Origin of the sequence: Knoellia sp. LjRoot47, from assembly GCF_964253435.1 — a bacterium.
Lineage (GTDB): Bacteria > Actinomycetota > Actinomycetes > Actinomycetales > Dermatophilaceae > Knoellia.
Map to the genome: position 1 here is coordinate 1,008,387 of NZ_CAXUQS020000001.1, position 111,536 is coordinate 1,119,922.

Here is a 111,536-nt window from a genome sequence, read left to right on the forward strand (position 1 = left end):
CAACGCCGTCGAGCGCGAAGGCGCCCGCCTCGTCTTCTCGGGCATCCACATCGACGCCTCCAACCGACTCGCCAAGTGGGCGATGCGCACCATCTATGGCCGGATGCTCCCGCGCTACCGCGGCAAGATCGCCATCGGCCACCTCGTCGAGACCTCGAACACGAACCCGATCATGCTCGGCGTCGGCAACTTCATGCAGTGCGACGAGGTCCTCATCGACGTCATTTGCGACGGCCAGTTCGTCCTCCCGACCCACCCCAAGGGCCTCAACCGGGTCGACCTGCGCGACCTCGGCGACATCGCCGCCAACGTCCTACTCGACCCGACCACCCCCGCCGGTGCCTACCCCGTCTGCGGCCCGCGTTCCCTCACCGGAGCCGAGTGCGCCGACATCTGGGCGCGCGAGCTCAACGTCCCCGTCAGCTACGTCGGCGACGACGACGTGGCCATCGACACCGCCCTCACCGCCCACCTCACCGGCTACCGCCTCGAGGACTGGAAGTCGTCCTTCAAGGCCCTGCGCGGGTTCGCCGTCAAGACCAAGAAGTCCGAGCTCGACGCCACCACCCGACTGCTCGGCCGCCCGCCGACCGACTTCACCGAGTTCGTCCGCCGCGTTGTCGCCGAGCACGACCTGACCCCCGCCAACGCCAACTCCAACGCGACCGGAAGCGAGGCCCGGCGATGAAGCAGCTCGACCTCCCCGGCCAGACGCACGTCGCCGAGGGCCCGCTCGACCACACGGGCATGTACGTCATGCACCACGCCTTCCGCCGCGACCTCGCCCGCTTCGCCGCCGCCGCGACCGCCACGCCCCTCGGCGAGCCCGACACCTGGGCCGCCCTCAGCGCGCGGTGGGACCGCTTCACCCACGTCCTCCACGAGCACCACCACGCCGAGGACACGCTCTACTGGCCGGTCCTCCAAGCGGCCGTGAGCGCGCGAGGCACGGACGCCGACCGCGCCGAAGTCACCGCGATGAGCGACGAGCACGCCGAGATCGACCCCGCGCTCGCCGCTCTCACCACTGCCTGGCGCGCCATGGCCGACCACCCCTGCGACGACCACCGCCACGCCCTCGAGATCCGCCTCGCCGGACTGCGCGAACTCCTCGGCGAGCACCTCCGGCACGAGGAGACCGTCGTCCTCCCACTCGTCCAGCGCGTCATGACCGAGGACGAGAGGGCCGGCGTCGAGAAGGAGATCCAGAAGGGCTACGGCCTGCGCGAGACCCCCTTCCTGGTCGGCTGGGTGACCGACGGCCTCCCACCCGACGCACGCGATCACTTCTTCGCCTTCGCCGGTGGCCCGTTCAAGCTTCTGTATGCCGTGATACGCCGCGGTCACGCCCGTCGCGAGCAGCGCGCATTCCGTCACGCCGACCTCCTTGGAGCAGCCGCCCAGACGTGAGTCCGGGTGAGCACGCACCACACCACCGTGGATAGTCTCGAGACAGCCGACCGAGAGGACCTCACGCCATGAGCACCACGGACAACGGACCCCAGCCCAACACGTTCGACATCGAGACCGCGACGAAGGACAACACGGCATACCGAGCGGTGGCCTGGACCGGGAAGTACCTCCAGGTGACGCTCATGTCGATCCCGGTCGGCTCGTCCATCGGGCTGGAGGTGCACCCGGAGACCGACCAGTTCCTGCGGATCGACGCCGGCCGGGGCGTCTGCCGGATGGGTCCGTCCGAGAACGATCTCACCGACACCGAGGTGAGCGACGGCTGGTCGATCCAGGTGCCCGCTGGCACGTGGCACGACGTCGTCAACACCGGTGACGAGCCGCTCCAGCTCTATGCGGTCTACGCGCCCTCGCACCACGCCCAGGGCAAGGTGCACCAGACGGCCGAGGACGCCGAGAAGGACGAGGAGGCCGGCACCGACGAGCCTCCGGAGTGGACCGTCCAGCCGGGCTGACCCGGCCCGCAGCCCCGCCGCACCAGGAGGCTCAGATCTCGAGCGAGCGGCGCTGCTCCGCGAACCGGTCGAGGAGGACGGCCATGTCCCACTCGCAGGCCATCGCCTCTCCCCGGTCGGCCGCGGCGCGCGCCGCCTCGACGTCACCCGCCGTCGCGAGCGCCATCGCGAGGAAACAGTCGACCGGCCCCTGCAGGCTCGCGGTGCCGGCGACGGCCATCCGGCCAGACCACGGCGCGAGCCGCTGCGCCACCTGCCGCGCCAGGTCTGCGTCCTCGACCGCCGTCGCGGCGATCGCCATGAGAGCGAGGTCCATCGACTCGCTCCAGTCCTCCGTCGGCAGGCCTGTGCGTCTCAGCAGCTGCGCGACGCGGTCCCTGTCGCCGGCCACGGCAGCGAGGTGGAGCTGCGGCGTCAGGGTGATGTCGTCGGTGCCGGCCGGGTCGGCGGCGGCCATCTGCCCGGCAAGGACCGCGGCGGCCGGCGGGTTCCACGCGGCCATGGCGTACGCGATGCCGAACTCGATGTAGTCGCTCGCCGGGATCGACATCGTCACACCAGTGAGTCCACGCAGCGAGTCGGCGGCCGCGGCCGGGTCCTCGCGGCTGCGCAGGACGAGGAGGTTGAGCTCGACGAAGCGCAGCGCGAACTCGACGTAGGCCAGCCGCCGCCGCCGCGCGATCGCCAGCGCCGCACCGCTCGCGCTCTCCCACGTCGCCCGGTCACCCGCCTCGACCGCGGCACTCGCGAGCCCCGCCAGCGCCACCGCCTCGGCTGCGACGTCGCCGGAGGCCCGAGCCGCCGCGACCTCCTCCTCCGACAGCGCGCGCCGGACCCCGAGCGACCGACACCGCCACAGCGAGAGGTGGGCCGTCCGCGCCGCCCAGGCGAGGAGCGCCGGGTCCTCGAACCGCCGGGCCAGCGCCATGCCCTCGTCGACGAGCGCCTCGACCTCGGCGTCCGACCCTGGCTGGTAGTAGAGCTGCGCCGCGAGCGCGAGCATGAGCGTGCACCGCTCGGATGAGCCACCCGCGTCGAGCCACGCGAGGGTGGCCCGCAGGTCGTCGACGAGCTCGTGCTCGACCACGCCGAAGTCCATCGGCGTCCACACCGAGTAGCGCGTCAGCGACGCCACCGCGGTCGCCACCCGACCCGGGTCGTCGAGCGCGCGAGCCACCGCAACCGCCTCGACGACGGCGTCCACGGCCTCGCGCCACATCCCCGCCCGCGCCGCGCTCTCGTTGAAGCGCAGGAGTAGGTCGAACCTCTCGTATGCCGTCCCCTGCGGATCCGCTGCCTGCGCGCCGAGCGCGGCGTGGAAGAGGTTCGCGGCCTCGACGTTGGCGAAGTCGTCGGCGGCCAGAGCGCCGGCCGCGGCCGCAGCGGGCCAGGCGCTCCCGGCATACAAGGGTCCGGCCGCGAGCCAGTGGTGGGCGAGGTCGAAGGCTCGCTCGGTGGGGCCGACCGCGGACGGGGGAGCGGCCTCGAGGATGCGGGCGATGCGAGCGTGGGTGCGCGACAACCGGTTCGGTGTCGTCATGGCGAGGATCGCGTCGCGGGTCAGGGCGTGGTCGAAGGACAGCAGCCCCTGCGCGCTGTGCAGGATGCCCGCCTCGTGCGCCGGTTCGAGTCGGTCGAGCAGCTCGTCGGGATCGAGCTCGGCGACCCGGGCAAGGAGGAGTGGCGGGTGCCGGCGACCGAGCGCCGCCGCGAGGAGCAGCAGCTCGCGAACCGCCTCGGGCAGCTCGGCGACGCGGTGCCGGACGACCGACTGGACGCTCTCGGGCACGTCGCCGTCGACCCGGCCGGACTGCTCGGCGAGGCGGGCCAGCTCGACGAGGAAGAAAGGGTTGCCGTCGGTCCGTGCTCGCCATTCGGCGACGACCTCGGGCCGGGCGTCGGCGCCGAGGACCGAGTCGACGAGGTCACGCGCCTCGTCGTCGGCGAGACCGGCGAGCTCGAGGGTCGTGGCGCCGTGGCGCGCGAGGGCGGCGTCGAGCTCGGTGCCGGCGGCGCTGCCGTTCGCCACGGCCCGGCGGGTCGCGACGACGGCCACCCGGTCATCCGGGCGCAGGCGGGCGACGACCTGAGCGAGGCAGCGCAGCGTCGGGGTGTCCGCCCAGTGGAGGTCATCGAGCACGAGGAGCAGACCGCCGTCGCGCGCCGCCTCGCGCACCGCGCTCGCGATGGCGTCGTGGGCGGCGAAGGCCCGCTCGGCCGTCGTGCCGCCGCGCGTGCCATCGCCTCGCGTGCCGTCGCGTCGCGTGCCGTCGCCCGGGTTGCCGCTCGAGGTGCCGTTCGCGTCGTGGGCGAGCTCGGGCGGTGTCGGCAGGTCGAGGCTGGCAAGGACCTGCCGCCACGGCCACAGCGGCGGGGCGCCCTCGTCCGCCGAGCAGGTGCCGACCGCGGCAGCCATCCCGCGCTGGACCGCCTCGGCGACGGCCCACTCGACCAACCGCGACTTGCCCGCACCCGCCTCCCCGACGATGCGCACCGTGGCCGGCCGCCCGGCGAGGGCGTCGTCGAGCAGGTTCCCGATGGCCCGCCGCTCACGGGCGCGCCCGACGAAGGGTCGCTGTTGCCGCTCGGCCGCCACGACCTCGCCGACGGCTCGATTCGGCAGTGCGGCTGGAGGATCACCGGGGTCCTGGGCCCTGTGTTCCTCCGCCGGGGCTCTGCTGACAGGTGGCCCTGGGGGCTCGGGGGGCAACCACCCGCGCAGGACCGCGGGCTCCTGCTGGAGGAGGGCGCCCTCGAGGTCGCGCACCTCCTGGCCGGGGTCGAGGCCGAGCTCGTCGTCGAGCAGGCGGCGCAGCCGCCGGATCGCGTCGAGCGCCTCCGCCTGCCGACCGGCACGAGCGAGGGCCAAGACGTGGAGGGCCCAGCCACGCTCACGCAGCGGGTCGCGCGCGGTGGCCTGTTCGGTGAGCGCGAGCACGGTCGCGTGCTCCCCGAGGGCGAGCAGCCCGAGCGCGAGGTCGTCGCTCGCGGTGGTGCGCAGCGCCTCGAGCCCGGTGCGCTCGGCGAGGACGTCGGGATGGTCGGTGAGGTCGGCGTACGGCGTCCCCCGCCAGGTCCGCAGCACCTGCTCGAGCCCCTCGACCTGCTCCTCGACCTCGGCACGGGTGGGCCAGCTCGCGTCGGGACCGGTCGTGAGCTGCGTGGCGAGCGCGCCGAGCACTCGGTGCCGGGTGCGGACCTCGTCGACGAACGCCGTGGCGTCGACGGCGTCGCGTGGCAGTGCGAGCCGATAGCCCTCGTCCGAGGTGACCAGCACCGTCGGCTTCGCGCGCGGTTCGAGCCCTGGCTCCAGAAGCCGGCGCAGTCCGGACACGTAGGAGTGGAGCGTCCCGTACGCCCCCGGCGGTGCCTCGTCACCCCACATGAGCGCGACGAGCCGGTCCGCCGACACCACCGGTCCGAGGTCGAGCGCGAGGGCGGCGAGCAGCGCACGACGCTTGCGCGCCGCGATCTCGACGGGCCCGTCGGACCCGTGGAGCGCCGTCGCCCCGAGGACGCTGACCTGCACCGACACCTCGGCCACGCTACTGACGTCGCGGCCCCGGCGGAGGCTGTTCGCCGGCGACAGTCGCGCACAAGCCGGGCTCAAGCGGCTCCCGCGACTCTGACTCCATGACCACCTCCCAGCCCCTCCGCTCCTCCGACCGCTTCGCGGCCGCCTCCCGTATGCCGGCCCGCACAGATCGTGGGACCCGCGCCGACGCTTCGGTCACCACCGACCGGGGTGTCCAGGTCGCGGTCACGGTGCTCGCCGCCGTCTCGGTCGGTGGGGCGTTCGTCTCCGTCGCCGGCGGCCTCGCCGACTCCCTCCTCGACGCCATGGGCCCGACCGGACGCCTGTCGATCCCGATCCCGATGATGCTCGGGCAGCTCGTCGCGGCATGGGTGGCGTCGGGACCCCGTCGCCGCCCGGCCCTCGTCGCGAGCGCATTGCTGGCCCTCGTTGCGCCGGTGTGTGTCGTGTCCGGCTTCTTCGACGGCGGGTACTCGGACCCCGCACGGACAGGTGCGCACACGGCATACCAAGGTCTGCTCGTCGGCATGCTCGCCGTCGTCGGAGTCCTCGCTGCCCGCCAGTTCAGCCGCCTGCGGACGAGGAAGGGCTGAGGACCCGTCGGCGCTCGAACCAGCGCTCGAGCTCGGCGAGCGCCTCGGGATCGAGCGTCTCGGGGTCGGCCACGATGTCGCGCTGGATCCGCTCGCGCGCCACGGCATACATCGGTCCGCCCATGGCGTACTCGAGGTTTCGGGCGTACCAGGGACGGAAGCGCCGCGCGCCCCAGCGCTGGAGGGTGGCGGCGACGAAGCCGGGCCTGCCCCTTCGGCTCCAGAAGCCGACCACCACGCTCAGGACCCAGGCGAGGGCGAGCGAGACTCCCATGACGCCGAGGGTGGCGGTGATCTCGTCGCTCCCGAAGTTGTCCAGCACGCTGCGGAGGTCGGCATAGACCCTCTGGACCACGGGGTCTTGGAGGTTGAGCTGCGTGATGAAGTCCTGCGAGTCCTGGGCGTGGGTCTCGAGCTCCTTGAGTGAGTCCAGGTCAGGCCTGCCCGCCCATGCCGCCTGGACGTGCTCCTTGACCTGCGGGACCTTCTCGAGCACGTTGTTCGCCCGGATGCCGAGGAAGGCGTCCTTGGCAGCGGTGACCTCGTCGAAGGTCGCGCTGACCCGGTGGGCCGTCTCCACACTCCGCTGGACCGCGGCGTCGAGCTGCTGGGGATCGGGCGCGTGGTCACGCGCGTAGTCGAGGGTGGTCTGGACCTGCTCGCGATGCTCGACGACGTACTTCGCCTGGTGCCAGCGTTCGGTGAGGTTGGGGACCGCGTGAACCGCGTCGTACGCCTTGCCGCCGAGCGTCTCGGAATTGCTCAGCGCCACGCTCAGCGCGGCGGCGGCGCCGTAGGCCTTGAGCACGAACGCGACCACGGCGCCGAGGACGCGGCGAGCGAGCTCCTCCGGCCTGCGATAGAGGGGCAGGCCCTTCGCGACCGATGTCATGACGGACTCCAGGGGATGCAGGGTGGTGGCAGGGGGCGTCCATCGCACCACGGCCGACGGCCCGACAGCGCCCGACACCCTGCCCGCGCGCAACTCGGCGGACCTACTCCACCATGGCGAGGACGTCACCGACGACAGCCGCGACGTGTGACCCGTGGGTGTACGGCACCATGTGCGCACCCCTGCTCAGGGTGACCGCACGGCTGGCTGGACCGCCGTGGTGGGCGACCGCGCCGGCCCAGTCCGCGCGACAGATCGAGTCGTGCGCCCCTCGCACCACGACGACCGGCAGGCTCACACCGTCGAGGGTGCGCGGGAGGTCGTCGCGGCGGGCCGCATCCATGGCGCGCACCATGTCCGCGAACCCTGTCCGGGTCCACTGCCGCACCAGCACCGGCACCTGGGTCGGCCTCTCCCGCACGGCCGTGGGCAGCCATCGACGGACGAGCCCGGGCCACGACGCAGCGCGCGGGTCGGTGGTCGGGCCGACAAGGACGAGGGCCGCGAGCCGGTGGGGCGCGAGGGATGCCACGTGCGCGGCGACCTGCGAGCTCGCCGAGTGAGCGAGGAGCACGATCGGCTCGCCCCCGAGCGGCAGGGCGTCGACCACTCCGTCTGCCAGTGCACGGGGCGCGAGGTCGAGCCCACGGGGAGTCGGCTGACCGAACCCGGGAAACACGTGGACGTGCGTCCATACGCGTGGACGCAGCAGCTCGAGCGTCGGTCGCCACGACTCGGGGCCCAGCCCCAGGCCGGGCAGTGCCACGACACTGCTCCGACCGGTCATCCCGTCACGCTAACCGGAGCGCCCGAGGTCGAGGGCCCAGGGGGCGTGACCTGCGCGGCCTTCGTCAACACCGTCGGGCCGTGCGCATACTTCCTGTTTGGGTGGCGCCGCGGGCTCCCTGCACTCGACTGAGTGCCGAACCGGCTGACGCGAGCGGTCCCGAGTGGGATCGTCGAGGTATGCCGCACGTCCCCCCACCCGTGATTGCGCTCGCTGCCGCCGGGGTCCAGCACGCCGTGGCCCCGTCGAGTCGAACCGGTCCCGCCCGTCGGCTCCTCGCCGGCGCCGTCGCCATGGGCAGCGTCGCGCTCGCCGGCGCCACGATCCGGCGCTTCGGTGCCGCAGGGACCACCGTCGACCCGACCGATCCCGCACGGGCCAGCACCCTGGTCACCGACGGCCCGAACGCGGTGACGCGCAACCCGATGTACGTCGGGCTCGCCGGCCTCCTCGCCGCGCACGCCTTCGCCCGCGGCGGGCTCAGGACCTGGCTGCCGGTCGCCGGGTTCGTCGCGGCCGTCGACCGACTCCAGATCCAGCCCGAGGAGGCAGCGCTCAAGGCCACCTTCGGCGACGGATACGACGCCTACCGAGCCCGCGTCCGCCGCTGGCTCTGACCCGAGCCACCGGGCCACCAGGCCACCCGGCCACCGGGCTACCCGGCCGGGGTCAGGCGTCGACGTGGTGGAAGGAGTAGCGCGCCACCAGCGGCATCCAGGTGTCGACGAGCTGCGGGGTGAGCTTCTCGGTCGGGAGCGCGTCGCAGGCAGCTCGCACGAGACGCCACCCGGCATAGGCGTCCTTCTCACCACGGGACGACGGCTCCGGCAGGCCGGCGAGGAAGCGTTCGAGGTTCGGTTCCTCCATGGCGCGCAGGTCGCGGACCATGCCGTCGTCGAGCCGGGCGGTGCCCGTCATGAGGGCGAGGAGCACGAGGACCGGCTCGTACTCCTTGCGCTCGAGGAAGGCGTCCACGTCGTCGACCGAGACGCGGAGCAGCTGGTAGGTGTTGAGGAAGCGCTTGACGGCTCGAGGCGTCGCGATGAGTGGCAGGAACGTCATCATGACGTCGCGCTCGTCGGACGTGAGGCGCAGGGCGGCGGGGTTGAGGTCCTCCGCGGCCTCCGCCACCGGGTCGACCACGGGAGTGTCGCGGTCGCCGTGGACGGTCGTGCTGCCGACGGCCCCGTCAAGGGGACTCGCGGACCCGCTCCCGTCCGGATCAGGACTCGTGACACCGGCCCCGGCCCCAGCCGGTGGTCCGTGGCCACCCCACACCTGGCCCGAGGGCAGGGCTGCGCCGCTGCCGTCACCGTCCGCCGACCCGGACCCTCCCGACGCCCCGGTCGCCACGCGACGCGGTGACGCGTCGACCTCGCCGGCGAGGCTCGTCACCAGCCTGCCGAAGCCTTGGGGTCTCATCGGCTGGACCCAGAACGGGATCTGGATGATCTTCTCGAGATAGTTCTGCGGCGTCGGCGCCTCGGGGTCACGTTTGTCGAAGGCTTCGCTGAACTGGCCGTCGAGAGAACGGATGAGCCAGCGCGAGTCGACGGCGACGACCACGACGAAGAGCTCGAACCCGAAGAGCAGGTTCACCGCCTCGAGCACCCGGATGACCTCGCTGGCCGGGCAGCGGTCGAGGTCGTCGATGAAGATGACGATCCGGTCGATGCCGGGCAGGCCCTCGGCCTCGCGTGACTTGTCGGCCAGTCGCTCGAGGTCGTCCCGGATCCTCGGCGCCATGCCCAGCTGCTGCGTGTACTCCGCGGCGGTGCTGCGCTCGCTGACGAACCCATAGAGTCCCGCGAGCCCGGACGCCTTCGTCTTCGCGAGCTCGGCGTTGGCCACCGCGAGAGCGTCCTGGGCGCGCTGGAGCCGCTGCTTGTCGGCGTCATCGGCCTTGAGCACGGTGGCAGCCTGCTCGAGCCCCTTGTTCAGCGGCTTGAGCACCTGGGTGGCCGCGCCGACAAGCGAGAGCGCTCCGGTGGCGAGCGCGACCAGCTGCCCGTAGGTCTCGGGCGACCACACGTAGAGCGCGAGGCCGACGAGACCCAGGACGACGAGTCCGACGACGAGGGTCTTGCGCCCGGGCGTGGCCGTCGACCATCCCGCGAGCAGCCGCGACCGGGTGGTCATGAGCCGGTCGTACTCGGCCTTGAGCTCGCTCACCTGCTGTGTGGCGACGTCGAGGTCGAGCCCCTCCTTGATCTGCTTCGTGGAGTCCGCGCCCATCCCGTGGTCCTTGGCGACGTCGTCGATGACGCGGTCCTCCGCCGCCAGGCGCGAGTCGTCGACGACGGCCTGCGCCTCGTCGACCTTGGTGCGCGCCTGCGCCACCGCGATGTCCTTGTCGGCGATGTCCTCGAGCACCTTGCGGTAGCGGTCGTCGTTGCCCAGCTGCTCGCGGATCTGCTCGAAGACGCGGTTGATGAGCGCTGCCCACAGTGCCGTGCCGTGCGCGTACTGCCACGCGTTGAACTCGACCGGCAGGATCTCTCGCAGGTAGCCCGTTTCCTCCATCTCGGCATCCGGGTCCGCCGCCCTCGCCTCCGCGTTGCGCTGGTCGAGCGCCTTGGACTGCTCGGCCAGCCGCTCGATGCGCTGGCGCACCTGGTCCATGATGAAGCTCTTGCCCGACCCCCAAGGACCGAAGAGGCCGATCGACAGGGGCGGGTGCACGTCCTTGGACGCGATGAGCCGGGCGAGCATGTCGACGTCCGCCAGGATGCCGAGGTCGTCGTGCCGGTCGTCGAGCAGCTCGGCGATGGCCGAGTCGGCGGAGTAGTTGGCCCGACGGACCGACCCCCGCCGCAGCAGCGCTGACGCGATCTCACCGACCCGGGTGACCTCGCCCTCGTAGTCGGTCTGCGCCCGCCGATGCTCGTCGACCGAGAGGCTGACGGTGAGCTCGACCGGCTTCGGCGACATCAGGCCGAGTTCACCGGCGAGCAGCACGTCGCCCGGGCGGATGACGAGGACGATCGTCGCCGCCACCGCGTCACCACGAGCGCGGAACCACTCCTCCAGCGCCGGATGGAGGAAGAGCAGCTCACCGAGGTTGCGCACCCAGACCACCTCGGCCCCACTGGTGAGCAGCGCCTCGAGCTCGTCGGCCCGGATCTGGTTGTCGCCCACCCGACCCTCCACGACCTCGTGCAGGAGCAGGACCCGGTCGTCCCCGCGGCCGCGCAGCAGCGCCTCGTATGCCGTCCGCGCCGCTCCGCTGACCGCCGGCGCGATGATCGTCACGACGGGCTCACCCTCGCGCAGCTGTCGGTCGAGCTCGTCGTCGGCGTCCCGGCGGACGTACGGACGCAGCTCGTCGCCCGCTCGGAGCTGCACCCCGAACCGCTGCGGCGAGACCTCCCGCATCCTCGGCAGCTCGTCAGCTGGCGTGCTTGGCGGCGTCTCCCCGGGCGTCATGCGCAGCAGCGTGCGGACGATGGCCTCAGGCTCGGCACCCCACTTCCGCAGACGAGTGTCGAGCAAGCCGCCGTGGGCGACGACGTCTCCGAGGACGGCGATCGCGAGCGACCACGGAATCACCGTGCGCTGGCTCGCGCTCGGCTGCACGTAGGTGGTGAGGGCGCGGGTCAGCTCGCGGTCGAGCCCGAACGGTTCCGTCGTCGGCACCGGCTCGCCCGTGATCTTGAGCTCCTCCCGCCCGAACCTGTCGATGTCGACCCCGTTCTCGGCCAGCGCCGCTCGCACCCCGTCGTCGGTGCGGCCGAGCGCCCAGAGCATCGTGCTCCGGTTGACCAGGGGCCCGTCGGCGCGACTGCCGCTGTAGCGCTCGCCGTGCGCCGCCGCCGCCAACGCGTCGCACTCGGCCACCCCCGGCCCCACCACGAGACCCGCGGCCTCGATCATCGCCACGACCGGGTCCGGGACGTCGCCCACCGACGCGCTGCCCGGGGGCGGTGGAGGTTCGTAGCTCGTAGTCATCTGGCACCCCTGTCACCAGAACGTCCGACCCTCCATCGTCCCGCAGCCGCGCCGTCCGCGTCACCCTTTCGCGGCAACCGATGCACACCGGAGCCCGTATGCGGTGGACCCACCTCACGCGTCGGGACCATGGCCCCGGCCGACGTGACGCAGCATGTGGCACGGTGGTCGATGTGCAGCCACCTGCCAGAGTGTTCGACCTGTTCGCCGTGCCTGACGACGCCGTGGCGCTCGAGGGCGGGCACGGCCACAGCGTCCTCGCCGGCGATCTCGTCCTGTCACCCGGGCGCGACCCGCAGACCGCCAGGTGGCTCAACCCCGTCGTCGCGCCCCTCGCCGCCGAGCTCGACCACGAACGCCCCCGCTCGCTGCGCCTCGCCATGCCGATTCCGACCCGCGACCTGCACTGGGTCGTCGACGGCTGGGGCGCGAGCCGCTACGAGCCCGACACCACCCCCTGCCGCGATCTCGACGTGCTGCTCGCCACCGGTCGCCTGCTCCACGCACGACTCGCAGCGAAGGTCGGGACGCGGCCGGACGGCATACGGGATCGCGAAAACCGTTGGACCAGAGCGGAACTGGCCGCGTTCGGCGAGAGCCAGCTCTCCGGTCTGCCAACCCCGCTGGCGCGGCTGTCCACCCGCATCGTCGCCGCCCTCGACGCGACCGGCATCGGGCCGGACCAGCTCGTGCACGGCGACCTCGCGAGCAACGTCCTCCTCGACAAGGACGGGATCCCACTCGTCGTCGATGTCACGCCCTACTGGCGGCCCGCGCTCTGGGCCGACGCCGTGTGCGTGCTCGATGCCGTGCTGCACCTCGGGGCCGACGTGTCGGTCATGGCGCAGTGGTCGAGCGGCGCCGAGCGGCAGGCGATGCTGCGGGCGGCGCTGTTCCGGTTGCTCAGTGACGTCGACCCGGACCTGGACGCGTACCGCGAGGCGCTCGAGAGGGGCCCGATCTGACGGTGCCGCTCGTGGGTGCCCGCTGCCACGCTGGTCCCATGGCGGTCACGATCGACGACGTCCGCGCGGTGGCGAAGGATCTGCCGCGCACCTACGAGGCCGTCGTCCGTGACCGCGTGAAGTTCCGCGTCGGCAGCATCGTCTGGGTCGCCTTCAACGCCGCGGAGACCGAGATGGGCTTCGCGTTCCCCAAGGAGGAACGGGCCTGGCTCGTCGCGCAGGAGCCCGACATGTTCTTCCTGCCGCGCGAGTCGGAGATGCGGTTCAACTGGGTCGAGTCCCGGCTCGACCGCCTCGACGAGGAGCGGATGCGTGAGCTCGTGCTCGATGCGTGGTGCATGGTCGTGCCGCGCAAGCTCTGGCCGTATGCCGGCCGCTGACCGATCCGCGCGAGTCGCCCTCTCGAGCGAGGCACCTTCACGAGGACGGCGGCGGCCTGACAGAGTTTGGACCGCAGGGCGCACACCGGGTCCACGAGGAAGGAGCAGCCATGTGGCCGTGGGTCATGATCATCGCCGGGCTGCTGCTCATCGTCGCTGCCCTCATCGCGCGGGCTCGGATGATGCGGGCCTACCAGCGCGACCTCGACGCTCTCTCGGCGCAGGAGCCGCCTGCTGACAAGCCCGTCGACGAGCGCGCGGAGCACGCCGACTCCGTCGACACGGACTCGGTGGACGAGGACTCCACCGGGGAGACGCCGCCGGTGCAGCCGGCAGCCATCGCTGAGCCGACGCCCGTCCTGCCCGAGCCGGTCACCCCTCCCGCACCCCAGCCGTCGATCCGCGCCGTCCGCGCCAGTGACGTGCCGATCATCCTCGTCCCGACCGGCACCCCGAAGCCCGCGGACCCCGAGCCGGCCCCGGCCGAACCCGAGGCCGAACCCGAGGCCGAGGACACCGCCCCCCAGACTTCCGAGCCGGAGGCCCCGAGGCCCGTCCTCCCACCGCGTCCGGCGTTCGCCCGTGCGGCGCCTCCGGCCGCAACCCCTGCCACCCCCGCTCCCGCCGCGACCGCCGCCGCGACCTCTCCGTCCACCCGCGCCCCGGCGGCTGCGACCGTCCCCACCGAGCCCTCGCTGCTCTTCGCCGACCTCCCCGTCGACCACCTGCTCAGCGCCGCACCGACGCTTCGCGTGCGGGCGCAGGACATCCCGCTCCAGGACTGGCTGCGCTACTACTCCGAGGGCAACGCCTGGTCCGGCGTCATCCAGAGCATCAGCGACCGGATCCGGGGTGACCAGGAGCTCCGTCCGTGGTTCGGCTTCATGGACCGCACCGAGCTGCAGCGCCACGTCATGACGACGGTGATGATGCTGACCGGCGAGGGCGTGACGGTGGGTGCACTGCGCCGGTTCGCCGGTGCCCACCTCGACCACGTCCGTGGCGGTGGGGAGCCCCTCACCGAGCAGGCCTGGGACAGGCTCGCGGCCACCCTCGCCAACGCCATGCGCGAGCACAGCGTCCCCGAGTCCGCGGTGCAGGACCTCGAGGTCACTGCCGCTCCGCTGCGCTCGGTCATCGTCGCGCGCTGACACCTCCGGCCCTCCCGATCCGTTCGGCGCCTTCCGACCGCCACACTGGTCGGAGCGCTCCGACATCAGGAGTCCGGCGGAGGGAGCAGCGGTGCTCGAGACCCTGGGTGGCGTCCTCGCCCTCGCCGTCATCCTCGGCATCCCCATCGGCGTGCTCGTGCTGTCGCGCCGGCGCCGACCGGTCGACGAGGTCATCACCCGTGGCTCCGCGCACGGTCGCGACGGACTGGCCGTGCACCCGTGGCGAGGGCACCCGTCCCTCGACGTCGTCGCGTGGGTGTTCGTCGCGGTGGTCCTCGGGCTCGGCGTCTTCTACCTCTTGGGCGGACAGCCGTATGCCGCGGCGTTCTGTCTCGTCGGCGGTGGGCTCATGGCCTACATCGTCTGGGCGCGGTTCGTCGGCCGGGCGGGAGACGGCACCCTGACCCTCACCGCGGAAGGGCTGCACCAGCACCACGCGGGGAGCGAGGTCTTCGTGCCGTGGGAGGACGTTCGGGGACTTGTCACGACCCCGACGGACCTCATCGTCGAGACGACGCGCCCCGCCGTCCCCACGCAGCGCATGCTCCCGCTGCTCGGTCGGCGCAAGGTCGTGCAGGACGACGCCGTCGCGCTGCCGAGTCGGATGCTGCCGCCGCTGCCCTACCAGGACATGATCGCGCTCTACTCCGAGTCGGTCGTGGCACGCGAGGAGCTCGACACCGACGCGCCGGTCGATCGGGCACGCGACCTCCTCCGGGGCTTCCAGCGCTGACCCTCGCGTGCCGGCGCCGCTGCCGGTGCCCTCAACTCCACCCGGTGTATGCCGTCATCCTGATCGAGACGAGCAGACCGGGCAGCGCGACCCCGAGGGCGGCGACGTAGCGCGCCGGTGGCTGCGCCGTGAACCAGCGGGCGTACTCCTCGTTGAAGCCGTCGAAGTCCTGCGGGTCGGTGAGCAGGATCCCCACCTCGACGACGTCCTCGAGGGTCGCACCCGCAGCTTCGAGGATGGTGCGACAGTTCGTCAGCGCCTGGCGGGTCTGTTCCTGGATCGTGGGTCCGGCGAAGCCCCCGGTGTCGACGTCCACCCCCACCGTCCCGGACACGAGGACGAACGGTCCGGCCACGACGGCCTGGCTGTAGAGCGGCGACGCGGGGGCGTGGGCATCGGCGATGGTGGTGCGTGGCATGGGCTCTCCTCACCGGGGCGGTCGTGCCGATCGACTCACCGTCCCACCGGTGAACGCCGCTGGCAACGGTCGCCGTTCGCTCGTACCGTCCCGCGTGCTCAGGCCAGTGACAGGAAGAGCTTCTCCATCGCCGCGTGGTCCTCCTCGTTGATGCCGTCCGGCGAGGTGAGGCACTCGCGCAGGCCCGACGAGACGATCGCGAAGCCGGCCCGGTCGAGCGCCTTGTTGACGGCCGCGAGCTGGGTGACGACGTCCTTGCAGTCGCGGCCCTCCTCGATGAGGCGGATGACGCCGCCGAGCTGGCCCTGGGCGCGGCGCAGGCGGTTGAGGACCGGTGCCATGTCGTCCTGGTTGAGCGTGACCATGTGTGCTCCTGACGAGGTGCGGATGGAGGGGGGCGGAGAGACGCAGGGGCGCGCCGGCCTCCACAACAGTACCCCCTGGGGTATTTGACGAATATACCCCAGGGGGTACTACAGTGGCCATCGCCCGGCATACCCCGCCGGGTATCCAAGCTCAGTGGAGAAAGCATCCGATGTCCGAGATCTCACTCGCTCAGTTCGCCGCGACCCACCCCGGCGCCGCCACCGTCATCGACGTCCGGCAGCCGCAGGAGTACGTCACCGGACACGTTCCCGGCTCCCTCCTCGTGCCGATGACCGAGTTGTCGTCACGCCTCGGCGAGCTCGACCGCACCCGCCCCGTCCACGTCGTCTGCGCGAGCGGAAACCGTTCCGGCGCGATGGCCGACTTCCTCGCCGACCTCGGCTTCGAGGCGCTCTCGGTCGCGGGCGGCGTCACTGCCTGGGCCGGGTCCGGGCGTCCACTCGTCACCGGCGTCCGGCCGTCCGCGGCCGCATCCTGACCACCACCCCTGCCCTGCCGAACCACCTCCCACGGAAGGACTCCTCAGCCGTGAGCACCGCCCCCGTCATCATCCCGATCGACACGCCCACCCTGGGCGACCGTTCCTACCTCGCCCACGACGGCACGGTCGCGCTCGTCGTCGACCCCCAACGCGACATCGACCGCGTCCTCGCCCTCGCCGACGAGGCCGGTGTCCGCATCACGCACGTCTTCGAGACGCACATCCACAACGACTACCTCACCGGCGGGCTGGCCCTCGCGGAGGCGACCGGCGCGGCCTACCACGTCAACGGTGCCGACGAGGTCTCCTACGCCCGCACCCCGATCAGCGACGGGGACGTCGTCGAGGTCTCATCGAACCTGCGCGTGCGCGCCATCGCGACGCCGGGCCACACCTTCACCCACCTCTCCTACGCGCTCGAGTCGGTGTCGGACGGGGACGCCGAGGCCGTGGGCGTCTTCACCGGCGGCTCGCTCCTCTTCGCCGCGACCGGCCGCCCCGACCTCCTCGGCCACGAGCACACCCACGAGCTCGTGCACCACCAGTTCTCCTCGGCGCACCGCCTCGCCGACGAGCTCCCCGAGCACACCCACGTCCTCCCGACCCACGGCTTCGGCTCTTTCTGCTCGGCCGGGTCGACCGGCGACACGACGGCCTCGACCATCGGTGCCGAGAAGCGACAGAACCCCGCGCTCACCCAGGACGAGGAGCAGTGGGTCGCCGACACCCTCGCCGGGCTCGACGCCTACCCCGCCTACTACGCGCACATGGCGCCGGGCAACAGCACCGGCCCGTCAGCGCCCGACCTCTCGACGCCGGAGTCGGCCGACAAGGAGACGCTCGCGACGCGAATCGCAGCCGGGGAGTGGGTCGTCGACCTGCGCACCCGCACGGCCTTCGCGTCCGGTCACGTCGCCGGGACGCTCAACTTCGGCATCGACGGCCAGTTCGCGACCTACCTGGGTTGGCTCATCCCCTGGGGCACGCCGCTCACCCTGCTCGGCGACAGCCCGGAGCAGGTCGCCGAGGCCCAGCGCCAGCTCGTCCGCATCGGCATCGACCACCTCGAGGGCGCCGCGACCGGCTCGCCCGCCGACTGGACCGACGCGCCGCTCGGCTCCTTCGAGCGCGCGGTCTTCGCCGACCTCGCGCAGGTCCGCCACCACCGTCAGGTCGCCGTCCTCGACGTGCGTCGCGCCTCGGAGTACGCCGACGCCCACATCGACGGCGCGGTCAACGTCCCGCTCCACGAGCTGCTCGACCGCGTCGACGAGGTCCCGTCCGGCGAGGTCTGGGTCCACTGCGCCGGCGGCTACCGTGCCTCGATCGCGGCCTCGGTCCTCGCTGCCCGCGGCGTGCACGTCGTCGCGGTCGACGACAGCTTCGGCGAGGGTGCCGTGCCGTCCGGCCTGCCGATCGCCGCGGCCGCCTGAGCGCCAACCCCACTCCTCCAGCACTCCTCGACAACCCCCAACCCCCGAAATCCTAGGAGAACCACCATGTGTCGTCCCGCCACCTGCACCGTCTGCGGCAAGACCACCTGGGCCGGCTGCGGCCAGCACGTCGACCAGGTCATGGCCGGCGTACCGCGCGCCGAACGCTGCACCGGCCACACCGACGCCGAGAAGGCCGCCGCCTCGAGCGGCTCGCGGTTCGCCCGCTTCTTCGGCCGCGGCTGAGTGTCACCCCTCGTCATTCCCCTCGGGATCATCATCGGCCTGGCGCTCGGCGCGCTGGGCGGTGGCGGCTCGATGCTCACCATCCCGGCCCTCGTCTACGTCCTCGGGCAGGAGCCGGGCACCGCGACGACGAGCTCCCTGCTCATCGTCGGCACGACCTCGCTCCTCGGGCTCGCACCGCACCTGCGTGCCGGTCGCGTCCGCATCGCGCAAGGCTTGATGTTCGGTGCCCTCGGGACAGCCGGCTCGTATGCCGGCTCGCTCCTCTCCTCCCACGTCGCACCTGCCGTGCTCCTCACCGCCTTCGCCGGCCTCATGCTCGTCGTCGCGACGGTGCTGCTCGTCAGGTCCGTGCGGGGGTCGGGGTCCGACGGGTTCGCGGACCTGTCGCGCGAGCCGATCGTCACGTGGCGTCCGGTGACGTGTGCCTGTCCGCGGCTCGCCAAGCTCCTCCTGGCGGCGACCGCGGTCGGGCTGCTCACCGGGTTCTTCGGCGTCGGCGGCGGGTTCCTCCTCGTGCCGGCCCTCATGCTCGCCCTCTCCTTCCCCGTGACCGTCGCCGTCGGCACCTCGCTGCTCGTCATCGCGGTCAACAGCGCCACCGCGCTGCTGTCCCGCGTGTCGACCATCGGCACCGACCTCGACTGGCCACTCATTGTCGGGTTCACCGCGGCGGCGGTGGTCGGCAGCCTGGTCGGCGGCCGACTGGCATCCCGCATCCCGTCGACGATCCTGTCGCGCGGCTTCGCCGTGCTCGTCCTGGCCGTCGCGGGCTGGACCGCGGCGAGCAGCATCCCCGCGCTGATCTGACCCGTTCGGAGTCGTCCGCTCCGCTACGTTCGGCTCATGGTCGAACACCTCGCCCCCGATCGTGTCTCCTTCGAGGTCGACGGCGGCACGCCGACCGTCACCCTCACCGACGTCGAGGTCTCCACCGATCAGGGTTGGACGTTCCTCAACAGGACGACGATGGTCGTCGTCGACGGGCCCGGCGACGAGGGGTTCCTCCTCGGTCGGATGACCGGCGACGGCACCGACCTCGCTTCCGAAGGGTGGGACGACGCTGTCGGCGCCCAGGGCGAGCTCGTCGTCGTCGCCGCCGGCACCTCCTTCGTCGCCACCCCGGCCGGCTGAACAGGGGCAGGGGCAGGGGCATGAGCTACGACTTCGCCGTCCTCGTGCCGGAGGCGGTGGGCGACAGCGACCCCGACACGTTCACGCAGGCCCAGCGGCTGTCGGACGACGCCGAATCGACGGAGTCGGTGGACCCGCGCATCACCGCCTTCCACGACGACCTCGTCGCCCTCATCGACGCGCTGCCCGAGGACGGCCAGTGGCTCTCGATGTGGCCGCTGGCGCCGGCACCACGGGCGATCTCCATCCCGGTCCCCTATCCCGAGGCCGACGAGGCGCTGCTCACCCTGCTCCGCCTCGCCGCGACGCACGGTCTCGCCCTCGTCGACCTCAGCTCGGAGTCAGTCGCCCACCCCCCGCCCGGGGTGCCGGTGAGCGTCAAGGGTGGCGACGGCACCCGCCTGGGCGCCCTGACTCGCGACCGGTTGGCCGACCTCGTCGCGGGGCTGGCCCCGCCCGATCCCTACCTCGTGCTCGATCGCGGTGACCGGTTCGCGCAGACCTACCGTGTCGACGAGGGCTCGTACCTGCTCGAGCACTCCGGCCCGGACGGCCACCTCGGCACGACCGTCACCGACCCCGACGTCGTCACGAAAGAGCTCTGGCACTGGCTCACGGACGACCCCGGGTTCGGCAACGGGCTGACCTTCTCGGCGGTCTGAGCGTCGTGTGGACCTGCTCGCACTGCGGCGAGACCCACGCCGGGCTTGTGACCCCGCGCCGCGTGGACGAGCTCGACGCGCTCCTCACCGGGGGTCGGGCATGACCCGCTCGGTCGCCGAGCTCACCGGCGTCGACCAGCCTGCGTGGCCGGAGCTTCGCGAGGCCATCGACCGGTCGGACACACCGGTCACCGTCCTCCCGACGACTCGAGGACAGGGCGAACGCACGCTCCACCGGCTCCAGGTCACCGCTCGGTCGGTGCTCGGCGCGCTCGCGCTCGAGTGCGGGGGCCTCCTCGTCGACCACGGATGGCTCCGGGTCCTCGGAGGGGGAGCGCACGGCATACCCGATCTTGCCGAGGCCAACGGGCTGACCGAGCCGGACGACTCCACGCCACCACCGCCGTTCCTGATCGTGGCGCACGACGTCCTCGGCGGGAGGTTCGCGGTCGACGGGGGCGGGCTCGGTGTCGCACCGGGGCAGGTGTGCCACTTCGCCACCGACTCGCTGCGGTGGGAGGCGCTGGGGGTCGGCCACGGCGAGTTCGTCCACGCGATGGTCTCAGGCGCGACCACGCAGTTCTACGACGGGTTGCGCTGGCCCGGCTGGGAGGACGACTGCGCCGATCTGGCCTCGTCCGAGGGCTTCTCGCTCTTCCCGCCGCCGTTCACGAAGGAGGGCGCCGACCCCTCCACGGTGTCGCGACGCCCTGTCCCGGTCGCGAAGCTCTTCGCCTTCTACGACGATGCGGCACGCCAGCTGGACGGCTGATCGCCCACCCGGACCCCCGCCGTCACCGCTGGCCGAGATCGAGGTCATCCCTCGACGCCCGACCCGGACCGGGCGTACGGTGCGGGGCATGGCACCCCGCAGGAGGGCACTGACCATCGCGGCCGCACTGGCAGGCCTCGCCGGGGGGGTCGTCGCCGGTGCGGCGCCCTCGACGGGCGCCCCCGGGCCACTGCCGAGTGCGGTCGGCACCGCCGCTGCCCACGCCGCTCCTGCCGCTGCTCCCACTGCGGTCCTCGCCGCAGCGGCCGCTCCCGGGGTGCGTGTCACTACGCTGACGACCGGCCTCGGCTCCCCGTGGGACCTCACGGTGCTGCCGGACTCCTCGGTGCTCTTCACCGAGCGCGGCGGGCGGACCCTGCTCCGCCGCGCGGACGGTCGGCTCCAGGTCGTCGCCGCCTCGCAGCCGGACCTCTTCGTCGGGTCGGAGTCGGGCCTCATGGGCATCGTCCGTGACCCGGCGTTCGCGACCAACCGGATCTACTACACCTGCCAGGCCTACCGAGGCTCCGGCACGGCGGCCGTCGACATCCGGGTGCTGCGCTGGCAGCTCTCGGCGACCGGCACCTCCGCCGCGCGCAGCGGCGCTCCGGTGCTCACCGGCATACCGATCACGTCGGGACAGCACGGCGGGTGCCGGCTGCGCTTCGGGTCCGACGGCGTCCTCAACGTCGGTACGGGCGACGCGATCACGGGTCCCGTCCCGCAGGCGCTCGGCTCGCTCGGTGGCAAGACGCTGAGGGTGCGCACCGACGGCACCCCGCCGGCGAACAACCCGTACCTGTCGAGCGGTGGCAACGCCCGGTTCGTCTGGACCCGGGGACACCGCAACGTGCAGGGGCTGGCGCTGCGACCGGGCACGTCGGAGATGTGGAGCGCCGAGCACGGCCCCAACATCGACGACGAGGTCAACCGGTTGGTCTCCGGCGGCAACTACGGGTGGGACCCGCAGGACTCCGCGGGCCGCTACTACCAGAACGTGCCGATGACCGACCTCGCGAAGTTCCCGTCGGCGGTCCGTGCCGTGTGGCGTTCGGGCAACCCGACGGTCGCCACCAGCGGCCTGACCTTCCTCAGCGGCAGTTCGTGGGGCAAGTGGGAGGGCGCCCTCGCGACGGCCCTGCTCAAGGACACCGGGGTGCGGGTGCTGACCCTCACGCCGGACGGGCGGCTGGCCGCGGACGAGCAGATCGCCGCGCTCAACGGGACCATCGGGCGCGTCCGCACCGTGCAGTCCGCCGGATCGAGCGTCTACGTCTCGACGAGCAACGGCGCCGGCGCCGACCGCCTCGCGCGGTTCGACCCGGTGACGCCCGCGCTGCCGACCTGGCGTCCCGGCGTCGACGTGTCGCCCAGTGGCGTGTCCGCGGTCGTCCTCGGCGGCCGGGTCAACGTCTTCGTCCGCGGCAGCGACCGCCGCATCTGGTGGGCGAGCCAGGCCATGCCGGGCGGCGCGTTCAGCCGGTTCCAGGCGATCCCCGGTGAGGTGACGTCCGCCCCGTCGGCGGTGACGACCAACGGCACGAGCATCGACGTCTTCGCCCGCAACGCCAAGCACCAGCTCATCCACTCGAGGTCCTCCGGCCCCGGCTACACCCCGTGGGTGACCCGCGCGGGCAACCTCACGAGCGCCCCGTCGGCCGTCTCGCTCGCCGCCGGCACCATCGACGTCGTCGCCCGCGGCACCCAGGACGCCCTGGTCCGGGTGCGCTTCGACGGCACGAGCTGGAGCCGCTACTCGTCCCTCGGTGGCACGCTCTCCGCCGCTCCGGCCGCGAGCGCCAACCGGGCGACGGGCTCGATCCGCGTCGTCGTGCGGTCGGGGGGTGGGCTGCTCTACGACACGCTGCTCAGCGCCACCGGGACCACCCGCGGGTTCTCCTCGCTCGGGCGCACCGCGTGGACCGGGCCCGGCATCAGCCAGGGCGCCAACCCGGTCCTCGTGAGCCGCAACGCGGCGGTGCCCGCCATCGTGCGTGGCGGGTTCGCGACCGCGGTCGGTGGCACTCTCACCGGGTCACCCACGGCAGCCGCCCGCTCCGACGCCTCGTGGCTCCTCCTCGGGCGAGGCTCGGACGGCGGGCTGTGGACCTATGACGGGCGGGCCGGCCACCAGACGTGGACCAAGGTTCCCTCGCCGACGCTGGGGTGACAGGGGTCAGCCCCGTCGGCTGCTCAGGACCTTCGACGACGCGATCTTGAGGACGCCGCCCTCGTCGACCAGCCCGTAGCTCGTGCGCTCGATGGCGACGCGGCCGTTCTCGTAGCGGTAGGTGACGGTGGCGACGACCCGGTCGGGCGGAGTGGCCTGCACGTCGCTGACACTGACGTCGGCGATCGCGCCCCAGAAGCGCTCGAACGAGTCGCGGCCGCCGCTGGGGCTTCGCTGGTAGCCGGCCGTGAGCCGGGGCCACGCCGCGTCGGTGTTCTCGGGCAGCACGCCGTAGTAGTCGGTGATCGCGGAGGAGAGCCGGGCCGCCGAGCCCGCCGGGCTCGGCGTGGACGAGGCCCTCGGCGACGGGGTCGTCGGGCTGGGGGTGGGCGTGGGCGTCGACGACGGCGTCGCTGTCGTCGGTGTGGCAGAGGGCGTGCGGGACGGTGACGTCGCCGACGGGGACGGGCTCCTCGGTGTGCTCTGCGTCGTGGCGGGGCTCGCCTGTGACGGTGACCTCTTCTCGTCGTCGTCCAGGAGGGCGACGACCGCCCACACCAGACCGGCGACGATGACGGCGGCGACGAGCGCAAGCAGCGGCGAGACCCGACGTCGGCGGCCCTCCGCCTCACGGTCGTCACCCATCGGAGCCCGGGGCGGTGCTGCCACCGGGGCACGGCGGTCGTCGCGGCCCGCGTCGTCCTGCGGCATGAGCTCGTCGAAGAGGTCCGGCTCGCGCCCGTCGGCCTCGGTCGCCCCCACCGCCGGCGCTGCCTCCACCGCCGGCACCCCCGACACCGCCGGCACCCCCGGCACCGCCGCGATCGGCGCCGTGGTGTCGACGTCGAGCCCGTCGTCGTCGGGACGCAGGTCCGCGAGCATCACCGCGACCGCCTCCATGCTGGGGCGGTCCTCGGGCTCGGAGGCGAGCATCTCGAGCAGGAACGGGGTGAGGCTGCCCGCCCGGGTCGGCGGAGGGACGTCGGCCGCGGCCACCTTGTGCAGCAGGGCGATCGAGTTGCCGTCCGAGCCGAAGGGCGGAGACCCCTCGAGGGCGGCATACAGGGTCGAGCCGAGCGAGAAGACGTCGGCGGGGTACGACGCGTCCTCACCACGTGCCACCTCGGGCGCGAGGTACGCAGGGGTGCCGTGGACCAGCCCGGTGCGCGTGATCGCCGCGTCGCCGAGGGCGTGCGAGATGCCGAAGTCGCTGATGTGGGCGCCGCCGTCGGGGGCGATGAGGATGTTGCCCGGCTTGATGTCGCGGTGGACGATCCCGAGGGCGTGGGCCGCGGTCAGTGCGGACGCGACCTCGCTGCCGATCGTGGCGACGCGGCCGAGCGGCAGGGGTCCGCTCTCGGCGATCACCGCGGAGAGCGGCGTCGACGGCAGCAGCTGCATGACGAGGCAGGGACGCCCGTCGTGCTCCACGGCGTCGAAGACCGGCACCGCGTGCGGGTGGTGCAGCTTGGCGGTGATGCGCGCCTCGCGCATGGCCCGGTGCTTGGCCTCCTCGGCCTCCGCCTCCGGGACGCCGTGCAGGGCGTGGAGCAGCTTGACGGCCACGGACCGTTCGAGGCGCTCGTCCCACGCCTTCCAGACCACGCCCATCCCGCCGGCCGCGAGGACCTCGACGAGGCGGTAGCGCCCCGCGATCAGGGCTTCCGGGTCGTTCACGCGTGGCCTCCTTCCGGCGGTCATCGATCGAGCCTAGGGCGGTGCCGCCCACGGAAGGGACGGGGGCGACACCCCGATGTCGGGCGACGACCGTCTCCCGCACGACCCGTGAAGCCGGAAGGCCCCGAACCTGGGTTCGGGGCCTTCGCGATGTCCGAGGACACCGACACACGTGGGCGGTTCAAAGTCGCAGGTCACAGGCACGCCTGTGACCTGCAGAAACAGGGTATCCGCATCATCGTTCACAGACTTTTGGTCGGCCCATCCGTTGAGTCAAACTGGCCGCTGGTGAAGCCGTCGGACGTGGTGGGGACCGGGGGGCATTCGGCGAGGCAAAGTCTGGGGCCCGCTGGCGGGTTGTCCTTGGACGCTCACGAGTGGACAGAATTAGGGTGCAATTCTCGGTCCCAGATTTTCGACGTGCGGAAGGGCCAGGACCCATGGGTCCTGGCCCTTCCGGGTTCGAGTTAGGCAGCCTTGCGACCACCGGTTGATGTCTTGCGACGGCGGGTTGCTGGCATGCGCCGATCGACCGTGCTGTCGCTACCAAGTTGAGGTTCGCGAGGCGCCTTCCCCCCATTGCGTCGCAGGGTTTCGCGCCAGCGCTCTTGGATCTTGATGTTGGCCCGCGCAACCGCGAAGGCAATGGTCAGACTGACCTGCGGATTCCGGCGTGCGTACAGGGTTCGGTCCTGGAGGTTCCCACCTTCAGTCGAGGTCAGGATGCTGTTGAATCCTTCGTCGCGGGAGCGGTTCGACGACATCCAGTCCTGATGTTCCCATGAGCCTTCCATGACGGGCTGGTACTGGCTGAACTGGTGCTCGGTCAACACCATGGTGGTGGTTGCCTTGTCACAGACCTTGGGCCAGTGGTCAACTGGCGCAGTTGCGCTGACGTCCGGTAGTTCACGGTTGCGCGGGTCCCCGTAGGCTCCATCGTCATCGATGGTGGAGCGGATCGCGCACCGCACCTTCCCCTTCGCGGCCGGGCATTGAACTCGCAGTTTGACGACTCGCTCTTGTTCCTCACCAGAGTTCTTCTTGGGGCGCCCCTTTGCGCGGCGAACGGTCACTTGCGGAAGGCCGTTGAGGGGCATTTGAAGTCGCTGAAGCGCTTCCTGTTCAGCCTTGAAGCGGGCAGCGTGTGCATCCGTGTCGGCGTGGGTTGGGGCCAGCGTGCGGGTCTTGACCAACTGCTGGGCTGCGGGACACACGATGCCCCCGTAATACATGTAGGGACCAGGCTCGGTGGCTTCGTCGTCAACAGTTCGACCGAGGTCATGCACGAACTTGAGGCGCGTGGTGTTGGGGTAGCGCATGAGCAGCGTGTACCCGCGCTTGAGGACTTCAGTGTTGAAGATGATGGTCCGTGAGTACCCCATGTCGGTGACGAGATGAGTGCGCTCGTTGCGCTGTTTCGTAGGTCGAAGCGGAGTACGGCCGAATTCGTCCAGGCAGCGTAGTGCTGCTTGGATATCGCCCGGGGATGAGCCATTGATATCAAGGGCGACGCAGAGCGTGGGAACTCTGGCATCGCGCGGCCTCGACGTTGTGACGGCTCGCGTCAGACCCACGGACCAACCCTCACCCACGCGGTTCTGCTTCTTGTAGAACGATGCCATCGGTGTCGCCGACGCCTTCGATCCCTTGCCATCGAAGTACCGGGTGTTGGGCTTCGAGACGTGCACGACGTGTTCGTCGATGGCGAGGTCACCTCTCCAGTCGCTGAGCAAGGTCGGGTCGATCGTGGCGGTGATGAGGTCGTTCAACACCTTCCGCCGCAGGTCGGCTTCGGCCCCGAATGTCTTCTCAGCGCTTTCCTGGGCGGCGGCGTTCGCGTCCTTGTCGAATCGCGCATTTGCTGGACGCGCTGTGTCATCCATGGGCTGCAGGAGCCGATGAAGGTACTGCCAGAGTCGCTGGTGCTCGTTGCGCCAAGCGCGGTCGTCGGACATGAGTGCCGTAAGGCGCTCGGGTGTGCGCAGGCTCGGCATGCCGATGAGTGCCAGTTGTTCGTCCGTGTAATCCATCCAGATCAGGGCGATGAGTTCAGCGATGGACGCGGGGCGCCCCGCGTAGGCCGCGTGGAACATGGCGATGAGGACTCCGCGCGCCGTGTACTGGCCGTGCCGCGTTGGCGCACCCGCCGCGCTCTTTGGCTCTGCTGCACTCTCCAAGGTGTGCACGATTCCCGACCGATCGATGATCGGCGTGATGAGTTCGAGCACTGCGTCGGTGTCGGTGGGGCGTGTGCGATCTCGGGGGGTGTTGATCATTGTCGGGGTCCTTAGCGAGGGATTCGGGCGTAGTTGAGGTCACGCACGATGGCGCTGGTGTCGGGTGTGGCCGCGTGGACCATGAGGTCGCTGATGGTGTGTCCTCCTGAGCCGGGCTTCACCCCTGCGACCGCCCATAGGACGGTCGAGGGCACGCGGCGCTGCATCAAGAAGACGAGCCAGGAGTTCCTGGCACGTATGGGGTCCAAGTGGTCCAGTCCGGGGTGTTTGGCTGCCCTCGCGCGCACTTTGGACATCACGTTGTCTCTGTTGGTGAGCGTTGGGGCGAGGAGGTACTGCGAGGTGCCGCGAAATCGGGCCAAGCGATCTCCGGCGGCGCCGAACACGGGTACCTCTCGAAACTCTCCGTGACGGTTGGGAATCTGCAGCAGGGTCACGTCATCGACAATGCAGATCCAATGACCGGTTGCGTGGATTGCCTCCTGCGTCCGCAGTCCCGCCTCGCCCGTCAGGTCGAGCACCTTCATGAGTTCCGTGCGTAGGTCCTGGTCCACCAGGCCGTCGACTCGACGTCGCAGCGTCAGCCACTCGTCCTGCGTGTAGGGCAAGGCCGAGACCTTGCGAGGTATGCGGGCGCGGCGCGGCTTGTCCGGATGCCCTTCCCGGATGCGCAGGAGGGTGCTCCGGTGTGTGCTGAGGGAGGAGGGTGCGAGTTCACGCTGGCGATCGGCGAGGTAGTGCTCGATCAGGCGGGCTGTGAGGTGTTGGTCTGGGCAGAAGTCGCCTTTGCGCTCGTAGACGTAGTCGGCGAAGGCGTAGAGAACGGAGCACATCGTCTGGTCAGAGTCGGCTGATTTGAAGGGGACGAGAAGAATCTGTCCGACGACGGCGTCACGAACGATGCGGGAGGTTGCCATCGGGATTTTGGGCTGAACTCGGCGAAGCGCTTCCGCGCGTTGGGGGTCGAGTCGCTCTGCCTCAACGCGCAGGGCTGCGGTGGCCCGGCCCTCACTGGCGGGTGACAACTTCTCGTCATCGATGGGCGGCTGGTGGTCAGTCGGCTTCGCGGTGACGATAGAGGGCTGCGGTGGGTCACTGTCCTCCTCGTAGTGGCGGATCTGGCGGTCCATCAACGCTCTTACCGCGGACGGGTCGACGCTGAGTTTGCGTCCACGTTGCGTGGTGTTGCTGGGCATGTGTGGCTCTCCTGCGTTCGATGCATGTTGGTGCAGTGGCTGGACAGGAGCAGGACCACGTGCTTATGTAGTGAATCGACTACATACAGTTAAGGGTGGCGATCTTGGTACTTCAAGGGTTCTGGCTGAACTCCATCGGTGGAATTCGCCTTGGATCGAGCCGGGCGCCTCACACCTCCTTCCTGCCCTGTCCGATCCGTTCTGCCCCGTCCGAACACTCCATCGGCAGGCATGGGGACGATGTGCACCTCGCAGCGAAGGGCGCACCAAGCCGTGCTCACAGGCCACTTACGAGAACCCACTCCTGGGCTCGCCTCGGACGCGCTGAGCGGGCAACAACCACAGATGCGGGTCCCCGCTCGCCTCGTCACGAGTCCGGAGGCGCGGTATGAGCGCAAGCCCTTGGAGCGCGAGACTGGCATCGGACCGTCTGGACGCGCTTCGCCGCCTCGTGACGGTCCGTCCTGACGCCTACGAGCCGCACCCGACGGCTCAGACCGCTCACTACATGCTGGCTCGCGCGCTGGCCGACATCCCGAACTTCGATGAGGCGTCGATTTCGGCCATCGTGGCCACACTCCCTCTCTTGTGGGAGGGAGCCGACGAGGACGGCGACCGGACGCTCGCAATGGCGCTCGCGAGGACGCTGCAGGCATCACTGAGTAGCGAGTACGTTCGCGCGATGCTGGCCGGGGCCGTCATTCGATCGCACGAGACGCTCAGCCGCATGGAGCAAGCGGACACTCAAGCGCTTGCCTTCGGTTCCGCCGAGGTTGAAACCCAACGTCGTGACGCCGCGATGACGATGCGTGCCTTTTGCGCTTGGGAACTGGCTGCTGGGTTCGCGCCACCGGGAGGTACCGACGACTGGTGGGGCGGTCGACGGCCAGCCGTCCCACCCGAGAACGATCAACCATGAGCGATGGTCAGCCACCCTTTGTCTTTCCTCGACACAGCGGGGACCAGGCCCTGCTGTGGGACTTGGACAACGTCACTGTCGGTCGCGAGGGCAACCTGCGGTTGGCCCGAACGATCTTGGAGATCTGCGCCGCAACCGACCATCTCTACGCGGCTGGACACCGCAGAACGTGGCTTCAGCACCGCGGCTTGCTGGGGGCGTGCGGCATCACTGTCCTGAGCGGCGGCATTCGAAGCCAAGGCGCTGATCACCAACTCCTGGAGCGCGCGCACGGCCTCGCGGCCGAGGGAGTCTCCCGCTTCTTCCTGGCCAGCAATGACGGGGACTTCGTACGACTCCCCGCAGCCTGCACGATCACGGTGCTCACTCTCACCCCGGACAACGTTGCGAGACGCCTGTCCGGACGAGCGATCAGTGTCATCACACTGCCCAAGACCCGCGATGGAGCACAGGGCTGATCACGTGGCTCACGTGGACCAGGGCGGGCCAGGCCCGGGCGCACGCCGCCACCATCGTCGAGGCCCCCGCACGCTGCGCTTCTATGTGGCGAGCATTGCTCCGAGTCTCGTCTGCCGCAACGCAGCGATGCCCTCTTAGGGTGAGCCCACCAGGTCCAACAAGATGGACTGGCCATCCTCGGCCAGGCGGACAGGGACATCGTCCTCCCGCAGGGCGGCCAGCGTCTTCAACCCGTCCACCAGGTCGGCGAGCGGCTGGCTCGCCTGAAGGGACTGCACCTCATCGAGGGAGACGTTGCTTCTCAGGATCGCCAGTACGAGTTCGGGTTCCGTGACGCCGATCTCGTGGCAGCCTCGGATTTTGCCCAAGAGTGCCGGACCTGGATCGCGCACTTCGGCCACGTGAAGGTTCCCACTCGGCTCACCCGAGGCGTCGCCGGGCTGCAGGAAGTCCACGTGCAGAGAGAGGTCCGCGCTCAGGGCGAAGCGGTAGACGTTGACGCGGTCCAGGGAGCGAAGTTGCCCGTTCACGGCGACATCCCCATCCACGTCATCGAAGTCGAAGGACTCGTCGACCTTCCAGTCTCCCGATCGGAGTAGGCCGCCGAGAGTCGTTGCCGCTTCTCGGCGCAGAATCGCGCGGTAGGAAGCCCTGCCGTCGCCGTTCACGACTTCCCCCGAAAGGCGTAGGCCCACTGACCCGCGGTCGTATTCGACCTTGATCCCGTCCACTCAGTCGCCTCCGTCTGGCCCGTGATGACCTTGCCGCACTGTCCATCAGTGCGCCGCCGACAGTAGCGGGGACTGGCGACACGGACTCGCCTTCTTGGACATCCAGTCACCTTCGTCCTCGTAACGGCTTCGCGCACCGGTATCGGAACCGGTTGGCATAGGTCAACCTGCGACCGTGACATTCACGGCGTCGAGGACGCGCTCGGGCTCACTCCTGATGAGGTCAGCAGGCACTGCGCCATCAGCCGCCCCCTGCGGACTGGCGAACCATCCTGTGATCGAGAACTCGTCCCATCCCACGTCACGCAACGCGCCAAGTGCCTCTCGGAACCGTGGCCACAGGCGCCGCTCATGGTCGAACTGGAAGGCTGGACACGTCAAGCGGTTGTCATACGGGACCATCAGGTACGTGTCCAGATGGAGGAAGTGCCCGGTCCCCATCTCAGGGATGTTCAGCAGCCCCCACTCGCGGTGGATGTAGTCGAGAAGGGCCCTGTGTTGTTCCCCCGCTCGCGAATCCAGCGAAGGCGGCCCACTGGGAGGAGCAACGGTCCACGGTTCAACCCTCACGGACCACCCCTGCGCATCGTCGGCACGCAGATTGCCTCGCTCGGCACGCACTTGGGACGCTCGGAGTTCCGCGTCTGACATGACCGAGAACAGGCCGCGAAGGGACAACCCGTCACGCACGGCCCACACCATGTCACTCATGGCTGCCTCCGGTGACGAGATGACGAGTCCGCCCCTTGTGTAGCCAAGCACTGGCAGAACTCTGCTGCCGTGTCCCGACGTCCGGCGAAACTTGACAGATTGGATGCGATCGCCTGTGCTGCAACGGAATTCGCTCGAACAACCATGCCTCTCATAGTACGGACAGCGCCCGCTTCTGGGGCACAGTCGCGGCCGACAGGTTGGTCGAAGTCGACGCAACGAGCGCGCGCGAGGGTGGGCGCCCAACTGGAAGTTCGCGCCCGGCAAGTGGTCATCCAGCCGCGAGGTGGCTGGGTGGTCAGCGGGGACCTTGCCCGCGATCCTTTGACCACATGATCATCTGATCGCCGAAAACGACTTGCCGTCCTGAGACGCCAGGACCTCTCGCTCGGTGACCACGAGGATCTCAAAGCCTTGTGCTGTCTGGCTGGCGCTCACGGCCTGTGGGGGCGGGACCTTTGCACCGGTCATCGTCCACGTCTGTGCACCGTCGGCGCTCGTGGCCACCTCGCCGCCGGGCGTCACGCCCGCGACGACACCCGCATCGGCCCAGGCCACATGTAGCAGCAGCGGCGCATCGGGTATCGGCTGCCACGTCGCGCCCTTGTCGGTCGAGCCCAGCAGGGCGCCCTCTGTCGTCGCGAGGACTTTGCTGCCGTCCGGGTTGGCCGCGAGGGTTCGCGGGTGCGCTGGAAGCGGTGCTGTCGACCATTGGCGACCATCAGTGGTGCGGCGCAGTTTGCCGTCAAAGGCTAGGACGGTGTCGCCCGCTTGGGTCAGCGTGTGAAAGTCCGACTGGCCGCCTCGCGACAGCACCGTCCAAGTCTTGCCGCCGTCGGTGCTTTCGATGAGGCCCATGGGTTGGGGCAGTTCCGGCACCATGTTCGGGTGCCCCGAGGCGTAATAGTGGCCGGGCCCGGCGATCGAAAACCCCATGAGGTCGATGCTGGGTCCGACCCTGACGGGACCGTCGGCGGCATACCGGAACAGCCCTTCGTGAGTAGCCAACAGCAGCGCGCCGTCGCCGGGATCCCGGCCGACACCGTGAACGTGCACAGACGGCAGTGGCGCGCTGTCGGCGGCGGCCGACAGCGCAGGCGCTTGTCTCTTAGCGTTGTCGGCGTTTGCCGAGCACGCAGATAGCAGAGCCACAAACACCGTTACCGCGAAGAGTGCACGGACGCTCTGACGTGCTGTGTGGTGCATCGAAGCCCTTTCAGGCGAGGTCGTTTGGGTGGGCCAACGCGTGCTACAGAAGGCCCTTCATGGTGGCGATCTCCTTCTTCTGACCCTCGACGATCGCCTTCGCCATCTGCTCGACCTCAGGGTTCGTGGTCGTTTTGAGAACACCCTCGGCCATCTCTACAGCGCCCTCGTGGTGCTCGATCATCATGGTCAGCCACATCTTGTCGAACGCGGCTCCATTGGCGGCTGACAGGTTCTCCATGTCGTCACCGGACATCATGCCGTCGCCACCGCCGTGTCCTCCATGGCCGCTTTCTGCGGTCATGGGCGCGTTCCACTCCTGGAGCCACTTCGTCATCGTCTGGATCTCAGGATCCTGAGCCGCCTTGATCTGGGCCGCCAGTCCCTTGACCTCACTCGACGCGTCCTTCTTGAGCGCTTCGTCTGCCATCTCGACTGCTTGCTGGTGGTGCGGAATCATCATCTGCGCGAACATGACGTCACCCTTTCGCCCGGCGTCGACGTTCTGCGACTCGGTTGCTGATGTCGTGCTCCCGCCGCCCGCTGTTCCCGACCCAGCGTTGTCTGTGCCGCAGGCGCTGAGGGTGAGAAGCGCACTAACGCCTAGGACGGCCAGGACGGGATGGCGCTTCTTGATGTGCACAGAACTTCGCTCCTTGATGGTGAGTGTGTGGTGGTGCGCATCCGGTGAGGGGGAAGTCGGCTGCGCACCGGGTCCTACCCTCCAGTGCCAGGTGGACTGGGACGACGTGGATTCCCTGAAGGTTTGATGAAGATGACCGCCACCCGCTGAGACTCTGCACGGACCAGCGGATGGGTCAACGGCCCAGCGGGGCAGCCGCCTCGGACGCCGGTTCCCCCTGTACCTGCTCGTTGTCTGCGTGTGGTCCTGACGGAAGCCGGAGACGCTTGAGCATCAGCGCGTTGACGGCGACGATGACGCTCGATCCGGACATCGAGAGCGCCGCGACCTCGGGGCGCAGGACCAAACCCAGGGAGGGTTCGAAGACACCGGCCGCGATGGGTAGTGCGATGACGTTGTAGCCGACGGCCCACCCGAGGTTCTGACGCATCTTGCGGAGGGTCCCTCGACCCACGCGCAGGGCTATGGGAACGTCGAGGGGGTCCGAGCGCATGAGCACAAGGTCTGCTGTTTCGATCGCGACGTCAGTGCCTGCGCCGATCGCGATGCCAAGGTCTGCCTGGGCCAGTGCGGGAGCGTCGTTGACGCCGTCGCCGACCATCGCGATCTTCTTGCCCGCGGCTTGCAGTTCGGCGACCTTGGCGGCCTTGTCACCGGGCAGGACCTCGGCGATCACGGTGTCGATGCCGAGTTGACCCGCAATGCGGTCGGCCGTGGCTTGGTTGTCGCCGCTGAGCATGACGACTTCGGCGCCGAGTTCGTGGAGTTCCCGGATGGCCTGCTCGGAAGTCTCTCGGACTGCGTCTGCGAGCGCGATGACTCCCGCGCCTCGCCCGTCCACACCGATGAGGACGGCGGTGCGACCGCTGGCGGCGAGTTCATCACGGCGAGCCAGCCACGGTCCGACGTCGATTCCTTGCTGGGCCATGAGTTTGCGGTTGCCGACTACGACGCGGTGGCCGTCCACGTCGGCCACGGCGCCGTGACCTGGGACATTCTGGAAGCCAGACGTGGCCGCTGGAACAACGCCTCGGTCGACGGCATACGCGACGATGGCGCCTGCCAGCGGGTGCTCCGATTCGCGTTCCACCGCACTGACCAGGCGCAGCAGTTCGGGCTCGGTGAGGGCGGCGTCGACGAGGACGTCGGTGACTTCGGGCTCGCCCTTGGTGAGGGTGCCAGTCTTGTCGAGTACGACTGTGTCGATGCGTGCAGCGGACTCCAAGGCGGTGGCGGTCTTGAACAGGACGCCTCGGCGGGCACCGAGTCCGGTGCCCACCATGATCGCGGTGGGCGTGGCCAGGCCCAGGGCGTCGGGGCACGTGATGACGACGACCGTGATCGCGAACAGCAGCGCCACCTGCACGGTGGCGCCGACGGCCAGCCACACGAGGAACGTGCCGACCCCGCCGACAAGGGCGACGAGGACGAGCCAGAAGGCGGCGCGGTCAGCGAGCCGCTGTCCGGGGGCCTTCGAGTTCTGGGCTTCCTGGACGAGACGGACGATCTGTGCGAGCGCGGTGTCGGAACCGACCTTGGTGGCCCGGACTCGCAGGGCTCCCGTCGTGTTGATCGAGGCTCCGATGACCTCCGAGCCGGGAGATTTGCCGACGGGCATGCTCTCGCCGGTCACCATGGACTCGTCGACTTCGGAGAGTCCGTCCTCGACGGTTCCGTCGACGGGCACCTTCCCCCCGGGGCGGATGAGCACAAGGTCACCGACGACCACATCGGCGGTGGGGATCTCCAACTCCTTGCCGTCGCGAATGACTGTGGCCTTGGGTGGCGCCAGGTCCATGAGCGCGCGGATGGCGTCGTTGGCTCCGCCGCGGGCACGCATCTCGAACCAGTGCCCGAGCAGCACGAAGGTGGTCAGCATCGCGGCGGCCTCGTAGAAGACTTCGCCGCCGCCAGTGAGGGTGATGCCGACGCTGTAGAGCCAGCCTGCGGCGACGGCGACTGCGACCAGGACCATCATGTCCAGGGTGCGGTTGCGCAGCGCTCGCCACGCGCCGTCGAAGAAGATCCACGCGGAGTAGAAGACGACGGGGAGGCTGAGCACGAGGGCGAAAACGTCGTCGCGCAGCCCGAACGGGGTTGGGGCTGTGAAGCCGAACATGTCTCTGCCCATCGGTGACCACAGGGTGATTCCGGCGGTGAGGACCAGGGCGACCAGGAAGCGGTTCCGCATGTCGCGCGCCATGTCTGCCATGGACATGCCTGCGTGCCCGCCGTGCCCCATCATCTCGTGAGGCGAATGAGTGCTGTGGTCCATCACGTCATGCTCGGAGTGCGGGTCGTGTTGCGTGTGCTCCTGATGGCCCGCGTCGGGTGCATCATGGCGGCGCTGCGCATGGACTCCGCCATGGACATCAGCAGCACTGAATGACGGGTCCGGGGAGGGCTCCCTCATTGGCTCGCAGACGTGCTCGGGAACTGACTGACCGGAGCAGTGGTAGCCGCAGTCGCGAACCCAGCCGGAGAGTTCCGCCACCGACGTCGAGTCAGGGTCATAGGTGACCGTCGCGGTCTGGTTCGCCGCGTTTGCTTCGACGGTCTCGACGCCCGGCCGACGAGTCAGCGTGGTCTCGATGGCGCGGGCCGAGGTGGCCCAGTGGAGGCCCCCCAACTGCAGAACGGTCTTCTGGCTCATGGCATCACATCTCCGTGGGGTCGACTTGGAACTCGCTCCGACACGTCCAACGATATACCCCCCCGGGGTATTTCTGTCACTCCCGGGGACCGGTCATGAGGAGCATCATCACGGCCATCATCACCACGCACAGGAGCGCGTACGTGATGGCACCGGCACCCAGGACACCGGTCCCGACGAGTGCGAACACGATGAACAGCATGGGAACGCAGCAGGCCAGCATCATCAGGGCATGACTACGTGAGTGACCGCTTTGCGTCGGTCGTCCGGCTTCGTCGTCGAGCGGTTCCGACGTTGGATCGTCGGGGGTCTTGTCGTCGTGCCAGTGAATGGGACGGCGGTCGTCGTCACGCATGCCCCTCATCGCCCTTCCGCTTCAGTGAGGCCGGGACGTACCCGAGCATCTTGTACAGCGGGTAGTGCCCCATGGCACCTGTGGCGGATGTTCGCGGAGAACCCTGTGTTGTCCATGTCGACCCTCCTTCCTTCCTCTTCCACGGTCTTCGCCGGAAGTGGAGGTACCTGCAGCAATGGGATGAAGGTTCGTTGAAGCCCTCACGAGTGATGCTCGGTGTGCTCCTCTGTCGGTGACGGCGCAGGTCCGCGCTGGTCGGTGGGCGAACGATCGCTGATGGCGGGTCCCACAACGAGCGCTGACACGAGAAACATCACCGTGAAGAGTCCGACCGCAATGGCGGGCGCGAGCCTTGTGCGGAACTTTCTGTGGATCCGTCGGAGCATGGGAATGGAAAGGACCAGACCCACGACGTAAAGGGCGGCGTTGCCGCCTGCACCCGTGAGCACGGCAGTCCCCGCGATGATGCCCACGTGGTGCAGGACATGAGGCACCAGACCCAGGACCGTGCCGACCACCGCACCGACCGCGTCGCGTACGCCACCCCAACGTGGTGACCTGTCGCTCCGCCTCGTTGTCCAGACGGTTGTCAGGCAAGGGTCTCAGTGCGCCGAGCGCAGCATGACTTGCCGCGCCTGGTACTCGTTGGCGTCGATCTCACCGCGCGCGAACCGCTGGTCGAGGATGCGCCGCGCGTCGTCAGACCCGGTCTGGACCTGCCTCGAATCGGGGCGACTGTCCCTGAACAGAGCCACGACGGCCACGACGACCAGGGCCCAGAAGGCCATGGCCGTCAGGGCCATCACGATCCAGCCGGTCCAACCCATTCCGTCGTTCCACATCATCGTCCTCAACTCCTTCGATCGGATGCCTTCAATGTGGGGCAGCCACTCGTTCTGGAGGCCTGCGGTTCTGTGAAGGTTCGCTGAAGATGCGCCGTTCGGCCCCCTTTGCAGGTGGTCGCCCCGAGGACGGCTGCAACGATGTGTGGATGGCCGAGGAGAAGGCGGGGCACGAGGGCGCTGTCGAAAGCCCTACCAGCCGTCAAGCGTCACTGCGTGGCATTCGCGCCCTGGTCGTCGAGGACGACGAGCCCATGGCCGCCGTGGTCGCGAACTATCTGGAGCGTGAGGGCTACGAGGTTCACGTGAGCCATGACGGGTTGGACGCCGTCCAGGTTGCCCGGAGCGTCGACCCTGATGTGGTCGTTCTCGACCTGGGCCTCCCGGGGCAGGACGGCGTTGAAGTCTGTCGGTCGTTGCGGACCTTCTCCGACGCCTACGTCGTCATGCTGACGGCCCGCACGGACGAACTTGACACTCTGGTCGGGCTGTCGGTCGGAGCGGACGACTACATGACCAAACCCTTCAGCCCGCGGGTGCTGGTCGCTCGGCTCCGTGCCATGCTCCGTCGGCCACGCCCCTTGGGGGGCTCAGCGGACGGTCCGGCCTATCGCCGGTTCGGCCCCCTGGCGATCGACCCGGTCGGCCGGGACGTGTGGATCGATGACGAGCCGGTTTCCCTGACGCGGACGGAGTTCGACGTCCTTGCTGTGCTGTCCGAACGCCCGCGTATGGCCTTCAGCCGACGTCAACTCATCGAGCAGGTGTGGGGGCAGTCGTGGGTCGGAGACGAGCACCTCGTCGACGTTCACGTTGGACACCTACGCCGCAAACTCGGTGACGACGCCGGTGCGGCACGGTTCATCCGCACCGTGCGCGGGATCGGATATCGGATGGGGACCGGCGCATGACCGGGGCTCGCGGTACAACGAGACGCAACAGGCGGGCCGGGTTGGCCCCGCGCCTCCTCATCGCTCAGACGCTCGTGCTTGTTGCGGGCGCGGCCACGACATGGGTCGTCGCGGCAATCGTGGGCCCGAACATCTTTCATGACCACCTGCGCCAAGCAGGAGTCGGCCACTCACCCTCAGAGGTTGCTCACCAAGAGAAGGCATTCGATTCGGCGCTGATCATTGCATTGGGTGCAGCGCTCACCGCGTCCGTGATCCTCGCGCTGGGTGTAACCGCGTTCTTCACACGTCGGGTCCAGCGCTCGACTGCGGCTGTTGCGAACTCAGCCGCCAAGATCGCCAACGGCCAGTACCAGTCCCAAGTGCCAAGTCCGGGACTGGGCGCTGAGTTCGATCAGTTGGCCACGACGATCAACGACCTCGCGCGGCGTCTAGGTGACGTGGAGGCAACACGACGTCGGCTGCTTGCCGACCTCGCTCACGAGATGCGCACGCCTCTGAGCAGCATCGAGGCGCACCTCGAAGCAGTGGAAGACGGCGTTCGCAGGCTCGACGACGGGACACTTGAAGTCCTGCACGGAAACACCGCAAGGTTGCAGCGCCTCGCCGAGGACATCAGTGCCGTGGCGCGTGCAGAAGAGGATGGACTTGATTTGCGCAGGGTGCCGACCGACGCGACCGCCCTCGTGGAGTCTGCCGTGGCCGCGGCACGCAGCGATTTTCTAGCGAAACAGGTGGCCCTCGTCGTTGACGAGCGCGCCGAAGGCGTCGTTGCGGCTGACGTGGACCGGATGGCCCAAGTGCTCTCCAACCTGCTCAACAACGCACTTCAGCACACGGCGTCGGGCGGTCGTGTCCGGGTGTCCGTGCGCAAACCAGACCCCGACTGGATCGAGATCACCGTGTCCGACAACGGGGAGGGGATCGAAGCCCAGCACTTGCCTCACGTCTTCGAACGCTTCTACCGCGCAGACCCGGCGCGCAGTCGTGTTCGCGGCGGAAGCGGTATCGGTTTGACGATCAGCAAAGCACTGGTCGAATCACATGGGGGCGGCTTGTCAGCGACGAGCCCTGGACTGAGTCAGGGGTCCATCTTCATCATCCGGCTGCCTCTTGCCCGAACGTGAGCGCCGTTGGAGGCCGGACATTGCCGCGACCTGGCAATGACCGGTGCGGTGGTCACCGAGGGCGAAGTCATCGCCACCGTGCCGAGGGTACGGACGTTTCCAGCGAATACATTGCGCCAGCCGCTCATGACCCTCGTCCACCGGCCGAGCGGGTGACGCTCATCCACAGGCTGAGTGACACTTCGTGTCGCGTCGGGTGCGGAGTCTGCGCGCGTTGTTCTCGCGGTCGACCCAGCAGCACATCCTCCCGGGGTGTGAGACGGCCTGGCTGGCGCCTCGGCGGCTGGTGGTCGACGACCTGCGTGTTCACAGGCTCAGCGTTACCCAGTAGTCCCAGAACTGGACGACGATCAACCCAGCGATGAGCACGACCCACACCGTGACCACGCTCGGAACATAGGACGCCGCTGCCCGCATGCCGGTCGGGAGCAGGATGCGGGCGCGTCGGATGTTCTGTGCGGTCGCCGTGACAAATGCCGTGATGGCTGCGACCCACACGACCATGCAGTAGGGACATAGCGCTTCGATGCGGTACAGGCTCTGGAAGATCAGCCAGTGCACGAAGACGACCCCGAAGGTTGTCCCAGCCTGGATGCCCCACCAGAACCATCCCGGCAACGTCGCCCGGGTCAGCAGGACCACGCCGATCGTCAGGAGGGCGGTGAACCCTGCGACGCCGAGGATGGGGTTGGGAAACCCGAAGGCTGCGGCTTGGTCCGTGTTCATGACGGAACCGCAGGACATTACCGGGTTGATGCTGCACGAGGGTACGTAGGAGGGATCTGCGAGCAGGGCGATCTTCTCGACGAGGAGGGTGAAGGCCGCAAGCAGCCCAACAGTGCCGGACAGCGTGAGCGACCATGCTGTGGCCCGTCCCGCTTCGGCGCGACCTGACGGTTGAGCCACTTGCATGCTCTCAGTCATTGAGGGCGGCGTCGATCTTGTCGCGGAAGTCCTGCGTGGACGTCGGTTCGAGTTTCTTGCCGTTCAGGAAGAAGGTGGGGGTTCCCTGCACGCCGAGGTCGAGGCCGTCCTGCCGGTCCCGCTCCACCCTTGCCAGCGTCGATTTGTCGGCGACGGCCTTGTCGTACGCCGCCATGTCGAGACCCAATCCTTCGGCGAAGCCGCGGAACACCGACGCCTTGGACTCCCGCTGTTCGCCCCACGTTGCCTGGGTGTCATACATGCGCTTGTACATCTCCTCGAACTTGCCCTGCTGGGCCGCGGCTTCGACGGCGACCGCGGAGTTGACCGCGTTGGCGTGGCTGTCGATAGGGAAGTAGCGCACGACGAAGTCAACCTTGCCTGCGTACGTGGCCCGCATCTCCTCCACGACCGGGTACGCCGCACGGCACGACTCGCACTCGAAGTCCAAGAACTCGACGAGGACAACCTTGCCCGTTCCTGCAGCGCCAAGGCGGTGGCTGTTGTCGCGGACGAGTTTGCCGGTCGTGGTGCCGGTCGCGGCGTCCGCGGGGTCTGCCTTCCGGGCGCCGAACGTCAGAGCGGCGGCCACGAGGGCTACGAACAGAGCGATGACGAGCGACGAGACAATGATGTTGCGTTTCAAGGGAAGTATCTCCAAGGCAGTATGAGAAGGCATGGCTCGTTCGGCGAACGCTTTCAAGTCGGGTCAGGTTCCGGGCCGGTCGTCGTCTGGACGCCACGATCACTCCCCCCGCGCCTGCTGCGGGGCCCTTTTGTGACTACGAGATGGCGCTGCGGCTCGGCCTGGCGGGCCGAACGGTAGGCAGGAACCTGCCGGTGCGTATCTCGTACGTGCGGTACGCGTCGCCGTGCACGGTCCTCAGGTAGGGCTCTTCGACGATGCGGACCTGCAACTCCAGCGCAACGGCAAGGGCCAGAATCCCGGCGACGGCGATGACGTTGGGCACCATGAGGGTCAAGCCGAGGGCGGTGATGCACATGGCAGTGAATATGGGGTTGCGGACGATCCCGAAGACACCGGTGGTGACCAGGCTGGTGCGCTCGTTCTCGTCAACGCCGATGCGCCACGCGGTGCCCATCTGCAACTGCGCAGCGAGGGTGAGTGCGACGCCTGCGATGGCGACGACGAGCCCGATGCGGTTGCCGGTCGGGTGGTCGAGCCAGCCGATCGGAGCAAGTCCGAGGACTCCGGCGACGGGGGCGCCCACACCGGCCACGAGGGCGGCGACGAACAGGATTCCGGCCCACCAGGCGGCACTGCCGGGGCGGCCGGAGAGCCCTCGGAATCCGGTGTCGCCGGTGCGCAGCACCTGGATGAGTGTGCGGGCACCGAACGCGATGAGCAGGTACGCGCCGTAGACACCAATGGCGAGGGTGCTCACGAGAGGTTGCCGTCGGATCGGCCGAGGGTGAAGGTCTGCGGGGCGTTGGGGGCGGCGCAGCACCCGTCGGTGCAGTCGGCGGGGTCGTCCGTGCACGCGCAGCCCCCGTCCTGCTCGGTCGAGTGCTCGTGGGTGGAGCCGGTGGCGACGGGTCCACATCCGCAGGCCTCGCCCCGCCACGCCTCCAGGCCTTCGCGGACGGCGACAGCGGCGATGACGAGTCCGGCGATCGGGTCTGCCCACGACCAGCCGAGCGTGGCGTTGAGGACGAGCCCGACGAGCAGCACTGCGGACAGGTAGGTGCACAGCAGGGTTTGGGTGGAGTCCGCCACCACTGCGTTCGAGCCGAGCGCTCGGCCCGTGCGGCGCTGCGCCCACGATAGGAACGGCATGATCACCAACGAGATGGCGGCGAGCGCGATGCCGACCGTGGAGGGCTCCGGCTCGTGGCCGGTGAGCAGTGCCCGGACGGACTCGAAGGTCACATAGGCGGCCAGCCCGAAGAACGAGAATGCCATCAACCGCAAGGCGGTGCGCTCGCGTGACTCCGGCAGTGGGTGGCGGAACTGCCACAAGATGATGAGGCCACTGGACACCTCCACGATGGAGTCAAGGCCGAACCCGACCAAGGCCACGGACCCAGCGAGAAGTCCGGCGGTGATGGCGATGACGGCCTCAATGATGTTGTACGCGACCGACGCCCCAGCGAGAAGTTGCGCACGGCGTCCGTACCGACGTCGGTCCTCGGCTGAGGTGGCGGTGCCGTGGTGATGGGTGGTGCTCATCAGGCGCCCTTGGGGTCGGAAGGGAGGGCGCCGGTGCCGTAGGTGGTGCATAGCGCCACGGCGTCACCGGTCAGCGCGAGGAGACGTTCGGCTGCCGTCCACAAGTCCATGAGCGCCTCGGCGTGGTTGAGCGAGTAGACCGTGGCGCGTCCCTTCGGGCGGGCCGTGACGAGCCCGCAGTCACGCAGGCACGCCAGGTGCTTCGAAACCGTGGACTGTGCGAGCCCGACGTGAGCGGTCAGGTCGACGACGCGGTGCTCCCCAAGCGTGAGGTGCTGGAGGATCGCGATCCGGGAGGGGTCGCTGAACCCATGGAAGAGGCAGGCAGCGGCGGCGGTTCCATCAACCTCCGTGGTGTTTGGCGGCACCGATTCAGCGCCCATAACCGTTGTCATCGTCATATGGCGATGATACTGCCACTGAGGCGTGACGTCGACCCTGACAAGAATGGCCTTCACGGCCTCCCGAGTGATCCCGCCTTTGCCCTGACCTTCGCGGGTGTCTACCACCAGGCCTGGGCTGCGGGCCTGTGGCCGGGCTGGCCTAGTCGAACTTGAGGCGTGCGGCAGCCTCTGCGGCTGCTCGTTCCTGCTCTCGGCGCGCCGCGGCCGCCTGCTGTTGTTGGGCGCGCTCCCTGGCGGCCATGAGGTTCCTGTCTGCGTTGGCGGCGTTCACTGCCAACTTGAGCGTGCTGAGGTGGTACGCCCAACAACTCACCCCGAGACCGCCCACCGCCCCCGGGCCAACCCATGGCGGAACGCCAGCCGAGAACGGATGATGAACCCATGAAGATTGAACTGCTCTTCTTCGACGGGTGCCCGAACTCAGCGGTCGCCGAGGAACGGCTCCTGACCGCACTGCGCGGCGCCGGTCTCGGGCACGTCGACATCGAGCGAATCAAGGTCACCGACCCCGAACACGCCGAGCGACTCGGGTTCACTGGGTCCCCCACGGTGCGCGTGAACGGTCGGGACCCGTTCGCGACAGGCGACGAGAAGGTCGGTTTCGCCTGCCGCGTCTACACCGGTCCGGACGGCCTGTCCGGCGCGCCGAGCCTCGAACAATTCAGGAAGGCGCTGGCATGAAGCGTGTTCTCGTGATCCTGGCAGGGCTCTACCTGCTGGCTGCGGCGATGACGCGGTTGGCCGAAGCGCTCGGCATGCGCAAGTGCGGGTGCGCCGCCGACTGTTGGTGCAAGAAGCCCGGATTGAGCGCCTTCCGGTGGGTGTTCCCGCGGGCCCACCGGACCAACTGGCCGGACGACACCGGACCTTTCGCGAAGTCGGGGGACTCGCTTGCGGCGTCTTCGATGGTCGGTGCTCGGCTCTAGGCCGGAGGCCCACTGACTGACGCGAAGAGGCTGCACGGCTGTCATGGCTCTTTGGCAGTCTGCCCTGACCCAGATCGGCGAAAGTGTCCCCTGCTGGCCAAGCCCGCCCCCGCCGCGAGGCAGGCAGCGCACCGCAGCAGGTGTGCTACCCCGCCTGACTGATCCAACTGGCAGAGGCCCCGAACCACGACTTGTGGCTCGGGGCCTTGGTGGTGACTTGGGGTCAGGACGCTGGTGCGAGCCGCGGCGCCAGCGCGGCCACCCGCGACGCGAAGTCGTCGATGGCCGCGCGACATGTCGCTGCCTGCTCCTCGTCCTCCGGCAGTTGGAGGTTGATCGTCATCGAGTCCGGCACGGACACCCACTCGGCGAACGTGAGGGGCCCCCACCCCTACGGAGAGCATGGATGAGCGGCCCTAGGCCGCGTCCCGGTTCTGGACTGAACTCTTCTACGGCCATGCACGTACGGTGAGTCGCCGCCGTCAGCCGGGCCAGAGGTTGGAGTGAACTAGTGGGTATCGAACTGGGTGGCTCACCGGCTGGGCTTCGCAGCCGCGATTTGGGCAGCAATCCCTGAGATCTCAGGGATGCGTGGTTTCGCTCCCCGCTGATGGGAGCCGCCGCAGTAGCGAGGGGAAGCGCAGTCCAACGGCTCACCACAGGTCTTCATCAGCAACAGGATGAAGAGGAAGAAGATGATGAAGACACCTGCACCAGGGCACGCATCCCAAGGAAGGCGTAACCGAGACAGGTCATCCTCGGCGGGCTCGTGCGGCGAACTCGTCCAGCGCCGCGATGACGTCCTGGGCGATATAGACGATGTTGCGTTGGATACCGCTGGCCTTCGTGATAACCCCCGCCTCCCGCAACTGTCGTAGAGCGTTGTCGGCCGCGGGCTGAGACACGCCCATGCGGTCCTGCACCAGCGCGGACGTGATCGCGGGTTGACTCATGAGGACCGGCAGGAGTCGCCAGACCACCGCGTGCCTGCGCGCGTCCAATCGCGCAGCCCAGGCTTGGTGCGCGGCGTTCAGGTCTTTGGCCAAGAGTCGCCCGTTGTCCACCGCAGCGAAGGACGCTCGGGCAAATCGCTCAACGATAGGGCTTGCGTCACCCCGCCGGTAGGCGGTGAGTGCATCGAAGTATGCGTCGACGTCGTTCAAGAGCCCGGCGGAAACAGGCAGGGTGGAACGCGTCGTTGCACCGCCGCCCTTGAGGAGGGCGTGAACCAGCGCCCGTCCGGTTCGGCCGTTGCCATCAGTGAACGGATGGATCGTCTCGAACTGAGCGTGGGCCAAGGCTGCTTGGGTCAGTAGTGGGATGTCAGTACGGGCCGTGAACGCACAGAGATCGTCGATGCCGGACCGAACTCGGTCATGGTGCGGCGGGACAAACATCGCGCCGTGGGGGGTGGGGGACGCTCCAATCCACACCTGCTCCTCTCGAAACTGGCCGGGGTTGGCGTGATTTTGGCCGCGCATGAGGGCTTCGTGGATGTCCAGGATCGTCTCTGGGGTCACCCGGTCGGCGAGAGCGACGGCCCGGTTCATGGCGTCAACATTCGCCGCGACAAGTTTGGCGTTGCTGCCGTACTTCGCGAACCCGATCTCGGCGAGGGCAAGGGCGCGGGCGCCCGTGGTGATGTTCTCGATCTGCGACGACGACGCCGATTCAGTGCGAAGCAGCACCGACGAGAGTGGTGCGAACTCTCCCTCCGGGAACATCATCGACAGTTCGGCATCGAACCGGGCGATCGCATCACGGGCGTCGTCAGCCTCGGCGGCAACCTGTGGATCGATCACGAAGGTCATGGGCGAGATCTCAGCGGGGACAGCCGCCTTGTAGGTGGCTCGGATCTTCGCGCGTTGGGTTCGGGACAGGTGCTGATCCACCCCCGACTTCCAGGCCACGTCGTCCCAACCCAACGCCAAGGCCGTAATCGCAGACACGGCTGCCCTTTCTTTCGAGACATCTAAGATAAGGTTACTAGAGAAACCTTATCTTAGGTAGCGCGTGGGAGAGGGTTTCCCGGATGCCGCTCGTGCGGGTGGTTGGCGCCGAACTCAACGGTGAGCCGCTACTCGAAGAACTGGGTAGGACGCCCAGCGTCATCGTGGCCGCAACGCGTTGACGCTCACGCGCCCTCACCTCCCCGCGGTGCCGAGGGGGGCCGACGGTGACCCTCAGCCAGGACACACCCGACCGGGCGCGCACCACCCTCCCCGGCATTGGTCGAAGCGGGACGCAGTCATCCGACCTCGACCATCTTCATCAAACCTTCAGGAAACCCACATAATTCAGCCCTCCGCCGCCCAGCACGCTTGCCACTGGTGCGCACCGAACTTGCCCGCTTCGGTGCGCGACACCGTGACTGACGTGCAACCAAGGAGCGTCCCATGTCCCACCCTGACATCGCGGCGCAGCGCGCCATGTGGAACGCGTGGAACGGCGAGCATCGAGAGAAGCAGTTGGAGGAGTCGCCGCTGCGCCAGGCGCAGATCGTGTGCGCGTGGCTCGACGAACTCGGCCGAAAAGATCTCGACATCCTCGACGTTGGCTGCGGCGCAGGATGGCTAGAGCAGTCGATCTCGCGGTACGGACACGTCACAGCCACCGACATCGCTGACGAGGTGCTGGACAGGGCGCGGGTACGAAGTCCCGAGGTCACCTTCATCGCGGGAGACTTCCTCACGCTCCCGTTCGCCGAGGCCTCCTTCGACGTTGTCGTGTCCCTGGAGGTGCTCTCGCACGTCGCCGACCAAGCGGCCTTCCTCGACCGCTGCGCAGCCTTGCTCAGGCCAGGGGGTCGGCTGATGCTCGCCACCCAGAATCGCCCGGTTCTCGAACGCCTCAACGATGTTCCCCCTCCCAAACCAGGACAACTCAGGCATTGGGTTGACGCAGAAGACCTCCGAACCCTGCTCGCGCGTCGGTTCGAGGTCGAGGACCTGTACAGCGTCACCCTACGGAGCAGAGCCCGGCATCCGATCCACCTGCTGACGTCGACGCGGGTCGAGCGCGCCCTGCGCCCATACGCTGGACGCGGGCTCGACGCAGCGAGGGCTTGGGCGGAACGCCGATGGGGTTGGACCCTGATGACGCGGGCACGGGTTGCCCAGCGGCATGACGGACCCTCCTGACCGTCGGGCACGCAAGCACCACGCCAGCCCACCTGCGACCCATCTGCGCGCACTAGAAGCAGGGTGATGAGCCTCCGGTGGAAGCATGATCTGATCGCTGAGGACGCGGGTCATGGAGATTGTGCCGTCCTCTACCCTCCGTGAGTGAGTCGAAGAAGGCGTCGACGTCGTCGAAGAGCCGGGGAAGACAGGCAAATTCCTATGAAGGCCTTGGGATCGTCGCGCCATCCACTGTGCTCCGCGGCCCCAGGAACTCCCTTCTGGTCGTGCCTCGCGCGGTCAGTCGAACCATGGGAGCACCTTCGCGAGCGGACTCTTTTTACGCTTCGTGAACAGCCCCAGATCATTTAGGCGCTGCAGATCCCCGTTGGGAATCCGTTGCTTGGGGAACTTGGTGGTGTAGTTGTCGAACGCGGCGCGCAATTCAGGCTTCCTCCGAGGGGCGGCGCCGCCTGCGCGGAGGACAATCTTCGCTGCGTTTGGCCCGGCCCCGGCAACGTCGGCTTGGAGCAGGCTCATAGCCATCTCGTGGGCGGCGACGCGTGCGCTGCTCTCCTCCGCGAGGTTGGCAGTGATCAAACGACGCGTGGCGTTGGACTGGTCTTCGATTCTCACTCCGACGATTCGAGACTCCATGTGCTTCACGACTGTGGCGTTCACGCTCTTCGTCCCTGCTGCTTCGAGATGCGCGATGGGGTAGCCCTTCTTCTCCAGCGCGATCCACACTTTGCTTCGGTCGGATATGTTCCGCTGTTCGGCGTAGGCGGCCACGACCTGCTTGGGCATGGTCACAGTCCGCAGCAGCGAGTTGAAGTCGACCAATGTCGGTGTCGCGCCTACCCATTCGGCCAGCAGGCCAGGGTCAGGAGTGGCTGCCACCAGCACTCGGTTCAGTTCTAGAGCCCGCAGTGTCTTCCTGGCGGCTCGTTTTCGGGCCGCGATCCGCAGGCGCGCTAGGAAGATGGTCGGGTAGGTCTCCATCGCGGCGATCTTGTCGTCCAATTGCGCGGCGTCATGAGGAGCGAGTGACTGGATCTCCTCGATGAAGCGTCCGATCGCTGTGGCGCTGGCTTGTCCCGCGGCGATGACTTCGACCAGCGATGCCGTGATGTAGGTGCTTGCGTACTCCACGGTTCCGTCAACGGTCTCCAGGACGCTGAGTGCGCGCCGCAGCCCGTCTCGCAGGGCCGCGTTCTCAGCCATTCCAGCAGGTGGGTTCCTCGTGAGCCCCGAGTAGATGATCTGCGCGTCGTGTTCGGCTCTGTCAGCGTCGAGCCAACCCGAGAGGTCGCCGTAGAGGTTGAGCAGGACCGACCTGTCGACTAGCAAGGACTCTTGGCAAAGTTCGGTCACCACAACCTTCGAAGTCGCGCCCACAGTCGACCGGTCGGGGGTGGTTGGGCTGTCCGTGACGAGGAACTGGGTCCAGCGTTCGACACCCGGGGCTGACGCTTCACGAGCGATTGCATGGAGTACGACGTGGTTTTGACTAGCCGTGTCGTCGCCGAAGCCAGTGATCAGCCGGTCGAGGTCTGCGACGACCTCGGCGTACAAGTCGGAATCAACGTCAGTTCGGAGCGAGATGAGGATGACTTCGCGGAGGACTGTTGGGATCAGTCCTCCTTCCCGACCTATGAGGGCCTTGAGGAGATCGCCGTAGCGTTGGACATGTTCGGCTGGCGCCGCGGTATCCACGGTGGCTCTCGCTGCGGCAGAAGCGGTTGCTGACTTAACGGTGCGGGTAGTGGCGGCCGACCTGATTGGAGCGATGGGCGCTTCGAACTCGGCCACGATGGCGTCCTTCTCGGCATTCCAGAGGGCCGTAGCCATCTCGCAAGGCAACGTACTCAATGCGTCGTGCATGAGGGCCGGTCGTTCCCTGTACTCGTTCCCGAAGTACGAGAACAGCAGTGCGGCCCGATCAGCCAGGTGGGGCATCAGCGGCAGGAGCACGCCAAGGCTTCCGTTCGCACCCATCCTTTCAAGTTCCCCGGTACCGGCGAGCGGAGCCATAGGATCCGCGATGTGGTCATCCAGAAGTGCAAGCCGTAGCACACCAGGAGTGGCGTCGGATCGCCACCGCCCGTTACGGGCTTCGTTGAGCAGGGCACCTGCAGCGAACCGTGCAGTGTCGCGGGCTGCCTCAACGTCAAGTTGCTCCGCCAAGCGACATGCCGATTCGACGAGGTTTGCTCGCGACGGGCCGAAGTTGCTGCCCAGTTGCGTCGTCAGGAAGCGAACGGCGGCCTTTCGGTCGCCTGTGGAGGCGTCCTCGAAGTCGGTGACGAGCGTGTCCGGGGCAGTGTCCGCTGCCACGTCGAGGATGCGTGACAGTTCGGCGTTCTCAAGTCCCTCGGCATGGCCCGCACGCTGAAGGTAAACTAGGTCGGCTGTGGGCAACGGAATGTCCGCAGCATGAATCTTGCCGAGGTAAGCGACGAACTGCTCGTTGAGGCGACGGCGCGCAGCGTGCTCAGCGGCTTCGTTGTCGACCTCGGAGCGATCCGTGAGCAGTGGGGCGGCCGATGATTCTTCGGTGGTTACGTCGTCGTCCTCGTCCGTTCGCCGGTACCCGGCCACGACGGCTGCAAGTTCGGTGGACATCGCATCGTCAAGTGCGCCAGTGAGAGCCTCTAGTAGCCGGGGCTGGACCAGGAGGTCTCGCACGACGCTGGGAAACTCCGTCTGCAGCACGGTAAGAACTGCGACAGGGACGGCTCGCGCCTTCCAGTCCAAGCCCCGCGCGGCCATCACTCGGGCGCTTGTCGCGTAGTTGTTCAACAAGACCTTCACACGTCGAGGGCTTCTGATGTGCGCCGGTACGAGCGAATAGACGACGTCTTCGTAAGTGGTCCGCTCCGATCGGAGTTCGGCCCAGATTCCCTGGCGTCGGGTGCTTGCCAGCGTCATCGCGTAGGCGGTAAGCGCTTCGGGGCGGGTGGGCGGCAGCGACAGTTGATGCTGGAAGACCTTGTCGAGAAAAGCGCCTGACGTGGAGTAGTAGGGCTCGTTCTCCCGGACAGGTTTGGCCTGGGGCGCCTTCTCCAGCGCTTCTTCGAGGACTTCGCGGTCGGCCGCGACGAGGAATACGCACTGGTGATGGTCGAGGAAGGTAAGAAGGTCGGTCAGAGTCTTCGCCACATCTGACGGGTGGCACCGATCCAGTTCGTCGACGAAGACGACCAGCCGCTTCGTGCGCGGCTTGGTCAGGCGCCACCGGGTGACGGTCTTCATGAGCCGCTCGAAGGCTGCAAAGAACTGGTCAGCATCCTGCATTGGGGAGTATGTCCGCTTCTCCACAGCGGACGCGAGGCTCTGGTTGCTGAGCAGGAGGCCCGCGATGACCGCGCCGAAGACAACCGCTGCACTCGGCAGGGACCGCACCAGTTCCGCCTCGAACTTGGCATCGTTCGCGCTTGTGCCCACACCCCATTCAGTTGCCGCCCAAGCCGATAGAAACGCCCATCCCGCAGCCAAGCCGAAGGCAAGCAACAGAGCAACGACGAGGGAGCCCCAGTTGCGCCTCAGAAACCGTCCGAGCCTTAGCCGGGACGTCTCCGTCGCGCCGTGGATGCGGGAGATGTGGCGATCTTTGAGTTCGAGTTCCTCTGCCACGTGGGACAGGAAGTTGCGTTGCAGACTATGCCCGCCGAACTTCCAAGCGTCGTACCGGATCATCTTGACGCCGCTGTCGGCACGCATTTCGAGTCGGGCCGCAATCATGCCGTAGAGGCTCGACTTACCGGAGCCCCACGGTCCGAACAGCGCGATATTGGCGGGTGTCTGAACCTTGCTAACGAGGTCGGCGAGGACCGCTGCGACCGCGTCATGTTCGAGATCGTCGCCGGAGGCGTCCGCGAGCCTGCCGTCAGGAATCAGGTCCGCTTCGAGGAGGGCGGCGGATGTCGCTGTTGAGTCGGCCGTGTCCATTGTCTCGCCCCCGTCTTTCACCCGCGCTCTCCGACGGGTCCCACGCTGAACCTTAATCCGAGGCGCCGACAGAGGGACGCATCGAGATTATGGTCCACGCAAAAATCACTTGGGCTCGTTATGGCGCGTAGGCCATCTGCGCGGAAGACCAATTGAGCCAGCGATCGTGTGGCCTCGACTGCAGGCTGGCCGGGTTAGCGGTCCTGAGGAATCCAAACCCTTTCACGGATTCCGAGGTCACCGGAAAGGCCAATGGTGATGCCCGTTGGGCCGTGCCCGATCCCGGCTCGGCACACAGCCCAGGACGTGTGGCTCTGGCGATTACCCCGATGGCGCCGGGACCCAGTTCGAATCCGTGACAAGGGCAGCACCCGTACGCAAGGCTCAAGACGTGGCTCTCGACCCCGAACTCATCGTCGCCCTCGACGAACGCGCACAGCAGATCGGCATGCAGATCGGCTGGGACCTGCGCTTCATCACCGCACCGAACCCTGAGTACGTCGGCGTCACGGCCGCGGCGATCGACAGGAATGACGACTCCGTGAATCACATCTTCGTGATAGGACCCAGCGAGATCTCCAAGGGTGCCGTTGAGAACATCCGCTCGACGCTCGACCACCTCGTGAGCGGGATTCGGCGCATCGTTCTTGACGAGGATGGAGATCCGCGCCTGATGTGAAGTCTTGTCTCGCGAAGCGAGCCGAAAAGGCGCTGCGGACTTGGTCTCGCTCGGGTGACATGGTCGCCCATGCGCAATTCGCGCTCGCCACCCCCAGGAAGGTTCTTCCCGGATGTGACACGGGAAGTCGAAACGAAGGCCAACCGCTCGACCCGTCACACGCTTCCTACGCCCCTGGCAGCCATCCTCGTACCGCGTTGGTGCTTGGGAGCCATACCGATCGTCAGGTCGTGAACAGGTCCTGGGGTTGGGCACCCAGTGCCGCAGCGAGGGCCGTCACGTTGCTGACGCCAACGTCCAACTGACCGTGCTCCAACTTGTTGATGGTGACGCGGTGCATCCCTGTGGCGTCGGCCAACTGCTGCTGCGTCATGGACTTCGCCAGCCGCAGTTCGCGCACCCGGCCACCCAGGGCAGTCAACGCGTCATGACGCGCCTGCTCAAGTTCTGGGTTCAGTGGCATCGGGGTCACGCACCCAGCGTGTACGGGAGCACCGACAGGTCCGCCGATGAAGGGACGGACAGGCCCAGCAGAGTTTTGAGGTTCAACCGCACTCGATCCTCCGTTTCGCCCCAGTCAGCACTGAGTGAGCCCAGATGCAGGTAACTCCGCAGGTCAGAGACCTGCGGAGTTACCTAAACCGAACGGTCAGATTTCTCTGAACCGCCCACACGTGCGCAAGGGGGGATTTGAACCCCCACGCCCTTTCGGACACTGCGACCTGAACGCAGCGCGTCTGCCGTTCCGCCACTTGCGCGTGAGCCGTCCCAGTGTGCCGCACGCACCCCACGTCCTCCAAACCGGATGGCGTATGCCGGCCGGCACAGACCGTGGGACGCGCGGACCGGACCCGGACGGGCCACCCGGGGAGGCGTGCGCTCGTCGCGCACGCCTCCCTGGGCCCTGTGCCGTGCAGCCCGTCCGTCAGGGAGCGGTCCGGCTGTCGCACAGCCCGTGCAGGTTGGTCAGCGCCCCGCACGAGGAGTTCCACGACTGGTTCGGGGTCTGGTTCATCGCGACCTTCGTGTAGTAGGTCGCGCCGGAGAGCACCGCGCCGGTGCCCTCGAGATCGGTGAACGTCGCGCACGTCCCGGTCGGATAGAGGGTGCGCAGGCCGAAGTCGCGACCGGCTCGGGTCGTGTGGACGGTGACCTTCTGCCCGGCGAGGTTGCTCGAGCAGACGGTGAGCCGCAGGTTGCGGGCCGAGTCGACGGTCAGCGAGCTCGACGCGTTGGAGGAGAAGCCGGTGACGGTCGCCGAGGGGCACGACCGGAAGTAGTTGGAGACGGAGAAGTTGTAGCGCCCGCGCCAGTTCTGGAAGTTCAGTGGTCCGCTCGTGCAGCCGGTAAGGACGCCCGGGTCGAGACGGTTGTCACGCGTCGGCGTCGTCGAGATGCTGCCCGCCTTCTCCTGGTAGTGCAGGTGGGTGGCGACCCCACCACTGCCGCCCATCGTCCCGAGCCGTTGGCCGGCGGCGACCCGCGAGCCCTTGGCGACGAGAGGTGCGGCGGCAAGGTGGAGGTAGGACGAGGTCCGGTTGTCGCCCGCGTGGTAGACCGAGATCCAGTGCCCGGCCCCGGGGTACTGGTAGCCCGTGCCGACGACGAGCCCGTTGCCCGACGAGACCACGGGCGTCGAGGTCGGTGCCGCACTCGAGGGTGCGAAGTCGATGGCGGGTGAGGCAGAGCCCGTGCCGCCGTCACCCGTGGTGTGTCCGTAGGGCTCGCCGGCCGGGTGCGCCCACGTCGCACTCACCCTGACGGAGCCGATGATCGGCAGCCGGTTGGACAGGTCGCCGGAGTTGGCGCTCGCCGGTGTGGCCGTGGCCAGCGTGGCCGCCCCGGCCAGCGCGGCCGTCGCGACGACGGACAGAAGGCGCCCCCGGCGCCCTCCCACTCGTGTCTTCATGGGTTCCCCTTCGCTCGGTGGGTGCGCCGTTGCACCCGTGGCTCACCGTGGCGGAGGACCTCCTCACCCGAGAACCCACGAAAGCGCGGAACATGCCGAGCGGCACGCCTGCCCTTCCTCCCGGTCCGGGGCAGAGCACGATGGACCCATGACCGTGCGGATCGACCTCAACTCCGACCTCGGCGAGTCGCTCGGCGCCTGGCGGCTCGGCGACGACGAGGCGATGCTCGACGTCGTCACGAGCGCCAACGTCGCGTGCGGCTTCCACGCCGGCGACAGCCTGACCCTCCAACGGACCTGTCTCGCCGCCGTCGAGCGAGAGGTCGTCATCGGCGCCCAGGTCGGCTACCGCGACCTCGTGGGCTTCGGCCGGCGCTTCGTCGACATGGACCCGGCCGAGCTCACGGCGGACGTCGTCTACCAGGTCGGTGCGCTCGACGCGCTGGCCCGCGCCGCCGGAGGACGCGTCGCCTACGTCAAACCCCACGGGGCCCTCTACAACGCCCTCGTCTCCCACGAGGAGCAGGCGGAGGCCGTCGTCCGCGCGGTCGTCTCGCTCGACGCGACCCTCCCCGTCCTCGGCCTTCCTGGCTCGGCCTTCCTCCGCCGGGCCGAGGCGGCAGGGCTGCGCACCGTCACCGAGGCCTTCGCCGACCGCGCCTACACGCCTGACGGCACGCTCGTGCCCCGAGCGGAACCCGGCGCCGTCCTGCACGACCCCGACGAGGTCGCCGCCCGGATGGCTCGCCTCGTGACCGAGCACAAGGTCACCGCCGCGGACGGCAGCGACATCGACGTCCACGCCGAGAGCATCTGCACTCATGGGGACTCACCCGGAGCCGTCGAGATGGCCCGCGCCGTTCGGGCCGCTCTCGAGGCGGCTGACGTCGAGATCGCCCCGTTCGTGGGCTGACCCGACCGTGCCTCTCGACGTCCGGCTCCTGCCCATGGGCGAGTCCGCGTGGCTCGTCGAGACCGGTGACCTCGACTCCGCGCTCGCGCTCGAGGCCGCGCTGCGACCGCTCGTCGAGACCGGCGACGGAGTCTGGGGCGAGGTCGACGACCTCGTCCCCGCTGCCCGGACCGTGCTCGTCATCGCCCGCCCCACCACCGACCTCGCCGCTCTCGCCGCAGCCATCCGGACAGCCGCAACTACGACCGACCCCACCACACCACCCGCCGGGACCCACGTCGTCGAGGTCCCGGTCCGCTACGACGGGCCCGACCTCGACGCCGTCGCCACCCACACCGGGCTGACTCCCGCCAAGGTCGTCGAAGCCCACACCGGCACCCCGTGGCGGGTCGCGTTCGGCGGCTTCGCCCCGGGGTTCGCCTACCTCGTCGGTGGCGACTCACGGCTCGTCGTTCCGCGCCATGCCGATCCCCGCACCCGGGTCCCGGCCGGCGCGGTCGGGCTCGCGGGCGAGTTCAGTGGCATCTACCCCCGCGAGTCTCCCGGCGGGTGGCAGCTCCTCGGCTCGACCGACCTCGTGCTCTGGGACGCCGAACGCGACCCGCCCGCACTGCTCACCCCCGGCACGACGGTCCGCTTCACCGAGGTGCACCGGTGACGCCCGCCGTCGAGGTCCTCGACCCCGGACCGCTCACCCTCGTCGAGGATCTCGGGCGGCTCGGCCACCTGGCCGTCGGCGTCGGGCGCGCCGGTGCCGCGGACGTCGGCTCCTACCTCCTCGGCAACCGCCTGCTCGGCAACGCCCGCGCCGCGGCCTCGCTCGAGGTGACCTTCGGCGGCCTGCGCCTGCGCGCGGTCGGCGACCTCCTCGTGAGCCTCACCGGAGCGCGCGCCCCCGCCGACCTCGACGGCCGACCGGCTCCGCACAACGCGCTCGTCGAGCTCCGCGACGGCCAGGTCCTCACCCTCGGTATGCCGTCCGCAGGCCTTCGCACCTACGTCGCCGTCCGCGGTGGCTTCGACGTCCCCCGAACCCTCGGGTCGGCCTCCAGCGACACGATGTCCGGCCTCGGCCCGGCGCCGCTCGTCGCCGGGCAGGTGCTCGGCGTCGGCAGCCGCACCGAGTCCTTCCCGGTCCTCGACGCCGCAGGCCTCACCGATCCACCCACGGGCACCGTCGAGCTCGACGTCACCCCGGGACCACGCCACGACTGGTTCTCCGAGCCCGGTGCTCTGGCCTCGACGACCTGGGTGGCGTCCTCGCGCAGCGACCGGCGTGGAATCCGGCTCGAGGGCGCACCCCTTGCGCGCCGCTCCGACCGCCTCGGCGTCGAGCTCGCGAGCGAAGGGCTCGTCCGGGGGGCGATCCAGGTGCCTCCGGGTGGTCTCCCGGTCCTCTGCCTCAACGACGCCCCGGTCACCGGCGGCTACCCCGTCATCGGTGTCACCACCTCGGCCTCGGTCGACCGCGCCGCTCAGCTCCAGCCGGGACAGCAAGTGCGCTTCACCTGGTGCACGCCCACCTGACCCGCCGACCACACCGCGTCAGGCCACGCACGTCGTTAGGAGCTCGACTGCTCGCCCCACGCCGTCCTCACGACGAATTCCGTTGCCCACCAGCCGTGCTCGCTCGGCACCCTCACCCCGAGCGAAGCCCCGCAGCACTTCCGTGAGCCACTCGACCGACAGCGCGTGCCGCCGCACCGGGCGAGCCCCGACACCCAGCTCCCACACCCGCCGCCCCCAGAAGGGTTGGTCACCGATGTGCGCCACGACCGCCTGCGGCACCCCCGCCCGCAGCGCCGCGGCGGTCGTCCCCGCACCGCCGTGGTGCACCGCCCCGGACACCCGCGGGAAGAGCCACCCGTGCGGCACGGCACCCACGGCCTGCACCCACTCGTGGTCGTGCGACTCCAGCCCGGCCGATCCGGAGTGCAGCACGACCCGCACGCCCGCGGCCCGCGCAGCCCGGGCGACCAGCTCACCCAACGGCCTCGCCTCCCGGGTCGACATCGACCCGAACCCGACATAGGCGGTGCGCTCCTCACCCAGCCACGAGACCAGCCGTGCGTCCGGCACGAACCCGGGATCGTCGTCGAGGAACCAGTAGCCCGTCACCGCGGGGTTGCCCTCCCAGTCGGGCGCCGGAGGCACGACCGTCGGTGAGGCGGCGAGAAGCGCCGGGGTGCGACGGACCGCGTCCAGCACGCCACGTCGTCCCGTGCGCGGCAGGCCCATCTCGACCCGCGCCTCGTCCCCGGCGACCGCGATCACCGATGCGACGGTGCGCAGAAGTGCCTGTCCTGCAACGCGGTTCGCGACAGACGACCGGCGGGGGAGCGGCGGCTGGAGCCCCGCCCACCCCTCACGCGTCGGGCGCATCGGCGCGAACTCCGTCGTCACGTGCCGCCCTCCGCCGACCGCCACCATCGCATCGACCGCGTGGACGGTGAGGAACCCGCTGACCCACAGGTCGGCCGAACCGACGAGCGGGACCCAGGCCCCGGCATACCCCTCGACGGTCGACTCGACGAGGCGTCGCATCGCGGCCAGCTCGTGCCACGGGCTGCGGCTCGACTCCCCGAGCCAGGCCACACCGAGCTCGGAGGCGATGAGCTCGTCGATCCGCAGTCCGGCCGGGACGAAGCCCACGCCGTGCGAGGTCACGAGCGGCTCGAAGTCGTCGCCCGCGCAGATCGTCACCGTGTGGCCGGCCCGTTGCAGGCCGACCCCGAGCGCCACCATCGGCTGGACGTCGCCCCGGGACCCGGCCGCGATGACGTTGACCCTCACGTGAGGCGGATCCGATCGACGTGGTGCCAGAAGCGTTCGCGCACACCGTGTCTCGCGGCATCGTCGATGTCGTAGGCGCCCGACCGGCTCGACAGGTCGAGCAGCAGCGCGCGGTCCAGCTCTCCGGGCACGGTCGGGCGGGCCCCGCGGAGCTCGGCGAGCGACCCGGGGGTCGCGGTGCGGCACCACGACGAGACCACGGCATACGCGACGGCGTCCCACAGGCCGGGTCCCGCGTCGGTGACCGCCCCGGTCGTCGGGGTGAGTGGCTCCGGCAGGACGACCTCGCTCGCGCGCTTGCGACCGAGGACGGCCGGAGACGGACCGGGTATGCCGGCCGGCCGGCTCGGGGGGACCGCCTCACCTGCCTCCGTGGCCGCCCCATCGGGCTCGGGGACGGCCGACTCGTCCATCGACGGCTCGTCGGTCGTCGACGTGTCGCCCGTCGGGTCCGTGTCGACCGGGTTGAGGACGACCACCGAGTCGTCGGCCGCCACCAGCTCGTCCGCCACGGAGTCGGACCCGTCCGACGCCGGCACGAGACCGGGCGCGAGCGCCCGCGAGCGCACGCACAGGTCGATGGTCTCGGCGTCGACGAGCAGCTCGTCATCGGCGGCGCGGCGCAGGTGCTTGGAGACCGCGTGCGAGGTGCCGTGAACACCGGGGACGGAGAGCAGGCGCACCTGCACCCCGGCACCCTGCGCCTCCTCGACGGCCTCGGTGAGGTCGTCGTCGCCGGAGACGAGGTAGACGACGTCGGCGACGCGGGCCCGGCCCTGCAGCGCGAGGTCGAGGCCGAGGCGCACGTCGACGCCCTTCTGCTCGCCGGCATACGAGAGGCGTCCGAGGCGGAGCTTGACCTTGGGCAGGAGGCCGATCTGGTCCTGGTGGTGGTCGGGCTGGCCGCCGGGTCGGGCACCGGAGTCGTACCAGTTCACGCGCAGCACCGGCAGCCCCGAGTCGGCCTCGACCTGCTCGACGAGCCGCCGCACGAGCGCGGGGTAGTCGACCTCGACGCTGCTCCGCAGCGAGGAGCCGGTGACCCGGGTCGCCGCTGACGCGAGGAGGTAGCCGACGTCGACGTAGACCGCGGACCAGGAGCTCATGGCCCCACCCTCTCAGTCCGGCGGGACACGTGCTGCTGCGCGAGGCGACGCAGGGCGACGAGGACCGGGTCGACGAGCAGGGTCCCGAGGACCACGTGGCGCACGGCGGCCTCGGGGTCGGCCGGCACGGTGGACACGTCCACCTCGGCGATGCCCTCGACGTGCTCGGCGTAGCGGTCCATCCGGTCCTCGTCGAGGCCGAGCGCCGCGTGGTCGCAGGCGTCCCAGGCCCGGGCGAGGTCGTCGATGAACGGGTCCATCGGGTCGATCTCCCAGCCGTGCCGCTCGATCCAGTCGCGCACCCGTTGGGTGGATCCACCCTCGGTGCCGTCACCGGTGCGCGACGCAGTGCGGGCCAGGGTCCGCTGGGCCGCCTCGAGCACGTGCAGCCGGTCGGTGCCGGGCTCGGTGATGACCTCGAGCACCTGCTCGATCGTCGCCAGCGAGAGACCGCCGACCTCGCTCAGGGCCCGCACGAGCCGCACCCGGTCGACGTGCGTCGCGTCGTACTCCGCCGTGGTGCGCGACAGGCTCCGCCCGGGGTGGAGCAGCCCCTCGCGCAGGTAGTACTTGAGCGTCGCGACCGCGACGCCACTCTCGGCGGACAGCTCGGCGAGCCGCACGGTATACCTCCTGAGGGGACGACAACTCTTGACATTGGATAGTAGTCGTCTCCAAACTGGTCGAGTTCGAGATAGTTCCACTATCCAATGAGCAGGGAGCTCGCGATGACCGCCTCGACCGCACCGTCCGACGCACCGAACGTCGTCCGCACGACCCACCAGTGGGAGGACTCGCTCGTCGTCTTCCACATCGGCATGACCTTCCGGAAGCCGCACCGCCCGGATCTGTGGATGCCGGTCTTCCTCGCGATGCCCAAGATGCTCGCCGAGCTCGAGCGCAACAAGGCCGCCGCGGCCCGCGGCGAGGCGGAGGACCTCGGCTTCCTCGGCGCGACGACCCTCATCGGCGCGAAGGGCCCCTGGGTCGTCCAGTGGTGGCGCAGCACCGAGCACCTCTACGCCTACTCGCGGATGAGCACGAAGGCGCACCTGCCCGCATGGCGCGCCTTCAACGCGGCCGCGCGTCGCTCACCGGGCGCGGTGGGCATCTGGCACGAGACGTATGCCGTCCCCGCCGGTGGCGTCGAGACGATCTACGGCAATGGGGCGAGCGTGGGCCTCGGCGCACTGACCGGGACGGTCCCGGTGGTGCGCCGCGGTCGCACCGCCCGCGAGCGCCTCGGATCCTCGCTCAAGGCCTCGTGAGCGGGCGCGGTCCTCACTAGGGTGAGGAGGGCAGTCGACGTCTCACTCTCGAGAGGACCGCACGATGACGACCACCACCCTCGGCACTCCCTGGCAGTCGCGCGCCGACGCAGGAGTCCCCGGGCTCGACGACGCGACGCTCGACCGGATCCACCGGTGGTGGCGCGCGGCGAACTACCTGTCCGTCGGGCAGATCTACCTCCTCGACAACCCCTTGCTGCGTGAGCAGCTGCACCGTGACCACGTCAAGCCGCGGCTGCTCGGGCACTGGGGCACCACGCCCGGGCTGAACTTCCTCTACGCCCACCTCAACCGGGCGATCGACGAGCGACGGCAGTCGACGATCTACGTCACCGGCCCCGGCCACGGCGGCCCCGGTCTCGTCGCCAACACCTACCTCGAGGGCACCTACACCGAGACGTACCACGACATCACCCAGGACGAGACCGGGCTGCAGCGGCTGTTCAAGCAGTTCAGCTTCCCCGGCGGGATCCCCTCGCACGTCGCCCCGGAGACGCCGGGGTCGATCCACGAGGGCGGTGAGCTCGGCTACGCCCTCTCGCACGCCTACGGCGCGGCGCTCGACAACCCCGACCTCCTCGTCTTCGCCGTCGTCGGTGACGGCGAGGCCGAGACCGGCCCGCTCGCGACGAGCTGGCACGCCAACAAGTTCGCGAATCCTGCGACCGACGGCGTCGTCCTGCCCGTGCTCCACCTCAACGGCTACAAGATCGCCAACCCCACGGTGCTCGCGCGCATCGGGCACGACGAGCTCGAGTCGCTCATGGTCGGCTACGGCCACAAGCCGTACTTCTTCAAGGCCGGCTTCGACGACGAAGAGCCCGAGAGCTACCACCGCCGGTTCGCCGAGCTGCTCGACGAGGTCCTCGACGACATCGCCGAGATCAAGGCCGAGGCCGCCCGGGTCGGGGCCGACGAGGTCGAACGCCCGCGCTGGCCGATGATCGTCTTCGAGCACCCCAAGGGCTGGACCGGCCCCAAGGAGATCGACGGCAAGCCGACCGAGAACCACTGGCGCAGCCACCAGGTCCCACTGGCCAGCGCGCGCGACACCGATAAGCACCTCAAGAACCTCGAGGACTGGCTCCAGTCGTACGCCGCGGACGATCTCTTCGACGAGTCCGGCAAGCTGCACGACGACATCGCCGCGCTCGCCCCGGAGGGTCACCTGCGGATGGGGGCGAACCCCCACACCAACGGCGGACTCCTGCGCACCCCGCTGCGCCTGCCCGACTTCCGCGACTTCGCCGTCGAGGTCGACGAGGAGGCCCGGGGCGCCGCCGTCGCCGAGGCCACCCGCGTCCTGGGCAACTGGCTGGCCGAGGTCATGCGCGCCAACCCCGAGAACTTCCGGATCTTCGGACCGGACGAGACCGCCTCGAACCGGTTGGGCGGGGTCTTCGACGTGACCGCGAAGCAGTGGAACGCGGCATACGAGCCGTTCGACGGGGCCGACCCCATGGCCAAGGTGGGCAAGGTCCTCGAGATGCTCTCCGAGCACCAGTGCCAGGGCTGGCTCGAGGGCTACCTGCTCACCGGGCGCCACGGGATGATGAGCAGCTACGAGGCGTTCATCCACATCGTCGACTCGATGTTCAACCAGCACGCCAAGTGGCTCAAGGTCACCAACCACATCGAGTGGCGACGCCCGATCTCGTCGCTCAACTACCTGCTCAGCTCGCACGTGTGGCGCCAGGACCACAACGGTTTCAGCCACCAGGACCCCGGGTTCATCGACCACGTCGTCAACAAGAAGGCCGACATCATCCGGGTCTACCTGCCGCCGGACGCCAACACGCTGCTCTCGACCTGGGACCACCTGCTGCGCACCGACCAGTGCGTCAACGTGGTCGTCGCGGGGAAGCAGCCCGGCCCGACCTGGCTGACGATGCAGGAGGCGATCCACCACTGCACGCGCGGCCTCGGCATCTGGGAGTGGGCCGGGTCAGAGGGATCGGGCTCGGAGTGCGACGTCGTCCTCGCCTGCGCCGGCGACGTGCCGACCGTCGAGGTCATGGCCGCCGCCCAGCTGCTGCGCGAGAACCTGCCCGACCTCAAGGTGCGCGTCGTCAACGTCGTCGACCTCATGCGCCTGCAGGACGAGGTCGAGCACCCGCACGGGCTGAGCAACCGCGACTTCGACACGATCTTCACGCCCGACAAGCCGGTGATCTTCGCCTACCACGGCTACCCGTGGCTCATCCACCGGCTGACCTACCGCCGCACCGGCCACGAGAACCTCCACGTCCGCGGCTACAAGGAGGAGGGCACGACGACCACACCGTTCGACATGGTCATGCTCAACGACCTCGACCGCTTCCACCTCGTCATCGACGTCATCGACCGAGTCCCCGGCCTCGGGTCGAAGGCGGCCGGTCTGCGGCAGCGGATGCAGGACAAGCGGTTCGAGGCGCGGGCCTGGGCGACGACCCACGGTGAGGACCTGCCCGAGGTGCGTGACTGGGTGTGGGCCGACGCCGGTGACACCGGCACCCGCGAGGGCGGGCCCAATGCCACCCAGATGACCGGCGGCGACAACGACTGACCCACGGCCTGCAGAAGGCAGGACCTTGGGCCCAGTCGGCCACGACCCGTCGCTTCTAGCGTCGTAGGTACCGGAGGGACCGTCCCACCGGACCACCTACCAACTGGAGGTAGACATCATGACCACCAAGCACCCCGAGGCGGTCCGGGCCGGCAGCACGACCCGCACCCACGACGCCGACGGCTTCACCCACATGGAGGACGTGGTCCGCAACCCCGTCGCCCAGTGGGCCATGGTCGCCCTGCGCATCGTCCTCGGCTTCACCTTCCTCTGGCCCTTCCTCGACAAGCTCTTCGGCCTCGGCTACGGCACGGACGCGAAGAACGCCTGGATCGACGGGGGCTCGCCGACCACCGGGTTCCTCACCAAGAACCCCGCCGTCGTCGACGGCCCGTTCGGCGACTTCTTCGCCAACTTCGCCGGAGGGTTCTGGGACTGGCTGTTCATGTTCGGACTGCTCGGCATCGGCGTGGCCTTCCTCGCCGGCGCGGGCATGAAGATCGCCGCCTGGGGCGGCACCCTGCTCCTCGCGCTCATGTACTTCGCCGAGTTCCCCATCGGCCGCAGCGGCGAGGGCTTCACCAACCCGATCTTCGACAGCCACTGGATCGAGGCGCTGGGGCTCATCGTCCTCGCCTACACGTTCAGCGGCGACAAGCTCGGGCTCGGCCGCTGGTGGAGCAGGATCGTCGGCAACGACAGCATCCTGCGCTGACCACCCCCGTCGTCGGCCGCCGCATCCCCTCCGGTGCGGCGGTCGACCCCTGCCCGGCCCCGACCTAGCGCAACCGCGCCTTGGCCTCGCGGACCTGCAGCGTCGTCACCGGCTCGTCCTCGAGATCGGCCACCCCGTCGAGGTCCACCCACGCGCCACCATTGACGCGGTAGGCGCCGGTGAGTGTCGCGTCGACCTTGACGGCGGCTCGCGTCGCGGGCTGTTCATAGGTATGCCGGATGCGCCCTTCCGGATACGGCCCACCGAGATCGTCGGTCCAGCCGGACTCGGAGCCGTCACCGAAGGCGAAGTTGTAGCTCGCGGGGTCGATCCGGAACTCCACCGACCACGACAGGAGCTGCACGGGCCTGCTCACGTCACCGGGCCCGAGGCTGCCGGCCGGCCACTGCGCCTCGAAGTACGTCGGGAGGTTGACGAGGGTGACGTCCCCCTCGGGCTGGATGTTGACCGTCGGCTTCGCGAACGGCAGCTCCCGGAACGCGGTGACGATCTGGTCCAGCGTGGGGACGGCCGGCGCCGATGCGACGGTGTTGGGGAGGTTGGGGGAGCCGCAGCTCGTGCCGTTGAAGAACCACCGCGACGTCCCGGCCAGGCGCCGCCAGACATAGAGCTGGTTCACCGCCCGACCGTCGACCGGGGCGCAGCTGCTCAGGGCCACGGAGCAGGAGGTGAGGTCGTTCGGGGCGTCGGGGTCGGCAGTCGACCCGCACCCGAGGGTCTCTCGGTACTCCCACACCGGCCCCGCCGACACCGGCTGCGCGTCCGACCATCCCTCACCCTTGCCGAGAGCCCCGTCCCAAGCGCCACTGGAGGTTGTGTCCCACCCCTTGAGGGTGACGCCGGAGTTCTTCAGCACCGATTTGAAGTTGCGTCCCTTCCGCTCACCCGCCTCAGTGGTCCCCACGAGGGTGGTCGAAAGCACCAGGACGAGGCAGGCAACGGCGCTGCGGCGAATCATCGCTCGAACACCAGCTCAGCCATCGTCCACCCGCTCCCAACCCAAGCGAGACGAGTCCTGTAGACGGACTGCCCCGCCTCCGTGGTGTCAACGACCTTCCCGCTTCGGTCCACGATGTCCACGGCCTGGTCCTGCGTCTGTACCTGGACCTCACGCTGATCCGCGGTCGCGCCCGGGAGCGGGTTCGTCGCCTTGATCTTGAGGCTGGGGCGGACCTGACGCTCTTGGGCGGCCTTGAGCTCAGCGACAGCGTCAACTGAGACCTTGCAGTTCTCGCACGACGCCGCAGACAGTGCCTGTACGACACCGCTGTCCACCGTCACGAATGCGCGGTCCGCTTCGGTGATGAAAAACGTCGCGAAGGCGATCGCGCCGGCCTCGGTGTGGGCTCGCGCCGCGGCCGGGACGACGACCGAGGCGCTCGGGTTCGGCGTCGCGGTGGCGCTGGGGCTCGACGAAGGCGACGTGCTCGCCGGTGGCGTGGTCACCGACGGTGACGCACTCGGTGTCGGCGTGCTCGTCGGGTCCTTGTCGCCACCGTTGCACCCCGCGAGCGTGAGCGCGGCCGCGGCGGCCAGCGCCACGGCATACGTCATCGTCCTTGGCGTCTGCATGACTCCCCTTCGTCGTCGGCCTCGTCCCCATGCACCGAGCGCGCACGATCCCTCCTCCAGCCTGAGGGAAACTCGGGCGGGGTGCCACTCGGAGCACCCCCACCATCGTGGCCGAACGCGTCACATCCGCCGCAGAGTTGTCCACAGGCACCACCGGGCCCGTGCGTCACGACGTGGAGCAAAGACACGTCCCGGCACGACCATCTCCACGCGACCCTGACCCGAGGGCGACCATCCCGCGCTCATCCCGTGGCCCGCACCCCCGCCCGCCTTCCCGATCGCCACAGCCCCGGCGGATAACATCGACACCGACCGACGTCCGAGCGACCACCGACCGACGCACCGAAGGAGGCGCCCGATGGGCCTGTTCGACCGCATGGAGGGCAAGCTCGAGCGTGCCGTCAACGGCGTCTTCGCCAAGGCGTTCCGCTCCGAGGTGCAGCCCGTCGAGATCGCGAGCGCCATCCGTCGCGCCATGGACGACCGCGCCGCCACCGCCGGCTCGGGCCGCAGCCTCGTCCCCAACGTCTTCACGATCGAGCTGAGCGAGACCGACTACGAGCGCCTCACCGACCACGGGGTCGAGCTCGAGAACGAGCTCGTCGCCGCCGCCGAGGAGCACGCCTCCAGCCAGCACTACCAACCCGGCGGCCCGATCGACATCCTCTTCGACGAGGACACCGAGCTCGAGACCGGCGTCTTCCGCATCCGCCCGAGCACGGCCAAGCGTCCGCGCGCCACCGGCATGACCGGCCAGCACCAGGCCGTGCGCCGTTCCCGGGACGAGGACCCGTATGCCGGCGGCTCGCCCGCCGCTGCCGGCGCACCTCCCGTGGTCCCGCCCGCCCGCCTGGGTCGCCCCGACCCCAGCTACAGCGCGCCGGAGGTCGACGACCTCGGTGAGACCGCGGCATACAGGCCGGCGAAGCCCGCACCCAGGACGCGGCGGACCAACCCGGCCGACCGACCCTGGCTCGACGTCGACGGCGAGCGCTACCCGCTCATGGGCGCGATCACCGTCCTCGGCCGCGACGACAGCGCCGACATCATCCTCGACGACCCCGGCATCTCGCGGCGGCACAGCGAGATCCGCGTGACCCAGGACGGCCCCAACACGATCGCGACGATCCGCGACCTCGGGTCGACCAACGGCACGTTCGTCAACGGCGAGCAGATCACCAACGAGCACCTCGAGGGCGGCGACCGGATCACCGTCGGCCGCACCTCCGTCACCTACCGCGCCGGTCGGAAGTAGCGCGAGGTACCCATGAGTGAGATCACCATCACCGTCATGCGCCTCGGGCTGCTCGTCGCGCTCTGGGCGTTCGTCATCGCCGTCGTCGGCGTCCTGCGCGGTGACCTCTACGGCACCCAGGTCACGCCCCGCAAGTCCCCGGCCGCCCGCGGCAACACCCCGCGACCCGCGGCACGGGGCGCGAGCCCGGCCGCCGTTCCCGCCGAGCAGCGCCCCGTCGGGCGACCTGCCGGGCGCCGGGTCGCCGCCCGCGCAGCCAACCGCGACCCCAACCACCTGCGCGTCATGAGCGGACCCCTCGCCGGCACGAGCCTGCCGCTGCGCGAGGCCGGCATCCTCATCGGCCGCAGCCCCGAGTCGGCGCTCGTCCTCGAGGACGACTTCGCGTCCGGTCGCCACGCCCGCATCTACAAGGGCCCCGACGGCTGGGTCGTCGAGGACCTCGGGTCGACCAACGGCACCTTCATCGGCCCCCAGCGCCTCACCACCGCCACCCCGGTGACGGCCGGCACCGAGATCCGGTTCGGGACGACCGTCGTCGAGCTGCGGAGGTAGCCCGTGGCGATCGCGTTCCACTTCGCCGCCCGCTCCGACGTCGGGATGGTGCGGACCAACAACGAGGACAGCGGGTATGCCGGCCCGCACCTGCTCGCGATGGCCGACGGCATGGGCGGCCACGCCGGTGGCGACGTCGCCTCGTCGACCATCCTCGGCGCGCTCGTCGGGCTCGACGGCGAGTCGTTCTCGGGCGTCGACGCGACCCAGGCGCTCGTGCGCCGGATCACCTCGGCCAACACCGAGCTCGGCCGGATGGCGCAGGAGGACCCCGAGCTCGACGGCATGGGGACGACCCTCATCGCCATCCTGCGCGCGCGCGACAAGCTCGTCCTCGCGCACATCGGTGACTCGCGAGCGTTCGTCGTCCGTGACGGCGAGGTCAGCCAGATCACCAAGGACCACAGCTTCGTCCAGTCGCTCGTCGACGAGGGCCGGATCACCCCCGAGGAGGCGTCGACCCACCCGCAGCGCTCGCTCGTGACACGCGTGCTCACCGGCGCCGAGGGCGAGGAGCCGGACGTCCTCGTGCGCCAGGCGATCGTCGGCGACCGCTACCTCATCTGCTCCGACGGCCTGTCCGACTACGTCACCCGCGACACCATCGACGAGGTCCTCACCACCGAGCGCAAGCCCGGCGACTGCGCGGAGCGGCTCGTCCAGCTCGCGCTGCGGGCCGGCGCCCCCGACAACGTCACGGTCGTCGTCGGCGACGTCGTCGACCTCACCAAGGGTCCGGTGCCGAGCGACTCGCCGCAGGTGGTGGGCGCGGCGGCCGCGTTCCGCCGGCACACGCGCCCGATCCCCACGACCCCGGCCGCCAAGGCCGCCGCCCTCTCGCACGAGGCCAGCGGTGCCGACGACGACGAGCTCCACCTCGCCGACGAGGGCCCCCGCGGCCGTGGCGCAACGGTGATGCGCGCCCTGGGTGCAGCGGTGCTCGCGCTCGTCCTGCTCGTCGGTGGTGGCTACGCCGCCTACGCCTGGACGCAGTCGCAGTTCTACGTCGGGGTCAACGACGGCCGGGTCACCGTCTTCAAGGGCGTCGACCAGACGTTCGGCCCCATCGACCTCTCCAGCCCCGAGACCATGAGCGGCATCGTCGTCGAGGACCTTCCCGACTTCTACCGCGCCCAGCTGGCCCGCGGCATCACGATGAAGACCCGCTCCGACGCCGCCGCCCTCGTCCGCAACCTCGAGGTGCAGGCCGGTGCCTGCCGCTACGCCAAGTCGCAGGGCCGCGACTGCGCCACCGTCCCGTCGACCTGGACGACCCCCACCCCGACGCCGACGCCCACTCCCTCGTCGAGCGCCCCCGCCACGCCGGTTCCGACGCCGACCTCGACGGTCCGCCCGACCCCGACCGTCAGCCCCAACGCATGACCACCGTCTCCGCACTCTCGTCCCGCAAGGGCCGCAACGTCGAGCTCGGGCTCCTCGTCTTCGCGGTCGCCATCGTCGCGCTCGCCTACATCAACGTCGGCATCGCGGTCGAGGGAGCGGTCCCGCCGAGCCTCGTCGCCGTCGGCACCGGGTTCGTCGTCATCACGGCCGCGTTCCACATCACCATGCGGCTGCGCGCCCCCTACGCCGACCCGCTCATCCTGCCGATCGCCACGCTGCTCAACGGGCTCGGTCTCGTGATGATCAACCGGCTCGACCTCGCCAACGGCCGCGACCTCGCCGAGGGCATGGCATTGCGCCAGCTCATGTGGAGCGCGTTGGCGGCGGCGCTCGCCATCGCCGCGCTCATCATCCTGCGCGACCACCGGATCCTTCGCCGCTACACCTACCTCGCCGGCGCCATCGGCTTCGGCCTCCTGCTGCTGCCGCTCGTGCCCGGGCTCGGCATCGAGAACTACGGGTCCCGCATCTGGATCAGCCTCGGCCCGTTCTCGTTCCAGCCCGGTGAGATCGCCAAGATCGTCCTCGCCGTGTTCTTCGCCGGCTACCTCGTCCAGACCCGCGACGCGCTCTCCGTCGCCGGACGCCGGATCCTCGGCCTCACCCTGCCGCGGGCCCGCGACCTCGGGCCGATCCTCGTCGCGTGGATGCTCTCCGTCGGGGTGCTCGTCCTCGAGAAGGACCTCGGCTCCTCGCTCCTCTTCTTCGGGCTGTTCGTCGCGATGCTCTACGTCGCCACCGAGCGGACCTCGTGGGTCGCCATAGGCCTGCTCCTCTTCTGCGTCGGCTGCTACGTCGCCAACCTGCTCTTCAGCCACGTGCAGCGCCGCGTGCTCCTCTGGCTCGACACCTTCAGCCGGGAGGCGCTCGACACCTCCGACCAGCTGGCGCGGGGTCTCATGGGCATGGCCTCCGGAGGCATGGTCGGCACCGGCCTGGGTCGCGGACGTCCCGACCTCACCTACTTCGCCGAGAGCGACTTCATCATCCCGAGCTTCGGCGAGGAGATCGGCCTCATCGGGCTCTTCGCGCTGCTCATCCTCTACGTGCTCCTCGTCGAGCGTGGTCTGCGCACCGCCATCGGCGCCCGCGACGGCTTCGGCAAGCTGCTCGCCTCGGGTCTGGCCTTCTCGGTCGCCCTGCAGTGCTTCGTCGTCGTCGGCGGTGTCACGAGGGTCATCCCGCTCACCGGACTGACGATGCCGTTCCTGTCCCAGGGCGGCTCCTCCCTGCTCGCGAACTGGACCCTCGTCGCCCTGCTGCTGCGGATCAGCGACCACGCACGCCGTCCCGTCCCCGACCCGGAGGCCCCCCACCCCGTGGCCAACGAACAGACCCAGGTGGTGAAGCTGCGATGAACCAGCCGATCCGCCGTCTCTCCTTCGTCGTCGCCCTGCTCTTCGCCTCACTGCTCGTGTCGACGACCCTCATCCAGTTCGTCTGGGCCAAGGACCTCAACGCCCGCCCGGACAACCGCCGCACCCTGCTCAGCACCTATGCCCGCGAGCGCGGCCAGATCCTCGTCGGCGACACCGCCATCGCGAAGTCGGTCCCGGCCGACAACGAGTACAAGTGGCTGCGCACCTACCCACAGGGCCAGAACTACGCGCACATCACCGGCTACTACTCCTTCTACGGCGCCGGCGGCGGGCTCGAGCAGGCCGAGAACGGGCTGCTCTCCGGGAGCAGCGACAAGCTGGCCTTCCGCCGGGTCTCCGACTTCTTCACCGGTCGCAAGACGACCGGCGCCAGCCTCGAGCTCACCATCGACTCCAACGTGCAGGCCGCCGCGGTCAAGGCGCTCGACGGTCGCAAGGGCGCCGCGGTCGCGCTCAACCCGTCGACCGGCGAGATCCTCGCAATGGTGAGCAACCCGACCTACGACCCCGGACCGCTCGCCGTCCACGACCTCTCCAAGGTCGACGCGGCATACAAGGCTCTCAACGGCAACGCCAACAAGCCGCTCGTCAACCGCGCGATCGCCGGCGACCTCTACCCGCCGGGCTCGACGTTCAAGATCGTCACCGCGGCCGCGGCCCTGTCGAGCGGACGGTTCGCGCCCGACACCGTGCTGCCCGGTCCGGCCGTCCTCGACCTGCCGCAGACGACGACCGGCCTGCCCAACATCGGCAAGCGGTCGTGCGGCGACAACGACAAGACGACGTTCCTGCACGCCATGGAGATCTCCTGCAACAGTGCGTTCGGCTACCTCGGTCTCGAGCTCGGCGCGGACGCGCTGCGCGACCAGGCCGCGAAGTTCGGTGTGGGAGACCAGCTCTCGATCCCGATGCGCGTCACCCCCAGCTCGGTCCCGGCCGAGCTCAACCCGCCGCAGCTCGCCCAGGCGTCGGTCGGCCAGTACGACGTGCGCGTCACGCCGCTCCAGGTCGCGATGCTCAGCGCCGGTGTCGCGAACCGCGGCATCGTCATGAAGCCGCACCTCGTGCGCTCGGTGCTCTCGAGCGACCTCAGCGTCATCGAGCGCTCGGAGCCCGAGGAGCTCTCGCAGGCGGTCAGCCCCGAGGTCGCGGCCCAGCTCACCGAGATGATGGAGGCCGTCGTCGAGAACGGCAGCGGCAAGCCCGCGCAGGTCGACGGCGTGCGCGTCGCCGGCAAGACCGGCACCGCCGAGACCGACCGCGTCTCGCGCGCCCACGCGTGGTTCACCGGCTTCGCACCCGCCAACGACCCGCAGATCGCCGTCGCCGTGGTCGTCGAGAACGGCGGCGACCCCGACAGCGAGGCCCGTGGAGGTGGCGCCGTCGGCGGCCCCATCGCCAAGGCCATGATCGAGGCGGGGTTGAAGAAGTGAGGGCTCGGTGAACGGGGAGGCACTCCTGCTCGGGGGACGCTACGAGGTCGGCGAGCTCATCGGACGTGGCGGCATGGCCGAGGTCCACCTCGGCCACGACACGCGGCTCGGGCGGCCCGTCGCGATCAAGATGCTGCGCAGCGACCTCGCGCGCGACCAGTCCTTCCTCAAGCGCTTCCGCCGCGAGGCCCAGTCCTCGGCCGGGCTCAACCACTCCTCGATCGTCGCGGTCTACGACTCCGGCGAGGACCACCGCACCGAGTCCGGTGGCGCCAGCGTGGCCGTGCCCTACATGGTCATGGAGTACGTCGAGGGGCGCACGCTGCGCGAGATCCTCACCGAGCGCGGCAAGCTGCCCACGGACGAGGCGCTGCGGATCACCGAGGGCGTGCTCGACGCACTCGGCTACAGCCACCGCATGGGGATCGTCCACCGCGACATCAAGCCCGCCAACGTCATGATCAGCGGCGACGGGTCGGTCAAGGTCATGGACTTCGGCATCGCGCGGGCCATCGCCGACACCGCGGCGACGATGACCCAGACGCAGGCCGTCATCGGCACCGCCCAGTACCTCTCACCCGAGCAGGCGCAGGGCCAGACCGTCGACGCCCGCTCCGACCTCTACTCCGCCGGCTGCATGCTCTACGAGCTCCTCACCGGCCGGCCCCCGTTCATCGGCGACAGCCCCGTCTCCATCGCCTACCAGCACGTCGGTGAGCAGCCGATCCCGCCGTCCGCCCTCGAGGACGCGCTTCCCGAGACGATCGACGCCGTCGTGCTGCACTCGCTCGCCAAGCCGCGCGAGGACCGCTACCAGGACGCCGCGTCGTTCCGTGGCGACCTGCAGAACATCCGTCTCGGACGCGCGATCAGCCCCGAGGCGACCGCGTCCCTCGCCGCCCTGGCAGCGGGCGCGACCGCGACCCTGAGCACCTCCGAACCGACCGAGGTGTATGCCGCACAGACCCGTCCGCGCGACGACGTGCCTCCCGCTCCGGTCGGCGGTCACGCCACGTCGACCTTCCCTGCGGCGGTGCAGCGTCCACCCCGACGCGACGAGCACCGCGGCCGTCGGGTCGTGATGATCACCGTCGCGCTGCTCACCGCGCTCGCGCTGCTCGGCTTCGGTGCGATGCAGTACCGCGCGATGCAGGCCGAGGCGGCCAAGGTCTCGGTGCCGCCGGTCGAGGGCAAGCCCATCGCCACGGCCCTGTCGGACCTGCGTGACGCCAAGCTCACCTCGGTCACGCAGCGCACCGAACGCAGCGACACCGTCCTCGAGGGCTCGGTCATCTCGCAGACCCCGAAGCCGGGCGAGCGGGTCGACCCCGCTGCGACCTCCGTGTACCTCGTCGTCTCCTCCGGGCCCAGCTCGGTGTCGGTGCCCGACCTCACCGGCATGACCGTCGAGCAGGCCACCGCCGCCCTCGAGAAGGTCAAGCTCACGGTCGGCAAGACGTCGAAGATCAACAGCCACCTCCAGCCCAAGGACCGGATCGTCTCCACCGCACCCAAGACCGGGGAGCAGCTCGAGCCCGGCGACCAGGTGACGCTCAACGTCGCGACCGGCAAGGTCGAGGTCCCCAAGCTGACGACGATGTCGCAGGACGAGGCCTCGGCGGCGCTCATCGCCATCGGCCTCAAGCCGAGGACGGTCTACCGCCAGACCGCCCAGGCCAAGGAGGGCACGGTCATCGCCCAGGAGCCCGACGAGGGCGAGCTCGTCGACGCCGGCTCGGAGGTGGTGATCCGGGTGGCTCAGAAGCTGCCGCCCACCCCGACACCGACGCCCACGCCGACCCCGACGGCCACCCCGTCGCCGACGCCCACGCCCACCGCGTCCGGCTCACCGAGCCCGTCGATCAGCCTGCCCATCCCCTGACGCACGGACTCAGCACCCACCATGCGGAGGGAACGTTGAGGGTCCGGAGGCAACATTTCCCGCCGGACCCTCAACCTTCCCGCATGGGGAGCGAAAGTTGAGGCGGGGGGAACAGGCGCCAATGCGTCGCGTCAGCTGGCGACCTCGGCCACCACACCCGCGACGTCGGCGCCGTGGACGAGCGGGCTGAGCCCCTGCGACCGCTCGACCGCGCCCGCGTCACCGCAGACCTGGAGCCAGTTGGCGAGCAGCCGGTGGCCGCCCTGGGTGAGCACGGACTCGGGGTGGAACTGCACGCCGTGCAGCGGTAGCTCGCGGTGCTGGACCGCCATGATGATGCCGCTGCCGGTCGCCCCGGTGCTCTCGAGCACGTCGGGCAGCGTTGGCGGGTCGATGGTGAGCGAGTGGTAGCGCGTGGCCGTGAACGGCGTCGGCAGCCCCGTGAGGACCCCGGCGCCCGAGTGCTCGACGAGTGAGGTCTTGCCGTGGAGCAACTCGGGTGCGCGGCCGACCGTGCCACCGAAGACGACGCCGAGCGCCTGGTGCCCGAGGCACACCCCCAGCATCGGCTGCGACCGCTCGGCGCACGCCTCGATCATCGCCATCGACACCCCGGCCTCCTCGGGCGTACCCGGGCCGGGAGAGACGAGCACCCCGTCGAAGCCCTCACCGTCACCCGGCGCGACCGCGTCGTTGCGCACGACGGTGCACTCGGCGCCGAGCTGCTCGAGGTAGCCGACGATCGTGAAGACGAACGAGTCGTAGTTGTCGACGACGAGGATGCGGCGGGCGGTGGCGGTCACGTGGGCTCCGGGGTCGGGAAGGGCAGGTATGCCGTGGCACCAGTATCCGTGCCGACGGTCGTCTCGTCGTAGGGCAGCCACGAGGCGACCATCGGGAAGAGCCACTCGAAGCAGACGACCACGACGAGGGCGACCAGCGCGAGGAGGAGGACGACCCGCACGAGGAGGGGACCGGGCAACGCGCGCCAGAGTGCGGCATACATCAGGAGGCCTCCACGGACGGGGCGGGGGCGGGCACGTCGTCCTTGAGCGCGATCTGCTCGCGGGTTCGCGTCAGGGTGAGCTCGGCGTGGACGACCCAGCGCTGCTTCGCGCTGAACTTCGGGTGGCACGAGGTGAACGTCAACATGGCCTTGGTCGGCTTCGCGCCGGGGTCACCGGGCACGGGTGCGATGACGTCGGACTCCCACGGGCGGACGATCTCGTGCCCGGTGACGGCATACACGCTCTCGCCCGCGACGGTCTCGACGATGACCTCGTCGCCGACGCGCAGCCGGTCGATGTCGGTGAGCGGCTTGCCGTAGGTCGTGCGGTGCCCGGCGATGGCGAAGTTGCCGACCTCACCCGGGCCGGCGGTGCCGATGTAGTGCCCGAGGCCGCGCGCGAGCTCGGCCGCCGACGTGCCCTCGACGAGGGGTCGCGCGTAGTCGGCGCCGAACCGGGGGACGCGCACGACCGCGAACGCATCACCCTCGAGCAGCGATGGAGCAGGCGTTCCACCCTCGGTGGGCGCCGCGGCGAAGTCACGCGTCAGGCTCGACACCGTCTGCGCCTGGGCCCGGTCGGAGGTCACGTCGGTCCACCAGACCTGCCACACGACGAAGAGGAGGACGAGGGCGCCGAGCGTCATGAGCAGCTCGCCGACGACCCCTGCCGCGCGCCTCACCGTCCTCGGTCCACGGCCGCGTGGTCGGGGGTGATCGACCCGGCATACGCCGGGAACTCGAAGCGGTCGGAGGAGCGCACGTCGTAGCCGAGGCCGACGGCCCGGACGTACTCCTGGTAGATCTGCACCTCGGGCGACTGGGTGAGCATGTCGCGCAGCCGGCTCGGCTCCCCGATGGCGCGGATGCGGTAGGGCGGGGAGTAGACGCGGCCCTGGAGGATGAGGGTGTTGCCGACGCAGCGGACGGCGCTCGTCGAGATGATCCGCTGGTCCTGGATCATCATCGCCTCGGCCCCACCGGCCCACAGCGCGTTGACGACGGCCTGCACGTCCTGCTGGTGCACGACGATGTCGTCGACCGAGAACCCCTCGGGAAGCTTGTCGACGGGCAGCTTGGAGTCGGTGAGCTGGACCTCGACGCCGGGACCTTCGACGTCGGTCCGGCCGGCGGCGACGGTGAGCGCGTCACCCTTGTCCTTGATGGCGTCGACCTCGGCGTTGCCCGGGGCGCCGTCGCGGGTGAGCTCGTCGACCTCGGTGTTGAGGCTCTCGAGCTCCTCGGTCATCCGGGTGTTGGCCTGGGTCTGCTCACGGATGATGTCGGGCAGTCCGGCCGCGTCCGAGCGCAGGCTGCGCCCCTGGGCCACGGACCCACTCGTCGCGAAGAGGATGCCGGCGATGATGGCGACGACGGGCACGAGCAGCGACCACATGGTGGGGCGCTTCGTGAGGAACGTCGTGTGCCGGGCCATGGGGGTCACCGCCTCTCTGATGTCAAGGCTCTACGCTAGGCCACGACCCCGCTAGCCAAGGAGACAGTCCGTGCCAGAGTCCAAGGGCCGCGCCAAGCCCGCCTACATCCCGCCCCGCACGGCGCAGAGCAAGAGCGTCAAGCCGAACCCCCGGTGGTTCGTCCCGGTGATGATCGGGCTCATGCTCATCGGTCTCGTCTGGGTCGTGACCTACTACATCTCGGGTGTCCACGAGTACCCCCTGCCGCAGATCGGCCGCTGGAACCTCGGCGCCGGCTTCGCGTTCATGATGGCCGGCTTCCTCATGACGACGCGCTGGCGCTGACGACCCTCGTCCGTCAAGGACGGCCCTCGACCCGCTGTGGTCGGGGGCCGTCCTTGTGTCGTATGCCGTCCGCCCCCGTCCGTGGGACCCGCGCCGCCCGGCGCGGTCCCTGTGGGGTGTGGACCACCTGTGGACAAGTGCGAGTTGTCCACAGGGGTTATCCCCACTGTGGAGAATCACACCTGTGTAATCCACACGGTGGAAGACCTGTGGACAGTCCTCAGATCACCGACGCGGTGACGGCGTACTTGACGACGCTGAGCACGACGAGCACGGCCGAGATGGCCGCGAGCCCGATCCAGTGGACGCCGAAGTTCGCCCGCTGCGTCCCTGCACCGTCGGGCCGGCGGCCCGTGTAGGCGAAGACCGCGGCGCACGCGGCGCCGACGACGAGACCACCGAGGTGGGCCTGCCAGGCGATGCCGGGGATGACGAAGCCGAGGACGGCGTTGATGCCGATCGTCGCGACCATCGGGCCGGCGGAGCGGCCGAGGCGGCGCTGGAGCACGAGGAACGCGCCGAAGAGGCCGAAGACCGCGCCCGAGGCACCGACGGCCGGGGTCTCCCACCCGCCGAAGTCGCCGCGGTTGAGCTCGTCGACCGACGCGGGGAAGGCGAGCAGGAGGTACATCACCGAGCCGCCGAACGCGCTGATGAGGTAGAGCGCGGCGAACCGGGCCCGGCCGAGCATCGGCTCGAGGTACTGGCCCATGATCCACAGCGCGTACATGTTGAAGCCGATGTGCAGGAAGTTGCGCGGCGAGTGCGCGAACGCCGACGTGAGGAAGCGCCACGGCTCGGTGTCGCCGAGGTAGGGCGCGAAGGCCACCTCGTCGGTGAGCCGCGGGTTGGCCATCTGGCCGAGGAAGACGGCGACGCAGATGCCGATGATGACCATGACGACGAGCGGCCGCTCGCCGACCCCGGCCATGTCGCCACCGAAGATCGTCCGGCCCTGCCGCACCGACTGCTGGCCCTCGCGCACGCAGTCGACGCACTGCACGCCGACCGCGGCGGGGCGCTGGCACTCGGGGCACACCGGCCGGCCGCAGCGCTGGCAGCGCACGTAGGAGACCCGGTCGGGGTGACGCGGACAGACCGGCACCTCGTCGGGGGCGCCGGTCTGTCCGTATGCCGTGGGCTCACTCACGCAGCGAGCCTATCGAGGCGCCCTGAAAGGTTTCTGAACCCCGGCAGGACGCCGTGAGGGGTCTCAGTCCTCGACGGTGAAGCTCTCGATGACGACGTCGTCCTTGGGACGGTCCTGCGCACCGGTCTGGACCGCGGCGATCTTGTCGACGACGTCGCGGCTCTCCTGGTCGGCGACCTCACCGAAGATCGTGTGCTTGCCGTTGAGCCACGGGGTGGCGCCGACGGTGATGAAGAACTGGCTGCCGTTGGTGCCCTTGCCCATGCGCTTGCCGGCGTTGGCCATGGCAAGGAGGTAGGGACGGTCGAACGAGAGCTCCGGGTGGATCTCGTCGTCGAAGGCGAAGCCGGGGCCACCGAAGCCCTGACCCATCGGGTCGCCGCCCTGGATCATGAAGCCGGGGATGATGCGGTGGAAGATCAGGCCGTCGTAGAACTTGTCCGGGTTGGTGCGGCCGGAGTCGTCCTTGTACTCGAGCTCGCCGGTGGCGAGGCCGGTGATGGTCTTCACGGTCTTGGGCGCCTGGTCGGCGAAGAGCGTGAGGTTGATGGTGCCGTGGTTGGTCTTGAGGGTTGCCTTCATGCCTCCACTCTATGGGGAGCGGCGCGGGAGGTGAGGGGGGCGTCGAGGGCGCGGCCGGCATACCAAAGGTTGGTCTGGCCGGACCCCTAGGTGCCGTGACGTGGGGAAACAGTGTTTGATGGAAGGAACCCGATCAGTCCACTGACAGGAGAAATCGTGTTCCGCACGAAGAGCAAGACCGAGCAGGCACGCGACGCCGTCGCGGCCCGGGTCGAGACCGCTGCCTCCACCGCCTCGGATGCCGGTTCGAGTGCCCAGTCGCACGCGGCCGACCTTCGCGCCAAGGCCGTGGACCTCAAGGACAAGGCTGCCCCGCACGTCGAGCTGGCCCGCGAGACCGCGCGCGACTACGCCGACCAGGCCGGCCCCAAGGTGGCCGACGCCAAGGACACGTTCGTCGAGGAGGTCGTGCCCAAGCTCGCCTCCGCGCTCGCGACCGTCGTCGCCGGTGCCGTGGCCGCCAAGGGTGCCGCGGCCGAGGCCGCCGACCGCGCGCCTGACGCCTACCACGTGCTCAAGGGCGACGCCGTCGTCAAGCAGAAGCGTGGTGGCAAGGGCGCCCTGCTGCTCCTCCTCGCCGCCGGTGCCGCCGCGTTCGCGTGGAAGAAGTCGACGCAGAAGAAGGACCCGTGGGCGAGCGCCGGGGCCTACACCCCGCCGTCCCACGGTCGTGACTCGTCCGTCGGCGACAAGGTGACCGACCTCGCCTCCGCCGCCAAGGACAAGGCCGCTGCCGCCGGCTCCGCCGCGAAGGAGAAGGCGGCCGCTGCCGGCTCCGCCGCCAAGGACAAGGCTGCCGACGTCAAGGACAAGGCGTCCGACAAGGCCGACGAGCTCGCCGACGAGGCCAAGGCCTCCGAGTTCGGTGGCGAGGCGACGACCGAGAAGGCCTCCGAGGGCAACGCCTGGACCGACGCCGGCGACTTCGCCGATGGCTCGGCCCCGTCCGTGACCGGCACCTCCGAGGGGTCCGACCTCTCGACGCCGAACCTCGACAAGGGTCGCGACGACAGCAACACCTGATCCCCCAGCGGATCGCAGGACGAGAGGCGGTATGCCGGGTGCCCACCCGGCATACCGCCTCTCGCTTTGCGCGGTGGGAGCGCATCGCTACGGTGAGCGGCATGTCAGTGCCGACGCCCTCCGCCCCCACGCCGCTCGTCGACACGGGGCTGCGCACGGAGCCTGACCGCACCTGGGTGCGCGAGGCGATCCGCAAGCTGCGCGCCGACGCGATGCGCACGTCCGACACCCACCTCGTCAAGGTGCACCTGCCGGGGTGCAACCGGATCGACCTCTACCTCAAGGACGAGTCGACCCATCCGACCGGGTCGCTCAAGCACCGGCTCGCGCGCTCGCTGTTCCTCTACGGACTGTGCAACGGGATCATCGGTCCGCGCACGACCGTCGTCGAGGCGTCGTCGGGGTCGACCGCCGTGAGCGAGGCGCACTTCGCGCGGATGCTCGGGGTGCCGTTCGTCGCGGTCATGGCCGAGTCGACGTCGCCGGCGAAGATCGCCCTCATCGAGCGTGAGGGCGGGCGCTGCCACCTCGTGTCCGACCCGACGACCGTCTACGACGAGGCCCGGGCCGTGGCGGACGCGGCCGGTGGCATCTATCTCGACCAGTTCAGCAACGCCGAGCGGGCGACCGACTGGCGCGGCAACAACAACATCGCCGAGTCGATCTTCGAGCAGATGTCGCTCGAGGAGCACCCGGTCCCGTCGTGGATCGTCGTCGGCGCCGGCACCGGCGGGACGTCGGCCACGATCGGTCGGTTCGTCCGCTACCAGGCGCTCGACACCCGCGTCTGCGTCGTCGACCCGGAGCACTCGGCGTTCCTTCCGGCGTGGCAGGGCGACGGAGAGGCGCGGCTCGAGCCGTCGAAGATCGAGGGCATCGGCCGGGCCCGGCTCGAGCCGTCGTTCCTCCCGCTCGTCGTCGACCGGATGCTCGGCGTGCCCGACTGCGCATCGATCGCGGCGATGCGGTTCCTGCGCGAGCGCACCGGCATCTCCGCCGGACCGTCGACGGGCACCAACATCTACGGAGCGCTCAAGCTCGCCGCCGAGATGCAGGCGTCGGGTGAGCGCGGCTCGATCGTGTCGTTGGTGTGCGACCGCGGCGACCGCTACGAGGACACCTACAACAACGACGCGTGGGTCGCCGAGCGCGGCCACGACATCGCGCCGTATGCCGCGGTGCTCGCCTCCGCGTGGGACGACGGGGTCTGGCTCGGCTGAGCCCGGCGCACCCCCGCCGTCCGCAGATTCCGCGGATTCCGCGAACTTTGGCGAACGGCATACGCGATGGTCCTGAAGGTGGCATGGGCACCGCTACGATTCCGGCCGGGGAGTCACTCTTGGGTGTCGGCGGGGGTCGACGGGGTTGACGGCTCCTCGTCCAGTCCATTCGTCATCCGGGAGCCGTCCGTGCCGTCACCTGTCCTCGCTCAACCGCCTGCGACCCGGGGGAGCGGGGTGCGACGTCTCCTCGTCCTCCTCCTCACCACCGTCGTCGGTGTCACCCTCGGTCTCGCCTCGGCCGCGCCGGCCCAGGCCGCGTCCGTCTACACCATCTCCGGGACCATCACCGGGCGTGACGCCAACGGCGCGCTCGTGCCGCTGGCCGACGCGTACCTCTACGCCCAGCCGGTCGACTGGGAGGACAACCGCAACATCTACGGCGACGCCGACGCCAACGGACGGTTCAGCATCGACGTCGGGACCGCCGGCGACTACACCCTGTACGCCGAGTGCCTCCCCTCGACGCCCTGCGCCGGGACGCACGCGATGCAGTACTACGACCAGGCGAACGGGCACGGTGACGCCAAGACGATCGTCCTGAGCACGGGGACCCCGACCGCCACGGCCAACATCCGGCTGCCGCGCTTCGCCACGGTGAAGGGCAAGGTCACGAGCACGGCCGGCGCACCGCTGGCCGGCATCACCGTCGAGAGCGCCCCCACCGCCGGAGGTCGCGTCATCAGCACGACGACCGACGCCACCGGTGCCTACACCCTCGACAAGGCGGTTCCGGGCAAGGTCAACATCACGGCCCGACAGGACTGGGACAAGCACGACTGGAACGCCGAGTACTGGAACGGCGGCATCGACAGCACGCCCACCTACCCCTCGCCGGCACCGACGCTGCCCGAGGGTCCGACCGTGACGACCGCCAACTTCCAGCTCGCCCCCACGACCGGCTTCTACGGCCAGGCCGTCGACTCCGCGGGCGCGCCCATCCAGGGCACCGGCTGGAGCGTGCTCACGTGGAACGCCGAGACCTCCACGTGGGACTCGCCGCAGTACGGGCCGCTCATCACCGACGACCAGGGTCGCTTCTTCTGGCGGACCGAGGTCGGCGGGCGCTACAAGTTCTGCTTCTACGACGACTACTACGGTCCCGAGGCCCCGGCACGCGACGTGCGCTACGGCTCGCGCTGCTGGGACAACACGGCCACCCACGACGTCGCCACGGTCTTCACGCAGCCGACGAGCCCTGCGCAGCAGACCCTCAAGGTCGTCCTGCCCCTGGTCGGCAAGTCGCTCACCGCGAGTGAGCCGTGGGTCGACGGGGCGGCCCGCGTCGGCTCGCCGCTCACCGTCCACCCGGGCGCCTGGGGTCCGTCGGGCGTCCAGCTCGCCTACCAGTGGGGATACCAGGACGAGAGCAACGGCTGGGTCTTCGTCCCGGTCGCCGGTGCCACCGGCACGTCCTTCACCCCCACGTCGGACCTCACCGGCAAGCGGATCAGCGTCAGGGTGACCGGCACCCTCGCCGGCTATGCGACGGCCACGCAGATGGGGTCGGTATACGCCCCCGTCGGCTCCGGCGTCACGCTCAGCGCACCGCTGCAGATCACCGGCAGCCCGGTCGCCGGTCAGGTGCTCACCGCGACGCACGGCACGCCGGTGGGTTCCGCCGTCGACTACGACGGCTACGAGTGGCGGGTCAACGGCTCGTATGCCGGGCAGCAGAAGACCTTCGCCCTCACCAGCGACATGGTCGGCAAGACCATCAGCGTCCGCTACTACGTGCGCACGACCGCCGGGAACGACGACACGACCTTCGTCGCCACCGCCGGTCCGGTCACCGCGCAGCTCGGCACCCTCACGGCTCCGACCCCGACGATCACCGGCACGGCGAAGGTGGGCTCGGTCCTCACCGCGAACCCCGGCACCTGGGGACCGGCGCCGGTCACCCTCGCCTACCAATGGAAGCGGGCCGGTGTCGCCATCACCGGTGCCACTGCGAGCACCTACACGCTCACGGGGAGCGACTACGCCAAGGCGATCACGGTGACGGTCACCGGGACCAAGTCCGGCTACACGACGGCGGCGAAGACCTCGGCGGCCACCGCCTCGGTCGCCGCGGGCACCCTCACCGCCCCGACTCCGACGATCTCCGGGTCCAAGACGGTGGGGGTCACCCTCACCGCGGTCCCCGGGACGTGGGGCCCGGCACCGGTCACGCTGGCCTACCAGTGGTACCGCGCCGGCGTCGCCATCACCGGAGCCACTGCGAGCACCTACAAGCTCACGACCACCGACCAGGGCAAGACGCTCACCGTCCGGGTCACCGGTTCCAAGACGGGCTACACGACCGTGGCGAAGACCTCGGCCGCGACGACGACGGTCCTCGGGGCGCTCACCGCTCCCACCCCGACGGTCACCGGAACGGCTCGCGTCGGCTACACGCTCACGTCGGCCACCGGCACGTGGGGTCCGTCACCGGTCACCCTGACCCGTCAGTGGTTCCGGTCCGGCGTCGCGATCACCGGAGCGACGGCGAGCACCTACAAGCTCACGACCACCGACATGGGCAAGACCATCACCGTCCGCGTCACCGGCACCAAGTCCGGCTACACCTCGGTGGCCAAGACGTCCGCGGCCACGGCAACCGTCCTCGGTGTCCTCACGGCACCCACTCCGACGGTGAGCGGGACCGTCAAGGCGGGCTACCGCCTCACAGCAGCCCCCGGGACCTGGGGCCCGTCACCGGTCACCCTCGCCTACCAGTGGAAGCGCGCTGGCGTCGCCATCACCGGTGCGACGGCGAGCAGCTACGTCCTCACCGGCTCCGACACCGGCAAGGCGATCACCGTCACCGTGACGGGAACCAAGACGGGATATGCGGCGACCGCCAAGACGTCGGCGGCGACCGCGGCCGTTGCTGCGGGCACGCTCACCGCGCCCACCCCGACGATCAGCGGAACCAAGACCGTGGGTTCCACGCTCACCGCGGCGTCCGGCACGTGGGGCCCGGCACCGGTGACGCTGGCCTACCAGTGGTTCCGGTCGGGTGTCGCCATCACGGGTGCCACCGCCAGCACCTACAAGCTCACCACCACGGACAAGGGCAAGACGCTCACCGTGCGCGTCACGGGCAGCAAGACCGGCTACACCTCGGTCGCGAAGACGTCGGCGGCCACGACGGCGATTCTCTGACCGCCACCCGGGGCTGACCCACGCCCCACCCGAGCGGTTCGAGAAGGTCCCACACATCGCGGCATACAGGTCGCGAAGTGTGGGACCTTCGTCGTCGCCGGACTGCGCGCGAGGTCAGCGCGTGGGGGCGTGGGCGCGGATCGTCTCGGTGAGGCGGTCGACGAGCGGTGACCGCAGCCGCCAGGCCTGCCAGTGCAGCGGCACGTCGACGCGCTCGCGGGCACCCAGCCGGACGAGCCTGCCCTGCTCGAGATCGGCCAGGCACTGGGCCTCGGGCAGGGCGCCCCATCCAAGACCTGCGCGCACGGCCTCGGCGAACGCCTCCGACGAGGGGATCCGTGACGTCGGGGGCTGTGCGTCGTCCGCCACCCCGTGTCGACGAAGGACGCCACGCTGGACGTCGTCGTGCTCGTTGAACTGGAGCACCGGCATCCGCGACCAGTCGACTCCACGCCCGTGCGCGAACCGCTCGCGCAGGTCCGGCGTGGCCACGGGGAGGTATCGCATCCCGCCCACCTGCTCGACCGAGCAACCCTGCACCGCAACAGGAGTGGACGTCACCGCCCCCAGGACCGTCCCCGCGCGGAGCAGCTCGTGGCTGTGGCCCTCGTCCTCGACGTGGAGTCGCAGGACGACGCCGTCCCAGCGCGCCACCTCGTGCAGGACGCCGGGGAACCAGGTGGCGAGCGAGTCGGCGTTGACGACGACCGGCAGCTCGCGCGGTGCGGCGCTCTCGGCGAGGGCGGCCCGGGCCTCCTGCTCGAGCAGGTGCTGCTGGCGGGCCAGGCGGACGAGCACCTCGCCGGCCTCGGTGGGCTCGCACGGGAGGGCACGACGCACCACGACCCGCCCCAGGCCGTGCTCGAGCGCCTTGATGCGCTGGCTGACGGCAGACGGGGTGACGTGCAGCCGGCGCGCCGCCGCCTCGAACGTCCCCTCGTCCACGACGGCGAGGAGCGCCCTCAGCTGGTCGGTCTGCATGACGTCATGCTAGGTGAAGCACGGCTAAGGCATGGTGAGAATCCTTCGCTAGCCTTCACAAGTAGACGGCCCTAGCGTCGACACCGATGAACACCACGATCCTCGCCGCGACCGTGAGCGGCCTCCTGTCCGGCCTGTCCCTCATCGTCGCGATCGGCGCCCAGAACGCCTTCGTCCTGCGTCAGGGCATCGCCGGCGACCGCGTCGGCGTCGTCGTCGCGATCTGCGCCGTGAGCGACCTGCTCCTCATCGTCGCCGGGGTGCTCGGCGTGGGCGCCCTGGTCGAGAGCCGTCCGGGACTGCTGCGGGTCATCACGGGTGCGGGTGCGGCATACCTCGTCTGGTTCGGCGTGCGCTCGCTCCTGTCGGCGCGGCACCCGCAGGCGCTCGGGTCGGGCGCGCCGGTGCGCGGGTCGGCGGCGCTCACCGCGGTGGCGCTCACGTGGCTCAACCCACATGTCTACCTCGACACGGTGCTCATGCTTGGCAACCTCAGCACCGCGCACGGGCCGACCGGCCGGTGGTGGTTCGGGGCGGGCGCCGGGGTCGCGAGCGTCGTGTGGTTCACCGCTCTCGGGTATGCCGCCCACCTCGCCTCGCGCTGGCTCGCGCGGCCGCGCGTGTGGCAGGGCATCGAGATCGCCATCGGGCTGGTGATGTTCGCGCTGGCGGCGATGCTGCTGCGCTCGACGTTCTGAGTTCGACGTTCTGCGCGGAGCCCGCGATCAGACGGCCGTGGTCTTCACCACGCCGTCGAGGAACTCGTGCAGCCCACCGCACCGGTCGCAGATGAGGGCCAGGCTCTCGCGGTTGGCCCACGCGAACCCGAAGAACTCCGCCCCGGACGTGTTGAGCTTGATCCGGCGCGTGCCGAAGACGGTGCCTTGGCAGTAGGAGCAACTGATCGAGCGGTCGAGCACGGTCGCGGTGACGAGCGCGCCGTCGTTGAAGAAGTTCCCCATGGGCAGACTCTGTCAGGTCGGCGGACGGCATACGGGGAGGTTGCCAGTTTCGCCAACGGCTGGCGGCGGCCGTCTGGGCGGGAGCACCATGGGGGTGTGGGGCCTCGAGCCCGCTGACGGCTCCGCGCTGGAGGTTGTCATGGGGCTGCGACGACGCATCACGGCTTGGCTGGCCGCAGCTGTCGCGACGGGGGCACTCGCCCTCGTGGTGCCGTCGGCGGCTGAGGGCGACCCGGCCACGCCGGCCACCTACCCGGCGGCATCGTCGGCGACGCGGACCTCGGGTCGCTTCCTCGACACGTGCACGGCTCCGGCGCTCACGGCGCTGGCCGCGTGGCGCGGGACCTCGCCGTACACGGGGGTCAACATCTACTTCGGCGGCCGCAACCGCGGCTGCGCGCAGCCCAACCTCACCGCATCGTGGGTGCGCAGCTCGGTCGCCGCCGGCTGGTCGCTCGTGCCGACGTACTTCGGTGACCAGCCCTTCTGCGTCTTCGGCACCAAGCCCTTCCGGTATGCCGCGTCCGACGCGGCTGCACGGGGTGCGGCTGACGGCGCCGACGCGGTGGCGCAGGCCCGAGCGCTCGGCCTGCTCGCCGGCAGTGGCCTGTTCGCCGACGTCGAGCACTACGACCGGGCTTTCGCCGGGTGCACCGCCGCGGTCCGCACCTACGTCTCCGAGTGGACCCGGGCCCTGCACCGCAGCGGCTACGTCGCCGGTGTCTACGTGCACCAGGACTCGGGGCTGCGCGACCTCGCCGCCAGCTACACCTCGACAACGCTCGCACGGCCCGACGCCGTGTGGATGGCCCGGTTCGACAACGTCGCGAGCGTGACCGGTTGGCCCACCGCCGGCAACACCCTGTGGGCGGAGTGGCAGCGGGCGAAGCAGTACCGCGGCAGCCACGACGAGACCTACGGGGGCGTGACCATCAACATCGACAACGACGTCATCCGCGGTCCGGTGGCGTCCGTCCTCCGGACCTACCGCGTCACGAGCTCGGGCAACCTCAACGTGCGGAGCGGGCCGTCGAGCGCCTACCCGGTGGTCGGCACGCTGGCGGCAGGCTCGTCGGTCGGGGTCATCTGCCAGGCACGCGGCCAGGCCGTGGGCACGACGTCGGTGTGGGACCGCATCAGCACCGGGGGGTTCGTCACGGACCGCTATGTGTCGACGCCCTCGAGTACAACGTTCAGCTCACCGTTGCAGCGCTGCTCCTACCCCGGGCAGGTCACCATCGCGACCCCGGTCAACACCCGCTCCGGACCGGGGACCTCGTATGCCGTGAACGGCTCGCTCCAGGGCGGGGCCCTCGCCTGGGTCGCCTGCCAGAAGGTGGGCACGCGCGTCGGCACGACGACGATCTGGAACCAGCTCGTCGACGGTCGGTGGGTGAGCGACTACTACGTCTCGAACCTGTCGAACACGTCGTTCAGCGCACCGGTGCCGCGCTGCCTCTGAGCGGGCGGTGGCATGCTCTGCGGGTGGCCATGAACCCGCGCGAGCTGTCCGAGCAGGCCCTCGCCTTCCTCACCGACCGGCACCTCGCCACCCTGACCACGCTGCGGCGCGACGGCTCGCCGCACGTCGTCCCCGTCGGCTTCACCTGGGACGCCGCGACCGGGACCGCTCGGGTCATCACGAGTGGCACCTCGCAGAAGGCACGCAACGCGAGCCGCTCCGGACGAGCCGTGGTCTGCCAGGTCGAGGGCCGCCACTGGCTCTCCCTCGAGGGGCCCGCGCGCGTGCTCACCGACCCGGACTCGGTCGCCGATGCCGTCGAGAGGTATGCCGTCCGCTACCGGCAGCCGCGCGTCAACCCCGAGCGGGTGGTCATCGAGATCACCGTCGATCGGATACTGGGCAACCTCTGACCGGGTCGTTCGGACCACATCTGCGAATGATCACTCGTGCCCGGTGTGGCGCGGCCGATCGCGGGGAAGTTTGGGGGGTGAAGAGTTTTGATCTCGGCCAGCACCACTCGCACCTGCGCCCCGACGGAAGCACGTTCCCGCCGGTGACGCCGGACCCCCCGCCTCCGCCCGGGTATGTCGACCCGCTCGCGACCCTGGACGTCGCCTTCGACGTCGACGAGGCCGGGGCGAGTCCACTGGTCGACGGCAGCGCGGGCTCGGAGCCTTCGCAGGGCGGTCCGTCCTCCCAAGCCTCGGGCGGCTGATGTCCGGATCCGGCTCCTGCGCGCCGACCCATGACGAGCGGGCGGAGCGGCGGCCGGGCGACGAGATCGTGCCGGACCCCGACGTCGTCATGGACACCGCGTTCACGCTGCCGGCACCGACACACGTCGTGTGGCCGTGGGTCGTGCAAATCGGCAAGAAGCGCGCCGGGTGGTACCTGCCGCGCCGGCTCGAGCGTCTCGTGCCACGGAGTCGACGGGCCCTGCGCCACCTCGAACCGCGGTGGCAGTCGCTCACGGTGGGTGACGTCATCCCCGACTGGGGCGGTCGCGACGAGACCTTCACCGTCGCGGAGCTGGAGCCATGCTCGCACCTCGTCCACACCTCGACGCGCGGGTCGACGCACCTCTCGTGGTCGATCGTGCTGCGGCCGTCCGACGACGACGCGACGTCCACACGACTGCTGTTCCGCCTGCGGCTCGCACCGGTTCGGCGGGTGTGGCTGGCGCGGACCGTCGGTGGCTGGTTCGACGCGTTGACGATCCGCGGCTTGGCCGCCGGACTGACCGAGCGCCTCACCGACCCCGTCAGCGCGACAGGAGCGGCGCCCCCTCGCCCGTGACGTTCCGGGCCGCCGCGAGGCGACCGGTGAGGAGGAGCAGGATCTCGGCGACGGGTGCGCGCACCTCGGCTCCCTCCCCGCGAGTCCAGTCGACGTCGGTGGCGGTGAGCCGGACGCCGTCGAACGGCAGCTGCTCGAAGACCGAGGACATCCAGGTGCGACGGGTCTCCCAGCGGCGGGTCGCACCGACCGTCGCCGCCGCTGGGTCCATCGACAGCTCGATCCCCAGCGGCCGGGCGATGTCCTGGCTGTGGACGAGGATGTCGGTCAGCGTCTCGAGCGGCGTGACACCGACGTTGTGCCGTCGCGACCCCACGCCCTCCCGGATCTTCGAGACGATCTCGTCGGTGGTGAGCTGCTCGGCCGTCAGGAGGGCCGAGTCGTGGATCATCCGGTTGAGAGAGACGCTGCGCAGCAGCCGCGGGTTGCGACCGACCAGGCCGAGCGCCGCCCCGAGGCCCTGGCGTTGCAGGGTGAGGTGCGCGGCGACGTGCCGCACGGTCCACCCCTCGCACAGCGACGGCTGGTCCCACTGCTCGCCGGAGAGGCCCTCGAGCAGGTCGGCCGTGCGCCGCCGCTGGTCGTCGATCGCGGTCCACAGCGTGTCCGCCTCGGGCGGAGTCATGGTGGTCATCCTTCTCCTCCTCCTTCAGGTGAGCACCGGCGAGCTCAACCGAGTCCGCTTGAGCTCGAAGAACTGCGGGTATGCCGCGAGCAGCCGTGCGCCGTCGAAGACCCTCTCGGCGTCGTCACCCCTCGGAATGGCGTTGAGCACGGGGCCGTAGAACGCGACCCCGTCGATGCGGGTGATGGGGGTGCCGACGTCCCCACCGACGAGGGCGAGCCCTTCGTCGTGGCTGCGCCGCAGCGTGTCGTCGTACTCGTCGGACTCCATCGCGTCCTCGAGCCGGGCGGGGAGACCGGTGCTCGCGAGCGCCGCACGGATCGCGAGGTGCAGCTCGGCCGTCGTGGGGTGGCGCCAGGTGTCGAAGTTGACCCGGCCGAACGCGGAGTAGAGGTCACCGAGGACCTGCTCGCCGGCATACAGGGAAGCAGCGATGGCGACGCGAGCGGGACCGCGCGTGGTCTCGGTGACGTGCCGGTAGCCGTCGGTGATGTCGGTGCGGTGCTCGTTGAGGAAGTACAGGCTCATGAGGTGGTGGCGGACGTCGACCGCGCGGCGGGCGGCGACCTCGGCGAGCCATCGTGAGGCGGTCCACGAGTAGGGACAGACCGGGTCGAACCACAGGTCGACCGTGACGGGTGCTGGAGTCGGGGTCATCGGACGCCTCCACTCGGTAGAATGGTCCTGTGATCGAACTAATATAGTTCGTGTCTAGGACTATGTGAAGGGGTTCGATGGACCGCCCGCTCCCGACCGGCCTGTTGATGTTCATCTCGTCGCGGGCCGCCGCCGACCGGATCTTCCGGACGCTCCAGGCGGCGGGGTTCGACGACGTGACCATCGCGCAGGCTCGGCTCACGATGGGGCTCGACCCGGGCGGCACGCGCCTGTCGGTGCTGGCCGAGCGGGCGCAGATCGCGAAGCAGACCGCCACTGCGCTCGTCGACAAGCTCGAGCGCGCCGGCTACGTCGAGCGGGTGCCCGACCCGACCGACGGCCGGGCCCGGCTGGTCCGAATGACCGCGAAGGCGGAGGCGATCCTGCCGGTGGCGCGCGCCGAGGAGCAGCGGATCGAGGACGAGTGGGAGGCGCACCTCGGCCCCCAGCGGATGGCGCAGCTGCGTTCGGCCCTGACGTCGCTGCGCGAGATCACCGACCCGTACCTGGAGGACGGGCGCCCGGGCGCCGGCTAGATGTCCGGGGCCGTGGAGGTGAACCAGCCCGACGGGCCGAGCTCGGCGCCCATGCGCGGGACGTACTGGTCGAAGTAGATCCGCGCGATGAGCTCGCGGCGGCTGCGGACGTCGGCCTTGTCGAAGACCGACTTGAGGTGGTCCTGCACGGTGTAGGTCGAGACGTGCATCGTCGACGCGATCTCCTTGGTGTCGACGCCCTGGAGGACGAGCTGGGTGACGTCGCGCTCGCGCTGCGTGAGGTTGAACGCGGCGACGACGAGCGGGACGATCTCGGGCGGACGAGCCTCCTCGACGGTGACGACGACGTCGCCGCTCGCACCGTCGGCGCTGAGCAACGGGGTGGCGTGCAGGACGAGCCACATGCCGCTACGGGCACGGACCCGGCTCCGCGGCGGCACGGTCGTCTCGCCGCGGGCATAGCGACGAGCCGCGGCGACGAGCGAGCTGATGATGCCCGTCCAGCGGGCGTTGTGCGTGGGGCTCTCGAGCTCGCGCAGCCGCTCCTCGGCGCCCATGCTCGTCTGTCGGATCTCGTCGTCGGCTCCGATGATGAGCACGGTGGGGCCACTCGACGGCCCGGGAGGTGCGGTCGCGACGCGGGCGAGCAGGCCGGTGCGGACCCCGGCGGCGAAGAACGACGAGAGCGACCCGGCGAAGGCCACCTCGTCCGCCCCGAAGGGCCGACTGTCCGGGGCGCGGAAGAGCGCCGCCCCTCCCCAGACCTGCCCACCCTCGCGGAAGAGCACGCGCAGCTCGTCGCCGTAGCCGAAGTGGGGTGCCATGAACGTACTCATCCGGCGCGACCGCTCGGGGTCACCGTGGGTGGCGTGGACCCCGGCGGCGTCGACGCCGGTGCGTGACATCTCGAGGAAGGCAGTCTCCTCGACCGCGCCGTACTCGATCGCACCCCACTCGTGGTCGTGCTCGTCGCGGCCCTGGAGGTCGCCGAACTTGCGGGTGCTCGTGAGCAGCTCGGTGCTCGGGTCGACCGTCGCGAGGCAGGCACCGACGTGCGGAACGGCGCGCTGGAGCGACTCCACCGCCTCGGAGAGGAAGGTGTCGATGTCGAGTCCGGCGCGCGCGACGACCTCGAGGTCCGTGCGCACCCGCTCTGCGGTCAGTCCACGGGCCATGGTCGGAGTGTGGCGGAGCCACGGGTGGCGGCACCATCCCACAAAAGTGGGATATCGGCACCCCCACGACCGGGGGCCTGAAGTCCCCGGCGGCGAGGGATGGTCGTCGGTGCAGGGTCGGCACGACCGTTGTCGGCATGACAGGCACCGAGGTCATCGACACCTCTCCTTCGAGTCCGGCCATGACTGCTGCCGGCCGGGTGCACGTGGCGCCCACGGCGATCCTGCCGCTGGGCGCACACGGGCCTCTCGACGACCGAGGGCGCCTCGTGCACGCCGAGGACCCGGCGGCGCAGCTCGCCCTCGCCCTCGCCGGTGTCGAGGCGACGGTCATCGCTGCCGGGCTGCATCCGCGCGACCTGGCCCAGCTGCGGGTCAGTGCCACGGACCTGCCCGCAGTGCTGTCGGTGCTCGACACCCTCACCGACCGGCTCGCCGAGGTCGGTGCGACCCCCGCCCTCAGCGTCGTCGGCGTCACGGCCCTCCCGGTCCACGGAATGCTCGTCGCCCTCGACGGCCTCGCCCTCGGCACACCGTCCGGCTCCACCTCCTCGCCCGGAGGTATCTGAGCGGCGCCGACGCGCTCCTCAGACCCGGTGCCACCCACCACCCCATCGTCACGCGCCCCACCCGGGACCGCGTGTGCCCCACCAGAGAAGGAACACCGCCATGACCGTCGAGACCACCCTCGACCCCCGTCCCACCTCGCCCGCCGAGTCGCTGCGCGACCTCTGCGGGGGAGCGGTCCACCTCGCCGGAGACCCCGGCTACGACACCGCCCGTATGCCGTGGAACGTCGCCGTCGACCAGCGGCCCGCCGCCGTGGCCATCCCGCGCCACGCCCAGGACGTCGTCGACGTCGTGCGCGCCGCGGCCGCCGCCGGCCTGCGCGTCGCCGCCCAGGCGACCGGCCACGGTGCCGGACCGCTCGCCGACCAGCCCCTCCACGACGTCGTGCTCATCCGCACGAGCGGCATGGCGTCGGTGTCGGTGGCCCCTGCCGCGCGCATCGCGCGGGTCGAGGGCGGCGCGCTGTGGCAGGACGTCGTCGAGGCGGCGGCACCCCACGGGCTCGCTGCGATGCACGGCTCCTCGCCCGACGTCGCCGTGAGCGGCTACACCCTCGGCGGCGGCCTCAGCTGGTACGCCCGCAAGCTCGGGCTGGCCACCAACCAGGTGACAGCCGTCGAGATCGTCACGGCCGACGGCTCGCTCGTGCGGGCGACCGAGCACGCGCACCGCTCGCTCTTCTGGGCGCTGCGCGGCGGCGGCGGCAACTTCGGGGTCGTCACGGCCATCGAGTTCCGGCTGCACGCGATCCCCGACGTCTACGCCGGGATGCTGCTCTGGGACCGCGAGCGCGCGCCGGAGGTCGTTCGGGCCTGGGCGCAGTGGACGCGGACCGCGCCCGACGAGGTGACGACGTCGCTGCGAGTCCTCAGCTTCCCGCCGCTGCCGGAGCTGCCGCCCTTCCTTAGCGGTCGCCAGCTCGTCGTCATCGACGGTGCCGTCCTGGCCGACGACGCCTCTGCCGAGACGCTGCTCGCGCCTCTGCGCGCGCTGGGCCCGGAGATGGACACCTTCGCTCGCGTCCCGTCGGCATCGCTCACCCGGCTGCACATGGACCCCGAGGGTCCGACGCCGGCGGTGGCCTCGACGACGGTCCTCGCGGAGCTCCCCGAGGAGGCGATCGAGGCGTTCCTCGGTCAGGTCGGGCCCGGCTCGACGACCTCGCTGCTCGCGGCGGAGCTGCGCCAGCTCGGCGGCGCCCTCGCCCGGCGCGACCCCGCCGGCGGTGCGTTGTCGCACCTCCAGGGCGCGTATGCCGGGTTCTTCGTCGCGATCGCGGCGACCCCGGAGATGGCCGCGCAGGGCCGGGCGGACGGGCAGGCGCTCGTGGATGCTCTCCGGCCCTGGGCCAACGGACGCTCCGTCCTCAACTTCAGCGAGAGCGAGACCGACGCGAGCACGGCATACGACAGGGGTTCGTGGGAGCGGCTGCGTACGGTGCGCGCGGCCGTCGACCCGGACGGGCTCTTCGCCGCGAACCACCCCGTGACGCAGGAGCGCCGCCCGGCCTGAGCCCCGGAGCGGAGAGGTCGGTCCTCACGAAGGCGTCACAGGGGTCGCCTTCGTGAGGACCGTGCCGTCCCAGGCGAGAACACCCGGGCGACGATGGGCGACGACTCGAAAAAAGTCGGAGACTCGATGTCGAAGACGCGAGGAGCCGTTCGACGTCCGTGCACGAAGCACCACACCGACAGAGAAGCAGGAGTGATCGCAATGCCGCGTTTCATGGGATTCGTGAGGATGGAAGAGGGCATCGGGATGCCGCCCCAGTCGCTGTTCGCGGCGATGGACAGCTACATCGGAGAGCGCGCGGCGTCGGGGGTCTTCCTCGACGGCGGCGGGCTCTACGGCACCGAGGACGCCGTGAACTTCGTCATCCGCCAGGGCGAGGTCAGCCGGGTCGACGGCCCCTACGCCGAGGCCAAGGAGGTCGTCGGTGGCTGGTCGCTGCTGGAGTACCCGAGCGTCGAGGATGCCGTGGCCGACCAGCAGAAGTTCGCCGAGCTGCACGCCGAGCACTGGCCCGAGGCCACCGTCGTGGCGACCCTGCGCCAGATCTCCGAAGGGCCGGACGCGGGCACCGACTGACGCTCGCTGTCTGCGCTTGCTGTTTGCGCTTGCTGTCTACGCTGGCCCCGTGCCGGCGGAGAGCAGTTCCGAGAGCCCCAACGACGCCATCGTCTCGACGTGGCGGGCCGAGTCGGCCCGCCTCGTCGGGGCTCTCACGCGGATGACCCGTGACCTCGACCTCGCCGAGGACCTGGCGCAGGACGCCCTCGTCGCCGCCATGGAGCAGTGGCCGGCCGCCGGGGTGCCCGACAACCCGGGCGCCTGGCTCATGGCCGTCGCGAAGCGGCGAGGGGTCGACCACTTCCGGCGCGCCGACACGCTGCGGCGCAAGACCGCCGAGCTCGAGCACGCCCACGCTGGAGAGGAGGCGACCGTGCCGGACCTCACCGACCAGGTCGACTCCATCGAGGACGACGTTCTCCGGCTGATCTTCCTGTCGTGCCATCCCGCGTTGACGCCCGAGTCCCGCGCCGCCCTCACCCTGCGGCTCGTGGGTGGGCTCACCACCGCCGAGATCGCCCGGGCGTTCCTCGTGAGCGAGTCGTCGATGGGTCAGCGCATCTCACGCGCGAAGAAGACGCTCGTCGTCCAGCGGGCCGAGTTCGAGCTGCCGTCCGGGCCGGAGCGCACCGCTCGCCTGGGCGACGTCATGGCCGTGATCTATCTGATCTTCAACGAGGGCTACTCGGCCACCGCGGGCGAGGACTGGATGCGGCCCGCGCTGGCGGAGGAGGCGATGCGGCTCGCGCGGATGCTCGTCGCGTTCGCCCCCGATGACGTCGAGGTGCTCGCGCTCCAGGCGCTGCTCGAGCTCCAGGGATCCCGGATGGCCGCTCGGCTGGACTCGTCCGGCGAGCCGGTGCTGCTCGAGGCGCAGGACCGGGCGCGGTGGGATCCGCTGCTCGTGCGGCGTGGGCTGGCGGTGCTGGGGCGGGCCGAGGAGCTGGCCTCTCGGGGTGAGCCGGTCGGGAAGTATTTCTTGCAGGCTTCGATTGCTGCCGAGCACGCCCGGGCCGGGCGGGCCGAGGACACGAACTGGCGCCGGATCGCGGCGCTGTATGACGTGTTGGCTTCGGCGGCGCCCGGGGCTGTCGTCGAGGTGAACCGGGCGGTGGCCCACGGGCGGGCGTTCGGGCCGGACGCTGGGTTGGCCGTGCTGGCTGAGGTGGACGAGAGCGCGTTGGGTGACTCGCCGCTGGTGGCGAGTGTGCGCGGAGACCTGCTCGAACGGGCCGGGTCGCACGCCGAGGCCGCGGAGGCATTCGCTCACGCGTCGGCCGTGACCAACAACGAGAGCGAGCGCTCAGTCCTGACCCGGCGGGCCGAGGAAAACCTCGCGTCGGCCGCGACGACCTAGGTTGGAGCCTGTGGCTAAGCGTTGGGTGAGCACCAAGCAAGGGGCGCATCTGGCCGGGCGGCGCAAAGTCAACACGGCGCCGGAGGTTCTCCTACGGCGCGCGGTGCATGCCGCGGGGGGTCGGTTCAGGCTTCACCGACAGCTCGCCAAAGGGTGCACGCCCGACTTCGTCATGCCCGGGCGGCATGTCGCCGTCTTCGTCGACGGCTGCTTCTGGCACGGCTGTCCGGAGCACGGCCGGAAGACTCCGTGGTCCGGGCCGAATGCCGAGCTCTGGGCAGAGAAGATGTACCGCAACGCCGAGCGAGACCGCCGCTCAACCGAGCTCGCCGAAGAACTCGGGTGGCACGTCGTCCGTGTGTGGGAATGCGAGGTGCGCGACGACCCTGCGGGGGTCGCTAGCCGGGTGATGACACCGGCTGTCAGAGCTGAGTGATGGGGTCAGAGCAGTAGAAGTCTGCCCATCGCCGACGGGCCTCATGGAAGGGGCCGCGGCCCTGCACGGAGGACCTTCATGGCGACACAGTCGTGGCTTCAGCCTGCCCTGAAGCTCAACTCGCACAGTCACGCTCGCCAAAAGGCCAACTTAGCTGATAAGCTAGCTAACATGACCTCCGCGCAGGGATCCATAGAAGCGAGGGACAATTCTGCGTCATTCTCGTTCGCGGATCTCTTCGCCGGAATCGGCGGGTTCCACGCGATGCTGTCGCACGCTGGTGGGGAGTGCGTGTTCGTCTCGGAGATCGACCGTGAAGCCCGTCAGACCTATCTGCGGAACTGGGTGGAGAACCTCCCCGGGGAGCGCTGGCCCGTGGTGAACACGGACATCACGTCGGCCACGCCAGAAGACGGGCCAGTAGAGGTTCCAGAGCACGACGTTCTCGCCGCCGGCTTCCCCTGCCAGCCCTTCTCGAAGTCGGGCTACCAGCGCGGGATGGACGAGGCACGAGGAACGCTCTTCTGGAACATCGCCCGCATCCTCGAGGAGCGACGACCTGCCGTGGTCCTGCTCGAGAACGTGCGGAACCTCGCCGGTCCCAGGCATCGGCACGAGTGGGACGTCATCATCCAGACCCTGCGTGAGCTGGGGTACAGGGTCTCCTCGACACCATCGGTCTTCTCACCACACTTCCTGCCACCGTCGATGGGTGGCACGCCTCAGGTGCGCGACCGAGTGTTCATCCTGGGGACGTATGTCGGGATGGAGCGAGCCATGGCCGAGGTCGACGTGGCCCCAACTGTGGTCCGTGGCCCGGTCAACGAGTGGAACGTCCACGACTGGGACGCCGAGTGGATCCTAGACGCGGACGAGTCCATCCCGAACCTGACCAAGTACAGGCTCACGTCAGACGAGACTCACTGGATTAACGTCTGGGACGACCTCGTGCAGCGCATGTGGGCGGCGCGTGGCGTTCGGCTCCCAGGTTTTCCGCTGTGGGCAGACGCCTGGATTCCGGAGAGGGCCTTGGACCCCGTGGAGCTCGAGGCCTTGCCGAAGTGGAAGTCCGACATCCTCATCAAGAACGCACGGTTCTTCGATGACCACCGGGACGTCATCAAGGCATGGAAGAAGGCCAACCCGTCGTTCTCCAGCTTCCCGGACTCCCGACGAAAGCTCGAGTGGCAGGCGCAGGACACCGCGTCTCTGTGGGACACCGTCATGCACCTGCGCCCATCCGGGATCCGCGCCAAGGCACCCACGTACCTGCCCGCACTCGTCGCCATCACGCAGACGTCCATCGTGGGACGACGCCGGCGGCGCCTGACACCACACGAGGCAGCGCGGCTCCAAGGTTTTGGCAGCGACTTCACCTTTGAAGGACAGCGAGACCAAGCCTCCTACAAGCAGGTCGGCAATGGCGTGGCCGTGGGAGCTGCCTGGCATGTCTTCCGCACGCATGTCGCGCAGAATGCGGCCGATCTTCCTAAGCGCCTGGTTAGGAGCGTGCTTGCCGCTGACACCAACCCCATCGGCAACGCCCTGTCGCCCGCCGCGACAGAGACAGAAATGCAGAGGACGCAGCCTCGGGCCGCGGATCTCGCGGGGTAGAGGGCGTTCCGTGGCCGGACGGTCACGGCGCAGGCGGCCACCCAGTAACCTCCTGCCACCAAGCGCAAAGGGAGGGCTGTCGCTGTGGGTTCGGTTGCCGTTGACCAGCTGCGTTCAGACGGAAGTGTCCTGCGTGACGTCGACACCCGCCTCAGCACGGCCGCGAAGAACGCACTCCTGCTCGCGGCACTGCCAGGGGCCTCCGTTGCGACCTACGCCGGTGAGCAGGTCGTTCGGTATCGCGACCAGGTCATCCTCAAGAAGCAGGTGACCCATCTCGGCTACCCCTGGCCCGAGTACAAGAAGCGGATCCAGATCCCGAAGCGATGGCTCGACGTTGAGCGGCAGGCTCGAGAGGAGAGGCTTGTGCCGCGTTTCGTCGGGATCTACCACTATGGCGACGTCACGATCTTCGTCGACTTCGAGCCCTCGACCTACGTGCGGCGCAAGGCCAACAACTCTGCGGCGCATGTCGCCACCAACGACCTGTTCCAAGCACAGACGTTGGGACAGTTCTCCAAGGACGACAGGAACGGCAACCGGCTGACCACCGTGCGAGCCGACCAGTTTGAGGACTACCTCCTCCAGGGGTATACGGAGGCCAACCCTCACCTCGGGGCGATACGTCGCTTCAGTGCTGAGCTCCTTGACGGGCGGAGGACCGAGGGTCTCGATGCCGTGCGTGAGATGCACTCAGCACGATGGCCCGACAGGTTCCAGAACGAGTGGGCAGGCTTCTACGTCGAGTACAGACTCGATCGATACGTGAGGCAGCATCGCCTGGAGCACCTGCTCGCGGTCCAGAAGGTCAAGCGCAAGGGCGAGTTCGACTACGACCTCCGGTTCATGCAGCAGGGTGAGGTCCACTTGTACGGAGACCTCAAGGCGTCCAATATCGCCGTGAGCGACTCACCAGGGAACGACGCAGCCGCATTCGCTCGCTGCCTCGAGGAGTTCGGGCGCTTCTGGTACGTCGTGTATGAGCACGAGACATGGCACGGCAGAGACCGAAACGACATCGCAACAGTCGCGTGGAACACCTGGAGGCGCTCGGTAGGTCACCTCGGCCGCGAGAAGGAGTTCAACCCCCTCTCGTACGCCAGCCGCTTCAAGGAGGCCGTGCGGTTCGTCGGTGTGAAGGTGCTTGAGGTCAACATGGCCAACAAGCACATTGTGCTTGGCGACTTTCAAGACGGCTTCAGGCAACCGGATGGGAGGCCCCGCAAAGGAAAGGTGATGATCCGCAAGAAGGACATCGACGACTTCTTGGTCTACTCAAAACGCTTACAAGCAGGAGTGGCACGGGTTAAGGGAGAAGTCCAGGACCCTCCACGCTTGGATTAGGGCCGAAGCCGGACTTGCACGCACTTCGCAATCGATAGATCGCTGGTCGGGGCATCTCCCGGAGGCAGCAGACCGCATAGCCAGTGTGTTGGAGACGCCTTTGCATCCCGAGCACTAACGACTGGGCATGGACATCTAGATTTCGGTCGAAGCTCCAGCCGGCAGCGTCTTCCACCGACTAACCTGCAGAGCGTGGCGAGGGTATTTGGGCGGGAGTACCCCGAGCGAGCGTTAATGAGTGTGATCTCTGATTTGCTCCGGATCCCGCACTTCACAACGGCGAGTGGAAGCACTGTACGAGCAGACTTCCTGGAGGCCGTTGGCCGAGCCTTGGGCATACCGGACACGTCGATGGCAGGGCTCGTGAAGGACGACCTGCTTGCACGCGTGATTGAGACCGCTACGCATGCTCCGATTGACCCAACGCTCTACTCGCCTGGTGCCACAGTCACGAACAAGGCACTTCAGGCAATCATCGACGGTCTCCTGGAGCACGGGGTGCCGACCAGCCCAGACCTTCCTGACGTGGAGCGCCGGGAAATGGCGGACGAGGAAGAGGACGCGGAACTCGACTTCGATCCTGCCGAGATTCAAGACGACCGCAATCGACGACTCGTCGAACGAGCAGTCAGAGACGGCCAAGACAATTTCCGGTCCGCGCTCCTGCGAGCGTATGGAGCCAAGTGCGCGATAACGGAGTCTGACGCTGTGGAGACGCTCCAGGGTGCGCACATTTACCCCTACCGCGGCCGTGCGACGAACGTAGTCGGCAACGGACTCCTGTTGCGGTCAGACATTCACATACTCTTCGACCGCGGAGCCATCGCGATCGACGAGTCCTGTTACACCGTCCTAATGAAGCCCCACCTACAGGTGACCCGCTACGGAGCGGAGCTCAGTGCTCGCCGGCTTCTTCTTCCGCGGCGAAAGGCCGACCGTCCCTCGACCGCCGCTCTCCGGGCGCATCGTGAGTGGGCGGGCTTCTGAAGGCATTGCCTCTTCTCGCTGGCTCGGTACCGCGAGAGGGAAGCCGCTGGATCTGGCCGGTCCACCTGGCCCGGCACGCTGGCCCATTTTGCTGGGGTACGGACACGAAAGAGGCCCTTCCTGGCGAGCGGAAAGGGCCTCTGACCTGCGGTGGAGCCAAGGGGACTTGCCCCGAACCCCCTGCTTGCAAATTCCGCAGATGGGCCTTCGGCCGGGTCGGTTGAGCACGCTATTCCCCTCCGTCGGGCGGTCTCAGGCCCTTCCACACCCCACTACTGCAGTACTTCTCTGGGGTACGTGTGCAACTGGAACACGGCAGGGGGTCAGTCGGCCTCGCCCTCCTCGCGGACGTGGAAGCCCGGTGGCGCCACGTCGAGGAGCCTCTTGAAGTTCTCCCTGGTCGACGAGCCCCAGTTGTTGTTCAGTACCCAAGTGTGGTCCCCCTCGATCAGGGGGGACCCCAGGTGCCAACGCTTGCGGTTCTCGTCTGATTTGCCCAACTGCGCCTGCACGGCGTCCCAGAGCTGGTCCTCATCCAGGAACACACCGTCGACCTGGAGTGCCTTTGACGAGGGCAGGATCGCGCTGATCTGAGCCATGGTGATGCCCGCGCCGTGGAGGCCCTCGACGAGTCGGAGAATTGCCCAGCGCTTTGGGAGCGGCTCGGTCGACCCTGTCGGGGAGTCGATGATGAACTTCGTCCAGTCGGCAGACGACTCCTTCGCCTGCTTCACCGCTGTCTCCTTCTCTCGTACGCGCACGGTGTACGCGGACGCCTCTGGGAGCGGAATGACGTGTTGGACATCGAGGAGAAGTCGTTCCCCGAGTGTGTACGGGCTGAGACGGATGCAACGGATGTCGAAGGCGTGGAACTCGTTGAGCCACAGAACGGTGGTGGTGATCTCCTGACTGAAGTTCTCCGAGGCTAGAACGATCCCAACTTCTCGCGGGATGGCAGGTTCCTCGTCATCTCCTAGGTCTAGCCACGTGAGGAGGTCGGACCGGGCGGTGCCATCCGTGTGGTCTTCGGCCCCCCGCGACTTCCGGTACCTGGCGAATGCATTCACCACCTGACTGAACGTCATTGTCGAGATCATGGCGGCGTAGCGAAGGGCTTGGAGCTCCATGTGTCCGCCGTCGGCCGTGCGCTTCAGTTCGACGACAACGAGCTTCCCTTCGCGATCGATGCAGAGGAGGTCGATCCGGCGGTTGGCGCCCTCGAAATCCCCGAACTCCTCGGCGACGATATGGAGGTTCTCGTCAATGAGATCGATGTGGTCTCGAAGTGCCGCCTGAAGATGCGTCCGCTCCTGGATGTTCTGCTCGGCGAAGCTGCTGCGCTTGAGCTTGACCAAGGAGTGCTCGGTGATCAGGGCGTCGCCCTTGACTCCGGTCATGTCGTACAGCGCCATGCGTTCTCCTCCGCGGACCGATCCAAGGCGGGCCCAGCCAGGGCCTCACCGCACCACCATGCCCTGTCCAGCATGATGCGGCCACGATTCAAGGAATCTCCTAGCCGACGTAGGTTGGAGAAGTGGCGGAGCGCTGGGTCAGCACTGAGGCGGGCGCCCATCTGGCGCGCCGCCGCAAGGTGAACACGGCCCCCGAGATCCTCCTGCGGCGGGCGGTCCATGCTGCCGGCGGTCGGTTCCGGCTGCATCGACAGCTCGCCAAGGGCTGCACCCCCGACTTCGTCCTGTCCTCGCGTCGCGTCGCGGTCTTCGTCGACGGATGCTTCTGGCATGGGTGCCCGGAGCACGGCCGCAAGACGCCCTAGACGAGACCCAACGCGAAGCTATGGGCCGAGAAGATGCTCCGAAACACCGAGCGTGACCGGCGGTCCACCCAGCTGCTCAGGACGCCGGATGGCGCGTCGTGAGGGTATGGGAGTGCCAGGTCCTGCAAGACGCTAGAGGGATCGCCCGCCAACTGATCGCTCCGGACTCGCTCCCCTACTAGCGACCAATCAGGGACCCTTCAAGTCAGGACCCGACAGCCCTCCGGAATCGTAGTTCGACCCTATGGGCCGTCACCGCGTGCCCGGAGCCAGCAAGGATTGTTGGGGCATGGCTTGACACCGCGACGTTCTTCAACGTCTGCCAGGAGTGCGGCGCCCGGTGCGTCTCGCCTGAACGCCGGCGTCTGCAGCGCACGCTGGTTGATCCCTTCCATCGCCGTCGGTCTGCGACGGGCGTGCCCTGCGGCACATTTTCCGAGGAGTACACAGGCAAGGTATGAGTCCACTGGCGTGGTGGGGTTTAGGGGGTAGCGGAGCGGCTCGAGGTGAGTGGGGCGCCTGAGGGGCCAAGTGGAAAGCGCCGGGCCGCCCGCACGTGCGACTGCAGTACTTTCTGGGGTACGGACACGTCGGAGGCCCTTCGCGAACCTCGCGAAGGGCCTCTGACCTGCGGTGGAGCCAAGGGGACTCGAACCCCTAACCCCCTGCTTGCAAAGCAGGTGCGCTACCAATTGCGCCATGGCCCCCAGGCGGTGACGTGCACCGCCGGGTCTTTCAGTTCTTCGGGAGCTGCGAGGCCGAACCGGTGTCGGTGGCCTCGGCCCAGAGCCGCTGGTCGGCGCCCTGTGCGTCGAGCTTCTTCTTGACCACGCCCGCCGTCACGGCGGTCAGGACGACGAAGAGGAGCTTCTTCACGGGTGCACCACCTGGGAGGTCGAGGATCGGATGGTGGGCCTAAGAGGACTTGAACCTCTGGCCTCTTCCTTATCAGGGAAGCGCTCTAACCGTCTGAGCTATAGGCCCGTCGCCAATCCGGCGGCACCACCTGCACAGGCGGCGCGAGAGACGAGGTTACCCCACCTCCCGCGCCCCTACCAAAACGGTATGCCGGCCGCTCTGGTGAGCGGCCGGCATACCGGATGGAGGTGGTTGATTCAGTCGTCGGTGAGGGTGAGCTGGAGGCCGCCGACGAGGCTGCTCGACACGTTGTAGAGGAACGCCGCGAGGGTCGCGAGCGCCGTCATGAGGATGACGTCGATGACGCCGACGACGATGGCCAGGGACACCACACGGCCGAAGCCGAGGAAGTCCATGATGTCGAAGGTCGTGTCGCCGTCCTGGATGATCTGGCCGACGAGGCCATTGACCTGGTCGAAGACGCCCATGCCGGCGAGGATCATCCACAGCACGGCGACCATGACGACGCCGGCGATGCCGAGCGCGACGGACAGCAGGAACGACATCTTCATCGCCGACCACGGGTCGACCCGCGAGACGGTGAGGCGCACGCGCCGCCCCGAGGCGGCACCCCGGGGAGCCGCAGCCGACTGGCCCTTCTGCGCGGCGGGGCGCGCCGGAGCGGTCGGGGCGTCGGAGGGGCGGCTCATCGAGCGCGTCGGCTCAGGCGTGGAGCTCGATGCCGAACGCATCGAGGTGCCGGCCTGGTCTGCGGTGCTCACTCGTCGTCTCCTTCATCCGCTGCCTCTGCGTCAGAGTCAGCGTCAGCGTCGTCCTTGTCCACCGACGGTACGCCATCGGTCACCGGGTGGTCATCCTCCGCACCTGTGGGTGCGGACGTGTCGTCACCAGCGCCGTCAGGGCTTCCGCCGGTAGCCACAGCGGGAGCCTCGTCAGGAGCCTCGTCGGGAGCCACGGCTGCGGCCTCCTCGGCGCTCAGCGGCTCACCGTCGACGGGGGAGACACCCTCGGCGTCGGCCTCGGCGACCTCTTCCTCGACGACCTTCTCGGCGTTGCGGGCGACACCGACGATGGCGTCGTTGCGGCCCGGCTTGGCGAACCAGACGCCGGCGGTGTTGCGACCGGTGAGGCGGACCTCGTCGACCCGCGAACGGACGATGTTGCCGCGCTCGAAGACGACCATGACCTCGTCGTCCTCATCCACGGTGAGGGCCCCGACGAGGTCGCCGCCCTTGTCGGTGAGCTTGGCGACGGTGACGCCCTGGATCGCACGGCCCTTGACGGTCCACTCCGACGCCTTGGAGCGCTTGGCCAAGCCCGACTCGAAGACGACGAAGACGTCGGGGTCGGTGCCCTCCTCGATGACCGACATGGCCAGCAGCGAGTCGTCACCGACGAACTTCATCCCGGTGACACCGGACGTCGAGCGACCCATGGGGCGCAACGTCGCGTCGTCGGCGTGGAAGCGCGCCGACTTGCCCTTCTTCGAGACGAGGAGCAAGTCGTCGGCAGCCGACGTCAGCCCGGCGCCGACGAGCTCGTCGCCGTCGCGCAGGTTGACCGCGATGAGGCCACCGGAGCGCGGGGAGTCGTACTCGGCGAGACGGGTCTTCTTGACGAGGCCGTTCTGCGTCGCGAGGACGAGGTAGGGCGAGGTGCCGTAGTCGCGCAGCGCGAGCACCTGGGCGATGTGCTCGTCGGGCTGGAACGCCATGATGTTGGCGACGTGCTGGCCCTTGCTGTCACGGCTCGCGTCGGGAAGCTCGTAGGCCTTGGCGCGGTAGACCCGGCCGAGGTTGGTGAAGAAGAGCAGCCAGTGGTGCGAGGTCGTCGTGAAGAAGTGCGCCACGACGTCCTCGCCGCGCAGCTGCGCGCCCTTGACGCCCTTGCCGCCGCGCTTCTGCGAGCGGTAGGCGTCGACCTTGGTGCGCTTGGCGTAGCCACCCCGGGTGATCGTCACGACGACGTCCTCCTCGGGGATGAGGTCCTCCATCGACATGTCGCCGTCGAAGCCGTGGATGTGGGTGCGGCGCTCGTCGCCGTACTTGTCCACGATGCCCGCGAGCTCCTCGGACACGATGGTCCGCTGGCGCTCGGGCTTGGCGAGGATGTCCTGGTAGTCCTCGATCTCGCGCTGGATCGCGTCGTGCTCGTCGATGATCTTCTGGCGCTCGAGGGCGGCTAGACGGCGCAGCTGGAGCTCGAGGATCGCGCGGGCCTGGATCTCGTCGATCTCGAGGAGCTCGATGAGCCCGTCACGCGCCGCCTCCGCGGTGGGCGAGCGGCGGATGAGCGCGATGACCTCGTCGAGCAGGTCGAGCGCCTTGAGCAGGCCGCGCAGGATGTGGATGCGGTCCTCGGCCTCCTTGAGGAGGTAGGCCGTGCGTCGCTGGATGACGTCGATCTGGTGGTCGACCCAGTGCCGGATGAACGCGTCGATCGGCAGCGTGCGCGGCACCCCGTCGACGAGGGCGAGCATGTTGGCACCGAAGTTCGTCTGGAGCTGCGTGTGCTTGTAGAGGTTGTTGAGCACGACCTTGGCCACCGCGTCGCGCTTGAGCACGATGACGAGGCGCTGTCCGGTGCGGCCCGACGTCTCGTCGCGGATGTCGGCGATGCCCTGGAGGCGACCCTCCTTGACGTGCTCGGCGATCTTCTGCGCGAGCGAGTCGGGGTTGACCTGGTAGGGCAGCTCGGAGACGACGAGGCACTGGCGGCCCTGGATCTCCTCGACCTCGACGACCGCGCGCATGATGACCGAGCCGCGGCCGGTGCGGTAGGCGTCGTCGATCCCCTTGCGGCCCATGATGAGCGCGCCCGTGGGGAAGTCCGGGCCGGTGATCCGCGACATGACGGCCTCGAGGGCCTCCTCGCGCGACGCCTTGGGGTTGTCGAGCACCCACTGGGCGGCGTCGGCGACCTCACGCAGGTTGTGCGGCGGGATCTGGGTGGCCATGCCGACGGCGATGCCGGACGAGCCGTTGACGAGCAGGTTGGGGAAGCGTGCCGGCAGCACGGTCGGCTCGAGCGTCTTGCCGTCGTAGTTCGGGGCGAAGTCGACGGTCTTCTTGTCGATGTCGCGGACGAGCTCCATCGACAGCGGCGCCATCCGGCACTCGGTGTACCGCGGGGCGGCGGCCGGGTCGTCGCCCGGGCTGCCGAAGTTGCCCTGGCCCTGGACGAGCGGGTAGCGCAGCGACCAGTCCTGCACGAGGCGGACGAGGGCGTCGTAGATCGCGCCGTCACCGTGCGGGTGGTACTGGCCCATGACGTCACCGACGACGCGGCTGCACTTGTTGAAGCCGCGGTCGGGGCGGTAGCCACCGTCATACATCGCGTAGATGACGCGGCGGTGCACCGGCTTGAGCCCGTCGCGCACGTCCGGGAGCGCACGGCTGACGATGACCGACATCGCGTACTCGATGTAGCTGCGCTGCATCTCGGTGTTGAGGTCGATCTCCTCGACCCGGTCGGTCTCACCGGGCGAGCGGTCGTGCATCACCGAGCCCTGGTCACCGGCGTCCTCGGTGTCCAGCTCGTTGTCGGTGCCGTCGATGTCGTCAGCCATCAGTTCCCTTGTCTCTCACTACAGTTCGAAGAACGGCGGGGTATGCCGTGAAGTCAGTTCGTGGGCCGCGCGCCGGTCCCGCGCCGCGTTGCGTCCGCAGCCGTGGTCGAGTTCTCGACCATGCCTGCGGACGCACGCGGGAGGTGGGCCGACGGCATACGCATCAGATGTCGAGGAAGCGCACGTCGCGGGCGTTGCGCTGGATGAAGGACCGGCGCGACTCGACGTCCTCGCCCATGAGGACCGAGAAGATCTCGTCGGCGGCGGCCGCGTCGTCGAGCGTCACCTGCAGCAGGACCCGGTTGTCGGGGTCCATCGTGGTCTCCCACAGCTCCTGGTAGTCCATCTCGCCGAGACCCTTGTAGCGCTGGATGCCGTTGTCCTTGGGCATCCGGCGGCCCTTGCTCTGACCCTCGGCGACGAGGGCGTCGCGCTCGCGGTCGGTGAACGCGAACTCGTGCGGGGCGTTGCTCCACTTGATGCGGTAGAGCGGGGGCTGGGCGAGGTAGACGTAGCCGGCCTCGATGAGCGGCTTCATGAAGCGGAAGAGCAGCGTCAGCAGCAGCGTGCGGATGTGCATGCCGTCGACGTCGGCGTCGGCCATGATGACGATCTTGTGGTAGCGGGCCTTCTCGATGGTGAAGTCCTCGCCGATGCCGGTGCCGAACGCCGAGATGAGCGCCTGCACCTCCTGGTTGGCCAGGGCCTTGTCGAGGCGCGCACGCTCGACGTTGAGGATCTTGCCGCGGATCGGGAGGATCGCCTGGGTGTAGGGGTTGCGGCCACGCACGGCCGAGCCGCCGGCGGAGTCGCCCTCGACGATGAACACCTCGGAGACGGCCGGGTCCTTGGCCTGGCAGTCGCGCAGCTTGCCCGGCAGGCCGCCGGACTCGAGGACGCGCTTGCGGGTGGCCTCGCGGGCCTTGCGGGCTGCGAGGCGGGCGGTCGCGGCCTGGATCGCCTTGCGGACGATCTCCTTGCCCTCGGCGGGGTGGCGCTCGAGCCAGTCACCGAACGAGTCGGTCATGGCGCGCTGGACGAAGCCCTTGACCTCGGAGTTGCCGAGCTTGGTCTTGGTCTGGCCCTCGAACTGGGGCTCGCCGAGCTTGACGCTGATGACGGCGGTGAGGCCCTCGCGCACGTCGTCGCCGGTGAGGTTCTCGTCCTTGTCCTTGAGCTGGTTCTGCTTGCGCGCGAAGTCGTTGATCATCTTCGTCATCGCGGCGCGGAAGCCCTCTTCGTGGGTGCCGCCCTCGTGCGTGTTGATCGTGTTGGCGTAGGTGTGGACCGACTCGCTGTAGGCCGTCGTCCACTGCATCGCGAGCTCGAGGCTGAGCGATCGGGCCTCGTCCTCGACCTCGATGCTGATGATGTCGGGGTGCACCGGGTCGGACTTCTTGCTCGACACGAGGTGCGTGACGTAGTCGACGAGCCCGTTGTCGTAGCGGTAGGACACGGTGCGCTTGCGACTCTCGTTGCCCTCGACGGCCTCGGCCTCGTCGTCCTCGGACGCCTCCTGGACGCGCTCGTCGGTGAGGTTGATCGTCAGGCCCTTGTTGAGGAAGGCCATCTGCTGGAACCGCGCGCGGATCGTCTCGTAGTCGTAGGTGACGGTCTCGAAGATCTGGTCGTCGGCCCAGTAGGTGATCGTCGTGCCGGTCTCGTCGGTCTCGCCGACCTGCTCGAGCGGGGCGAGCCGCTCACCGTGGTCGAACTCCATCCGCCACACGTGGCCGAGCTGGCGCACCTCGGCGATGAGCCGGGTGGCGAGGGCGTTGACGACGGAGGAGCCGACGCCGTGCAGGCCACCGGAGACCTTGTATCCGCCGCCGCCGAACTTGCCACCGGCGTGCAGCTGGGTGAGGACGAGCTCGACGGTCGAAATGCCGTAGGCGTCGTTGAGACCGGTCGGGATGCCTCGCCCGTTGTCCTTGACGCGGACGCCGCCGTCGGCGAGCAGGGTGACGTCGATGGTGTCGGCGTGGCCGGCGAGGCTCTCGTCGACCGCGTTGTCGACGATCTCCCAGACGAGGTGGTGCAGGCCGCGCTCACCGGTGGACCCGATGTACATGCCGGGTCGCTTGCGGACCGCCTCCAGGCCCTCGAGGACCTGGATGGCAGACGCGTCGTATGCCGTGTCCGCGTCGACCGCGGACGAGCTCCGTGCCGGGGTGGTCGCCTCCTCGCCGGTCGCCTCGGTCGGGTCCGCGGCGTCCTGCGGCGTCCCCTCCGGGGCCGTCACCGGCGTCTCGATGCTGTTGTCGTCGGGCGTGCTGGGCACGGTGCTCCTTCAGCTGGTCTGGCTCATGCCACGCGCCCGGGGCGGAGATTCGCCCTGGGCGCGACGTTCGCCCTCCAGTTTACCTGTCAGTCCTGTCAGCGCACGTCGTTGGAGGCCCGGGAACGCGGTTTTCTCGACGTGGGAGACAGGTTTTTGACCCGGCATACGGCCCCCACCCCTCTCAGGCCGTCTGCGGGCGTTTTTCGCCGGTTGCGACAAAGCGCCCGCCACGCTCGCCGGGCGTGGTGAGTGTTCGCCCCATGCCCAAGCCCCGGCCGCCCCTCGCGGCGCTCCTGTCCCTCGTCCTCTCCGCCTGCGGTGGCGTCGCCGGGAACGCCCTGTCCGAGGCGGCTGCACCGGCGTCGAGCGTCGCGTCCGACGAGGCCTCCGCGAGCCCTTCGGCGGCGCCGTCCCTCCCGGCGGGCCACGCCTGGCAGACCGTCGACGACGTGTCGGTCTCCTTCGCGGTCCCGGAGACGTGGACGGCGATGAACCCCAAGAAGCTGCTCGAGCTCGGCGACTCCTCGGCGTTCGACGAGATGGCGGGTCGGATGGGGATCACCTCGCGACAGATGATGCAGGCCGTCGGCAACGCCGACCTGCTCATGCTGGCCCCGCCGAAGCGCGGCTACGCCGACAACGTCTCGGGGCTCGTCGTGCCGCTCGAGGGCCTGCCCACGCAGGCCCAGCTCGAGGCCGAGCTCGGCAAGGTCTCGGACGTCCCCGTGGTCGTCACGCCGGGGACGTCCCCGGCCGGACCGATCGTCACGGCCGACTACACCATCGAGGTGTCGGGGCGCCCGGTCATGGGTCGCTCGATCTTCGTCGAGACGCCGGACGGCGTGCTCAACCTGTCGGTCTCGGCGCTCGAGGCGGTCACGACGGCAGAGGTCAGCGACACCATCGTCGCGACGATGCACCCTGCCTGAGCCCGAACTCCGGACCTGTGCACGCGGCCCGGGTCAGCGACCGGTGGTGAAGTACGTCCAGGTGCCGTCCTCGGCGAACCCGACGCGGTAGCCGGTGTAGCCGCCGTCGTTCTGACGCATCCTCGTGGCCTGCGCGCGGGTGACGAGACCCGCCTTGATGACCTTGTCCCACTCGGCGTCGCTCTGGGCGAACTGCTCCGAGAAGACCTTGGGCTGGATCGTCCCGTCGAACGCCTCGGTCGGCGGCATCGACAGCAGGATGGCGAGCGCGACGTAGCTCGGCCCGGCCTTGCTCGTGAAGACCGCTGAGGCAGGCTGGTCGCCGGCGAGCCCGGTGGCGTCGGCACGGGCCAGGGTGACGAGCGTCTTGGCGTCGCAGTCGCGCGCCGCGGCGGAGACCTTCTTCGCCTTGGTCGCCGCGGCGACCGACATGCCGGCCGTGTTGGCCGGGCCCACCTTGGCCGCGGCGCAGACCGGGGCGGCGCTCGCCGTCGGCGTCGGGGTCGACGTGGGGGACGCCGCGGTGGGCGTCGGGGTCGGCGTGGGCGTCACCGTGGGCGTCGGGGTGGCCGTGGCCGTCTCGGTCGTCGGCGTGGGGCTCGGCGTCTCGCTCTCGGACTCGCTGGCGCTCGGGCTCGACGAGGGAGACGGCGCCGCCGTCGGCTCGTCGTCGGAGCAGGCGCTCAGCGCGAGCACGGCCAGCAGGAGAGGAGCCACCGTGCGGGTGACCCGGCGGGTGGACAGGACGGAGCCCCGGTGCGTCATGGCGTCACTGTAACGGGAGTGACCTGTGTGACTCGAGAACGCCGCGGCGTCGGGAAGGACTCGAACCGGTCACGGGCGGTAGAGCTGGACCGACCCGACCGGCTCGAAGCCGCCCGCCAGTGCCGCACGCAGGCTGGCGACGTTGCCGGGTGAGACGAGGGCCAGGACGGGTTCGCCGGCGGCGACCAGTGCGCGGGCCGCGCGCACCGTCCGCGTGCCGAGGCCGGTGCCGCGGGCCGCGGCGTCGATCTCGTAGCTCACGACCGCGAGCCCACCGAACGAGCGGCCCAGCGTGACGACGACGTCGTCGCGTCCCGGCCAGCCGTGCACCGAGACGTCGTCGCGGACGTCGGCGGCGTGCACGGCGCGTGGGTGGCGGGCCAGGTCCGGCCGCTCGACCAGCCCGTCGACGAGCCCGTCGACCAGTCCCGCCACCGGCAGCTCGACCGCGGTCGTGTCCGTGTCCTCGACCGCGGTCGTGTCACCGTCCTCCGCCGCCGCACCGTCGCCGGCACCGGTCCCGGGCGCGACGAGGATGGCGTCGAGCACGTCGACCCATCCCTCCTCACCCGCGAGCCGCGTCATCACGCGGGGGTCGTGCGCACCCCCGAACCCGTCGACGCCCCACCTCGTGAGGTCCTCGTCGGACACGTCCCGAGGGGCACTCACGGCGGCGTGACCCGTGAACGACAGCACGGCATACAGGTCCTCGCGCCAGGGCGGGATGCGCTGCCACGATCCGTCGGCCGGCCGGTACCGGCCCCGCCACGCGTCGATGACGAGGTCGGCGGCGGAGACGGCCGGGGTCACGGCTGCGCGGCCCGGGCCCGCTCGACGACCGCTCGGACGTCGTCGGGGATCGCCACGGAGTGCCGTTCGGCGCGGTCGATGTAGACCTGTGCCCACAGACCGTGCGCCGCGATGACGTCGGACCCGTCGGCGAACAGGCCGAAGGCGAACGTCACGCTCTTGCTGCCAATGCGCTCGACCCGCACGCCGACGTCGATGGGCTCGGGGTAGGCGAGCTCGGCGTAGAAGCGGCACGACGACTCGGCGACGACGCCGAGCGTCAGGGTGCTCGTCTCGTCGGTCCCCGTCTCGCGGATGAGCCAGGCGTTGAGCACCGAGTCGAAGAGCTCGTAGTAGACGGCGTTGTTGAGGTGGCCGTACATGTCGTTGTCGGCCCACCGGGTGCTCACGCGCTGGACCTCGGGGAAGTCGGCGCGGGTCAGGGTCCGCGGGTCACGGGTGGGCGCGGCGTCCGAAGTCATGGGCGTCAGGGTAGTTCGACGGGTCCCGGCCCCGGTCGCGGTGCGAGGATGGGCGGCATGGAACGCATGGCGCTGGTGTCAGACGTCCATGGCAACCTCACGGCATACGAGGCCGTCCTCGACGACATCGAGCGGCGCGGGATCGAGCGGGTGCTCAACCTCGGGGACTACGTCGGCAAGGGGCCGCGCGGGCGCGAGGTCGTCGAGCTCTCGCAGCAGCGCTGCGAGGTCAACCTGCTCGGCAACTGGGACGACTTCTTGCCCGACCCCGAGCGCACCATCGACGACGAGGCGCTGAGGTTCTGGCTCGCCCAGCTCGGGCCGGGCCAGGGCGAGTGGCTGCGGTCGCTGCCGTTCTGCCACGACTTCTGGCTCAGTGGCCGACGGGTGCGCCTGTTCCACGCGAGCGAGCAGAGCGTGCACCGGCGGGTGAGGTACGTCCGGTCGCAGGCCGAGTTCGAGTCGCTCTTCGCCAACACCGAGGCCACCGGTGACGGGCCGGCGCCGGACCTCATCGGCTACGCCGACACCCATGACCCGATGTACGAGGTCCAGCTCGAGGGGCGGGCGGTGTTCAACACCGGCAGCGTCGGCAACTGCATGGGTGACCCGACCCCGATGTACTGCATCCTCGAGGGCGAGCTCGGCAGCGAGGAGGTCGCCCCATGGTCCGTGGCCTACGTGCGCGTGCCCTATGACGTCGAGGCCGAGCTCGCCGTGGCCCGCGAGATGGAGATGCCGCAGTACGACATGTACGAGCTCGAGCTCGTCCAGGGCATCTACCGCGGGCACATCGACGCGTGGCGGGCGGGCGAGCCGCTCACCGGCTACCACGAGCGGTAGGTGCGGCGGCCGCGCGACGGGGCGGGACGGCATACGGAGAGAAGGTTGCGGGTCCGGAGGGGAAGGTTCCCTCCGGACCCGCAACCTTCCCCCATGGGGAGCGAAGGCTCAGGCGTCGGCGCCGGGGAGCACCGAGCCGTCGGGCCAGGTCTTCTCGATGTAGGCCTTGACCTCCGGCGAGTGCAGCAGCTCGTCGAGCTTCTTCAGGGCCGGGTTGGACTCGTCCTTCTTCTGGACCGTGAGGAAGTTGGCGTAGGGGTTGTCCTTCGCCTCCTCGACGAGGATCGCGTCCTTGGTCGGCGAGAGGTTGGCCTCGAGCGCGTAGTTGCCGTTGATGACGGCGACGTCGAGGTCGTCGAGCGAACGCACCAGCTGCGCCGGGTCGGTCTCCTTGAACTGGAGCTTCTTCGGGTTGCTGTCGATGTCGTAGATCGTCGCGTTGGTCGCGTCCTTGCCCGCCTTGAGCGTGATGACGTCGGCCTTGGCGAGCAGCACGAGCGCACGACCCTGGTTGGACGGGTCGTTGTTGATGCCCACCTGCGCGCCGGTCGCGAGCTCGGAGACGTCCTTGACCTTCTTCGAGTACAGCGCGAACGGCTCGATGTGGACGCCCTCGTAGTGCGCGAAGTCGTAGCCGCGGTCCTTGACCTGCGCCTCGTAGTAGGGCAGGTGCTGGAAGTAGTTCGCGTCGAGCGTGCCCTCGGCGAGCTGGACGTTGGGCTGGACGTAGTCGTCGAAGCTCTTGATCTCGAGGTCGAGCCCGGCCTTCTTCGCGAGGTTGGCCTGGACGTACTCGAGGATCTTGGCGTGCGGCGTCGGGGAGGCGCCGACGACGAGCTTCGTCACGCCCGAGTCGTCGGCTTCGGGACCGCTGGAGTCGCCACCGCCCGCGCCACAGGCCGCGAGGCTCATGGCGGCGAGCAGGGACGCACCGGCGACGAGGCCACGACGAGAGAACGGGGACATGGGACTTCCTTTCGTATGCCGGCCGTGGGGCCGACGTGGGTATGCCGGCCGGTCGGCCGACTCGTGTGCCGCTCAGAGGGGCGGCGGGTCAGGTGGGCCGACGACGGTGTCGGGGGGGCGGCGACGCGGCCGCGGGGTCGAGCGGGTGGAGCGGGTGGAGCGGAGGTCTAGCGGTGGTCGACTGCGCGGGCGACGCGGTCGCCGACGACCTGGACGAGCTGGACGACGACGACGAGCAGCACGACGGCGGCGATCATGACGTCGGTCTGGAAGCGGTTGTAGCCGTACGACATCGCAGTGGCGCCGAGTCCGCCGCCGCCGACGGCGCCGGCCATGGCGGAGTAGCCGATGAGCGCGATCACGGTGGTCGTGAGGCCCGCGACGATGCCGGGCAGGGCCTCGGGCAGGAGCACCTTGCGGGTGACGTCCCAGCGGGTGGCGCCCATCATCGTGGCGGCCTCGACCTTGCCCGAGCTGACCTCGCGCAGCGAGGTCTCGACGAGCCGGGCGAAGAAGGGCACGGCGCCGACGGTGAGCGGCACGATCATCGCCCGCCAGCCGACGGTCGTCCCGGCGACGAACCGGGTGAACGGGATGATCGCGATCATCAGGATGAGGAAGGGCAGCGACCGCCCGACGTTGACGACGCCACCGAGCACGCGGTGCACGGTCGGCTGCGGGTTGATACCTCCGGGCGAGGAGTTGTGGAGCAGCACCCCGACGACGACGCCGAGGACGGCGGTGATGAGCGCGGAGCCGACGGTCATCGCCAGCGTCTCCCACAGGGCGGTCAGCAGGCCCTCGCGGATGACCGGGTTGTCGAGCCAGGTCGGGTCGGTCTCGAACGTCACGCGGCCACCTCCGGGTGGAGGCGAGCGCGGTCGAGCAGGTCGCGGGCGCGGTCGCCGCTCGTGGCGTCGGCGAGCTCGACGAGCAGGCGCCCGACGCGGCGGCCGGCGATCGTCTCGACCGTCGCCGCGGCGACGTCGGCCTCGATGCCCTCGT

The 111,536-nt window shown here is 69.5% G+C and carries 111 protein-coding genes and 3 tRNA genes (2 of these 114 cut by a window edge); 57 read left to right on the forward strand and 57 right to left on the reverse strand.

The features are described 5' to 3' along the window. From ACSQ11_RS05040 to ACSQ11_RS05050, 3 genes are all read left to right on the forward strand, one after another. Positions 1 to 688: the 3' portion of an SDR family oxidoreductase gene (locus ACSQ11_RS05040; protein ID WP_436003663.1), read on the forward strand. Its footprint begins 269 nt before the window's first position; 688 of the gene's 957 nt are visible here — the last part of the coding sequence; its start codon lies beyond the left edge, outside the window; it ends in the stop codon at positions 686 to 688. Then, entirely contained in the window at positions 685 to 1,410 is a 726-nt protein-coding gene (locus tag ACSQ11_RS05045; protein ID WP_436003665.1) for a hemerythrin domain-containing protein, read from the forward strand. The genes ACSQ11_RS05040 and ACSQ11_RS05045 overlap by 4 nt, the downstream gene beginning before the upstream one ends. A gap of 68 nt (positions 1,411 to 1,478) precedes the next feature. Further along, positions 1,479 to 1,928: a cupin domain-containing protein gene (locus ACSQ11_RS05050; protein ID WP_436003667.1), complete on the forward strand. Its 450-nt coding sequence runs from the start codon at positions 1,479 to 1,481 to the stop codon at positions 1,926 to 1,928. Between the two features lie 31 nt (positions 1,929 to 1,959). On the opposite strand, the gene ACSQ11_RS05055 is transcribed toward ACSQ11_RS05050, so the two are convergent. After that, positions 1,960 to 5,463, reverse strand: a complete 3,504-nt coding sequence (locus ACSQ11_RS05055; RefSeq protein WP_436003669.1) for a BTAD domain-containing putative transcriptional regulator — start codon at positions 5,461 to 5,463, stop codon at positions 1,960 to 1,962. A 98-nt stretch (positions 5,464 to 5,561) separates the two neighbouring features. Between ACSQ11_RS05055 and ACSQ11_RS05060 the strand changes: the two genes are divergently transcribed. Continuing rightward, positions 5,562 to 6,056, forward strand: coding sequence for a hypothetical protein (locus ACSQ11_RS05060; protein WP_436003671.1), 495 nt, complete (start codon positions 5,562 to 5,564; stop codon positions 6,054 to 6,056). Here the strand turns inward: ACSQ11_RS05060 and ACSQ11_RS05065 are convergent. Both ACSQ11_RS05065 and ACSQ11_RS05070 read right to left on the reverse strand, forming a co-directional pair. Further along, a complete protein-coding gene (locus ACSQ11_RS05065; protein WP_436003673.1) occupies positions 6,028 to 6,948 on the reverse strand; it encodes a hypothetical protein in 921 nt (306 codons plus the stop codon). The two genes, ACSQ11_RS05060 and ACSQ11_RS05065, sit on opposite strands and share 29 nt — an antisense overlap. A gap of 103 nt (positions 6,949 to 7,051) precedes the next feature. Next, a complete protein-coding gene (locus ACSQ11_RS05070) occupies positions 7,052 to 7,735 on the reverse strand; it encodes an alpha/beta fold hydrolase (RefSeq protein ID WP_436003675.1) in 684 nt (227 codons plus the stop codon). 179 nt (positions 7,736 to 7,914) lie between these two features. Here ACSQ11_RS05070 and ACSQ11_RS05075 point away from each other — a divergent pair, with 179 nt between their 5' ends. Next, on the forward strand, positions 7,915 to 8,352 hold the full coding sequence (locus ACSQ11_RS05075; RefSeq protein ID WP_436003677.1) for a methyltransferase family protein: 438 nt from the start codon (positions 7,915 to 7,917) through the stop codon (positions 8,350 to 8,352). Positions 8,353 to 8,404: 52 nt separating this feature from the next. Here ACSQ11_RS05075 and ACSQ11_RS05080 read toward each other — a convergent pair whose 3' ends face one another. Then, on the reverse strand, positions 8,405 to 11,683 hold the full coding sequence (locus ACSQ11_RS05080; protein ID WP_436003679.1) for a KAP family P-loop NTPase fold protein: 3,279 nt from the start codon (positions 11,681 to 11,683) through the stop codon (positions 8,405 to 8,407). A gap of 173 nt (positions 11,684 to 11,856) precedes the next feature. On the opposite strand from ACSQ11_RS05080, the gene ACSQ11_RS05085 reads away from it, so the two are divergent. From ACSQ11_RS05085 to ACSQ11_RS05100, 4 genes are all read left to right on the forward strand, one after another. After that, positions 11,857 to 12,648: an aminoglycoside phosphotransferase gene (locus ACSQ11_RS05085; RefSeq protein ID WP_436003681.1), complete on the forward strand. Its 792-nt coding sequence runs from the start codon at positions 11,857 to 11,859 to the stop codon at positions 12,646 to 12,648. A gap of 38 nt (positions 12,649 to 12,686) precedes the next feature. Beyond that, the gene (locus tag ACSQ11_RS05090; protein ID WP_436003683.1) at positions 12,687 to 13,028 is read left to right on the forward strand and encodes an MmcQ/YjbR family DNA-binding protein; all 342 of its coding nucleotides are present in this window, start codon (positions 12,687 to 12,689) and stop codon (positions 13,026 to 13,028) included. A gap of 110 nt (positions 13,029 to 13,138) precedes the next feature. After that, complete coding sequence (locus ACSQ11_RS05095; protein WP_436003685.1) at positions 13,139 to 14,179, forward strand: hypothetical protein; 1,041 nt, start codon at positions 13,139 to 13,141, stop codon at positions 14,177 to 14,179. Between the two features lie 91 nt (positions 14,180 to 14,270). After that, positions 14,271 to 14,933 carry a hypothetical protein gene (locus ACSQ11_RS05100; protein WP_436003686.1) on the forward strand — a complete coding sequence of 221 codons (663 nt, stop codon included), beginning with the start codon at positions 14,271 to 14,273 and terminating at the stop codon, positions 14,931 to 14,933. A gap of 31 nt (positions 14,934 to 14,964) precedes the next feature. Here the strand turns inward: ACSQ11_RS05100 and ACSQ11_RS05105 are convergent, their stop codons facing one another. Together ACSQ11_RS05105 and ACSQ11_RS05110 are read right to left on the reverse strand one after the other, a co-directional pair. Next, complete coding sequence (locus tag ACSQ11_RS05105; RefSeq protein WP_436003688.1) at positions 14,965 to 15,351, reverse strand: RidA family protein; 387 nt, start codon at positions 15,349 to 15,351, stop codon at positions 14,965 to 14,967. A 98-nt stretch (positions 15,352 to 15,449) separates the two neighbouring features. Next, positions 15,450 to 15,716 (reverse strand): metal-sensitive transcriptional regulator, encoded by a 267-nt coding sequence (locus ACSQ11_RS05110; RefSeq protein WP_436003690.1) that lies wholly within the window; start codon positions 15,714 to 15,716, stop codon positions 15,450 to 15,452. Positions 15,717 to 15,886: 170 nt separating this feature from the next. Here ACSQ11_RS05110 and ACSQ11_RS05115 point away from each other — a divergent pair, with 170 nt between their 5' ends. The 8 genes from ACSQ11_RS05115 to ACSQ11_RS05150 all read left to right on the forward strand — a co-directional run bounded on the left by ACSQ11_RS05115 (position 15,887) and on the right by ACSQ11_RS05150 (position 22,636). Then, positions 15,887 to 16,216: a rhodanese-like domain-containing protein gene (locus ACSQ11_RS05115; protein ID WP_436003692.1), complete on the forward strand. Its 330-nt coding sequence runs from the start codon at positions 15,887 to 15,889 to the stop codon at positions 16,214 to 16,216. 50 nt (positions 16,217 to 16,266) lie between these two features. Further along, positions 16,267 to 17,652, forward strand: a complete 1,386-nt coding sequence (locus tag ACSQ11_RS05120; protein WP_436003694.1) for an MBL fold metallo-hydrolase — start codon at positions 16,267 to 16,269, stop codon at positions 17,650 to 17,652. A 66-nt stretch (positions 17,653 to 17,718) separates the two neighbouring features. Then, on the forward strand, positions 17,719 to 17,898 hold the full coding sequence (locus tag ACSQ11_RS05125) for a hypothetical protein (protein WP_436003696.1): 180 nt from the start codon (positions 17,719 to 17,721) through the stop codon (positions 17,896 to 17,898). Continuing rightward, on the forward strand, positions 17,899 to 18,708 hold the full coding sequence (locus ACSQ11_RS05130; RefSeq protein WP_436003698.1) for a sulfite exporter TauE/SafE family protein: 810 nt from the start codon (positions 17,899 to 17,901) through the stop codon (positions 18,706 to 18,708). A gap of 36 nt (positions 18,709 to 18,744) precedes the next feature. Further along, on the forward strand, positions 18,745 to 19,032 hold the full coding sequence (locus tag ACSQ11_RS05135; protein ID WP_436003700.1) for a hypothetical protein: 288 nt from the start codon (positions 18,745 to 18,747) through the stop codon (positions 19,030 to 19,032). A gap of 20 nt (positions 19,033 to 19,052) precedes the next feature. Further along, positions 19,053 to 19,694, forward strand: a complete 642-nt coding sequence (locus ACSQ11_RS05140; RefSeq protein WP_436003702.1) for a hypothetical protein — start codon at positions 19,053 to 19,055, stop codon at positions 19,692 to 19,694. A 100-nt stretch (positions 19,695 to 19,794) separates the two neighbouring features. Then, positions 19,795 to 20,466, forward strand: coding sequence for a DUF2625 family protein (locus ACSQ11_RS05145; protein ID WP_436003704.1), 672 nt, complete (start codon positions 19,795 to 19,797; stop codon positions 20,464 to 20,466). 88 nt (positions 20,467 to 20,554) lie between these two features. Then, the gene (locus ACSQ11_RS05150; protein WP_436003706.1) at positions 20,555 to 22,636 is read left to right on the forward strand and encodes a PQQ-dependent sugar dehydrogenase; all 2,082 of its coding nucleotides are present in this window, start codon (positions 20,555 to 20,557) and stop codon (positions 22,634 to 22,636) included. A gap of 6 nt (positions 22,637 to 22,642) precedes the next feature. Here the strand turns inward: ACSQ11_RS05150 and ACSQ11_RS05155 are convergent, their stop codons facing one another. The 3 genes from ACSQ11_RS05155 to ACSQ11_RS05165 form a co-directional block, all read right to left on the reverse strand. After that, positions 22,643 to 24,313, reverse strand: a complete 1,671-nt coding sequence (locus tag ACSQ11_RS05155) for a serine/threonine-protein kinase (protein WP_436003708.1) — start codon at positions 24,311 to 24,313, stop codon at positions 22,643 to 22,645. A 467-nt stretch (positions 24,314 to 24,780) separates the two neighbouring features. Further along, positions 24,781 to 26,589, reverse strand: coding sequence for a hypothetical protein (locus ACSQ11_RS05160; protein ID WP_436003710.1), 1,809 nt, complete (start codon positions 26,587 to 26,589; stop codon positions 24,781 to 24,783). Positions 26,590 to 26,600: 11 nt separating this feature from the next. Beyond that, positions 26,601 to 27,746: a hypothetical protein gene (locus ACSQ11_RS05165; RefSeq protein WP_436003712.1), complete on the reverse strand. Its 1,146-nt coding sequence runs from the start codon at positions 27,744 to 27,746 to the stop codon at positions 26,601 to 26,603. Between the two features lie 388 nt (positions 27,747 to 28,134). Here ACSQ11_RS05165 and ACSQ11_RS05170 point away from each other — a divergent pair, with 388 nt between their 5' ends. Further along, complete coding sequence (locus ACSQ11_RS05170) at positions 28,135 to 28,665, forward strand: hypothetical protein (protein WP_436003714.1); 531 nt, start codon at positions 28,135 to 28,137, stop codon at positions 28,663 to 28,665. Further along, positions 28,662 to 29,123 (forward strand): hypothetical protein, encoded by a 462-nt coding sequence (locus ACSQ11_RS05175; RefSeq protein ID WP_436003716.1) that lies wholly within the window; start codon positions 28,662 to 28,664, stop codon positions 29,121 to 29,123. Before ACSQ11_RS05170 ends, ACSQ11_RS05175 begins: the two co-directional genes overlap by 4 nt. 135 nt (positions 29,124 to 29,258) lie before the next feature. Here the strand turns inward: ACSQ11_RS05175 and ACSQ11_RS05180 are convergent, their stop codons facing one another. The 8 genes from ACSQ11_RS05180 to ACSQ11_RS05215 form a co-directional block, all read right to left on the reverse strand. Beyond that, on the reverse strand, positions 29,259 to 29,855 hold the full coding sequence (locus ACSQ11_RS05180) for a hypothetical protein (RefSeq protein WP_436003718.1): 597 nt from the start codon (positions 29,853 to 29,855) through the stop codon (positions 29,259 to 29,261). Positions 29,856 to 30,017: 162 nt separating this feature from the next. Continuing rightward, positions 30,018 to 30,425: a hypothetical protein gene (locus ACSQ11_RS05185; protein WP_436003720.1), complete on the reverse strand. Its 408-nt coding sequence runs from the start codon at positions 30,423 to 30,425 to the stop codon at positions 30,018 to 30,020. A 477-nt stretch (positions 30,426 to 30,902) separates the two neighbouring features. Beyond that, a complete protein-coding gene (locus ACSQ11_RS05190; protein WP_436003722.1) occupies positions 30,903 to 31,772 on the reverse strand; it encodes a F510_1955 family glycosylhydrolase in 870 nt (289 codons plus the stop codon). 43 nt (positions 31,773 to 31,815) lie between these two features. Next, positions 31,816 to 32,415, reverse strand: coding sequence for a DUF305 domain-containing protein (locus ACSQ11_RS05195; protein WP_436003724.1), 600 nt, complete (start codon positions 32,413 to 32,415; stop codon positions 31,816 to 31,818). 175 nt (positions 32,416 to 32,590) lie between these two features. Next, positions 32,591 to 35,068 (reverse strand): heavy metal translocating P-type ATPase, encoded by a 2,478-nt coding sequence (locus ACSQ11_RS05200; RefSeq protein ID WP_436003726.1) that lies wholly within the window; start codon positions 35,066 to 35,068, stop codon positions 32,591 to 32,593. 76 nt (positions 35,069 to 35,144) lie between these two features. Further along, positions 35,145 to 35,423 (reverse strand): hypothetical protein, encoded by a 279-nt coding sequence (locus tag ACSQ11_RS05205; protein WP_436003728.1) that lies wholly within the window; start codon positions 35,421 to 35,423, stop codon positions 35,145 to 35,147. Positions 35,424 to 35,623: 200 nt separating this feature from the next. Continuing rightward, positions 35,624 to 35,896 carry a hypothetical protein gene (locus ACSQ11_RS05210; protein ID WP_436003730.1) on the reverse strand — a complete coding sequence of 91 codons (273 nt, stop codon included), beginning with the start codon at positions 35,894 to 35,896 and terminating at the stop codon, positions 35,624 to 35,626. A 129-nt stretch (positions 35,897 to 36,025) separates the two neighbouring features. Beyond that, positions 36,026 to 36,268: an SHOCT domain-containing protein gene (locus ACSQ11_RS05215; protein WP_436003732.1), complete on the reverse strand. Its 243-nt coding sequence runs from the start codon at positions 36,266 to 36,268 to the stop codon at positions 36,026 to 36,028. A 146-nt stretch (positions 36,269 to 36,414) separates the two neighbouring features. Between ACSQ11_RS05215 and ACSQ11_RS05220 the strand changes: the two genes are divergently transcribed. After that, positions 36,415 to 37,176 (forward strand): winged helix-turn-helix domain-containing protein, encoded by a 762-nt coding sequence (locus ACSQ11_RS05220; protein ID WP_436003734.1) that lies wholly within the window; start codon positions 36,415 to 36,417, stop codon positions 37,174 to 37,176. A 41-nt stretch (positions 37,177 to 37,217) separates the two neighbouring features. Next, entirely contained in the window at positions 37,218 to 38,303 is a 1,086-nt protein-coding gene (locus ACSQ11_RS05225) for a sensor histidine kinase (RefSeq protein WP_436003736.1), read from the forward strand. Positions 38,304 to 38,609: 306 nt separating this feature from the next. Here the strand turns inward: ACSQ11_RS05225 and ACSQ11_RS05230 are convergent, their stop codons facing one another. The 5 genes from ACSQ11_RS05230 to ACSQ11_RS05250 form a co-directional block, all read right to left on the reverse strand. Further along, positions 38,610 to 39,227, reverse strand: coding sequence for a vitamin K epoxide reductase family protein (locus ACSQ11_RS05230; RefSeq protein ID WP_436003738.1), 618 nt, complete (start codon positions 39,225 to 39,227; stop codon positions 38,610 to 38,612). Next, positions 39,220 to 39,882, reverse strand: a complete 663-nt coding sequence (locus tag ACSQ11_RS05235; RefSeq protein WP_436006694.1) for a DsbA family protein — start codon at positions 39,880 to 39,882, stop codon at positions 39,220 to 39,222. Before ACSQ11_RS05235 ends, ACSQ11_RS05230 begins: the two co-directional genes overlap by 8 nt. A 127-nt stretch (positions 39,883 to 40,009) precedes the next feature. Then, positions 40,010 to 40,633: a methyltransferase family protein gene (locus tag ACSQ11_RS05240; protein ID WP_436003740.1), complete on the reverse strand. Its 624-nt coding sequence runs from the start codon at positions 40,631 to 40,633 to the stop codon at positions 40,010 to 40,012. Beyond that, positions 40,630 to 41,418, reverse strand: a complete 789-nt coding sequence (locus tag ACSQ11_RS05245) for a cation diffusion facilitator family transporter (protein WP_436003742.1) — start codon at positions 41,416 to 41,418, stop codon at positions 40,630 to 40,632. The genes ACSQ11_RS05240 and ACSQ11_RS05245 overlap by 4 nt, the downstream gene beginning before the upstream one ends. Then, positions 41,418 to 41,801, reverse strand: coding sequence for an ArsR/SmtB family transcription factor (locus ACSQ11_RS05250; RefSeq protein WP_436006696.1), 384 nt, complete (start codon positions 41,799 to 41,801; stop codon positions 41,418 to 41,420). The genes ACSQ11_RS05245 and ACSQ11_RS05250 overlap by 1 nt, the downstream gene beginning before the upstream one ends. A gap of 402 nt (positions 41,802 to 42,203) precedes the next feature. On the opposite strand from ACSQ11_RS05250, the gene ACSQ11_RS05255 reads away from it, so the two are divergent. After that, positions 42,204 to 42,503, forward strand: a complete 300-nt coding sequence (locus ACSQ11_RS05255) for a DF family (seleno)protein (RefSeq protein WP_436003744.1) — start codon at positions 42,204 to 42,206, stop codon at positions 42,501 to 42,503. Further along, positions 42,500 to 42,748, forward strand: coding sequence for a hypothetical protein (locus ACSQ11_RS05260; RefSeq protein WP_436003746.1), 249 nt, complete (start codon positions 42,500 to 42,502; stop codon positions 42,746 to 42,748). The genes ACSQ11_RS05255 and ACSQ11_RS05260 overlap by 4 nt, the downstream gene beginning before the upstream one ends. 223 nt (positions 42,749 to 42,971) lie before the next feature. On the opposite strand, the gene ACSQ11_RS05265 is transcribed toward ACSQ11_RS05260, so the two are convergent. Both ACSQ11_RS05265 and ACSQ11_RS05270 read right to left on the reverse strand, forming a co-directional pair. Further along, complete coding sequence (locus ACSQ11_RS05265; RefSeq protein WP_436003748.1) at positions 42,972 to 43,103, reverse strand: hypothetical protein; 132 nt, start codon at positions 43,101 to 43,103, stop codon at positions 42,972 to 42,974. A 397-nt stretch (positions 43,104 to 43,500) separates the two neighbouring features. Then, the gene (locus ACSQ11_RS05270; RefSeq protein ID WP_436003750.1) at positions 43,501 to 44,559 is read right to left on the reverse strand and encodes a Fic family protein; all 1,059 of its coding nucleotides are present in this window, start codon (positions 44,557 to 44,559) and stop codon (positions 43,501 to 43,503) included. A gap of 585 nt (positions 44,560 to 45,144) precedes the next feature. Here ACSQ11_RS05270 and ACSQ11_RS05275 point away from each other — a divergent pair. Then, positions 45,145 to 45,888, forward strand: a complete 744-nt coding sequence (locus tag ACSQ11_RS05275) for a class I SAM-dependent methyltransferase (RefSeq protein ID WP_436003752.1) — start codon at positions 45,145 to 45,147, stop codon at positions 45,886 to 45,888. A 279-nt stretch (positions 45,889 to 46,167) separates the two neighbouring features. Here ACSQ11_RS05275 and ACSQ11_RS05280 read toward each other — a convergent pair whose 3' ends face one another. Continuing rightward, positions 46,168 to 49,818 carry a P-loop NTPase fold protein gene (locus ACSQ11_RS05280; RefSeq protein WP_436003754.1) on the reverse strand — a complete coding sequence of 1,217 codons (3,651 nt, stop codon included), beginning with the start codon at positions 49,816 to 49,818 and terminating at the stop codon, positions 46,168 to 46,170. Positions 49,819 to 50,209: 391 nt separating this feature from the next. Between ACSQ11_RS05280 and ACSQ11_RS05285 the strand changes: the two genes are divergently transcribed. Next, on the forward strand, positions 50,210 to 50,497 hold the full coding sequence (locus ACSQ11_RS05285) for a hypothetical protein (RefSeq protein ID WP_436003756.1): 288 nt from the start codon (positions 50,210 to 50,212) through the stop codon (positions 50,495 to 50,497). 223 nt (positions 50,498 to 50,720) lie between these two features. Here ACSQ11_RS05285 and ACSQ11_RS05290 read toward each other — a convergent pair whose 3' ends face one another. The 3 genes from ACSQ11_RS05290 to ACSQ11_RS05300 all read right to left on the reverse strand — a co-directional run bounded on the left by ACSQ11_RS05290 (position 50,721) and on the right by ACSQ11_RS05300 (position 52,406). After that, on the reverse strand, positions 50,721 to 50,960 hold the full coding sequence (locus tag ACSQ11_RS05290; RefSeq protein ID WP_436006698.1) for a helix-turn-helix domain-containing protein: 240 nt from the start codon (positions 50,958 to 50,960) through the stop codon (positions 50,721 to 50,723). A 212-nt stretch (positions 50,961 to 51,172) separates the two neighbouring features. Further along, positions 51,173 to 51,255: transfer RNA gene (locus ACSQ11_RS05295), tRNA-Leu, on the reverse strand. A 167-nt stretch (positions 51,256 to 51,422) separates the two neighbouring features. Further along, positions 51,423 to 52,406 (reverse strand): M23 family metallopeptidase, encoded by a 984-nt coding sequence (locus ACSQ11_RS05300; RefSeq protein ID WP_436003758.1) that lies wholly within the window; start codon positions 52,404 to 52,406, stop codon positions 51,423 to 51,425. A 148-nt stretch (positions 52,407 to 52,554) separates the two neighbouring features. On the opposite strand from ACSQ11_RS05300, the gene ACSQ11_RS05305 reads away from it, so the two are divergent. From ACSQ11_RS05305 to ACSQ11_RS05315, 3 genes are read left to right on the forward strand one after another with little or no spacing between them, the layout of a single operon-like run. Beyond that, positions 52,555 to 53,319, forward strand: a complete 765-nt coding sequence (locus ACSQ11_RS05305; RefSeq protein ID WP_436003760.1) for a LamB/YcsF family protein — start codon at positions 52,555 to 52,557, stop codon at positions 53,317 to 53,319. Positions 53,320 to 53,326: 7 nt separating this feature from the next. Beyond that, entirely contained in the window at positions 53,327 to 53,977 is a 651-nt protein-coding gene (locus tag ACSQ11_RS05310) for a 5-oxoprolinase subunit B family protein (RefSeq protein ID WP_436003763.1), read from the forward strand. Continuing rightward, a complete protein-coding gene (locus ACSQ11_RS05315; RefSeq protein ID WP_436003765.1) occupies positions 53,974 to 54,846 on the forward strand; it encodes a biotin-dependent carboxyltransferase family protein in 873 nt (290 codons plus the stop codon). Before ACSQ11_RS05310 ends, ACSQ11_RS05315 begins: the two co-directional genes overlap by 4 nt. 18 nt (positions 54,847 to 54,864) lie before the next feature. Here ACSQ11_RS05315 and ACSQ11_RS05320 read toward each other — a convergent pair whose 3' ends face one another. From ACSQ11_RS05320 to ACSQ11_RS05330, 3 genes are read right to left on the reverse strand one after another with little or no spacing between them, the layout of a single operon-like run. After that, complete coding sequence (locus tag ACSQ11_RS05320) at positions 54,865 to 56,112, reverse strand: glycosyltransferase (protein ID WP_436003767.1); 1,248 nt, start codon at positions 56,110 to 56,112, stop codon at positions 54,865 to 54,867. Beyond that, complete coding sequence (locus ACSQ11_RS05325) at positions 56,109 to 57,218, reverse strand: NYN domain-containing protein (protein WP_436003769.1); 1,110 nt, start codon at positions 57,216 to 57,218, stop codon at positions 56,109 to 56,111. The genes ACSQ11_RS05320 and ACSQ11_RS05325 overlap by 4 nt, the downstream gene beginning before the upstream one ends. Further along, positions 57,215 to 57,841 carry a MerR family transcriptional regulator gene (locus ACSQ11_RS05330; RefSeq protein ID WP_436003771.1) on the reverse strand — a complete coding sequence of 209 codons (627 nt, stop codon included), beginning with the start codon at positions 57,839 to 57,841 and terminating at the stop codon, positions 57,215 to 57,217. Before ACSQ11_RS05330 ends, ACSQ11_RS05325 begins: the two co-directional genes overlap by 4 nt. 105 nt (positions 57,842 to 57,946) lie before the next feature. Here ACSQ11_RS05330 and ACSQ11_RS05335 point away from each other — a divergent pair, with 105 nt between their 5' ends. From ACSQ11_RS05335 to ACSQ11_RS05345, 3 genes are all read left to right on the forward strand, one after another. Continuing rightward, the gene (locus ACSQ11_RS05335) at positions 57,947 to 58,486 is read left to right on the forward strand and encodes a DUF4188 domain-containing protein (RefSeq protein ID WP_436003773.1); all 540 of its coding nucleotides are present in this window, start codon (positions 57,947 to 57,949) and stop codon (positions 58,484 to 58,486) included. Positions 58,487 to 58,550: 64 nt separating this feature from the next. Further along, positions 58,551 to 61,052, forward strand: coding sequence for a phosphoketolase family protein (locus ACSQ11_RS05340; protein WP_436003775.1), 2,502 nt, complete (start codon positions 58,551 to 58,553; stop codon positions 61,050 to 61,052). A 118-nt stretch (positions 61,053 to 61,170) separates the two neighbouring features. After that, positions 61,171 to 61,767 carry a DoxX family protein gene (locus ACSQ11_RS05345; RefSeq protein ID WP_436003777.1) on the forward strand — a complete coding sequence of 199 codons (597 nt, stop codon included), beginning with the start codon at positions 61,171 to 61,173 and terminating at the stop codon, positions 61,765 to 61,767. Between the two features lie 64 nt (positions 61,768 to 61,831). On the opposite strand, the gene ACSQ11_RS05350 is transcribed toward ACSQ11_RS05345, so the two are convergent. Further along, positions 61,832 to 62,644 (reverse strand): hypothetical protein, encoded by an 813-nt coding sequence (locus tag ACSQ11_RS05350; protein ID WP_436003779.1) that lies wholly within the window; start codon positions 62,642 to 62,644, stop codon positions 61,832 to 61,834. Positions 62,645 to 62,742: 98 nt separating this feature from the next. Next, entirely contained in the window at positions 62,743 to 63,360 is a 618-nt protein-coding gene (locus tag ACSQ11_RS05355; protein ID WP_436003781.1) for a DUF6318 family protein, read from the reverse strand. A gap of 358 nt (positions 63,361 to 63,718) precedes the next feature. Between ACSQ11_RS05355 and ACSQ11_RS05360 the strand changes: the two genes are divergently transcribed. The 6 genes from ACSQ11_RS05360 to pknB are packed head-to-tail and all read left to right on the forward strand — an operon-like array spanning position 63,719 to position 71,268. Beyond that, complete coding sequence (locus ACSQ11_RS05360; protein ID WP_436003783.1) at positions 63,719 to 64,615, forward strand: FhaA domain-containing protein; 897 nt, start codon at positions 63,719 to 63,721, stop codon at positions 64,613 to 64,615. 12 nt (positions 64,616 to 64,627) lie between these two features. Beyond that, a complete protein-coding gene (locus tag ACSQ11_RS05365) occupies positions 64,628 to 65,170 on the forward strand; it encodes an FHA domain-containing protein FhaB/FipA (RefSeq protein ID WP_436003785.1) in 543 nt (180 codons plus the stop codon). 3 nt (positions 65,171 to 65,173) lie between these two features. Further along, complete coding sequence (locus ACSQ11_RS05370; protein WP_436003788.1) at positions 65,174 to 66,553, forward strand: PP2C family protein-serine/threonine phosphatase; 1,380 nt, start codon at positions 65,174 to 65,176, stop codon at positions 66,551 to 66,553. Next, the gene (locus tag ACSQ11_RS05375) at positions 66,550 to 67,932 is read left to right on the forward strand and encodes an FtsW/RodA/SpoVE family cell cycle protein (RefSeq protein WP_436003791.1); all 1,383 of its coding nucleotides are present in this window, start codon (positions 66,550 to 66,552) and stop codon (positions 67,930 to 67,932) included. The genes ACSQ11_RS05370 and ACSQ11_RS05375 overlap by 4 nt, the downstream gene beginning before the upstream one ends. Continuing rightward, positions 67,929 to 69,386 carry a peptidoglycan D,D-transpeptidase FtsI family protein gene (locus tag ACSQ11_RS05380; RefSeq protein ID WP_436003793.1) on the forward strand — a complete coding sequence of 486 codons (1,458 nt, stop codon included), beginning with the start codon at positions 67,929 to 67,931 and terminating at the stop codon, positions 69,384 to 69,386. Before ACSQ11_RS05375 ends, ACSQ11_RS05380 begins: the two co-directional genes overlap by 4 nt. A gap of 7 nt (positions 69,387 to 69,393) precedes the next feature. Beyond that, the gene (gene pknB, locus ACSQ11_RS05385; protein ID WP_436003795.1) at positions 69,394 to 71,268 is read left to right on the forward strand and encodes a Stk1 family PASTA domain-containing Ser/Thr kinase; all 1,875 of its coding nucleotides are present in this window, start codon (positions 69,394 to 69,396) and stop codon (positions 71,266 to 71,268) included. Between the two features lie 131 nt (positions 71,269 to 71,399). Here the strand turns inward: pknB and ACSQ11_RS05390 are convergent, their stop codons facing one another. Genes ACSQ11_RS05390 through ACSQ11_RS05405 form a run of 4 tightly spaced genes read right to left on the reverse strand, consistent with a single transcriptional unit; the run spans position 71,400 to position 73,709 of the window. Then, complete coding sequence (locus ACSQ11_RS05390) at positions 71,400 to 72,071, reverse strand: aminodeoxychorismate/anthranilate synthase component II (RefSeq protein WP_436003797.1); 672 nt, start codon at positions 72,069 to 72,071, stop codon at positions 71,400 to 71,402. After that, the gene (locus ACSQ11_RS05395; RefSeq protein ID WP_436003799.1) at positions 72,068 to 72,274 is read right to left on the reverse strand and encodes a hypothetical protein; all 207 of its coding nucleotides are present in this window, start codon (positions 72,272 to 72,274) and stop codon (positions 72,068 to 72,070) included. The genes ACSQ11_RS05390 and ACSQ11_RS05395 overlap by 4 nt, the downstream gene beginning before the upstream one ends. Next, positions 72,274 to 72,957 carry a class E sortase gene (locus tag ACSQ11_RS05400; protein ID WP_436003801.1) on the reverse strand — a complete coding sequence of 228 codons (684 nt, stop codon included), beginning with the start codon at positions 72,955 to 72,957 and terminating at the stop codon, positions 72,274 to 72,276. The genes ACSQ11_RS05395 and ACSQ11_RS05400 overlap by 1 nt, the downstream gene beginning before the upstream one ends. Further along, on the reverse strand, positions 72,954 to 73,709 hold the full coding sequence (locus tag ACSQ11_RS05405; protein ID WP_436003803.1) for a DUF881 domain-containing protein: 756 nt from the start codon (positions 73,707 to 73,709) through the stop codon (positions 72,954 to 72,956). Before ACSQ11_RS05405 ends, ACSQ11_RS05400 begins: the two co-directional genes overlap by 4 nt. 70 nt (positions 73,710 to 73,779) lie before the next feature. Here ACSQ11_RS05405 and ACSQ11_RS05410 point away from each other — a divergent pair, with 70 nt between their 5' ends. Then, on the forward strand, positions 73,780 to 74,034 hold the full coding sequence (locus ACSQ11_RS05410; protein WP_436003805.1) for a cell division protein CrgA: 255 nt from the start codon (positions 73,780 to 73,782) through the stop codon (positions 74,032 to 74,034). A gap of 220 nt (positions 74,035 to 74,254) precedes the next feature. Here ACSQ11_RS05410 and ACSQ11_RS05415 read toward each other — a convergent pair whose 3' ends face one another. Beyond that, positions 74,255 to 75,184, reverse strand: coding sequence for a rhomboid family intramembrane serine protease (locus ACSQ11_RS05415; RefSeq protein ID WP_436003807.1), 930 nt, complete (start codon positions 75,182 to 75,184; stop codon positions 74,255 to 74,257). Positions 75,185 to 75,247: 63 nt separating this feature from the next. Further along, positions 75,248 to 75,766 carry a peptidylprolyl isomerase gene (locus tag ACSQ11_RS05420; RefSeq protein WP_436003809.1) on the reverse strand — a complete coding sequence of 173 codons (519 nt, stop codon included), beginning with the start codon at positions 75,764 to 75,766 and terminating at the stop codon, positions 75,248 to 75,250. A 156-nt stretch (positions 75,767 to 75,922) separates the two neighbouring features. On the opposite strand from ACSQ11_RS05420, the gene ACSQ11_RS05425 reads away from it, so the two are divergent. From ACSQ11_RS05425 to ACSQ11_RS05435, 3 genes are all read left to right on the forward strand, one after another. Continuing rightward, positions 75,923 to 76,789: a hypothetical protein gene (locus ACSQ11_RS05425; RefSeq protein WP_436003811.1), complete on the forward strand. Its 867-nt coding sequence runs from the start codon at positions 75,923 to 75,925 to the stop codon at positions 76,787 to 76,789. A gap of 101 nt (positions 76,790 to 76,890) precedes the next feature. After that, complete coding sequence (locus tag ACSQ11_RS05430; protein ID WP_436003813.1) at positions 76,891 to 78,009, forward strand: PLP-dependent cysteine synthase family protein; 1,119 nt, start codon at positions 76,891 to 76,893, stop codon at positions 78,007 to 78,009. Positions 78,010 to 78,246: 237 nt separating this feature from the next. Continuing rightward, the gene (locus ACSQ11_RS05435; protein ID WP_436003815.1) at positions 78,247 to 81,216 is read left to right on the forward strand and encodes a carboxypeptidase regulatory-like domain-containing protein; all 2,970 of its coding nucleotides are present in this window, start codon (positions 78,247 to 78,249) and stop codon (positions 81,214 to 81,216) included. Positions 81,217 to 81,330: 114 nt separating this feature from the next. Here the strand turns inward: ACSQ11_RS05435 and ACSQ11_RS05440 are convergent, their stop codons facing one another. Then, on the reverse strand, positions 81,331 to 82,197 hold the full coding sequence (locus ACSQ11_RS05440) for a LysR family transcriptional regulator ArgP (protein WP_436003817.1): 867 nt from the start codon (positions 82,195 to 82,197) through the stop codon (positions 81,331 to 81,333). An 86-nt stretch (positions 82,198 to 82,283) separates the two neighbouring features. Between ACSQ11_RS05440 and ACSQ11_RS05445 the strand changes: the two genes are divergently transcribed. Next, entirely contained in the window at positions 82,284 to 82,895 is a 612-nt protein-coding gene (locus tag ACSQ11_RS05445) for a LysE/ArgO family amino acid transporter (protein WP_436003819.1), read from the forward strand. Positions 82,896 to 82,922: 27 nt separating this feature from the next. On the opposite strand, the gene ACSQ11_RS05450 is transcribed toward ACSQ11_RS05445, so the two are convergent. Next, on the reverse strand, positions 82,923 to 83,159 hold the full coding sequence (locus ACSQ11_RS05450) for a hypothetical protein (protein WP_436003821.1): 237 nt from the start codon (positions 83,157 to 83,159) through the stop codon (positions 82,923 to 82,925). A 139-nt stretch (positions 83,160 to 83,298) separates the two neighbouring features. Here ACSQ11_RS05450 and ACSQ11_RS05455 point away from each other — a divergent pair, with 139 nt between their 5' ends. The 3 genes from ACSQ11_RS05455 (at position 83,299) to ACSQ11_RS05465 (ending at position 85,920) form a co-directional block, all read left to right on the forward strand. After that, positions 83,299 to 84,621: a glycoside hydrolase domain-containing protein gene (locus ACSQ11_RS05455; RefSeq protein WP_436003823.1), complete on the forward strand. Its 1,323-nt coding sequence runs from the start codon at positions 83,299 to 83,301 to the stop codon at positions 84,619 to 84,621. A 29-nt stretch (positions 84,622 to 84,650) separates the two neighbouring features. Beyond that, positions 84,651 to 85,034: a PPOX class F420-dependent oxidoreductase gene (locus tag ACSQ11_RS05460; RefSeq protein ID WP_436006700.1), complete on the forward strand. Its 384-nt coding sequence runs from the start codon at positions 84,651 to 84,653 to the stop codon at positions 85,032 to 85,034. A 304-nt stretch (positions 85,035 to 85,338) separates the two neighbouring features. Beyond that, positions 85,339 to 85,920: a hypothetical protein gene (locus ACSQ11_RS05465; protein WP_436003824.1), complete on the forward strand. Its 582-nt coding sequence runs from the start codon at positions 85,339 to 85,341 to the stop codon at positions 85,918 to 85,920. Here ACSQ11_RS05465 and ACSQ11_RS05470 read toward each other — a convergent pair. Together ACSQ11_RS05470 and ACSQ11_RS05475 are read right to left on the reverse strand one after the other, a co-directional pair. Further along, positions 85,886 to 86,554, reverse strand: coding sequence for a maleylpyruvate isomerase family mycothiol-dependent enzyme (locus ACSQ11_RS05470; RefSeq protein WP_436003826.1), 669 nt, complete (start codon positions 86,552 to 86,554; stop codon positions 85,886 to 85,888). The genes ACSQ11_RS05465 and ACSQ11_RS05470 overlap by 35 nt on opposite strands. A 15-nt stretch (positions 86,555 to 86,569) precedes the next feature. After that, entirely contained in the window at positions 86,570 to 87,202 is a 633-nt protein-coding gene (locus tag ACSQ11_RS05475; RefSeq protein WP_436003828.1) for a mycothiol-dependent nitroreductase Rv2466c family protein, read from the reverse strand. 77 nt (positions 87,203 to 87,279) lie between these two features. Between ACSQ11_RS05475 and ACSQ11_RS05480 the strand changes: the two genes are divergently transcribed. Then, positions 87,280 to 87,738 carry a MarR family winged helix-turn-helix transcriptional regulator gene (locus ACSQ11_RS05480; protein WP_436003830.1) on the forward strand — a complete coding sequence of 153 codons (459 nt, stop codon included), beginning with the start codon at positions 87,280 to 87,282 and terminating at the stop codon, positions 87,736 to 87,738. Here ACSQ11_RS05480 and ACSQ11_RS05485 read toward each other — a convergent pair. After that, positions 87,735 to 88,874: a helix-turn-helix transcriptional regulator gene (locus ACSQ11_RS05485; protein ID WP_436003832.1), complete on the reverse strand. Its 1,140-nt coding sequence runs from the start codon at positions 88,872 to 88,874 to the stop codon at positions 87,735 to 87,737. The genes ACSQ11_RS05480 and ACSQ11_RS05485 overlap by 4 nt on opposite strands. 137 nt (positions 88,875 to 89,011) lie before the next feature. Between ACSQ11_RS05485 and ACSQ11_RS05490 the strand changes: the two genes are divergently transcribed. The 8 genes from ACSQ11_RS05490 (at position 89,012) to ACSQ11_RS05525 (ending at position 97,252) form a co-directional block, all read left to right on the forward strand. Then, positions 89,012 to 89,443 carry a Rid family hydrolase gene (locus ACSQ11_RS05490; protein WP_436003834.1) on the forward strand — a complete coding sequence of 144 codons (432 nt, stop codon included), beginning with the start codon at positions 89,012 to 89,014 and terminating at the stop codon, positions 89,441 to 89,443. Between the two features lie 100 nt (positions 89,444 to 89,543). Beyond that, the gene (locus tag ACSQ11_RS05495; protein ID WP_436003836.1) at positions 89,544 to 90,956 is read left to right on the forward strand and encodes an FAD-binding oxidoreductase; all 1,413 of its coding nucleotides are present in this window, start codon (positions 89,544 to 89,546) and stop codon (positions 90,954 to 90,956) included. Between the two features lie 228 nt (positions 90,957 to 91,184). Next, a complete protein-coding gene (locus tag ACSQ11_RS05500; RefSeq protein ID WP_436006702.1) occupies positions 91,185 to 91,532 on the forward strand; it encodes a YciI family protein in 348 nt (115 codons plus the stop codon). Between the two features lie 49 nt (positions 91,533 to 91,581). After that, positions 91,582 to 92,871: an RNA polymerase sigma factor gene (locus tag ACSQ11_RS05505; RefSeq protein ID WP_436003838.1), complete on the forward strand. Its 1,290-nt coding sequence runs from the start codon at positions 91,582 to 91,584 to the stop codon at positions 92,869 to 92,871. 25 nt (positions 92,872 to 92,896) lie between these two features. Continuing rightward, positions 92,897 to 93,307 (forward strand): very short patch repair endonuclease, encoded by a 411-nt coding sequence (locus ACSQ11_RS05510; protein WP_436003840.1) that lies wholly within the window; start codon positions 92,897 to 92,899, stop codon positions 93,305 to 93,307. Between the two features lie 171 nt (positions 93,308 to 93,478). Further along, a complete protein-coding gene (locus ACSQ11_RS05515; protein WP_436003842.1) occupies positions 93,479 to 94,921 on the forward strand; it encodes a DNA cytosine methyltransferase in 1,443 nt (480 codons plus the stop codon). A gap of 84 nt (positions 94,922 to 95,005) precedes the next feature. After that, positions 95,006 to 96,265, forward strand: a complete 1,260-nt coding sequence (locus ACSQ11_RS05520) for a hypothetical protein (protein WP_436003844.1) — start codon at positions 95,006 to 95,008, stop codon at positions 96,263 to 96,265. A gap of 192 nt (positions 96,266 to 96,457) precedes the next feature. Further along, a complete protein-coding gene (locus tag ACSQ11_RS05525) occupies positions 96,458 to 97,252 on the forward strand; it encodes an HNH endonuclease (RefSeq protein ID WP_436003846.1) in 795 nt (264 codons plus the stop codon). Positions 97,253 to 97,575: 323 nt separating this feature from the next. On the opposite strand, the gene ACSQ11_RS05530 is transcribed toward ACSQ11_RS05525, so the two are convergent. Next, complete coding sequence (locus ACSQ11_RS05530) at positions 97,576 to 98,664, reverse strand: endonuclease NucS domain-containing protein (RefSeq protein WP_436003848.1); 1,089 nt, start codon at positions 98,662 to 98,664, stop codon at positions 97,576 to 97,578. 122 nt (positions 98,665 to 98,786) lie between these two features. Here ACSQ11_RS05530 and ACSQ11_RS05535 point away from each other — a divergent pair, with 122 nt between their 5' ends. Then, positions 98,787 to 99,029 carry a hypothetical protein gene (locus tag ACSQ11_RS05535; protein WP_436003850.1) on the forward strand — a complete coding sequence of 81 codons (243 nt, stop codon included), beginning with the start codon at positions 98,787 to 98,789 and terminating at the stop codon, positions 99,027 to 99,029. A 634-nt stretch (positions 99,030 to 99,663) separates the two neighbouring features. Here the strand turns inward: ACSQ11_RS05535 and ACSQ11_RS05540 are convergent. The 6 genes from ACSQ11_RS05540 to gyrB all read right to left on the reverse strand — a co-directional run bounded on the left by ACSQ11_RS05540 (position 99,664) and on the right by gyrB (position 105,757). Continuing rightward, a tRNA-Ala gene (locus ACSQ11_RS05540) sits at positions 99,664 to 99,736 on the reverse strand. A 28-nt stretch (positions 99,737 to 99,764) separates the two neighbouring features. Continuing rightward, positions 99,765 to 99,905, reverse strand: a complete 141-nt coding sequence (locus ACSQ11_RS05545; RefSeq protein WP_436003852.1) for a DLW-39 family protein — start codon at positions 99,903 to 99,905, stop codon at positions 99,765 to 99,767. Positions 99,906 to 99,936: 31 nt separating this feature from the next. Beyond that, positions 99,937 to 100,013: transfer RNA gene (locus tag ACSQ11_RS05550), tRNA-Ile, on the reverse strand. Between the two features lie 131 nt (positions 100,014 to 100,144). After that, positions 100,145 to 100,669, reverse strand: a complete 525-nt coding sequence (locus ACSQ11_RS05555; RefSeq protein WP_436003854.1) for a DUF3566 domain-containing protein — start codon at positions 100,667 to 100,669, stop codon at positions 100,145 to 100,147. After that, on the reverse strand, positions 100,666 to 103,407 hold the full coding sequence (gyrA, locus tag ACSQ11_RS05560) for a DNA gyrase subunit A (protein ID WP_436006704.1): 2,742 nt from the start codon (positions 103,405 to 103,407) through the stop codon (positions 100,666 to 100,668). The genes ACSQ11_RS05555 and gyrA overlap by 4 nt, the downstream gene beginning before the upstream one ends. Positions 103,408 to 103,639: 232 nt before the next feature. Beyond that, positions 103,640 to 105,757 (reverse strand): DNA topoisomerase (ATP-hydrolyzing) subunit B, encoded by a 2,118-nt coding sequence (gyrB, locus tag ACSQ11_RS05565; protein ID WP_436003856.1) that lies wholly within the window; start codon positions 105,755 to 105,757, stop codon positions 103,640 to 103,642. A 260-nt stretch (positions 105,758 to 106,017) separates the two neighbouring features. Between gyrB and ACSQ11_RS05570 the strand changes: the two genes are divergently transcribed. Then, on the forward strand, positions 106,018 to 106,686 hold the full coding sequence (locus ACSQ11_RS05570; RefSeq protein WP_436003858.1) for a hypothetical protein: 669 nt from the start codon (positions 106,018 to 106,020) through the stop codon (positions 106,684 to 106,686). Positions 106,687 to 106,719: 33 nt separating this feature from the next. Here ACSQ11_RS05570 and ACSQ11_RS05575 read toward each other — a convergent pair whose 3' ends face one another. The 3 genes from ACSQ11_RS05575 to ACSQ11_RS05585 form a co-directional block, all read right to left on the reverse strand. Next, complete coding sequence (locus ACSQ11_RS05575) at positions 106,720 to 107,451, reverse strand: hypothetical protein (protein WP_436003860.1); 732 nt, start codon at positions 107,449 to 107,451, stop codon at positions 106,720 to 106,722. A 69-nt stretch (positions 107,452 to 107,520) separates the two neighbouring features. After that, positions 107,521 to 108,261, reverse strand: coding sequence for an N-acetyltransferase (locus ACSQ11_RS05580; protein ID WP_436003862.1), 741 nt, complete (start codon positions 108,259 to 108,261; stop codon positions 107,521 to 107,523). After that, a complete protein-coding gene (locus tag ACSQ11_RS05585; protein ID WP_436003864.1) occupies positions 108,258 to 108,722 on the reverse strand; it encodes an acyl-CoA thioesterase in 465 nt (154 codons plus the stop codon). Before ACSQ11_RS05585 ends, ACSQ11_RS05580 begins: the two co-directional genes overlap by 4 nt. A 57-nt stretch (positions 108,723 to 108,779) precedes the next feature. Between ACSQ11_RS05585 and ACSQ11_RS05590 the strand changes: the two genes are divergently transcribed. After that, positions 108,780 to 109,565 (forward strand): metallophosphoesterase family protein, encoded by a 786-nt coding sequence (locus ACSQ11_RS05590; RefSeq protein ID WP_436003866.1) that lies wholly within the window; start codon positions 108,780 to 108,782, stop codon positions 109,563 to 109,565. 108 nt (positions 109,566 to 109,673) lie between these two features. On the opposite strand, the gene ACSQ11_RS05595 is transcribed toward ACSQ11_RS05590, so the two are convergent. The 3 genes from ACSQ11_RS05595 to ACSQ11_RS05605 form a co-directional block, all read right to left on the reverse strand. Beyond that, positions 109,674 to 110,531 carry a MetQ/NlpA family ABC transporter substrate-binding protein gene (locus ACSQ11_RS05595; protein WP_436003868.1) on the reverse strand — a complete coding sequence of 286 codons (858 nt, stop codon included), beginning with the start codon at positions 110,529 to 110,531 and terminating at the stop codon, positions 109,674 to 109,676. 167 nt (positions 110,532 to 110,698) lie between these two features. Then, positions 110,699 to 111,382, reverse strand: coding sequence for a methionine ABC transporter permease (locus ACSQ11_RS05600; protein WP_436003870.1), 684 nt, complete (start codon positions 111,380 to 111,382; stop codon positions 110,699 to 110,701). Further along, positions 111,379 to 111,536, reverse strand: the 3' end of a protein-coding gene (locus ACSQ11_RS05605; protein ID WP_436003872.1) for a methionine ABC transporter ATP-binding protein. Its footprint extends 856 nt past the window's final position; 158 of the gene's 1,014 nt are visible here — the last part of the coding sequence; its start codon lies off the right edge, out of view; its stop codon occupies positions 111,379 to 111,381. The genes ACSQ11_RS05600 and ACSQ11_RS05605 overlap by 4 nt, the downstream gene beginning before the upstream one ends.

Bases quoted from the DNA above. Each gene is read 5' to 3' on its own strand.
- ACSQ11_RS05045 (WP_436003665.1), top strand. From the start codon at position 685: ATGAAGCAGCTCGACCTCCCCGGCCAGACGCACGTCGCCGAGGGCCCG.
- ACSQ11_RS05050 (WP_436003667.1), top strand. From the start codon at position 1,479: ATGAGCACCACGGACAACGGACCCCAGCCCAACACGTTCGACATCGAG.
- ACSQ11_RS05060 (WP_436003671.1), top strand. From the start codon at position 5,562: ATGACCACCTCCCAGCCCCTCCGCTCCTCCGACCGCTTCGCGGCCGCC.
- ACSQ11_RS05065 (WP_436003673.1), bottom strand. From the start codon at position 6,948: ATGACATCGGTCGCGAAGGGCCTGCCCCTCTATCGCAGGCCGGAGGAG.
- ACSQ11_RS05070 (WP_436003675.1), bottom strand. From the start codon at position 7,735: ATGACCGGTCGGAGCAGTGTCGTGGCACTGCCCGGCCTGGGGCTGGGC.
- ACSQ11_RS05075 (WP_436003677.1), top strand. From the start codon at position 7,915: ATGCCGCACGTCCCCCCACCCGTGATTGCGCTCGCTGCCGCCGGGGTC.
- ACSQ11_RS05080 (WP_436003679.1), bottom strand. From the start codon at position 11,683: ATGACTACGAGCTACGAACCTCCACCGCCCCCGGGCAGCGCGTCGGTG.
- ACSQ11_RS05090 (WP_436003683.1), top strand. From the start codon at position 12,687: ATGGCGGTCACGATCGACGACGTCCGCGCGGTGGCGAAGGATCTGCCG.
- ACSQ11_RS05095 (WP_436003685.1), top strand. From the start codon at position 13,139: ATGTGGCCGTGGGTCATGATCATCGCCGGGCTGCTGCTCATCGTCGCT.
- ACSQ11_RS05105 (WP_436003688.1), bottom strand. From the start codon at position 15,351: ATGCCACGCACCACCATCGCCGATGCCCACGCCCCCGCGTCGCCGCTC.
- ACSQ11_RS05110 (WP_436003690.1), bottom strand. From the start codon at position 15,716: ATGGTCACGCTCAACCAGGACGACATGGCACCGGTCCTCAACCGCCTG.
- ACSQ11_RS05115 (WP_436003692.1), top strand. From the start codon at position 15,887: ATGTCCGAGATCTCACTCGCTCAGTTCGCCGCGACCCACCCCGGCGCC.
- ACSQ11_RS05125 (WP_436003696.1), top strand. From the start codon at position 17,719: ATGTGTCGTCCCGCCACCTGCACCGTCTGCGGCAAGACCACCTGGGCC.
- ACSQ11_RS05135 (WP_436003700.1), top strand. From the start codon at position 18,745: ATGGTCGAACACCTCGCCCCCGATCGTGTCTCCTTCGAGGTCGACGGC.
- ACSQ11_RS05140 (WP_436003702.1), top strand. From the start codon at position 19,053: ATGAGCTACGACTTCGCCGTCCTCGTGCCGGAGGCGGTGGGCGACAGC.
- ACSQ11_RS05145 (WP_436003704.1), top strand. From the start codon at position 19,795: ATGACCCGCTCGGTCGCCGAGCTCACCGGCGTCGACCAGCCTGCGTGG.
- ACSQ11_RS05150 (WP_436003706.1), top strand. From the start codon at position 20,555: ATGGCACCCCGCAGGAGGGCACTGACCATCGCGGCCGCACTGGCAGGC.
- ACSQ11_RS05160 (WP_436003710.1), bottom strand. From the start codon at position 26,589: ATGATCAACACCCCCCGAGATCGCACACGCCCCACCGACACCGACGCA.
- ACSQ11_RS05165 (WP_436003712.1), bottom strand. From the start codon at position 27,746: ATGCCCAGCAACACCACGCAACGTGGACGCAAACTCAGCGTCGACCCG.
- ACSQ11_RS05170 (WP_436003714.1), top strand. From the start codon at position 28,135: ATGAGCGCAAGCCCTTGGAGCGCGAGACTGGCATCGGACCGTCTGGAC.
- ACSQ11_RS05175 (WP_436003716.1), top strand. From the start codon at position 28,662: ATGAGCGATGGTCAGCCACCCTTTGTCTTTCCTCGACACAGCGGGGAC.
- ACSQ11_RS05190 (WP_436003722.1), bottom strand. From the start codon at position 31,772: ATGCACCACACAGCACGTCAGAGCGTCCGTGCACTCTTCGCGGTAACG.
- ACSQ11_RS05200 (WP_436003726.1), bottom strand. From the start codon at position 35,068: ATGAGCCAGAAGACCGTTCTGCAGTTGGGGGGCCTCCACTGGGCCACC.
- ACSQ11_RS05205 (WP_436003728.1), bottom strand. From the start codon at position 35,423: ATGCGTGACGACGACCGCCGTCCCATTCACTGGCACGACGACAAGACC.
- ACSQ11_RS05215 (WP_436003732.1), bottom strand. From the start codon at position 36,268: ATGATGTGGAACGACGGAATGGGTTGGACCGGCTGGATCGTGATGGCC.
- ACSQ11_RS05220 (WP_436003734.1), top strand. From the start codon at position 36,415: ATGGCCGAGGAGAAGGCGGGGCACGAGGGCGCTGTCGAAAGCCCTACC.
- ACSQ11_RS05230 (WP_436003738.1), bottom strand. From the start codon at position 39,227: ATGACTGAGAGCATGCAAGTGGCTCAACCGTCAGGTCGCGCCGAAGCG.
- ACSQ11_RS05245 (WP_436003742.1), bottom strand. From the start codon at position 41,418: ATGAGCACCACCCATCACCACGGCACCGCCACCTCAGCCGAGGACCGA.
- ACSQ11_RS05250 (WP_436006696.1), bottom strand. From the start codon at position 41,801: ATGGGCGCTGAATCGGTGCCGCCAAACACCACGGAGGTTGATGGAACC.
- ACSQ11_RS05255 (WP_436003744.1), top strand. From the start codon at position 42,204: ATGAAGATTGAACTGCTCTTCTTCGACGGGTGCCCGAACTCAGCGGTC.
- ACSQ11_RS05260 (WP_436003746.1), top strand. From the start codon at position 42,500: ATGAAGCGTGTTCTCGTGATCCTGGCAGGGCTCTACCTGCTGGCTGCG.
- ACSQ11_RS05270 (WP_436003750.1), bottom strand. From the start codon at position 44,559: ATGACCTTCGTGATCGATCCACAGGTTGCCGCCGAGGCTGACGACGCC.
- ACSQ11_RS05275 (WP_436003752.1), top strand. From the start codon at position 45,145: ATGTCCCACCCTGACATCGCGGCGCAGCGCGCCATGTGGAACGCGTGG.
- ACSQ11_RS05280 (WP_436003754.1), bottom strand. From the start codon at position 49,818: ATGGACACGGCCGACTCAACAGCGACATCCGCCGCCCTCCTCGAAGCG.
- ACSQ11_RS05290 (WP_436006698.1), bottom strand. From the start codon at position 50,960: ATGCCACTGAACCCAGAACTTGAGCAGGCGCGTCATGACGCGTTGACT.
- ACSQ11_RS05300 (WP_436003758.1), bottom strand. From the start codon at position 52,406: ATGAAGACACGAGTGGGAGGGCGCCGGGGGCGCCTTCTGTCCGTCGTC.
- ACSQ11_RS05305 (WP_436003760.1), top strand. From the start codon at position 52,555: ATGACCGTGCGGATCGACCTCAACTCCGACCTCGGCGAGTCGCTCGGC.
- ACSQ11_RS05325 (WP_436003769.1), bottom strand. From the start codon at position 57,218: ATGAGCTCCTGGTCCGCGGTCTACGTCGACGTCGGCTACCTCCTCGCG.
- ACSQ11_RS05335 (WP_436003773.1), top strand. From the start codon at position 57,947: ATGACCGCCTCGACCGCACCGTCCGACGCACCGAACGTCGTCCGCACG.
- ACSQ11_RS05340 (WP_436003775.1), top strand. From the start codon at position 58,551: ATGACGACCACCACCCTCGGCACTCCCTGGCAGTCGCGCGCCGACGCA.
- ACSQ11_RS05345 (WP_436003777.1), top strand. From the start codon at position 61,171: ATGACCACCAAGCACCCCGAGGCGGTCCGGGCCGGCAGCACGACCCGC.
- ACSQ11_RS05355 (WP_436003781.1), bottom strand. From the start codon at position 63,360: ATGCAGACGCCAAGGACGATGACGTATGCCGTGGCGCTGGCCGCCGCG.
- ACSQ11_RS05360 (WP_436003783.1), top strand. From the start codon at position 63,719: ATGGGCCTGTTCGACCGCATGGAGGGCAAGCTCGAGCGTGCCGTCAAC.
- ACSQ11_RS05365 (WP_436003785.1), top strand. From the start codon at position 64,628: ATGAGTGAGATCACCATCACCGTCATGCGCCTCGGGCTGCTCGTCGCG.
- ACSQ11_RS05375 (WP_436003791.1), top strand. From the start codon at position 66,550: ATGACCACCGTCTCCGCACTCTCGTCCCGCAAGGGCCGCAACGTCGAG.
- ACSQ11_RS05380 (WP_436003793.1), top strand. From the start codon at position 67,929: ATGAACCAGCCGATCCGCCGTCTCTCCTTCGTCGTCGCCCTGCTCTTC.
- ACSQ11_RS05395 (WP_436003799.1), bottom strand. From the start codon at position 72,274: ATGTATGCCGCACTCTGGCGCGCGTTGCCCGGTCCCCTCCTCGTGCGG.
- ACSQ11_RS05405 (WP_436003803.1), bottom strand. From the start codon at position 73,709: ATGGCCCGGCACACGACGTTCCTCACGAAGCGCCCCACCATGTGGTCG.
- ACSQ11_RS05420 (WP_436003809.1), bottom strand. From the start codon at position 75,766: ATGAAGGCAACCCTCAAGACCAACCACGGCACCATCAACCTCACGCTC.
- ACSQ11_RS05430 (WP_436003813.1), top strand. From the start codon at position 76,891: ATGTCAGTGCCGACGCCCTCCGCCCCCACGCCGCTCGTCGACACGGGG.
- ACSQ11_RS05440 (WP_436003817.1), bottom strand. From the start codon at position 82,197: ATGCAGACCGACCAGCTGAGGGCGCTCCTCGCCGTCGTGGACGAGGGG.
- ACSQ11_RS05445 (WP_436003819.1), top strand. From the start codon at position 82,284: ATGAACACCACGATCCTCGCCGCGACCGTGAGCGGCCTCCTGTCCGGC.
- ACSQ11_RS05450 (WP_436003821.1), bottom strand. From the start codon at position 83,159: ATGGGGAACTTCTTCAACGACGGCGCGCTCGTCACCGCGACCGTGCTC.
- ACSQ11_RS05455 (WP_436003823.1), top strand. From the start codon at position 83,299: ATGGGGCTGCGACGACGCATCACGGCTTGGCTGGCCGCAGCTGTCGCG.
- ACSQ11_RS05460 (WP_436006700.1), top strand. From the start codon at position 84,651: ATGAACCCGCGCGAGCTGTCCGAGCAGGCCCTCGCCTTCCTCACCGAC.
- ACSQ11_RS05465 (WP_436003824.1), top strand. From the start codon at position 85,339: ATGTCCGGATCCGGCTCCTGCGCGCCGACCCATGACGAGCGGGCGGAG.
- ACSQ11_RS05470 (WP_436003826.1), bottom strand. From the start codon at position 86,554: ATGACCACCATGACTCCGCCCGAGGCGGACACGCTGTGGACCGCGATC.
- ACSQ11_RS05475 (WP_436003828.1), bottom strand. From the start codon at position 87,202: ATGACCCCGACTCCAGCACCCGTCACGGTCGACCTGTGGTTCGACCCG.
- ACSQ11_RS05480 (WP_436003830.1), top strand. From the start codon at position 87,280: ATGGACCGCCCGCTCCCGACCGGCCTGTTGATGTTCATCTCGTCGCGG.
- ACSQ11_RS05485 (WP_436003832.1), bottom strand. From the start codon at position 88,874: ATGGCCCGTGGACTGACCGCAGAGCGGGTGCGCACGGACCTCGAGGTC.
- ACSQ11_RS05490 (WP_436003834.1), top strand. From the start codon at position 89,012: ATGACAGGCACCGAGGTCATCGACACCTCTCCTTCGAGTCCGGCCATG.
- ACSQ11_RS05495 (WP_436003836.1), top strand. From the start codon at position 89,544: ATGACCGTCGAGACCACCCTCGACCCCCGTCCCACCTCGCCCGCCGAG.
- ACSQ11_RS05500 (WP_436006702.1), top strand. From the start codon at position 91,185: ATGGAAGAGGGCATCGGGATGCCGCCCCAGTCGCTGTTCGCGGCGATG.
- ACSQ11_RS05515 (WP_436003842.1), top strand. From the start codon at position 93,479: ATGACCTCCGCGCAGGGATCCATAGAAGCGAGGGACAATTCTGCGTCA.
- ACSQ11_RS05530 (WP_436003848.1), bottom strand. From the start codon at position 98,664: ATGGCGCTGTACGACATGACCGGAGTCAAGGGCGACGCCCTGATCACC.
- gyrA (WP_436006704.1), bottom strand. From the start codon at position 103,407: ATGCACGACCGCTCGCCCGGTGAGACCGACCGGGTCGAGGAGATCGAC.
- ACSQ11_RS05570 (WP_436003858.1), top strand. From the start codon at position 106,018: ATGCCCAAGCCCCGGCCGCCCCTCGCGGCGCTCCTGTCCCTCGTCCTC.
- ACSQ11_RS05575 (WP_436003860.1), bottom strand. From the start codon at position 107,451: ATGACGCACCGGGGCTCCGTCCTGTCCACCCGCCGGGTCACCCGCACG.
- ACSQ11_RS05585 (WP_436003864.1), bottom strand. From the start codon at position 108,722: ATGACTTCGGACGCCGCGCCCACCCGTGACCCGCGGACCCTGACCCGC.
- ACSQ11_RS05590 (WP_436003866.1), top strand. From the start codon at position 108,780: ATGGAACGCATGGCGCTGGTGTCAGACGTCCATGGCAACCTCACGGCA.
- ACSQ11_RS05595 (WP_436003868.1), bottom strand. From the start codon at position 110,531: ATGTCCCCGTTCTCTCGTCGTGGCCTCGTCGCCGGTGCGTCCCTGCTC.